We start from the raw sequence: 115,343 nt of genomic DNA, 5'->3' as shown, positions 1-115,343 counted from the left end.
CGCGCTTGGCGCGAGGAGATCCTCGCGCGGCGCAGCGCACTGCCCGCCGCCGACCGGGAGCGCGAGGCGGCGGCACTGGCCGCGGCGGCGGGGGCGCTCGCCGACGCGGAGTGGGTGTGCGCCTATGTGCCCGTCGGCGGTGAGCCCGGCTCGCTCGCCATGCTCGACGCGCTGCGGGCCGCCGGGGCGCGGGTGCTGCTGCCGGTCACCGGCGAACCCGGTCCGCTGGAATGGGCCGAGTACACCGGTCCGGCGGGGCTGCGGCGCGGGCGGTTCGGACTCCGGGAACCGGAAGGCGTGCCGGTCGCGAATGGGATCGCGAAGGCAGCGGCGATTCTGGTTCCGGCATTGGCGGTGGATCGGCGCGGGGTTCGATTGGGGCGCGGGGCCGGTTATTACGATCGCAGTCTGAGCGCCTGCCGCGCCGACGCACGATTGATCGCAGTGGTGCGTGACGACGAACTCGTGGAGCGTTTGCCGGAAGAGCCGCACGACCACCGAATGGGGTGGGCACTGACCCCGCTCGGGGGCCTACGACGGCTCGAAGATCGGGTCGGGAATTGACACCCGATTGGCAGCGTTGGCACTGCCAGCTGTAGAGTGCTAATTCGACGAAGAGCGTGGAGGTTTCCCGATGCCTACTTACTCGTATGCATGCACGGAGTGCGACAACAAGTTCGACATCGTGCAGTCCTTCTCCGATGACGCGCTGACCACCTGCGACCAGTGCAACGGCAAGCTCCGCAAGCTGTTCAACTCGGTCGGCATCGTCTTCAAGGGCAGCGGGTTCTACCGCACCGACAGCCGCAACGGATCGACCTCCTCCGAGCCGGCCAAGTCCTCGTCCACCTCCTCGGAGAGCTCCAGCTCCACGGCCTCGAGCTCCTCGACCTCGGCCGCGTCGACCAGCGGCTCCAGCACCTCCGCCGCCTGATCCGAGTTTCTCCACAGGCTTTTCGTTATCCACAGCCCGGGTTCCGCCCGGGCCTGTCGGTATCGGGGCGACCGTAGGCTGACCCGCATGACGCGACCGTATCGAGCCATCCTGCAGAAGTTCCGTAACCGCCTGATCTGGGCGGACGCGGTGCTACTGCGGCGGGCCGGGGCGGTCGCTCTGCTCGTTCTGGCGGGGTTTCTGGCCGTGCGCGCCGACCCCGCGGCCGGACACACCCCGGTCCTGGTCGCCGCCCGGGATCTGCCACCCGGACAGGTGCTGGGCGACGGCGATGTGCGGGTCGCGGCACGGGAGACGGCGACCCTGCCCGCCGGGGTCGTGCGGGAGGCCGCACGGCTGCGCGGAGCCACCCTGGCGGGCGCGCTGGCGGCGGGTGAGATCGTCACCGAGGTCCGGGTGGTGGGGCCGCGGCTGGCGGCGGTGGCGGCACAGTCCGCCGAGGCGCGCATCGTCCCGATTCGCTTGGCGGACAATGCCGTTGCCGACATCCTGCGGGCCGGGGACCGGGTGGACGTGGTGGCCGGCGAGGACTCGGGCGGGAGCGGGCGTCCCGCGCGGCTGCTCGCGGCCGACGCGGCCGTGGTGCTGGTGTCGGGGACGGAGAACTCGCGCGGGCGCACCGACCGGATCGTGCTGGTGGCATTGGATTCCCGGCGGGCCGCCGCGGTGGCCGCGGCCTCGCTGCGGACGGCACTCACCGTCGTGTTCCACTGAACCGGCGCGCGGGTGAACTAGCATCCCGTATACCCCCATTACTGCGTTCGATCCCTCAGGTAGAGGAGCTTCCGCAATGCTCAAGGGTTTCAAGGATTTCCTGATGCGCGGCAACGTCATCGACCTGGCGGTGGCCGTGGTCATGGGTACCGCCTTCGTCGCCATCGTCACCGCGTTCAGCGACGGCATCATCACCCCGCTGCTCGCCGCATTCGGCGGCACCAGCCAGCTCGGCCTGGGCTTCCAGCTGGTGGCCGACAAACCGGCGACCTATGTGGCCGTCGGCCCGATCATCACCGCGGCCATCAACTTCGTGATCATCGCGGCGCTGCTCTACTTCGTCCTGGTACTGCCGTACAGCAGGACCAAGAAGCTGTGGGGCACGGCGGAGGACCCGGTCACCGACACCGAACTGCTGACCGAGATCCGGGACCTGCTGGCCGCGCGCAGCGCCGGTGGCAAGCACGAGATGTGAACGGGGACATAGCAATATCGGATCCGGATACAGCAAACGGGCCCGGCGCGAAAAGCGCCGGGCCCGTTGCCATTACCAGCTAGCGGGTTCTACCCCAGGCTGAAGGGCTGGCCCCACAGGGTGACCCAGCTGATGACGTTGTCGGTCTCGACCTCGACGCTCACGAAGGAGCGCGCCTGGGCGTAACCGGCACAGCCGTTCAGGCCGATGGTCTCATCGGACCAGGTCACCGAACCGTCGTTGCCACTGAACTTGTTGCGGACCTTGTGGATTTCCTTGCCGTAGTCGTCCGGCATTTCCTCGTCGAGGATGTAGAACGACTTGGCCTGGCCCGGACCCAGGGTCAGGTTGGCGCCGGAGTTGACGCCAGCCTGCGGGGTGACATTGCCGGAGTTGTCCCAGCTGGCACCGCCGGTCGCGCCACCGTTGACGTTGCCGCCATCGATGGTGACCTGGCAGCCCACCACGTAACCCGGGAAGATCTTGCCGCCGGTGGCAGTGGTGTCACCGGAGATGTGGACCTGCGCCGAGGCCGAGACCCAGGCATTGCGGTGCACGGGGGTGGCGCCCATCGACGGGCTGATGTTGGCGGACTCGCCGACCAGTTTCACCGTGACAACGGTGCCGTCGGAGAGGGTCTGGGTGATTTCGCCGCCCGGCAGCGGCACGAAGGTGTCGGCGTTCGCCGCACCGGTGGAGAACAGGCCAAGGGCTGCGGTGGCGACGGCGCCCACACCGGCCACCCGCGCCGCGGTCTTACGGATGTTCATTTCTGGTTGTCCCTCAGGGTTTGAATTCGCTTACGCGAGAAAGGATTTGGCGGGCGGAGACCACTCAGCCGATGCTGAACGGCTGGCCGTACAGGGTGGTCTTGGAGTAGTTGTCGCCGATGACCTCGACGACCGTGTACGCACGCGCCTGGGCATAACCCGCGCAACCCTGGATCTGGATCTCGGCATCCCGGTACTCCACGGAGTAGGTGCCCGACTTCGGCACGTCCTTGGAGTCGATCTGCACGAACGCCACCTGTCCGGGGCCGAGGTTGACGCCGATCGATCCGCCGACGCCGGCACTGTTCAGGCTGACGTTGCCGGAGATGCCGGCCGAGATCGCGTCCTCGCCGATGCTGATCTGGCAGCCGACGATGTAGCCGGTGTTGATCTGCGAAGTGCCATGCGTGGACGAATTATTCGAGCCGGGGCCGCCGGCCGGGCCGTTGTTCGGGCCGACGGTGCCGTCCGGCGTATCGATCACCGCGGAGGCAACACCGCTCACCCACACCACACGGCCGGCACCGTTGGCTGCGAGTGACGGCGACACGATGGCGTGCTCGCCCGTCCGGGTAATGGTGACGGTGCCCGCCGGGTTCACCTTCTGGCCGTCCGGCAACGACACGAAGGTGTCGGCATTAGCGGCACCAGTGGAAAAAAGGCCGATGGCCACGGCTGCAGCCGCGCCGACGCCCGCAAAGCGGGCCGCGGTGCGCACACCGTGGGTGCGGTTCTCGCTCATACTTCCCCTCATCAGGTTTCAAGCAGTTCAACCTCGACCACCGAGGTTGAAATGGGACCCTTCCGAATCCCCGGTTGAGTTTGTCGCCACATTGTTGCCGCCGTGTTACTGGCCACAAATTCTTATGGCGTAGCGACGCAGGGCACTTTACATCACAGGAGTGGTCTCTGAGACGTGAGCGAACAGAGTCGACCACTTGCCAACACAAACCCGCAGGTATGTCGAGAAAGTCGCGGATAGCAAAAGGGGCCCGGCGCTAATCGCACCGGGCCCCTTCGGATTCCGCTGGGCGGAAACTGAGTCAGCCGAGACTGAAGGGCTGACCTCACAGCGTGTAGGCGGTGATGACATTGTCGGTCTCGATCTGGACCGCGACGAACGAGCGCGCCTGGGCATAGCCGCAGCAGCCGCTCAGGTTGATGGTCTCGTCGGACCACGTCACCGAGCCGGAGTTGCCCTGGAACTTGTTGCGCACATTGTGCGACCCCTGGCCGTAGTCGTCCGGCGCTTCCTCATCGGGCAAGCAGGCTCAGCCGTGATGGGGCGGAACTTGGGAACGCAGCCAATCATCGGAGGATCGGCCGGATTCGGGCTCGGGAGTGCGCTCGTCCGTGGTCGTGGACGGCAGCTCGTCACCGAAGATGCGCGCCAGCCGGGCGCGCTCGGCGGGTGTCAAACGACGAGACCCCGCCCGGCGCTCGGCCGGACGGGGTGGTTCCGAGGTCTCGGATGGCTCTGAGGTCTCGGATGACTCGGAAGGCTGTTCGGCGTCGATCATTCCGACAGACCGGACAGTTCATCGATGACCCGGCTGGCCAGCGGGCCCAGGGTGGCCATGCCGTCCCGGATCGCGGCGCGCGAACCCGGCAGGTTCACCACCAGCGTGCTGCCCGAGACCCCGGCCAGACCGCGGGACAGCCCCGCGTCCAGCGAACCCGAGGCCAGCCCGGACGAACGCAGCGCCTCGCTGATGCCGGGCAGCACCCGGTCCAGCACCTCCTCGGTGGCCTCCGGGGTCACGTCACGCGGCGACATGCCGGTGCCGCCGACCGAGATGACCAGGTCGACACCACCGATCACCGCGGTATTGAGCGCATTGCGGATCTCCACCTCATCGGCCTGCACCGACACCGAGGCGTCCACCAGGAACCCGGCCTCGGTGAGTAGCTCGGTGACCAGCGGACCCAGCGAGTCCACCCCGCCATGGGCGGTTCGATCGTCGACGACCACGACAAGAGCACGGCCCGCGACAGCGGTATCGATTTCCATGGTGCTCACCGTAGCGCCCTTGTCCGACAACAGCTCCCAGCCCCCGTCACCGGTGACGCGAATCGCCGGGGTCGGTTCTCTACCGCTCTCGTGAATCATCATCGGCCGCCCTCCGCAGCTGCCTCGCCGAGGGTCACCTCGACGGTCTTGGGGTTCTTGCCCTGGTCGTCGGTGTAGGTCACCTTGACCTTGTCGCCGGGCCGGTGCGAGCGCACCCCGGCGATCAGCGAATTACCCGAATCCACGATCTGATCATCGATTTTCGTGATGATCGCGTTCTTCGGAATGCCGGCCTTGGCGGCCGGGCCGTCGGGCGACACGTCCATGACACGCGCGCCGTTGACATCGTCCTGCGCCCGCACGGTCACCCCGATCTGGGCGTAGGTGGCCTTGCCGTTCTTGATCAGCTCGTCGGCCACCCGGCGCGCGGTGTCCACCGGAATGGCGAAGCCGAGGCCGATGGAGCCGCTCTGCGCGCCCGCCGACTCGGCGGTGCCCATGGTCGCGATGGCGGTATTGATGCCGATCAGCTTGCCGCTCATATCGACCAGCGCGCCGCCGGAGTTGCCCGGGTTGATGGCCGCGTCGGTCTGGATGGCGTCGATGACGGTGCCCTGCGAGCCCGGCTCACCGCTGGTGGAGACCGGGCGGTTGAGCGAGGACACGATGCCGCTGGTCACCGTGCCCGCCAGGCCCAGCGGCGAACCGATCGCCACCACGCCCTGGCCGACCTGCAGGTTCGCCGACTGGCCCAGGTCGATCGGCTGGAGACCGGTCTTGCCGGTGACCCGGATGACCGCGATGTCCGACACCGGATCCGCGCCCACCACGGTGGCCGGGGCGGTCGTGCCGTCACTGAAGGCCACATCCATCTTGGCGTTCTGGCCCGCGCCGCTGACCACGTGGTTGTTGGTGAGGATCAGGCCGTCCGAGGACAGGATCACGCCCGAGCCCTCGCCCTCGGCCCGCGCGCCGGCGACCCGGATCATGACCACGCTGGGCAGCACCTTCTGCGCCACCGCCTGCACCGAACCTTCCGGCGCGGGCGCGGTCTTGCCGTTGCCGACCGGCTGATCGAGCGCGTTGGTCACCGTGGAGCGGGTGTCGTTGTGGTGGGTGGCCAGCGCGCCGACCGCGCCGCCGATGCCGCCGCTGAGCAGCGCCAGCACCACCGCACCCGCGACCAGACCGGTGCGCCCGGGCCGCTTGGGCGCGGGCGCATCCGCATAGGGCATCCCCGGCGCGCCCGGCATGCCCGGGCCGCCCGGTGCACCCGGAATCACCTGTGTCGGATGTTGTCCGGTGGCGTACCCGGCCCCCGACGCCACGTACGCCTGTCCGTAGAGGCCGGCCGGAATCGCCTCGGCCGGATGTCTCCCTGCCCCGTACTGCGCCGAATAGGGCTGTGCCCCACCGAAAGCCGCGCCGTAGGCCGGGGCGCCCTGCGGCGCACCGTAACCCGCGCCGGGCAGGATCTGGGTCGCCGGGTCCACGCCGTAGGCGGGGCCGCCGGCACCCGGATGGCCCGGCGCCGAGGTGCCCGGAAGCGGTTGTCCAGCAATGCCGGAACCGGGTCCGGACGGGACTCCGGGGCCCGGCCCCTGGGCGGCACCGGTGGAAAAGGACTGCGACGCACCGAATCCGGCGGGAGTCGCGGGGGTGGCCGATCCGGGGGCCGCGGCCGGTCCGGCGGGGGCGGGATGGCCCGGCTGCGCCGGTGGCGTCACTCCGCCGGGGACGGGTGCGCCCGGCTGCGGGGCCGCGGAGGCGGCGAAGCCGTCGAAGGGCTGGGATCCGGCCTCGGGGGTGGCGGAGCCTGCGGGGTCGCGCTTGGGCAGGCCGGAGGCGGTGGTATCCGGGGCGTCGCCTTCAGGCTCGGGGCCCTGCCCGCCTGAGGGGGATACTGTCGAATCCTCGGTCATTTCTCGTTTTCTCCTCGAGTCTCGTCGCCAAGCCTGGCGGTAACGACTGAGAGTGGACTGAGACCGTGCTTGCTTTTCGCCGAGCTTTCCGGCGCTCAGTCCGGCGCCGAGTCGGGCAGCGGCGGTGCGCCTTCTCCAGGCAGCACGATACGGATCAAAGCGCCGCCGCGGTCGGAAGTATCGATGTTGATGGTGCCACCGTGTTTGGTCACCACCTGCTTGACGATGGCCAGCCCGAGCCCGGAGCCGGGCATGGAGCGCGAGGCGGTGGTCCGGTAGAAGCGTTCGAACACCAGTTCCCGCTCGGCGGGCGGAATGCCGGGCCCGGCGTCGTCGACGGCGAACTCCAGCAGCCCGCGTCCGCTCTCGCGCATGGCGACGAAGACCTTGGCGCCCTCGGGGCTCCATTTGGCCGCATTGTCGAGCACATTGAGCAGTGCGCGTTCCAGTCCCGGTTCGTCGCCGTAGATGAACCAGGGGCGCAGCTCGGCGTCGAATTCGATTCCGGTGCGCCGCCGCCGGACTCGTTCCAGCGCCCGCTCGGCCACGTCGCCGAGGTCGATCTGCTCGTAGACGGTCTCGGGCGCGTCCTCGCGGGCCAGGTCGACCAGATCGCCGACCAGTGTGGACAACTCCTCGATCTGGGCCATCACGTCGGAGCGCAGTTCGGCCATGTCCTCGTCGGGGATGCGGGGCGCGCCCGGCCGGGAGGAGGCGATGAGCAGTTCCATATTGGTGCGCAAAGAGGTCAGTGGCGTCTTCAGCTCATGGCCGGCGTCGGCGACCAACCGGCGCTGCCGTTCCCGGGATTCGCCCAGGGCCCGCAGCATGGTGTTGAAACTGTCGGTGAGCCGGGCGAGTTCGTCGTCGCCGGTGACCGGGATCGGGGTCAGGTCGTCGGTGCGGGCGATGCGCTCGGTGGCGGCGGTGAGCCGGGCGATGGGCCGCAGGCCGGTGCGGCCCACGGTGGTTCCGGCCGCCGCGGCCACGATGACCCCGCACCCGCCGACCACGAACAGCAGCCAGGCCAGCCGGTCCAGCACCTCCTTGGTGGGCTGCAGCCGCTGCGAGACGACCAGCGTGGACCCGGAGTGCGTGCGCCGCGCCAGCACTCGCTGATCCTCGACGGTGCGCAGCGAGAAGCTGATCTCGCCGCGGGCCACCGCGCGCTCCTGATTGCCGATGGGCGGAAGCGTGGTCTGCGGGGGCACGTATTGCGACTGATCCGGGAAGACCAGGGCGACGCCGACATCGCTGGAGTACAGCCCGGCGAACACCAGCGACTGGAAACCGAGGCTGTCGAGGTTGTTGTCGATCATCACCGAAGCCCGCGCCCGCAGTTGCGAATCCACGTCCGCGTACAGCGAGCGCGCCACCATGGCGTAGGCGGCGATGGAGGTGAAGGCGACCGCGACGGCCACCACGGAGGCGGCCAGCAGCGTGACCCGCCAGCGCAGCGAGACCGACCGGGTCAGCGGCATGGGCGGCCGCAGCTCGGCCGACTCCGGACGCGACCCGAGTCCGGCGACCACCGGCCGCCGGGGAACGGTTCTTCCCACGAGCACGGCTCCTACGGCGGGGTCTCGCGCAGCACGTAGCCGACGCCGCGCACGGTATGGATGAGACGCGGTTCACCGTCGGCCTCGGTCTTGCGGCGCAGATAGCCGATGTACACCTCGAGCGCGTTGCCGGAGGTGGGGAAGTCGTAGCCCCACACCTCCTCCAGAATGCGGCTGCGGGTGAGCACCCGACGGGGGTTGGCCATCAGCATTTCCAGCAGCGAGAACTCGGTGCGGGTCAGGCTGATCTGGCGTTCACCCCGGGTGACCTCGCGGGTGACCGGATCCAGCGACAGGTCGGCGAAGGCCATGGCCTCCGAGAAGGCGTCGGCCGGATCGCCGGCGGTGCGGCGCAGCAGCGCGCGCAGCCGGGCCAGCAGCTCCTCCAGAGCGAAGGGCTTGGGTAGGTAGTCGTCGGCGCCCGCATCCAGTCCGGCGACGCGTTCGGAGACCGAATCCCGTGCCGTGAGTACCAGAATCGGCAGATCGTCGCCGGTGCTGCGGAGCCGGCGGCACACCTCGAGCCCGTCGAGCCGGGGCATCATGACGTCCAGGACGAGGGCGTCGGGTCGCTGACTGGCGGTCTTCTCCAAGGCGTCCAGACCGTCGACCGCGAGGTCGACGGTGTACCCGTTGAAGGTCAGCGAGCGACGCAGCGATTCCCGGACCGCGCGGTCGTCGTCGACTACCAGAATGCGCATGGCAACCAGTCTGCCCACAGCGACTGAGAGGTGACTGAGAAGGTCCCCTCCGACACGCCGGACGAGTGAGGCGGGTGACCTGCGCGTTTCACGGAGGGCCGACGCCAAGTGGTTGTAGTGTCACCCAAATTCACGCGAAACCCATTGCGGGAAGGCCGCATTCGGGAACTAAACCTCAAAGTCCTACGAATTGCCGTTGGACAGCTCACGCGGTATGTTGCAGGCCGTAAAAGAAGACCCTTAGTTGGTTCCGCGCGGGTTCGACCCCAAAGCCGTACAACCGCATACGTACCCGAGGGTCAATCGTGAAGCGGAGGCGACGGAAGCGGGATGGAAGCAGCACCCCGGTCCTGGCAATTCAGCCTGTCCAACTGGCCCGTTACCCGCAAGGTCGGGATCGTGCTGGTGCTCCCGGTGCTCCTCGCCGCGACCTTCGCGGTACTGCGCATCAACAGCGAATTGCAGACCATTTCGAAACTGAGCGCGGCGAGCGAGCAGATGGACGTGCTCCGCCCCACGATCAAATTCCTCGTCACCAGCAACGAACTCGCGGTCGCCGCGATCACCGGCGGCAATCAGGACATCGACCCCGACCTCGACGCCGCCACGGCCAAGTTCGATCAAGCCGAGGCCGAACTCGAAACAGTCCTCAAGTCCTCCAACGCCGATCCGGGTGTCACCAAGGAACTCGGCGCCTCCATCGCCGTCGCCAAGACAATGCGCAACAGCCTGCGCACCAGCTCCCCGCAGACCATCGGTGATCAGGTCGACGAGGTGCAGACCCGGGCGCAGAACGCGCTCGCGGGCGCGCCCACCGTCGGCGACCTCCGGGTGCAGCAGTCCTTCCTGCAGTTCGGCGCCGCCGAGACCGCCTCCCGCCTGCTCACCCAGGAGCGGATCATGCTCGCCGCGCCCGGGGCGGGTTCCAATCCGGCGCTGCGGACCAAGCTGCTCACCGCCATCGGCGCCGAGATCACCATGATCGAGGTGTATCGCGGCATGGCGCCGGACGCGGCGCAGAACGCGAACACGCTGAAGGACAACGCCGGCGCGCGTGTCGGCATCCTGATGCAGAACGTGCCCGATCCGGGCAGCCTGCCGGCCATGCAGGACTCGTTGCGCGGCAGTGCCGACGCCTACGAGAAGGAAGTGTCCACGGTCGCGAACTCGATGGACTCCAAGCTGGCCGCCCTCACCACCGAGGCGCGCAACAACGTCCTGCGCGACACCTCCATCGTGATCGGCATGCTGCTGGCCGGTCTCGCGCTGGCGCTGGTGGTAGCCCGCTCGCTGGTCGTCCCGGTCCGCCGCCTGCGGCGAGACGCCTTGCAGGTGGCCCACATCGACCTGCCGCAGGAACTCGAGGTGGTGCGCGCCGGCGGCGCGACCCCGGAGATCTCGCCGGTCGACGTGCACACCACCGAGGAGATCGGGCAGCTGGCCCGAGCCGTCGACGACATCCATTCCCAGGCCCTCCATCTGGCCGCCGAACAGGCGCGACTGCGCCTGCAGATCGGCAACATGTTCGAAACCCTCTCGCGCCGCAGCCAATCCCTCGTGGAGCAGCAGCTGTCGCTGATCGAGGAGCTCGAGCGCGACGAGGACGACTCCGAGCGCCTGCAATCGCTGTTCCGCCTCGACCACCTCGCCACCCGCATGCGCCGCAACGGCGACAACCTGCTGGTGCTGGCCGGAACCGCGCTGCGCCGTGGCCATCTCGCGCCGGTGCCGCTGTCGGACATGCTGTGGTCCTCGGTCTCCCAGGTGGAGGACTACCAGCGCGTGGAGATCGGCACCGTGCCCGACGGCATCGTCGCCGGTGAGCCCGCCGTCGACATCGAGCACCTGCTGGCCGAGCTGATCGACAACGCGCTGCGCTACTCCCCGCCCACCACCCCGGTGGCGGTGTCGGTGGCGCGCGCCGTGGACGGCGGCTACCTGATCGAGATCACCGACCGCGGCCTCGGCATGAACGCCGAGGACCTGCAGGGCATCAACGACCGCCTGGCCTCCGGTGGCGAGGTCAATGTCGAGACCGCCCGCCGCATGGGTCTTTTCGTCGTCGGCCGCCTGGCCAAGCGGCACAACATCACCGTCAGCCTGCGCCGCACCTCCGCCATGGTGCAGCAGCCGGGCATCACCGGCAGCGTGCACCTACCGGGCAGCCTGGTCTCGCCCGCGCCGGAGCGCGTCGGCGACCCCACGGGTCAGTACCCTGTCGCCTCCCCGCTGCCGGTGCCCCCGGCGGCCCTGGCCTCCGGCCCGATCGCGATGCCGTCCGGGCCGATTCCGGTACCGTCCGGCCCGATCCCGGCGCCCTCGGGCCCGATCACGGACCCGCAACCCGTGCTCGCCCCGCCGCGGCTGACCCCGGTGCCGAACCTGCCCGAGCCCGCCGCGGCCACCACCACCGCGCGTTTCACCAGTTCCGGCCTGCCACAGCGCAAGCCGGGCCCCGACACCGGTGAGCAGCCGATCGTTCCCACGTTCACCGAGGCGCCGCAGCCGGCGCAGGTGCAGGACCGGTTCTCCGACGGCTTCACCGACGCCTTCACCGAACCCGAGGACGCGCGTGCCTACAGCGTGTCCGCGCTGCGGCCGGAACCGGCTGCGCCGCAGCAGAGTCCCGCACCGGTGCACTACTGGGGCGAGGCGCGCACGCCCGAGCCGGAGCCGGCTCCCGAGTCCGTCTGGATGCCCGAGACCGTCGCGCCCGCCCCCCAGCCGCAGATCGCGGAGCCGGCGCGGAGCTGGAATCCGAACGGGCCCGATACCGGCAGCTACTTCGGCAACGGGTACAGCGCCTTCGGCGACAACGATCGGCCCACGATCCCGGCCGCCGGCACCAACGGCAGCACGAACGGCGACGGCGGCACGAACGGCAACGGCGGCACGAACGGCAACGCCGACACCATTGTTCGCGGCGACGAGGCCGCACCTGCCGCCGCGCGCCCGGTCGCTCCCCCGCCCGGCCTGCGTCCGGTCGGCGCGGCCCCGACCCCGATCTATCAGCGCATGGTCTCCGAATGGCTGGTGGAACCGGCCGACGGGAACCAGGACGGCGCTGCCTGGTCGTCGAGTTCGGACAGCGGCTGGGCCGCGGCCGAAGAGGCGGCCAATCCGACCACAACCAGTCGCACCGAGGGCGGCCTGCCGATTCGGCGGCCCGGCGCCCAGCTGGTGCCCGGTGCCGTCGCCCAGGAGGACGACGGTACCGGCCGCAATCCGGACGAGATCCGCGACAGCCTCTCCAGGCATCTCAGCGGCGTCCGCTCCGGGCGGGCCGACTCCCAGTACAACGACGGAGGGCATGCATGACCGACACCCAGCGCACCACCACCGATGAGAATCTGAACTGGCTGGTCACCCGCTTCACCCGGGAGGTACCGGGCGTCTCGCACGCCGTCCTGGTCTCCGCGGACGGTCTGCTGCAGGCCACCAGCCCGCACCTGCCGGCCGACCGCGGTGAGCAGCTGGCCGCGGTGACCGCGGGTCTGGCCAGCCTGTCCACCGGGGCCGCACAGCTTTTCGAGGGCGGCAAGGTGATGCAGTCCATCGTCGAGATGCAACGCGGCTACCTGCTGGTCATGAGTGTCGGCAATGGCTCGCATCTGGCGGTGCTGGCCAACAAGCAGCACGACATCGGCCGCATCGGCTACGAAATGGCCCTACTGGTCGACCGGGTCGGGTCCGTGGTCTCGGCCACCGCCCGCACTGCCTAGATGAGCTGCGCATGACCAATCCCCTTGGCGGCGGCGGTAACCGGCCACCGACCACACGTGTTCGTCCCTACGCATTGACCTCCGGCCGCACCGAGCCGGCGGTGGAGCTACCGCTCGAGGCGGTCGTCGAAACCCTGTCCTACACAGCCCATTTCGACTGGCCCGCCGGTGACGTCCGCACCGAGATCCTGCGACTCGGTACGGCGCGGCTCTCGGTTGCCGAGATCGCGGCCCATCTGGGCCGGCCACTGGGTATGGTGCGGGTCGTGATCGGCGATCTCGTCGTCGCCGGAACCCTGCGTGTGCATTCGACTTTGAGCGATCAGGCGACCTTCGACGAGCGCCGGTCACTAATGGAGAGGACACTGCATGGACTCCGCGCCCTATGACGGCGGAGGCTACCCCGGTGGCCCGCACGGGGCCCCCGGGTACACAACCGGGCAGTTCCCGAACCTGGCGCTGCAGTACCCGCCGCGACCGGGTGAGGAGTCGCGTACGGCCTCGACCAAGATCGTCGTAGCCGGCGGTTTCGGCGCCGGCAAGACGACCTTCGTGGGCGCGGTCTCGGAGATCGTGCCACTGCGCACCGAGGCCATGGTGACCGGCTACTCCGACGGGGTCGACGACCTCGCCGCCACGCCGGGCAAGGAAACCACCACGGTGGCCATGGATTTCGGCCGCATCATCCTGCCCGGCAACCTGGTGCTGTACCTGTTCGGCACGCCCGGGCAGCGGCGGTTCTGGTTCATGTGGGACGACCTGATCCGCGGCGCCATCGGCGCGGTGGTGCTCGTCGACACCCGCCGCATCGAGGACAGCTTCGCGGCCGTGGACTTCTTCGAGGCCAAGTCGCTGCCGTTCCTGATCGCGGTCAACCGCTTCCCGGACGCGCCGCGCTTCCCGGTCACCGAGCTCCGTGAGGCGCTCAGCGTGCGCGAGGGCGTGCCGATCGTGGACATCGACGCGCGCGACCCGGCCGAGGTGCGCCGGGCGCTGGCCGCCGTCACCGAGTACGCGATCGAACGGCTGACGGCCGCACAGCGCGAAACCGCGCAGCACGGTTAGCGGTTCGCGCGTCCAGGGACGCAGCAGACGAAGACAGAGGTGTCGGGATGATCTACTTCTCCATGGGCTACTGGGTGCTGGCGCTGGCCTTGATCGTGTCGTTCGCGGGCGCGGCGTGCGGCCTGGCCTGCATTCGCCAGTCCACCAAGTCGGTGACCCAGCGGTTCCGGATCGTGTGGCTGTTCGTGGCGGCGGTGTCCATCGGCGGCGTCGGCGTCGCCATGCCGGTCTTCGTGTCGATGCTCGGCTTCGACGTGCGGGGCACTCAGCTGCGCTACGACAACGTGTCCATCACCCTGTTCTCGGTGCTGTCGGCCGCCACCGTGTTCGCGGCGCTGCTCATCAACGGCCGGCGGCTGGTCTGGTGGCGGCTGCTGGTGGCGGCGGCCGTGATGGCCTTCGGTTTCGGTGACGTCCACCAGCTGCTGCTGGGCGCCATCCGGATTCAGGGCAGTGTCGATCGCAGCCTGGTGTCCTCGGTGGCGGTGTACGTGATCGCCTTCGTGCTCTCGGCGCTGATGCTGTGGTTCAGCCTGTGGGTCGGCTCGGTGCCGATGGTGCTGGCCGGCGCGGTGCTGTACGCGATCCTGGTGATCGGCATGCACTATGCCGGGCTGACCGGGCTCGAGGTGCACGTGGACCCGGCCGCGGCCGCTCCGCACGGCAACGTGCTGTTCAACTTCTTCGTGCCGACCTTCATCATCGGCACGCTGTCGCTGACGATTCCGATCACGGCCATTCTGGTCGCGCCGGACCGGCGCGCGGCGCGGACCCCGATGCGGACCGCGGATCCGCAGGCGGCGCACGGCACTTCGCTGCAGGCGGCCTCGCAGCAGGCCACGGCGCAGCAGGGTCCGCGGCGGCCGTGATCAGCCTGCGGCCGCGGGCGGCTCGGCGGTGGTGGGATCGAGCAGGCCGAACAGTTCACCCTGCGGCGCGGCCATGATGGCCATCCGGCCGAAGGGCCCGTCGGTGGCGGACATGAGCACGGTCGCGCCCAGCTCCACGGCCCGGGTGAGGCCGGAGTCGATGCCCTCGAACTGGAACCAGGTCAGCCAGTAGGGCTGGGCGGCGGCGACGCCGTTGACGCTGTCGTCGTTGATGCCGCCGACCGACTCGGTCCCGCCGGGCGGGGTGAAGGTGGCGTAGCGCACGGCCTCGTCGTCGAATTCGGTGAAGGTGAAGCCGAAGACCTCGCCGTAGAAGGCCTTGGCGGCGGCGAAATCGCCGGTGTGCAGGTCGTTCCAGACGTAGGCGCCGTGTTCGTTGTACACCGCCGCGCCGTCGTGCGCGCGGGCCTCCCAGACCGCGAAGGGCGCGCCGGAGGCGTCGGCGGCCACGAACATGCGGCCGGACTCCAGCACATCGAAGGTCGGCACCAGCAGGCTGCCGCCCGCCGCGGTCACCTGCTCGGCGGCCTTGTCGGCGTCGGCGACCGCGAGGTACGTGGTCCACACCGACGGCACCCCGGCCTCCGGCTTGGGCCCGATGCCCGCCACCGCGTGTCCGTCGCGCAGGGCCATGAGGTATCCCCCGGCGTCCTCGCCGCCGCCTTGCATGTCCCAGCCGAAGAGCGCGGCGTAGAATTCACCGGCCTTCGCCGGATCGTCGACCTGACAGTCGACCCAGCACGGTGTTCCCGGGGGCCAGGCCTCATTGCGTATCGGCATCGGTCATCACCTTTCCGCCTCTCCGCGACTTTCGCTCCTAGCCGACCAGTCAACCACCGCAATCCGGCACAGTCGGCGTGTCCGCCGAATTACAGTGGGAACCATGCGTTTCGGGCTGGACTACGCCGCAGGTCGTCCCGCGCCGAGTGCCATCAGGGCGGCCGGATACGACTTCGTCATCCGCTACCTGTCCGACGGCGGGCCCAGCCTGCCGGGCAAGCTCCTCACTCCCGCCGAGGCGGACGGCCTGCGCGCACAGGGCATTTCCATCGTCTCCAACTGGGAAACCACGGCCGCCCGCATGCTCGACGGCTACGGCGCGGGTGTCACCGATGCGCGCGCCGCGCTGGCCCAGGTGCTGCGCTGCGGAGGCCGGGCCGACCGGCCCATCTACTTCTCCGCCGATTTCGACGCCACCCCGCAGCAGCAGGTGCCCATCGACGCCTACCTGGACGGCGCGGCCAGCGTCATCGGACGCGCGAATGTCGGGATCTACGGCGGATATTGGCCGGTGAGCCGGGCTCTGAACAGCGGGACCGCGACTTGGGCGTGGCAGACGGTGGCCTGGTCCGGGGGGAATATCGATCCGCGTATCGCCCTCTATCAGACCGGCGAGCAGGTCACGGTCGACGGGGTGCAATGCGATGTGAACCAAACCGACCGAGCCGACTTCGGCCAGTGGGATGTGGAAACGGAGGAACCCGACTTGACTCCCGAACAGGACGAGGTGTTGCGCGACATCCAGACTCAGCTGCGCGGTCCCGGTCTGCAGGGCTGGCCGCAGCTGGGCACCGATGCCCAGGGCCGCGACCGGACGGTGGTGGACGGGCTGGCGGCGGCACTCGCGCAGATCGACGAACTGCGTACCGAGATCAGCGATCTGGAGACCACCACGGCCGAGCTCAAGGACGAGGTGGCGCGACTGTCGGGTCAGCATCGCTGGCCGTTCCCCTTCTCGCTGGTGGAGGGTCCGGCCACGGCGATCGCCGATCAGCTGGCAAAGCTCGAGCAGTTGCTGCCCGGAGTGCCGCTGCCCGGCTGGGGCGCCGGCCCGAACGACCATCCGGCCGCCGCGGGACAAGCTCCGGCGGAGCAGCGGCCGAAAGCGGTATCCGACAGTTGATTTGGCCGATTTGTCGGATTTGTTCCAGCACACGGCCAGCGACCGACCGGACCGCGTGTTCTTGCGGAACAGTGCGTGAACTGGCGTGAAAGCGAGCCTGAACCGGCCCTGAAGTGGCGATGAGCGGGTTCTTCTGTGATCAGAAGAACCCGCCCTCAAGGCACGAGAATACCGTCGCCAGGCTACGAGTTCACAACTTCGGGGAAACTTTTTCGCACCCACGCCACATTCGGACGATCGAGCACGGTAGGGGCAACACCCGGGCAGATGCCCGGCGGGACAGCAACTTCGGGGCTATTGTCGGGATCGTCCGATCAGGCCGCGCTGTACCGCCCGCGCGAGCCGGCGCGGCACCCGGTACACCGCTCCCCCGACCTCGATCGGAATCAGATCCGGCGGAGTCGCCTTCCACTGCGAGCGCCGGCCGTGGGTATTGGCCCGCGACATTCTGCGCTTCGGAACGGCCATGGTCAGTTCTCCTCATGCCTGGTCGAATCGCGATTGCCGCGAACGCGTTTGCCATAGCGGCGCTCGAACTTCTCCACGCGGCCCGCGGTGTCGAGCACACGCTGATTCCCGGTCCAGAACGGATGCGAATCCGAGGTCACATCGACCACCAGCAGCGGGTAGGTATTGCCGTCCTCCCACTCGATGGTGCGAGTGGACACCGCGGTGGAACGGGTCAGGAAGCACCTTCCGGTGCTCACGTCCTGGAAGACCACCGGATGGTAGTCGGGATGAATTCCCTGTTTCATCACTTCACCTTTCATTGTTGCGAGTGGCGCCGTCCCCGGCGATGGGTACGGATCGGGTTGTGTCACACGGCTCTTCGTGCTGATCGCCGAACGGGTCCGGCCACAGCGCGACCCGTTCGGGCGCGAAGCGCACCTGCCGCAGTTCGTCCTCGTCCACCAGCGCCCAGTGCAGCGCGTGGCGGACCTCCTCGGGATCGGCGTCGGCGACCAGGATCACCAGCGAGGTGTGGCGGTCGCCGAAGTGCTCGTGCCAGCGCAGCGAGGCCAGCGCGCGCCGCTCCGGATCCACCCCGTCCAGTTCCCCGGATGCCATGGCCGCCAGCCACTTTCCCGCGCCGCCGACCCGCAGGCCGCCGCCCGCCGACTCCAGCCACACCACCTCGTCCGGCTGGGTGGCCAGCCATACCCGGCCCCGGGCGCTCACCACGCCGTCCAGCAGCACGTCGATGGCCGAGTGCAGCCGATCGGGGTGAAAGGGGCGGTCGGTGGCGAATTCCACCAGTGCCACACCGCAATCCGGCTCCAGCGGCGGACCGCCGGCCAGCAGCGGGGCGTGCGGATCGAAGGGTGCGCCGCGGCGCGCGTCCTCGGGTACCCGGCGCAGCAGCCAGATCAGGTCGTCCACGCCGAGCGCGGGCGGCCCGGCCACCCGGGCGACGGGGGCGCGCGGGGCCAGCCGGGCCAGCACGGCGGCGGTGCGCTCGCGGTCCAGCAGATCGTCGTCGCCGTCGAAAACCACCAGGGCATCGGCGAATTCGACCTGGCCGACGGCCAGCTGCGCCACCGTGCGCTCGTCCTCCGCGGTGGCATGGCCGTGTTCGGACAGCGTGTCGTCGCCGGTGGCGTCGGCCAGCCAGTCGCGGGCGTCGACGCAGGTGAGGACGGTGTCGATGCGCACGCTGCGCCCGGCCGGGCCGTCCACCCGGCCGACCACGCCGGTCACCGTCACGTCGGCGATGGCCTGGCACACCGCCTCCGCCTCGAAGGCCGGATCCAGCGCGAGCACGATGCGCCGCACCGAATCCCGCTCGGCCAGCAGGCACAGGTAGGGCAGCAGGTCGGCGCGCAAGGTGCAGGAGACGCAGCCGTGCGCGAGTTCCAGCACGGTCGTGGTCTCCCGGCCGTCGATGCGGACGATGCGCCGCACCACGCCCTGGCGTAGCTCGCTCACGTCGTGCCGGACCACGACCGTTCCGGGCTTCCCGCCCAGCAGGCGAGCGACGTGCTCGACACCCTCGGCGGCGCGTCCGGGGAGTCCCGCGAGGACGAGCACTGGCTTGCGTTCGGACGGCACCGGTCCACCTTTCGACAATGATTTTCAATTACCGAGGACCGAGGGTACCGTGGAATAGATTCGTTGTCGAAAACGATTGTCATGTACATCTACCACCGGAAGGGAGTGCCCATGTCGGCCATCTGCCAGGTCACCGGCCGCAAGCCGGGCTTCGGCAAGTCCGTATCGCACTCGCACAAGCGGACCAACCGGCGCTGGGACCCCAATATCCAGCGCAAGACCTACTACCTGCCCAGCGAGGACCGGCGCATCACGCTGACCGTCTCCACCAAGGGCATCAAGACCATCGACCGCGACGGCATCGAGGCAGTGGTAGCCCGGCTGCGCGCCCGCGGCCAGAAGATCTGAAAGGGAGAACAATGGCATCGAAATCGACCGACATCCGGCCCGTCGTCAAGCTGAAGTCCACGGCCGGGACCGGCTACACCTACGTCACCCGCAAGAACCGGCGCAACGATCCCGACCGGATGATCCTGAAGAAGTACGACCCGGTCGCCCGCAGGCACGTCGACTTCCGCGAGGACCGGTGACGTGGCCAAGAAATCGAAGATCGCCAAGAACGAAGCGCGCAAACTCGTCGTGGCACGATGGGCGCAGCGGCGCGCGGAATTGAAGGAGATCATCCGCAAACCGGAGAGCAGCGACAGCGAACGGGCGGCCGCGCAGGCCGACCTGCAGCGGCTGCCACGGGATGCCAGTCCGGTACGATTGCGCAATCGGGACGCCGCGGACGGACGCCCGCGTGGTCATCTCCGCAAGTTCGGTCTCTCGCGCGTGCGCGTTCGCGCGATGGCCCATCGAGGAGAGCTGCCCGGTGTGCACAAATCGAGCTGGTAAGCATCCACGATTCGTGAGTGAGGAACCGCTGACATGGCAGTGAAGCGAGCACCGTCGAAGAAGGTCCGTGCCGAGCAGGCCCGTCGCCCGAAGAAGAATCCCCTGATCGCCGCCGGCGTCGAGACCGTCGACTACAAGGACGTGAACCTGCTCCGCACGTTCATCTCCGACCGCGGCAAGATCCGCAGCCGCCGGGTGACGGGGCTGACCCCGCAGCAGCAGCGCGAGGTCGCCGTCGCCGTCAAGAACGCCCGCGAGATGGCTCTGCTGCCCTTCACGAGCCGATAGCTCGCGACATCGCCGGACGAAAACCCTAGAGTTGAAACAACTCTCGGACTCTCAGGGGCTTCGCCCCTGAAACCCCCACTACAACAGGAAAGCCCCGCGCCGCCTCGGTCGGGGCTTACCGTTTGTCAGCGCAGGATCCCCACCTGCCCGAACATGATGCCCCCGAGTGCATCCGCACTCGGGGGCATCATTTCTCGTAAACGTCGGCAGGGCCGCGCTTTACGGGATGGTCAGCACCTGGCCGGGCTGGATGAGGTCAGGGTTGTCGATGCCGCTGGCGTCGGCGATCTCCTGGTAGCGGTTGCCGTCGCCGTAGAAGCGCTCGGCGATCGCCCACAGGGTGTCACCCGGCTCGACAGTGTAGGTCTGGGCGGCGGGCGGCGGCGGGGGCACGTCCTCGACGACCGCGGCGGGCTGGGCCTGGACCGGCTCCGGCGCGGGGAGCGGGTCGTCGGTGTTGGTGCCCGACGACCAGACGGCGCCTTCGGAGCCGTACAGCACCACATTGCGGTCGGGCTGGACGACCAGACGGTCCACGTTCTTGCCATTGGTCTCGGTGGACCAGGCGGCGCCGTCCTCCTTGTAGAGAACGAAGTTGCCGTCGTCTTGCAGGGTGGCCCGGACGACGCCCTGGCCGTTGGTGCCGGTGGCCCACACGACATTGCCGCTCGGTTCGGACAGCACCAGGTTGCCATCATCTTGCAGAGTCAGGGTGTAGGCACCGCCTTGCAGCGCCTCTCCACGACCGAGTTCTTCGCCGACCTTCAACGAGTCGCCCACGGTGCGTCCTTTCGGGAGGGGGTGATCATGAGATAAGCCGATGGCGCGGAACTGCATTCGCACATCTGTCACGACACTACCGATCCCGCGCCGGTCACCGCACGGTTACGCGCCGGTTCTGCGAAGATTTCGGCGTGTCTTCGCCAGAAATTCGCCAGAGGGCCGAATCCGGCGCGTGCGCCTGCCGTGCGGTCGCGGACACTAGGGTGTCAGCCATGTACGGGACACGGGGACGCCGCCTGATCGCTGCCGCCGCAGCCACCCTGATCGGGCTCACCATCACGGCGTGCGGAAGCACGGAAAACACTGGCGACCAATCGAAGAGCGGCGCCGCCGCGACCAGCACCAGGACCACGCCCACCGAGGCGCCCAGCGGGCAGATCGGACGGGCTTTCACGGCGGATCCGAGTATCGTGAGCCCACACGGCATTTCGTTCGACAGCTGGACCCGGGTCGCACCCGACCGGATCGCGGTCAACTTCCAGACCGGCTCCCCGGAGTGCTACGGCGTGAACGCCACTGTCACCGAAACCTCCTCGACCGTCACCGTCGATCTGAAGTCCGGCACCCTGCCCGACGCGGTCGGCAAGATGTGCACCATGATCGCCGTCTTCGGCACCCTCGAAATCCAGCTGAAGTCCCCGCTGGGTGATCGAAAAGTCCTCAGCGCCACCTAGTTTTCCCGGCACTGCGGCGGAGGCGGTCCGCGCACGCGACAGGGGCCCGGATCGATGTACGATCCGGGCCCCTGCCCCGATGTTGTTGTCCCGCTGCACGACTCGCGTCAGCGGGGCTCACGCTCAGTGCGCGAAGTGCCGGGAACCGGTCAGGTACAAGGTCACTCCGGCCTCACGGCACAGCTCGATGGTGTCCTTGTCCCGGATCGAACCGCCCGGGTGCACGATGGCGCGCACGCCGGCGGCCACCAGGATCTGCGGGCCGTCCGAGAACGGGAAGAACGCGTCCGAGGCCGCCACCGAACCCTTGGCGCGGTCACCGGCCCGCTCCACCGCCAGCTTGCAGGAGTCGACCCGGTTGACCTGACCCATGCCGACGCCGACGGCCGCGCCGTCATCGGCCAGCAGGATGGCGTTGGACTTCACGGCACGGCACGCGCGCCAGGCGAATTCGAGGTCGCGCAGGGTGGCCTCGTCAGCGGCCTCACCCGCGGCGAGCGTCCAGTTGGCGGCGCTGTCACCCGCGGCGTCGAGGATGTCGCGGTCCTGCAGCAGCACACCGCCACTGACCGGACGCAGCTCCGCACCCTTGCGCCGGGCCGGCTCGGCCACCAGCACGCGCACGTTCTTCTTGCGCTGCAACACCTCGACCGCGCCATTGGCATAGGACGGGGCCACGATGACCTCGGTGAAGATGTCGGCGACCTGCTCGGCCATCTCCACGGAGACCTCGCGGTTGGCCGCGATCACGCCGCCGTACGCGGAGACCGGGTCGGTGGCGTGCGCCTTGCGGTGCGCCTCGGCGATGTCCGCGCCGACCGCGATACCGCACGGGTTGGCGTGCTTGATGACCGCCACGGCCGGCTCGTCGAAGTCGTAGGCGGCGCGCCAGGCGGCGTCCGCGTCGGTGTAGTTGTTGTACGACATCTCCTTGCCGTGCAACTGCTGCGCCTGCGCCAGCCCGGCCGGGCCATCCTGGTTGGTGTACAGCGCGGCCGCCTGATGCGGGTTCTCGCCGTAGCGCAGCACATCCGCGCGCTGCCAGGTGCCGCCGATCCACTCCGGGAACTGCTGCGCGCCTTCGGATTCCGGCGCGACGGCCGGGACCGCCACACTGGTCATCCAGCTGGCGACGGCCACATCGTAGGTGGCGGTATGCTGGAAGGCCTTGGCGGCCAACGCGGTCCGCTCGGCCAGGGTGAAACCGCCCTGCTGCACGGCGGCGATCACGTCGGCGTAGTCACCGGTGTTCACCACGACCGCGACCGACGGGTGGTTCTTGGCGGCGGCGCGCACCATGGACGGCCCGCCGATGTCGATCTGCTCGACGCACTCGTCGATGCTCGCGCCGGACGCGACCGTCTGGGTGAACGGGTACAGGTTCACCACGACGAGCTGGAAGGCCTCGACACCCAGCTCGACGAGCTGGTCGACGTGCTCCTCCTTGCGGGTGTCGGCCAGGATGCCGGCGTGCACCCGCGGGTGCAGCGTCTTGACCCGGCCGTCCAGGGTCTCCGGGAAACCGGTCAGGTCTTCGACCTTGGTGACCGGAATGCCGGCGTCGGCGATCTTGCCGGCGGTCGAGCCGGTCGACACCAGCTCCACGCCCGCACTGTGCAGACCGGTGGCCAGTTCGATCAGACCGGTCTTGTCGTAGACGCTTACGAGGGCCCGCTTGATCGGCTTGCGTTCACTCACCGGAGAACTCGCTCATCTGGGATAACTGCCTTTCGTCCATCGGAGACAATGCCTCGGGTAGCGACAGCGGCGACGACCTCCGCCAGCAGCCGGCGCTCCACGACCTTGATGCGCTCGTGCAGGGTGTCCTCGTCGTCATCGGGCAGCACCGTGACCGCCTCCTGCGCCAGGATCGGCCCGGTGTCGACACCCGTGTCGACCAGATGCACGGTGGAACCGGTCACCCGCACGCCGTAGGCGAGCGCGTCCCGCACCCCGTGCGCGCCCGGGAAGGCGGGCAACAGCGCGGGATGGGTATTGATGATGCGACCGCCGAAACGGTCCATGAAAGCGGGGCCGAGAATCTTCATGAAGCCCGCGGACACCACCAGATCGGGTTCGAAGGCGGCGACCACCTCGGTGAGCGCGACATCCCATGCGGCGCGGTCCGGGAAATCGCGCAACGCGACCTTGAACGACGAGACATCGAAGGCCGCGGCGTGCTCGGTGGCGGCGCAATCGCGATCCACCCCGACGGCGACCACGGTGGCCGGATAACCCGGCTGCTGCGTCGCTTCCAGCAGCGAACGCAACAGGGATCCGGTGCCGGAAGCCAGCACCACGACGCTCGCGGGCGCGGTCGGCGGCAGCTGCGGGGCGGGCGTGGACGTCAGCGCACTACTCCCTGTCGATCGGAGCGGGATGGGGACGGCGGAAACGAACCCGCCCCCTCAAGCCTAACGACCGTCCACTTGCTACTTGTCCGGCAGGTCTCCCTCTACCACTTCCGCGTCGACGATGTCGGTGTTGCCGGTGGATTTCACAGCGGCATCGGCGGCGTACTCGTCCTGGTCGTCGACCAGTTCGGCGTCGAGGGCGCCGTCGAGATCCTCGTCGCCGTACCAGCCGCCCTCGTCGTCGAAATCCTCGTCGTAGTCGTCGTACTCGTCATCGTCGTAGTCGTCGTCCGCGTACTCGGCGTCGTCGTCCGTGTAGTAGTCGTCCTCGTATTCGTCGTCATAGGCGTCGTCGAAGGCCGCGGGGGCCACCACGGCCGGGCCGTTGAAGAACCGGGCACCCAGCATGCCCACGTATCCGGCGACGGCCAGCCAGACGAACACCAGCGCCGCGCCCACCGTATTCGGCGCGATCCGGCCGAAGGTGCCCAGCTCGCCCCCGGCCACCACGCCCAGCAGCGCCACCACGACGGCCGCCACCCCGGCGGCGGTCAGCGTCGCCCAGGGCGCGGTCGCCCGATCATGCGAGGTACGACCACACTCCAGGCCCGACAGCACCCCGATCGCCGCGGGCGCCAGGAGCAGCACCAGCCACCACACCGCCACCGGACCCGACGGCACCGCGGCCACCACCGGCACCGCGGGCACCGGCGCGCCCTGAATCGCGAACAGGCTCAACGATCCCGGGCCGATCTGTACCTGGCCGCCGGCCAGCACGCTCACCGCGTCAACCGCGACATTCGGCAGGTAGGCCAGCGACAGCAGCGTCAAACCCAATGCGCCGACCGCGTTTCCGGCCGCACGGTAGGTGTCGCCGAGGCGGGACCAGTGCAGCAGGAACGACACCACGGTCACCGCGGTCGCCGCCAGCAGCAGGCGGCCCACCGCCCGCAGCCCCGCCCGGAAACCGGGAACCACCCAGTCCGGCAAGGGAATCGGCAGCAGATCGGCGAAGTCGCGCCAGCGCCGCGCACCGATGCCCACGAGCGCCGCCAGCAGATTCAGCCCGAGCACCCAGGCGAAGGCGGCCAGGGTGTCCGGCGGCTGCAGCGACACCACCGCCGCCGCGTCCTCGGCCACCGCGAGGCACACCGCGGTGATCAGCAGCGGGCCGCCCACCGCGGCGCCCAGCACCCAGCCCAGCTCGGCGGTCCCGCACTCGGGCCCGGCGGCCTGCGCGCTGTCCCGCGCCACCAGCCACAGCATCAGCAGGGTCGGCAGCAGCGGCCACAGCCCGATCCCGGTCTTGCCGATCACCAGCGGAACCTGGTGCACCGCAAGCCAGCTCGCAGCGATGGCGCCCGACGAACCGCTCATCCCGCTACCCGCCGCGAACAGGGTGGCGTACACCAGCACGAAGATCACCAGCAGCGTGATGGCCGAGGCGCGCGCGGCGACCAGCATCAGCACCCTGGCGCGTTCCGGGGTCAGCGATCCGAAGCCCCCGCCGCCCCCGCCGCGCCGCCGGACCGGGGGCCGCGGCGGCTCCCGGAGGTCGGGGTCGCTCAGGCGAGCCAGGGCAGTTCTGGGGGCAATCATGGACATCCAGCGTGGCAGCATCTCGGAAACCGTGGGGTCAGGCGCGCCGGAACGACCGGCGCGCTGGCAAAAGAGAACGGCCCCCGGTGACATACCGGAGGCCGCTCCTGACGGGAGGCGAAACTACTTGTCGTCCTGGCCCGGCCGGAAGGCCCGGGTGGCGTCCGCCGACGGATCCGCCGCCTGCTCGCCGCCGAACGGCTGCGCCGGGCGCTGCGCCTGGGCGCCGAAATGCTGGGTCGCGTCCGCACTCCCGGCCGGCTGCTGCGGCGTGCCGTACGGCGACTGCTGGCCGTAACCGGGCTGGGCGGGCTGCTGGCCGTAGGACGGCGGCTGCTGACCGTAGGTCGGCTGGGAACCGGTGCCGTAGCCCGCGGGCTGCTGACCGTAACCGGCCGGCTGACCGTAGGAGGGCTGCTGCGGCTGCTGGCCGTACCCCGCCGGCTGACCGAACGACGGCTGCTGACCGTAGCCGGGCTGCTGACCGAACGCCTGCTGCTGATACTGCGGCCCGGTGGAGCTGAACGGCTGCGGCGGCTGCTGACCGTAACCACCCTGCGGCGCGGCCGGTTTCGGCTCCGGCGCCTTCACGATGCCGAGCTCGAACAGCAACGCCAGCACGGCCAGCACGGCCTGCACGAACGACAGGAACAGGATCACCCAGCCGCCCCACTTCAGCGTCACGTTGTCGCCGAGGTCGAAGGAGCCGAACAGGATGGCCAGGAACGCGCCGAACGAGGCGGCCGCCACGATGCCGGTGTTGCCGCTCTGCTTGGGCAGCAGCGACAGGCCGGCCAGCAGACCCGCGATCAGCAGGATCGTCACCAGCGCCGCGGAGCCGGTGCTCTCGAACAGGCTGAAGCTGGTGTCACCGCCGACCCGGGTGTTGCCGATCTCGACGGCCTTGGTGCCGATATAGGGCGCGAAGCCGAGCAGGAAGTTGATGACGCCGAGCGCGGCCACGCCCACGGTGAGGAAGAACGGCAGGCCCTTGCCCGCAACGGGCGACGTGCCCGACCCGGCAGCAGGAGCGCCCGTGGGCTGCGAGCCGTAGCCGGGTACGGAGGAGGGCGTCGGCTGGGGCGCGTTGTATCCCGAGCCCCCGGTCGGGTATGACATGTCGTCGTCTCCTATCGAGTCGTTCACGAACCTCCACCGACGCTACTGCACTCGACGGCCGCGGGCACCATCTACCACCAGCCGTGGCCCGACCGCAATACCCGAATCGGCGCAGGACACGACCGCGTTACCCGGCCCATCGCGCCCGCAAACCCCCGCCCCGGCCAGGTTCGTCGCGGGCCCGCGAATCACGAAGGCCGCCTGTCGAATTCGACAGGCGGCCTTCGTATTCAGCCAATCAGATCTCGCCCTGTGCCCGCTTCGGCCAGGAAGCGGGGCACGCGAACTCATCAGGCGCTGATGCTCGCCTTCTCCAAGATCTCGCGCGCCAGGGCGGCGGTCTCGGACGGGGTCTTGCCGACCTTCACGCCCGCGGCCTCGAGGGCGTCCTTCTTGGCCTGGGCGGTACCGGCGGAGCCGGAGACGATGGCGCCGGCGTGGCCCATGGTCTTGCCCTCCGGCGCGGTGAAGCCCGCGACGTAGCCGACGACCGGCTTGCTGACGTTGGCCTGGATGTAGGCCGCGGCCCGCTCCTCGGCGTCGCCGCCGATCTCGCCGATCATGACGATGAGCTTGGTCTCCGGGTCCTTCTCGAACGCCTCGATGGCGTCGATGTGGGTGGTGCCGATGACCGGGTCGCCGCCGATGCCGATCGCGGTGGAGAAACCGAAGTCCCGCAGCTCGTACATCATCTGGTAGGTCAGGGTGCCGGACTTGGAGACCAGGCCGATCGGGCCCTTGCCGGTGATGTTGGCCGGGGTGATGCCGACCAGCGACTCACCCGGGGTGATGATGCCGGGGCAGTTCGGGCCGATGATGCGGGTCTTGCCGCCCTTGTCCACGTTGTAGGCCCACGCGTAGGCGGTGTCCTGCACCGGGATGCCCTCGGTGATGACCACGAGCAGCGGGATCTCCGCGTCGATGGCCTCGATGATGGCGTCCTTCGAGAAGGCCGGGGGAACGAACGCGATGGAGGTGTCCGCGCCGGTCTTCTCCATGGCCTCGGCGACGGTCGCGAAGACCGGCAGCTCGACCTCGTTGCCCTGGGCGTCGACGTGCTTGACGGTGGTGCCCGCCTTGCGCGCGTTGACACCGCCGACCACGTTCGTGCCCGCCTTCAGCATCAGGGCGGTGTGCTTGGTGCCCTCGCCGCCGGTGATGCCCTGGACGATGACCTTGTTGTCCTTGTTCAGGAAGATAGACATGTTGGTTCGTGTCCTTACTTGGCCGCAGCCAGCTCGGCGGCCTTGTCGGCGCCTTCGTCCATGGTCTGAGCGAGGGTCACCAGGGGGTGGTTGGCGTCGACGAGGATCTTGCGACCCTCCTCGACCTTGTTGCCGTCGAGGCGGACGACCAGCGGCTTGTTGGCCTCGGCGCCCAGGATCTCCAGGGCCTGCACGATGCCGTTCGCGACCGCGTCACAGGCGGTGATGCCGCCGAAGACGTTCACGAACACCGACTTGACCTGCTCGTCGTTGAGGATGACGTCCAGGCCCGCGGCCATGACGGCGGCCGAAGCGCCACCGCCGATGTCGAGGAAGTTGGCGGGCTTGACGCCGCCGTGGTTCTCACCGGCGTAGGCGACGACGTCCAGGGTCGACATGACCAGGCCGGCGCCGTTGCCGATGATGCCGACCTCGCCGTCGAGCTTCACGTAGTTGAGGTCGTTCTGCTTGGCCTTGAGCTCGAGCGGGTCGGTGGCGTCGATGTCCGCGAACTCGGCGTGGTCGGGGTGGCGGAACTCGGCGTTCTCGTCCAGGGTCACCTTGCCGTCGAGGGCGAGGATCTCGTCGTTGGGGGTACGCACCAGCGGGTTGACCTCGACCAGGGTCGCGTCCTCCTTGATGAACACCTCCCACAGCTTCTGGATGGTCACCGCGGCGGCGTCGAGGATGTCGGCGGGCAGGTGGCCCTGCTCGGCGATGGAACGGGCGAAGGCCAGGTCCACGCCCTTGACGGCGTCGACCGGCACCTTGGCCAGGCGGTCCGGCTTGGTGGCGGCCACCTCCTCGATCTCCATGCCGCCCTCGACCGAGCACATGGCCAGGTAGGTGCGGTTGGAGCGATCGAGCAGGAAGGAGATGTAGTACTCCGAGGCGATGTCCTTGGCCTCGGCAACCAGGATCTTCTTGGTGATGTGGCCCTTGATGTCCAGGCCCAGGATGTTCTGCGCGTGGGTGAAGGCGTCGTCCGGGGTGGCGGCGTACTTCACGCCACCGGCCTTGCCGCGGCCACCGACTTTGACCTGCGACTTGATCATCACCGGCTTGCCGATTTCTTCCGCGATCGCACGGGCGTCCTCGGCCGAGTCCGTGACGCGGCCCTCCGACGAAGGCACTCCGTGCTTCACGAAGAGTTCCTTCGCCTGATATTCGAAGAGATCCATGTACTCACCGTCTCGTCTGCGTTGTTGTGACAACGTCTTGGTTGGCGGCCCGTCGTCGGAGGCGGGTTGGCTCGGACTCTAATCAGTCACATGGAGCGGAAATCAGCCGCATACAGCCTAAGTGGCGCAGGTCACGGTACTGTCTCCGCAATCCCAAAACCCCTCGTCAATGCTACTCATCGGTAGCTTGTTGACACCGCGCCAGGTGGGACACACGAATCCCGGACAGCGATACTGGCTACTACGTTGCGTCATTGAAAAACCCCACCCGGTTACCCCAAGCACAGTGAGCACATTCCCGCTCAGAACGTGATCAATATCACAGCAGCGTGTCGAACCAAGTCCATCGCTTGCTGAGCCGCAATCGTTTCGTTACCGTCGTTGCGGTCGATGTCACAACCCGGTCACGGACAGGAGGACGGCAGGCTTGACGCAGCACAGCGCTCCCCAGGAAATGAGCCGCTCCGCAGGCGACTTGTCAGCCCCGCAGCACTCTCCGGACCGGCGCAAATGAGCGACGGCCCCTTCTCCTCGCAGCCCCGCGCCCGCCGCGGACACCGCTATCGCGAGGACGCAGAGAACTACGGCGGCGCGACCACCTTCGATGCTCCCGCTCCGATGCACAGCGGGGTCGCCCACGGCGACTGGGATGCCACCCAGGCCTGGAACGGCGATACGCAGTGGGATTCAGGCTCGCAGTGGAATTCCGAAGCGGACTGGAACGGCGGTCAGCAGTGGGGTGAGTCTCCGCAGTGGGACGAATCCGCCGATTGGCAGCCCGAACCGAACTGGGACTACAACGCCCAGACCACCGTGAACGGCTGGGCCGCACCGAATCCGAGTGATTGGGCCCCGCAGTCGCGGACCAATTGGGATCCGACCGCGGACCCGACTCCCTCCGACGAGTACCGACCGGTCTACACGTTCAAGACCGCGTCCGGCGAGAAGCTCCAGTTCTCCGGCGACGGCGCCCGCCTGAATCGCAGTGCGCGGGAAGCCGAAGCCGAGCACGACGCCGACTACGACGACGGGCCGCGCCCGGCCCGCTCCGGCGGCAAGCGCCGCTCCGGCGGCACCCATCGCCTACCCGCCCCGCCCACCGCGCTCAAGGGCCGCGCAGCGGTAGTCGCGGTCGCGGCCGGTGCGGTCGTGGCCGCGGGCCAGGCCACCATCGAGTCCACGGGCCATGACAACAGCAATGTCGACTACCAGGCCGCCAACCAGGTCAAGGAGGTCGCGGCGACCTCGGTGGTCGGCGACGGCGCACCCGGATCGCCCCAGGTGGTGAGCCCGAACGCGCCCGCGAGCCTGGACCAGTTCAACGACATTCTGGCCAAGGGCAAGCAGTTCGCCGCCGACATGGCCAACCAGGAGGCATTGAAGAACCGGCCGTTGTGGACCAAGTTCACCGCCGCGGGCACCTTCACCTCCGGCTTCGGCATCCGCTGGGGCGTCGCCCACCAGGGCGTGGACATCGCCGCTCCGATCGGCACCCCGATCTACGCGGTCGCCGACGCCACCGTGCTCGAGGCCGGTCCCGCTTCCGGTTTCGGCATGTGGGTCCGGCTGCTCCACGACGACGGCACCGTCACCATCTACGGCCACATCGACACCGCGACCGTCTCGCAGGGCCAGCGCGTGCTGGCGGGTGACCAGATCGCGACCGTCGGTAACCGCGGCTTCTCGACCGGCCCGCACTGCCACTTCGAGGTCTGGCTGAACGGCGTCGACAAGATCGACCCGCTGCCCTGGCTGGCCTCGCGCGGCATCTCGCTCGGCCCCGAACGGGACTGACCCGCAACCCGACCCGATCCGAAAGGCGCGCCCGGCAGGGCGCGCCTTTCGGCGTTCCGGGCGGCTCTCGGCGGAATCGGGCTGACCGGCGACCGGATCGAACCCGTCATGCGGACCGTACCGATCGACGCGGAGGCGTCGTGGCGGACCGGCCCCATCGCGCGGCCCTGACGGCCCCGGAGCGAGTTCGGCTGCCGCGCGCCGAGGTCACTCGGGGTGATTGGATCCCGTTGCGGTAGGGGAGGTTCTGGACGCCGCGGGGCATCATCCGCCGCGCCGGGTCCAACGGGGTGGCGGCGACGAATCGACACCCCGACCTGCTCTGCTCGGGTCGGCAGACGGGCCGCGCCGACGAGTGACGCCCGATCAGCGCGGTCCGGGCTCGATCAGCTGCGGTTGGAGCGGTACCAGCGGATCAGCGCGTCGGTGGACGAATCCGATTGCGGCGCGGGCTCTTCCGCCGCGGTCAGCAGCGGCGCCAGAGCCAGCGCCTGCTGCTTGCCCAGTTCCACGCCCCACTGGTCGAAGCTGTCGATGCCCCAGATCGCGCCCTCGGTGAAGACCTGGTGCTCGTAGAGGGCGATCAGCTGGCCCAGCACCGACGGGGTCAGCTGCGGCGCCAGGATGGCCGTGGAGGGCCGGTTGCCGGGCATCACCTTGTGCGGCACCAGGTTCGGGGCGGTGCCCTCTGCCGCGATCTCCTCGGCGGTCTTACCGAAGGCCAGCACCTTGGTCTGGGCGAAGAGGTTGCTCATCAGGATGTCGTGCATGCTGCCCGAGCCGTCCATGGTGGGCAGATCGCTGACCGGACGGGCGAATCCGATGAAGTCGGCGGGCACCAGCCGGGTGCCCTGGTGCAGCAGCTGGTAGAAGGCGTGCTGGCCATTGGTGCCGGGCTCGCCCCAGAAGATCTCGCCGGTGGAGGTGGTGACCGGGGTGCCGTCGGCGTGCACGGACTTGCCGTTGGACTCCATGGTCAGCTGCTGCAGGTAGGCCGGGAAACGGGCCAGGTCGTTGGAGTACGGCAGCACCGCGCGGGACTGCGCGCCGAAGAAGTTCGAGTACCAGACGCCCAGCAGCCCGAGCAGGATCGGGCCGTTCTCCGCCAGCGGCGCATTCGCGAAATGCTCGTCCACCGCGTGCATTCCGGCCAGGAACTCGGCGAAGCGCTCCTTGCCGATGACCGCCATGACCGACAGGCCGATGGCCGAGTCCACCGAGTAGCGGCCGCCGACCCAGTCCCAGAAGCCGAACATGTTGGCGGTGTCGATACCGAAGTCCGCCACCCGCTGCGCGTGGGTGGACACCGCGACGAAATGCTTTGCGACAGCGTCCTCGCCGAGCGCGGCCACCAGCCAGCGGCGGGCCGCGGTGGCATTGGTGAGCGTCTCCAGGGTGGAAAAGGTCTTGGAGGCGACGATGAACAGCGTGGTGGCCGGGTTCAGGCCGTCCAGCTTCGCCACCAGATCCGACGGATCGACATTCGAGACGAACCGCGCCGAGATGCCCGCGTCCGCGTAGTGCCGCAGGCCCAGCGTCACCATGGCCGGGCCCAGATCCGAGCCGCCGATGCCGATGTTCACCACCGTGGCGATGCGCTCGCCGGTGGCGCCGCGCCACTGCCCGGAGCGCACCTGGTCGGTGAATTCGCCCATGCGCCGCAGCACTTCGTGCACGTCGGTCTCGACGTCCTGGCCGTCCACCGTGAGCGGCTCGCCGACGGGCCGGCGCAACCACACGTGCCCGACCGAGCGGTCTTCGGAGGTGTTGATGCGCTCGCCCGCGAACATGGCGTCGCGGCGCTGCTCGACCCCGGCGGTCTGCGCCAATTCGGCCAGCAGGTCCAGGGTTTCGCGTGTCACCCGATGCTTGGAGTAGTCGATGTGCAGGTCGGCGACCTGCACGGTCAGCTCACGACCACGCTCGGGATCCTCGGCGAAGAACTCACGCAGATGCCGCCCGGCGAGAGAGGCGTGGTGATCGTGCAGTTTCCGCCAGACCGCCGATGCGGTGATGTCGCTGCTCACGATCGCCGAGGTTACAACCTTCACCTTGCGACGCGCAGGTAACAAGACGTCATTCGCGGGATTCTCCCAGCGCAGAGCGATTTTCGGCTGGCAGCGGGGTGCGGATTCCAGGGACTCCGGCGGCTCGGACGCACACGCGCCTAGGCTCGTCTCATGGTGACCGAAAGCGCCCTACTCTCGTCCATTCCCACGCGACTTTGGATCGGCGGACCGGTGGATGCCACCGGTGGCGCGACCTTCCCGGTGCACAATCCGGCGACGGGTGAGATCATCGCCCAGGTCGCCGACGCGACACCCGAGGACGCGGTGCGCGCCCTCGACGCGGCCGCGGCCGTGCAGGCCGAATGGGCTGCTACTCCGGCCCGGCAGCGCGGGGAGATCCTGCGCGCGGTGTTCGAGGCGATCACGGCGCGGGCCGAGGAGTTCGCCCTCCTCATGACCCTCGAAATGGGTAAGGCCCTGCCGGAGAGCCGCAATGAGGTTCGCTACGGCGCGGAGTTCTTCCGCTGGTTCAGCGAGGAGGCGGTCCGCATTCACGGCCGCTACCAGCCCGCCCCGGCCGGGACCGGCCGAATCCTGGTGCACAAGCAGCCCGTCGGCCCGTGCCTGGCCATCACGCCCTGGAACTTCCCGCTGGCCATGGGCACCCGCAAGATCGGCCCGGCGCTGGCGGCGGGCTGCACCATGATCGTGAAGCCCGCGGGTGAGACCCCGCTGACCATGCTGCTGCTGGCACAGCTCTGCAGCGAGGCCGGCCTGCCCGACGGCGTGCTGTCGGTCATCACCACCTCGCACTCGGGGGCGGTCACCGCGCCGCTGCTGAACGACCCGCGGCTGCGCAAGCTGACCTTCACCGGTTCCACGCCGGTCGGCAAGAAGCTGGTCGAGCAGTCCGCGCACGGTCTGCTGCGCACCTCCATGGAGCTCGGCGGCAATGCCCCGTTCGTGGTCTTCGACGATGCCGACGTGGATGCCGCCGTGCAGGGCGCGCTGCTGGCCAAACTGCGCAATGGCGGTGAGGCGTGCACCGCGGCCAACCGCTTCCACGTCCAGAATTCGGTTCGCCAGGAATTCACCGACAAGCTGGTGGCGGCCATGGCGGAGTACCGGCTCGGCAATGGCGTGGACCCGGACACCACGCTGGGCCCGCTCGTCAACGAGAACCAGCTCGACACCGTGAGCGAGCTGGTCGACGACGCGGTGTCGGCGGGCGCGCAGGTGAAGCTGGGCGGCAAGGCCCCCGGCGGCCCGGGCTGGTTCTATCCGGCCACGGTGCTCACCGATATCCCGGCGCAGGCCCGCATCCTGCGCGAGGAGGTGTTCGGCCCGGTCGCCCCGATCGTCGGCTTCGACACCGAGGAGCAGGGCCTGGCCGCGGCCAACAACACCGAATTCGGCCTGGTCGCATACGTGTACACGCGCAGTCTGGACCGGGCGCTGCGGGTGGCCGAGGGCCTGGAGAGTGGCATGGTCGGGGTCAATCGGGGCGTCATCTCCGACCCGGCCGCGCCCTTCGGCGGCGTGAAGGAATCCGGTTTCGGCCGGGAGGGCGGCTTCGAGGGCATCGAGGAATACCTCGACACCAAGTACATCGCCCTGCCCTAGACAGGAAAGAACCGCCCCGGGGTCGAGACACCCGGGGCGGCTTTGGGCAGGCTGCATCCGTGGCACGCATGCAGCGCGGTCTGTGTGGGGCCGCACTTCGCGACGCACCGCATGTTGTATCGAGCATGCGATGCCCGGCGTTAACCGGCCCTGCTGAGGCGGCAGGGCCGGGGGTTTCAGGGGTTCCGGGGGCACCGCAGGCCCCCGAGAGCCTTACGAGAGTTGTCAGTGTCCGAGGCGGCCGCGCCCCAGGCGCAGCAGCAACATCGCCAGGGTGTGGCCCTCCTGGCCCAGCTCACTGAATCGCTCGAGCACCTTCATCTCGCGGGAGTGGACGAGCTTGGGCCCGCCGTTCGCCATACGCGTTCGCCCGATGATGCGCGAGACCTCGGTGCGGCGCTTGATAGCGGCGAGGATTTCGGCGTCCAGCTTGTCGATTTCCAAGCGCAGCTTGTCGATCTCAGCCTCGGAGGGCAGGGCAGAGTCCGAGCCGGTGGCAGACTCGGAATGTCCCGTCGTCGAGATGCTCATTCTTCAACTCCTCGTGGTCCAGAACGTCGATCGGCGGGTGGACCCAACCTGTTACCGATCGGTTCTTCACCAAGAATCAGACCTGTTGGCCATACATTGTCCCCCTGGGACCGCACCACATTGTCCCCCCTGGATCGGGCTCAGGTGCAATGTGTCGCCTTGGAGCCGGTCATGCGACGAGTGTGCCATGCACAGGGACCTATGCAAAACAGGTGCGTTTGTGAATCTCCTGAGTTTCCCGACCTGGTGCGGTTCACCGGATGTTCGCCGGACCGGCACTTATCGGACACCCGCGCGGTCCGCCCCGCCGCCTGTCGGTGCGCGCCGGTAGCGTGGATGGGCGATGAATACGACGGTGGCACAGGACGAGCAGAAGACCGAGCGGTTACTCGAGGGATTGAATCCGCAACAGCGCGCCGCGGTGATGCACACCGGCACCCCGCTGCTGATCGTGGCCGGGGCCGGGTCCGGAAAGACCGCTGTCCTCACCCGTCGCATCGCCTATCTGCTCGACGCTCGCGGAGTGCGGCCCGGCGAGGTGCTGGCCATCACCTTCACCAACAAGGCCGCCGCCGAGATGCGCGAACGGGTGGCCGGGCTGGTCGGCCCGCGCGCGGCCGGCATGTGGGTGTCCACCTTCCACTCCAGCTGCGTGCGCATCCTGCGCACCCAGGCGTCGCTGCTGGCGGGGCTGAACTCCAACTTCTCCATCTACGACGCGGACGATTCCCGGCGGCTGCTGGGCATGATCATTCGCGACTTCGAGATCGACGCGAAGAAGTACTCGCCGCGCCTGCTCGCCACCGCCATCTCGAATCTCAAGAACGAGCTCATCGACCCGCCGCAGGCGGCGGCCGACGCCGAGACCGAGGACAGCGAGCTGCCGCGCATCGTGGCCCGGGTCTACGCCGAGTACCAGCGGCGGCTGCGCGCGGCCAATGCCCTCGACTTCGACGATCTGATCGGTGAGACGGTGTCGCTGCTGCAGCGGCATCCGCAGGTGGCCGAGTACTACCGGCGGCGCTTCCGGCACGTGCTGGTCGACGAGTACCAGGACACCAACCACGCGCAGTACGTGCTGGTGCGTGAACTGGTGGGCCACCATCGGGGCGGGCCGGGTGACGATGCCGCTGCCGAGGATCGGGTGCCGCCCTCGGAGCTGTGCGTGGTGGGTGACGCGGACCAGTCCATCTATGCCTTCCGCGGCGCCACCATCCGAAATATCGAGGAGTTCGAGCGCGACTTCCCGGATGCGGAAACCATTCTGCTGGAACAGAACTACCGCTCCACCCAGTACATTCTGACCGCCGCCAACGCGGTGATCGCCCGCAACGAGGGCCGGCGCGAGAAGAAGCTGTGGACCGACCAGGGCGACGGCGATCTGATCGTCGGCTATGTGGCCGACAACGAGCACGACGAGGCCTCGTTCGTGGCCCGCGAGATCGACAGGCTGGTGGACCAGGGCGACGCCAACTACGCGGATGTGGCGGTCTTCTACCGCACCAACAACAATTCGCGGGCGCTGGAGGAGATCTTCATCCGCATGGGGCTGCCCTACAAGGTGGTCGGCGGGGTGCGCTTCTACGAGCGCAAGGAGGTTCGCGACATCGTGGCCTACCTGCGCGTCCTGGAGAACCCGGATGACGCGGTGAGCCTGCGGCGGGTGCTCAACACGCCGCGCCGCGGCATCGGCGACCGTGCGGAGGCCTGCGTGGCAGTGCACGCCGAACAGCGGAATATCGGCTTCGCGCAGGCGCTCCGGGACGCCGCCGCGGGCAAGGTGGCTCTGCTCAACAGCCGCTCACAGCGGGCCATCGCCGGATTCCTGGAGCTGCTGGAGGAGATCCGGGCGGCGGGCGCGCAGGCCGACATGGACTTCCCGGATGTGGGTTCGGTGGTGGAGGCGGTGCTGGACCGCACCGGCTATCGCGCCGAGCTGGAGGCCTCCGACGATCCGCAGGACGGCGCGCGCCTGGACAACCTCAACGAATTGGTCAGCGTCGCACGCGAATTCAGTTCCGAGGCGCGCAACAATGTGGAAGCCGCGCGGGCCGAGGGCATGCTGCCCGAGCAGGCCGAGGGCGAACCGGAGCCGGGTTCGCTGGCGGCGTTCCTGGAGCGCGTCTCGCTGGTGGCCGACGCGGACCAGATTCCCGAAGAGGGTTCCGGCGTGGTCACGTTGATGACCCTGCACACCGCCAAGGGCCTGGAGTTCCCGGTCGTGTTCGTGACCGGCTGGGAGGACGGCCAGTTCCCGCACATGCGCGCCCTGGGCGATCCGACGGAGCTGCAGGAGGAGCGCCGGCTGGCGTATGTGGGCATCACGCGCGCCCGCAAGCGTCTGTATCTGACCCGTGCCGTGGTCCGTTCGGGTTGGGGGCAGCCGGTCTCCAATCCGGAATCCCGCTTCCTGCAGGAGATTCCGGGCCATCTGATGGATTGGCGGCGGCTGGCGCCGGCTCCGTCGCAGACCTCGCGCGGTTTCCGCCGGCGCGGCGAAGACGAAGGGCTGGAACGGGATTGGACCCGCGGTGACGGCTGGTCGGAGCCGCGCCCCGGTCTGCGCGATCGCGGCGAGCGGCGGCCCGCGCCGGCCGCCGCGGGGGTCAAGCGCAACAACACCGGTCTGGTGCTGGCCGTCGGCGACCGGGTCAACGACGACAAGTACGGCCTGGGCCGGGTGATCGCCGCCGAGGGCTTCGGCTCGCTGGCGACGGTCACCATCGACTTCGGCACGGCCGGCAAGATCCGGCTGATCCCGCAGTACAGCCGGACCCTGACCAAACTCTGATCAGCTGGTGTGGCGGCTGAGGACGTCGTAGGCGCGCACGGCGTCCTCGGGAAAGACCAGGATCCGGAACCGGTCCCTGATGTTTCGCCAGCGGTGGATGCGCGCCCGGCCCATGGTGGCGCGTACCCCGTGGGAGTGCAGCAGCTGCCGGACGGCGCGCGCGGACTGCATGTCGTAGACGGTGGCGGCGGGCACCAGCAGCCCGTATTCCTCGTCGTCGGTGCGTGTCCGGAGGTTCATCCTCGACTCCCGTTGTCCTGCTTGGCTTTCAGCATGGTGCGCTGTGTGTGCTCCTCATCATGATGCTGGGCGGCGAGGAGCGCGCGCTCCCCGGGTGGGTCGGCGGTGAGGAACCCGCCGGGTCCGGGTTTGCCGGCGGAGCCGAGCTTGCTCATCTTCTTCGGGACGGCCGCGCCCTGGTACTCCAGGGGAATCGGATGGCCGTGCCGGTCCACCGGCCCGAGCGACTGGTGCACCTCGATGTACTCGCCGTGCGGCAGCCGTTTGATGATGCCGGTCTCGATGCCGTGCTCGAGCACGGCCCGGTCGCTGCGTTGCAGGCCCAGGCAGAACCGGTAGGCCACGGCGTAGGCCAGCGGCGGCAGGGTCAGCAGCGCGATCCGGAAGAACCAGGTGGTCGCATTGAGGGAGACGTCGAACTTCAGCGCGATGATGTCGTTCACGCAGGCGAAGGTGAGCACCAGATAGAAGGCGATGGCCATGGCCCCGATCGCGGTGCGCACCGGCACATCTCGCGGCCGCTGCAGCAGATTGTGGTGCGCGGTGTCCTTGGTCAGCCGCTTCTCGATCCACGGGTACAGCGGGATCACCGCCAGTACGATGCCCATCACCACCGCCACCCAGAAGGGCGCGGGAATGGTGTATCGGCCCAGGTAGATCTCCCAGGGCGGCATGAGCCGGGCCAGGCCGTCGGTCCACATCATGTAGAAGTCGGGCTGGGATCCGGCCGACACCTGGGCCGGGTTGTAGGGCCCCAGATTCCAGATCGGGTTGATCTGGAAAAGCCCGCCCATGAGCGCAACGGTGGCCAGGGTGAAGGCGAAGAACGCGCCCTGGTCCAGGGAGAACACCGGAACGATGCGCGCGCCCACCACATTTCGCTCGGTGCGGGCGGGACCGGGGAACTGGGTGTGCTTCTGGTACCAGACGAGTGCGATGTGAGCGCCGATGAGCGCCAGCATGATTCCCGGGAACAGCAGCACGTGGGTGATGTAGAGCCGCGGGATCAGGACGGTGCCGGGGAATTCCCCGCCGAAGAGGAAGAAGTGGATCCAGGTGCCCACCACCGGGACCGCCATGGTGATGCCGCCCAGCGGTGACCGCAGGCCGGTGCCGGAGAGCAGGTCGTCGGGCAGCGAGTAGCCGAAGTAGCCCTCGAACATGGCCAGGATCAACAGGACCGCGCCGATCACCCAGGTGGCCTCGCGGGGTTTGCGGAAGGCGCCGGTGAAGAACACCCGGAACATGTGGATGATGATCGACGCCGCGAACAGCAGGGCGGCCCAGTGGTGGACCTGCCGCACGAACAGCCCGCCGCGCACGTCGAAGGAGATGTCCAGGACGCTGCGGTAGGCGGCCGACATCTGGACGCCGCGCAGCGGCTGATAGCTGCCGTCGTAGGTCACCTCGGTCATGGACGGCTCGAAGTAGAGCGTCAGGTAGACCCCGGACAGCAGCAAGATGATGAAGCTGTAGAGCGCGATCTCCCCGAGCAGGAACGACCAGTGGGTCGGGAAGACCTTGTTGATGGAGCGTTTCAGGCCCGCGGCCAGGTGATACCGCTGGTCGGCGGCATCGGCGCGGTTCGCGGTGGCGTTCATGAACATGAGACGCCGGAGCGGGCCGAAACGTGACACCTGGATCGAGGGGTTGTCCCGGATCACACCCCGCGCATGGCCGGGTCAGCGCGGCAGCAGGTCCGACAGCGCCTCGTCGAGGGTCGGGTAAGCGGAACCCGCTGTGCCGCAGCACCTCCGAGGTGGCGTGCCGGCCGGTCAGCCCGAGCGCCGGATCGGTGCGCAGGAGGACCGGGCCCACGGCGAGGGCGGCCGCGGGGGTGGGCGGTGACCACGGGCGGCGCAGCTGCCTGCGCAGGGTGGTCATGAGCTCCCTGTTACGCACCGGGAAGTCGGTGGCTGAGACCACCACGCCGGTGGGCAGGCCGACCCGCGGGTCCAGGCCCAGCCCGGCGCGCACGATGGCCAGCCAGTCCTCGACGTGGATCCAGCTGAACCACTGCCGGCCGCTGCCGACACTGCCGCCCAGGCCCGCCTTGGTCAGGCCTGGCAGTCACCGCAGTGCGGGCGCGTCCGGGTCCAGCACGATGGAGGTGCGCAGGATGGTCCAGTACGTGCCCGCGCGGTGTCGTCGGGGCGGGTGTCAGCCGATGCTGGTCTGGGTGCCGAGGGTGAAGGTGTGGCCGTGCGAGGTGCAGGTCATGCCGCCGCCGTGCGGACGCCCGCCGAGGCAGGTCGCGCCCGCGTAGTCGAACTGGGTTCCGGCGTACACGTTTCCGGGCGGGCGCGGCACGTCCCAGAGCTGACGGGCATTCGGATTGCCGTGCTGGCCGCCGAGGCCGAAGGTCGGGTGGGCGGGCAGGAAGGAGCCGTCGATCACGATGTCGGAGATCGGAATCAGGCCCCACAATTTGTTGCCCTGACCGAGATCGCAGGCGACATCGCCATTCGCGTGAATGGCGCACTGGGTGGCGAAATCATTGAAATACAGGGTGTCGCCCACCAGGAAATCCGAGTTGTCCGCCTCGATCACGCCCGAGTCCGCCGAGGCGGCGCCGGTGCCGAGAATTGTGAGCGCGACCGCTGCCATCGCACTGCCGATAACACTCCGCACGTTCATGATCATCGACCCTAGAGCACCGGAACCCTTTGGCACCAGGGCGAATTCACGTACTTCACAATTCGGGCATCGATCAACGAGGCTTCTCGATCCACCCCGATTCACTAATTGATGAATGTCCCCGCACCGCCCGAAGGTGGAGCACAATAGTCGCGCGCCGCAGGCGCATTCCGAACAACAGAGGCACAGATCTGGCTCGACGACTGATTCGGCTGATGCCGGGGGCGGCTATCGGTCGCCGACCCCGGCCATGACCTCGTGTCAGCTCAGTCGACGTAGGCGCGCTGGATGATCGCCTCGATGTCCACGCCGGTGGGCAGCGTGCCGAAGGCGATGCCCCAGTCGCCGCCGAACCTGGTGGCGCAGAAGGCGTCCGCGACGGCCTGGTGGCCGTGCCGCACCAGCTGCGCGCCCTGCAGTACCAGCGCCATCAGTTCCACCACGCGGCGGGCGCGGTACTCGATATCGGCGAAGTCGGTGAGCTCCTTGCCGATTCGGTCGATGGCCTCGTCCAGGTGGCGGTTGGCGCCGCGGGACAGGTTCACCTCGGTGAAGAACGCCTCGACCGTCTCCGGCTGCCGGCCCATGGCGCGCAGCGCGTCCAGCGCGGCCACATTGCCCGAGCCCTCCCAGATGGACATGAGCGGGGCCTCGCGGTACAGCCGCGGCATACCGGACTCCTCGGCATAACCGTTGCCGCCGAAACATTCCAGCGCCTCGGCCGCGTGTGCAGGGGCGCGCTTGCACACCCAGTACTTGGTGACCGCCAGCGCGATGCGGCGCAGCGCCGCCTCGGCGGGGTCGGCGTCGGCGCGGTCGGTGGCACCGGCCAGGCGCATCATGACGGTGGTCGCGGCATCGGATTCGATCACCAGGTCCGCCAGCACATTCCGCATGGCGGGCTGGTCGACCAGGTGCTTGCCGAACACCTGGCGATGCCGGGCGTGGTGGGTGGCGTAGACGGCCCCCGCGCGCATGCCGGTGGCCGAGCCGATCACGCAGTCCAGCCGGGTCATATTGACCATTTCGATAATGGTCTTCACGCCCGCGCCCTCCTCGCCGACCAGCCAGCCGATGGCGTTCTCGTACTCCAGTTCCGAGGAGGCGTTGGACTTGTTGCCCAGCTTGTCCTTGAGCCGCTGGATGCGCAGCGCGTTGCGGGTGCCATCGGGCAGCACCCGGGGCAGCAGGAAGCAGGACAGGCCGCCCGGCGCCTGGGCCAGGGTCAGGAACAGGTCGCCCATGGGATGCGAGGTGAACCACTTGTGGCCGACGATGCGGTAGGTGCCGTCGGCGAGCGGGGTGGCCGTGGTGGTGTTGGCGCGGACGTCGGAGCCGCCCTGCTTCTCGGTCATGGACATGCCCGCGATGAGACCGGCCTTGCTGGACGGCTCGCGCAGGCCGAAGTCGTAGACGCGGGAGGCCAGCAGCGGCTCGAACTTCGCGGCCAGTTCGGGGTTGTAGCGCAGCGCGGGCACCACGGCGTAGGTCATGGAGATCGGGCACATGTGCCCGGCGTCGGCCAGCCCCCAGGTGAAGAACTTGGCGGCGCGGGCCGCGTGCGCGCCGGACCGGTCGTCCTGCCAGGGCGAACCGTGCAGGCCGTGCGACACCGCGGTGTCCATGAGGTTGTGCCAGTAGGGGTGGAACTCCACCTCGTCGATGCGGTTGCCGTAGCGGTCGTGGGTGTGCAGGATCGGCGGGTTCTCGTTGGCCAGCCGGCCCCACTCCTGCGCGGCCGCGCCGCCCGCGAGCACGCCCAGCTCCCGCACCTCGGCCTCGGCCCAGCCCGCCCCTTCCCGGTGCAGGCCCTCGAGCAGCGCGGGGTTGCGCGAATTGTCGAAGGGGACGATGGGCGGCACCTGGTTGAAGACGTCGTGCGTGTGCATTGCGGGTGACTCCTATTCGTGTGGGACGCCGCGAGATTCGGGGTGGTCGCCGGAGGCTGCCGGCTGGACACCGAGGGCGCGCAGGGCGAAGGCGACCAGTTCCGGCAGCACCGATTCGCTCTGGAGTTGTTCGGAGAGCGGGCCGACGAGCACCTCGCCGATGGCCCCGACCAGCGCGGTCGCGGAGGTGCGCGGATCCTGCGGCGGCAGTTGGCCGGTGGCGATGCCGTCGGAGATCGCGGACACGTAGGTCTCGGCGAAGGCCCGGCGGAAGCGCAGGCGTTCGGCGTCGACGGCGGCGTCCACCGGTTCGGCGAGCAGCACGTAGGCGAGTTTGGGGTTCTTGAGGGCACGGCCGGCGAAGGTCTCGACGGCGGCGGTGACCCGGTCGGGGGCGGTGCGCCCGTCCCCCGCGGACCCGGCCGCGGCGACGGCGTCGACCTCGCGGGTGACGACCTCGCGGAAGACGGCGGTGACGAGTTCGGCCTTGCCGCTGAAGTTCTTGTACACGGTCCCGGTGGCGACTCCGGCCTCGGCGGCGACCGCGGCCATGGACAGTCCGGCGAACCCGTCCCGGGACAGCACGGTCATGGCGGCCCGCACGATCGACCCCGCCTGAGCATCCAGGCGGGCCTGAACAGCGGGGGTTCTGCGATAGGCCATACAAGAAGTGAACCACCGATTCATTTCTTGACGCAAGCCCACCCGTCGTCCACCACCGCCCTCGACCGAGACGCTTCGCGCCGCTGTGCAGAATCCGATCACGGCGTACTGTCGGCCACGTGACAGTACGAGTGGAGCGCAACGGCCCCGTCTACACCGTCGTCCTGCACCGCCCCGAAGCCCGCAACGCGGTCGACGGCCCCACCGCGAAAGCCCTGGCCGACGCCTTCCGCGACTTCGACGCCGACCCCACCGCCGCGGTCGCCGTGCTGTGGGGCGACGGCGGCACCTTCTGCGCCGGCGCCGACCTCAAGGCCCTCGGCACCGAACGCTCCAATCAGGTCACCGAGGACGGCGACGGGCCGATGGGCCCGACCCGCATGAAGCTGTCCAAGCCCGTCATCGCCGCGGTCTCCGGGTACGCGGTCGCGGGCGGCATCGAGCTGGCGCTCTGGTGCGATCTGCGAATCGCGGAGCAGGACAGCACCTTCGGCGTGTTCTGCCGCCGCTGGGGCGTGCCGCTCATCGACGGCGGCACCGTGCGGCTGCCCCGCGTCATCGGCGAGGGCCGCGCCATGGACCTGATTCTCACCGGCCGGGCCGTCGGCGCCACCGAGGCACTGCAGATCGGACTGGTCAACCGGGTGGTACCGAACGGCGAATCCCGCCGCGCCGCCGAGGAACTCGCGCTCGAGCTGGCCACGCTGCCGCAGACCTGCCTGCGCTCGGACCGCATGTCGGTGCTGGAGCAGAACGGCCTGGAGGAGTCCGAGGCCATCGCCAACGAGCTGCGCCACGGCATGAAGGCCCTGATGGACGGCGCGCTGGACGGGGCGCAGCGCTTCGCCTCGGGCGAGGGCCGCCACGGCCGCCCGGCCTGATCCGGTCTCCGGTTCGATCGGTCGCGCGAAAGCCCCGAACACGCGCGGCAGCAGCCCATGGAACCGATCGGTACGCTAGCCGTTCGATGGATCGGCTGAGCGTGCTGGACGAGATCTTCCTGCGGTCGCATCGGGGTATGGGCACCCCGATCGTCCTGCAGGGACTCTGGCGTACCGCCGAACCGGTACATCCGGCCCTGCTCTGGCGGGTGCACCGCGATCTGCGCACCGGGCCGCTCGGCCGCCGGGTGGTGCGCTCGCGGGTGCCCGGGGCACGGCCACGCTGGCAGCCGAACGAGACCGCGCACCCGTTCACCATGACGCCGGAGCCGATTCCGCGTGCGGCCGTACTGGATTGGGCCGACCGCCAGGGCGCGGACCTCGATCCCGAGGCCGGTCCGGGCTGGCGGCTGTCGGCGGCGCGTCTCGACGACGGCGGCTGCCTGGTCGCGCTGACCTGTTCGCACGCGCTGGCCGACGGCCGCGCGCTGACCCTGGCCATCGACCACGCACTGTCCGGCATCCCACTCGCGGCGCCCCTTGCGGGACTTTCGGATTGGGCCGATGCCCGGCGCATGTGGGCCACGGTCCTGGGTGGGACCGCCCGTGCGCTGCGGCGCGGCATTCCCGAACGCCCGGCCGCACCCGGGGCGCGAAAAGTGGTGCCGGGCACCGCGAATGCCCCCGGAACCGCCACCACCTGCGGGACGGTGCTCGAGATCCCAGCCCGGGACTGGAACCGGGTCGCGGTCGCGCACGCGGGCACCGCCAACAGCCTGTTCGTCCATCTGATCGCGAAGATGCTGTGGTCCAGCGGTTTTCCCGCCGACACCATAGCCGCCAGCCTCCCGGTCGACACCCGAGACGAGCCGCGCGTGGACAACGACATGTCCGTGACCGAGGTCGCCATCACCCGCGACGACACCCCGGCGACCCTGCGCCGCAAGGCCCGTGCGGCCTACGAGCACCGCATGACCAGTCCGGGCGGCATCCCCGAGGAGATCCTCCAGGTCATGCCCGACCGGTGGGCGTATCGGCTGGCGCGGGGCGCGGGCGAGCGGGACGTCCTGTGCTCCAATATCGGCAACCTGCCCGAGTCGCTGCTGGCGCTGGGCCCGCACTCGTGCACCGGGGTGGCGGCCCGCGCCATCCACCCCGGGCTCCGGCCCGACGCCCTGCCCCGGACCCGGCTCTCGGGGTACCTGACCCGGATCGCCGACACCTACACGCTGTCGCTGATCGCCCTGGATCCGGACGCGATCCCGACCTCCGCCGCGCTCACCGCGCTGGCCGAGACGGAACTGTCCGCGCTCGGCCTGTCCTGCACGGCCTGGTGACCGCCGCTCAGGTGAGGGCGGGGATCCGAACCCCCTGCCACGCCAGGCGTTTGGTGCGGTCCGGATCGAGTTCGACGCGGCCGGGCGAATCGATGATCAGCGTCGCGCGCTGCTCCTCGGTGTAAGCGGGCCAGGCCGGCAGCGGAGTTCCGGTGTGGGCGAACGCCAGCCAGTTGTCCTGGAACTGGCCCGACACCTCACGGAAGCCGCGGTGGCCGCCGAGCGTGGTCATGGCACGGCCGAAGGACGAATCGACCGCGCCGAAGACGGGGATCAGATCCAGGGCGTGCGTGGCACCGAAACCACTCAAATGCATTGCGCGCGGGGCGAAGTCGTAGCGGTACGCGTAGGTCGGCGCGTACCGGCTGTGCGCCTCCATGACGCGGACCGAGGGCCGCCAGAAGGTGAAGTCGCCGCCCATGCGGACGGCGGCCCGCTTGCCCGGGAAACCGGGGTAGGCCGCGGTGACCCGGGATTCGACGGCCGCGCCGAACTCGGCCAGTGTCTCGTGCAGCCGCTCCTGCGAGGTCGGCATGGACTGGCCGAGTTTGGTGAAGATGGGGCCGCCGCCCTCGTCCAGGGCCTGGTCCACGTGGCGCAGCAGCCAGCGCATGCGATCGGGGGTGGTGGGCAGGGTGTCGTCGAAGCGCACGAACAGGGTGGCCTCGTCCCGGTTGGTCCCGATGATGAGCGGCACCCGGTGCGCGGTGCCATTGGCGAACGCGGCCAGCGGTGCGGCGGGCAGGAATTCGCCGTCCACCACCGGGGCCACCGGGAACAGCCCCGGCTGTTCGTGCATGACCCGGGCGACCGCGTGATCGACGGCCTTGCGGATGTCGTTCGCACCGGCGGTGCGCAGCGCCTTGGCGGCGTCCCCGGGGGCGATGCCGAGGTCGTCGAGGCAGCGGCGGGCGAACAGCCGGGCTTCGGCCTGACTCGGGGCCCAGTCCGCGGGCGCGCTCTGGGCGATGCCGCGGTGGAACAGCCCGGCCGCGGCGGGGGTGGCCATGAGGGCCAGCACCGCGTGCGCCCCGGCCGATTCGCCGAAGATGGTGACATTGTTCGGGTCGCCGCCGAACACGGCGATATTGCGCTGCACCCATTCCAGTGCCGCGACCTGATCGCGCAGGCCCAGGTTGGAGTCGAATCGGCTGTCGGGCGTGGAGTATTCACCGAAGTCGACGTAGCCGAAGGCGCCGAGCCGGTAGTTGACCGACACCACGACGACATCGCCGCGGAGCGCCAGCCGGGTGCCGGAATACAGCCGCAGCGCGGAGGTTCCGATCATGTAGCCGCCGCCGTGGATGAACACCATGACCGGGCGGGGCGTGGCCGACGGCGCGTTCGGCGCGGTCACGTTCAGCGTGAGGCAATCCTCGCCGGTCGGCTGCGCCTGCCGGGGCCCGATCCGCGCGCCGTCCCGGTGTTGCATTGCGGCATAACCGAAGTCGGTGGCGTCGCGGACACCGCTCCACGGTTGCACCGGCCGCGGCGCCCGGAAACGGAACTCCCCGACCGGAGCCGCCGCGAAAGGAATGGACCGCCAGCGTGAAACGCGGCGGCCCCGGAGTCCGCGAACCGTGCCGTCCGCGGTCGTGATGTCTGTCGTTGCCACCATTCACAAAGGGTAGTCCCAACTCTCGGGGGCTCCCAGGGTCCGGGACCACGGACCCCCGAAGGTGGCGGGAACGGCCGACCCGCCGGCCGGCGGGAACGGCCGGACGGCGGATGGGCGGCTACTGCAGGTAGCCCTCGACCTGGCGGGCGGGGTTGACCTGGGCCTCGTCGGGGTTGCGCCCCTGGTCCATGCGGGCGCGGCGCTGACGCAGCAGGTCCCAGCACTGGTCGAGCTGGACCTCGATCTCGGCCAGCTGGCGGCGCTCGGCCTCGGGGTCGAGTTCGCCACCGGTGGTCTTGGCCCGGAGCTCGTGCTCGCGATCCACGAGTTCCTTGATGCGCGCGTGGATGTCCTTTTCGGTCATGCGGACCACTCTACGACCCGGGCCAGCGCCGTCCCCGCCGACCGGACCGCGCGCGGCAGCTCCGCCGCAGGCAGGGCGGCATATCCGAGGGCGATGCCGAAGGTGTGCCGGGCGCCCAGATGGTGGCGGGCCAGCGCGTCGAGGTGAACGCCGAGCTCGCGGGCGGCGGCCACCGCGCGGTCCTCCTGCTCCGGGGTGGCGAGCGGCACGAAGACGTGTGATCCGGCGTCGTCGCCACGCACGTCCAGGCCGCGGCCGCGCAGCTCGTCCACCACCAGGGCGCGGCGGGCCGGCATATCGCGGCGCAGGCGGCGCAGATGGCGGGCCAGGTCACCGTGCCGGGCCAGTTCGGCCACCACCTGCTGACCCGCCGGGGCAGGGCCGGTGCCGGTGAGTTCGCGATGGGCGAGCACCGCCGCGGCGACGGCCGGATCCGCCACCAGCCAGCCGATGCCGAGGGTGGGCGTGAGGATCTTGCTGGTGGTGCCCAGATGCACGACCACATCGGGGGCCAGGGTGGCCAGCAGTGGCAGCGGCGCGGTGTCGTACCGCAATTCGCCGTCGTAGTCGTCCTCGACCACGAGTGCGCCGGTGCGGCGGGCGAATTCGATGAGCTCGACCCGGCGGGCGGCGGGCATGCGCGCGCCGAGCGGAAACTGGTGCGCGGGAGTGCAATACACCAGGCCCGCGTCCTCGGGTAGTAGCCCCACCCGCAGGCCCTCGGCGTCCACGGGCACCGGGACCGGCCGCATGCCCGCCGCCCGGAACGCCCCGGCCGCCCGCTGATAGCCAGGATCCTCGAGGGCCACCACGTCGCCGGGCCGCAGCAGCGCCGCCGCGAGTTCGCCTGCGGCCGCGCTGGTTCCGGCGGTGGCCAGCACCGTGGTCCCACTGCCCGCGCCCAGCCCGCGATGCCGCAGCAGGTGTTCGGCGACGGCCTCCCGATAGTCGGGCTCCCCGCGCCGGTCCTTGCGGATCAACGGCATTCGATCCGAGGCGGCCCGCCACGCCCGCCGCCAGGCGGCCGGGTCGATGGCCTCGATGGACGGCGCGCCCGCGCCGAGATCCAGCAGTCCCGCCAGCGGTTCGGGCAGGCCGGGCCCGCCGGTCTGCGCGCCCACCGGTGCGGGCGCGGCCGTCAGGTAGGTGCCCGAGCCGTGCCGCCCGTCCAGCCAGCCCTCGGCGTGCAACTGGTCGTAGGCGGCGGTGACGACGGTCCGGCTCACCCCCAGCCGATTGGCCAGCTCACGGGAGGACGGCAGCCGATCACCGCCGCGCAGCGCACCGGTGGTGGCGGCCCGGCGCAGTCCGTCGGCCACCTGAACGGCCAGCGGCACGCCGCTGTCCCGTTCGACGATGAACGGTAGATCGTCGTCGACCAGCCGATTCGCCCGCAAGTGGCCTCCCGATCATCCGGCAACTGATGAATATCAGAATGCCACTCCGCGCACGACAGCGCGATCAACCATGTCTCCCGAGGGCCGAAGCCGCCGTGGAAACGAGCGCATACACCACGAAACTCGTTGCAGCGCTGGTGATTGCGTAGACCAGCATGTGCCGCACGCAGTCGTAGAGACTGACGTGCGCCACCGGATCGGTTCGGGCGACGAGACCGGCGAGCACCGCCACAGCGAGTAATACCGCCAGCACCAGGGCGCGCCGGGGATCCGGCGCGACCGGCCGGGCTCGCCGGTACCAGGCGGCGAAATAGACTGCGAGCAGCAGCATTCCGCCGATCGAGGAGATGTAGCCGATCACGTTGTACACCCGGTGCGGTCCGATCACGGACTCCCGCAACACGTCCCAATGACGCACGGCCGGACCGTCGGTGTGGGTGAAGGCATCCCAGGCGAGATGGGTGAGTGCCCCGATGAGGAGAGCCGCCACCGCCGCCACCGGCCCCGGCCTACTCGCGGCGATCTCCTTGCCGATCATGCCCGAGACGGTGCCGCGCAGCGCCCACCCGATGGCCACCACGATCGCGCCCAGCAGCACATCCACCGGAAGCCCCCGGAGTGCATGCGTCAGCTCGCCATCCACACCGATCCACAGGTAGTACGGAATGTCGGGCGCGATGCTCCCCGCGACAAGTCCCGGAAACCAGAGCATCCGGCGCATGGGCAGCACGGCGGCCGGATGTGCGAGCGTGAACGGCACGAATCCCCCGAAGTGGTCTGTAGATCTTGCGGAGAATTGGCTATTCAGGAATGCCATTTCCCCCTCGAAACTGGTCCTATGAGTGAGACAGCTTCGAACCGGACCCCATTGTCACCCACCCCGCGCAGCCGCCTCACCCGGTCCAAGGAGCGAGGTCGCACCGACCGCGCGGAACTGGACGCGGTCCTCGACGCCGGGCTCATCTGCCACCTGGGCGTGGTCCTGAACGGCAGCCCGGTGGTCATCCCGACCATCTACGGCCGCGCCGGCGACACGCTGTACCTGCACGGTTCCACCGGCTCCGGCAATCTGCGGGCCGCCCTGACCGGCGACGTCTCGCTGACCGTGACACACGTGGACGGCATCGTCTACGCCCGCTCCGCCATGCACTTCTCCATGAACTACCGCTCGGCGGTCATCCACGCCCGGCCGGTCGAGCTGACCGACCCGGACGAGCGCATGCACGCGCTGCGCGTCATCGTCGAACAGGCCGCACCCGGCGCGTGGGACGCGGTCCGCTCGCCGAACAAGAAGGAGATGGCCGCGACCATGGTCCTGGCCCTCGACCTCACCGAGGCCTCGGTCAAGGTCCGCACCGGCGGTCCGCGCGACGAGCAGGCCGATATCGACACCGGTGGCGTCTGGGCCGGCGTCCTGCCGCTGCGTCAGGTCTTCGACGCCCCGATCCCGGCCGCGGATCTGGAAGCGGGAGTGGAGATTCCAGCCCACGTGCTGGACCGCCGCACCGATGCGGTGGCCGTGGCCTAGGGGCTACTTCAGCAGCCGGGACATGCGGCGGTCGGCCAGGATCTTGCCGCCGGTCTGGCAGGTCGGGCAGTACTGGAACGACTTGTCCGCGTAGGAGACCTCGCGGACGGTGTCGCCGCACACCGGGCACGGCAGGCCGGTGCGGGCGTGCACCTGGAAACCGGAACGCTTCTCGCCCTTGAGGCGGGCGGCGTCCTGGCCCACCGAGCGCAGGATGGCGTCGGACAGCGTGGCACGCATGGCCGCATACAGGCGCGCCACCTGTCCGGCGTCCAGCGAGCCGGAGGTGGCGAACGGCGAAAGCCTTGCCGTGTGCAGGATTTCGTCGGAGTAGGCATTGCCGATGCCGGCCAGCAGGCTCTGATCGGTGAGCGCGTTCTTCACGCGCTGCGAGGCGCCGCGCAGGATCTCGGCGAATTCCGGTTCGCTCACGGCCAGGGCGTCGGGCCCCAGCCGCGCGATGCCGGGCACCGAGAGCGGATCGCCGGTGACCCACACGGCCAGCCGCTTCTTGGTGCCGGCCTCGGTGAGATCGAAAGCGGGGGTGGCGCCTTCGGGAGTGAAGAAGTGCACGCGCAGGGCCAGCGGTCCCTTGCCGGGCTTGGGTGGATTGACCCCGGGCTCGTCGATCCACCGCAGCCAGCCGCCGCGCGACAGGTGCGTGATCAACCACAGCCCGTCGCAATCCAATCCGAGGTGCTTGCCCCAGTGTCCCACCCCGGTCACGTCGCGCCCCGACAGCGCGGTCACCGGCGGATCGAAGGTCTTCAGCACACTCAGGGCCGCGACGTCGACCTGCCCGACCACCGCCCCCACCGCATGCTCGGCCAGGAACTGCTCGAGCGCCACAATCTCCGGTAGTTCGGGCAACGGATCTCCTCCAATGGGCGACCATTTCCGTCATCCACCCTAACCGCACACCCCGACACCCGGCGGATTCAGCGCGCGGCGCCCGCCTGCCGCAGCAGGTAGATGTCCATGATCCAGCCCTTGGCCTCGCGCAGGGCCGCCCGCCGGCGCGCGATACGGCCCTCGACCACGCGCAGCGGGCCCTCCACGATCACCTCGTCGGGCATGCCCAGGTACGCGCCCCACCAGATGTAGACGTCGTCGCCCGGCACCTGCGTGAACGAGCACTCGCCGTCCAGCATCACCAGCGTGGACTGCCCCGGGACCAGCCCCTCCTCGCGCAGCCGCCGCCCGGTGGTGATGTGCAGTGGCTCGCCGATCTCGTGCAGCACGATGCGGTGCGCGGCGGCCAGCGCCTGCGCGCTGGTGACGCCCGGAATCACCTCGTACTCGAACTGGATGCGCTCGCGTTCGAGCACCCGCTCGACGATGCGCAGCGTGCTGTCGTACAGCGACGGGTCGCCCCACACGAGAATGCCGCCCACCCCGTCGGTTTCGGCGAAGGCCCGCTCCAGCAGCTCGGCCCGCGCCTCGTGCCAGTCCGCGACCGCGCCCTGGTAGACGGCGTCCGCGCCGCTGGCGGGCACGCCCCGGTCGCGCGGCGGGTCGATGATCTCTACGATCGAGTGCGGCTGGCGCGCGTACTCGGCCAGGATGGCCGACCGCACGTCCGCGAGCTCCTGCTTCTCGGCCCCCTTGCCGATGAGAAAAAACACGTCTACCTGGCACATCGCCTTGATGGCCTGCACCGTCACCTGGTCCGGGTCCCCCGCCCCGATTCCGATCACAAACAACTTCCGCACGGTGCGTAAGCTTGCCAGGCGTGGAGAGCGCCCGAGATACCCAGTACGAGGACCTGCTCCGACTGGTGCTGGAATCCGGCACCCCCAAGGCGGATCGGACCGGAACCGGCACCCGCAGCATTTTCGGGCATCAGCTGCGCTACGACCTGTCGCAGGGCTTTCCCCTGATCACCACCAAGAAGGTGCACCTCAAGTCGATCGTCTACGAGTTGCTGTGGTTCCTGCGCGGTGACTCCAATGTGCGGTGGCTGCAGGAGCACGGCGTCACCATCTGGGACGAATGGGCCGACGCGCAGGGCGAATTGGGCCCGGTCTACGGCGTGCAGTGGCGGTCCTGGCCGACCCCGGACGGCACCCACATCGATCAGATCTCGCAGGTGCTGCAGACGCTGCGCACCGATCCGGATTCGCGGCGCATCATCGTCTCGGCGTGGAACGTGGCCGAGCTGAACAAGATGGCGCTGGCCCCCTGCCACGCCTTCTTCCAGTTCTATGTGGCCGACGGCAAGCTGTCGTGCCAGCTGTACCAGCGCAGCGCGGACCTGTTCCTGGGCGTCCCGTTCAATATCGCCAGCTACGCGCTGCTGACCCACATGGTGGCCCAGCAGACCGAGCTGCTGCCCGGTGACTTCATCTGGACCGGCGGCGATGTGCACATCTACGACAATCACGTGGCCCAGGTGCGCGAGCAGCTGACCCGCGAGCCCTACCCGTTCCCGCAGCTGCACCTGCGGCCCGCGCCCACGCTGTTCGACTACACCTACGAGGACGTGGCAATCCAGGGCTACCAGCATCATCCGGCCATCAAGGCGCCGGTGGCGGTATGAGTGGCCAGGGCCGGAGGCGCCGCTCCACCTCCCTGCGCTTGCGGAGTGTAACCATGGGGGGCCCCAGCTCATACCCGGTGGGCACAGCATGAACCGGACCATCGGGCTGATCTGGGCCCAGACCCCGCGGGGAATCATCGGGCGGGACAACACGATTCCGTGGCGCGTGCCCGAGGACATGGCGCATTTCAAGGACGTCACCTTCGGGCATCCGGTGATCATGGGCCGCAAGACCTGGGATTCGTTGCCGGTGCGCTTCCGTCCGCTCGACGGCCGCCGCAATATCGTCGTGACCCGGCAGGCGGACTGGTCCGAGGCCGGGGCGGAGCGGGCGGGCTCGCTGGCCGAGGCCCTGCACATGACCGGCGAGAAGTCGGTGTGGATCATGGGCGGCGGCGAGATCTACCGTGCCGCAATGCCTTTCGCGACCGAGCTGATGGTCACCGAGATCGACGCGGACATCGACGGCGACACCCTGGCACCGGCCATCGATCGCGCCTGGCAGACGGATGCGGCCGACTGGCGCGAGTCGTCGACGGGTCTGCGGTTTCGCTTCCGCCATTATCGCCGCGCCACCCCGGGCTTGCGGTAACGCCTCCGGCAATTCCTGCAAACACCGCCTCGAAACCGCCGATCGGCCCGGGCACGTCCGGCATACTCAGCGATATTCCGGCGAAAGGCAGTCCATGGACAAGAAATCGCTGACCGCGGTTGCCCGCCAGCAACTGAAGCTGGCGGCCACCGCCTCGAGCGGGCGCAGTTCGTTGACCATCTATGGCGGCCACACCCATACCCTGCGCCAGACGGTCATCGCGATGACGGCCGGACAGACGCTGGCCGAGCACGAGAATCCGGGCGAGGCGACCCTCGTGGTGCTGAGCGGGGTGCTGGTGGTGATCAGCGGCACCAACGAGTGGAAGGGCTCGGCGGGTGACCTGATTGTGATCCCCAACGCCCGCCACAGCGTGAAAGCCATCGATGACGTGGCATTTCTGCTGACCGTCGCCAAGTAGTCCGGGGACGCGGGCATACCGGGCGGGTGGGCGGTCGGCCGCAGCGCATAAGGTGGTGCCCATGGGTGAGCCACAGCCGATCCTCGACCCGCTCACACCGGCCGCGATCTTCCTCGTCGTCACCATCGACGAGGGTGGCGAGACGGTGACGCGGGATTTGCTCGCAGATCTGCCCGGGTTGCGCCGCTCCGTCGGATTCCGGGTGCCCGGATCCGGCCTCGCGTGCATCACCAGCATCGGGTCGGCCGCCTGGGACCGCCTGTTCTCCGGGCCGAAACCCGCACAGCTGCACGAGTTTCCGGGTTTCATCGGGGAGCGGCACCAGGCCCCGGCTACGCCGGGCGACCTGCTGTTCCACCTCAAGGCCGAAACCCAGGACGCCTGTTTCGAATTGGCGATGAAGATCGCCGAGCGGCTGTCCGGCGCGGCCACCATCGTGGATCAGACGGTCGGCTTCCGCTATTTCGAGCAGCGTGATCTGCTCGGATTCGTGGACGGCACCGAGAATCCGGAGGGACAGCTCGCCGCCACCGCCGCGCTGGTCGGCGACGAGGATCCCGAGTTCGCCGGTGGCAGTTACGTCATCGTGCAGAAGTACCTGCACGATCTGGGCTCGTGGAAGGCGCTGTCCACCACCGAGCAGGAAAAGGTCATCGGGCGAACGAAACTCGACGACTTCGAACTGTCCGACGCCGACAAGCCCGCGAATTCGCATGTGGCCGTGAACGATCAGGACGAGATCGGCAATATCGTGCGTGCCAATATGCCGTTCGGCTCGATCCAGGACGGCGAATTCGGCACCTACTACATCGCCTACGCCGACGACCCCGCCATCACCGAGAACATGCTGGTCCGCATGTTCCTGGGCACTGCCGACGCCGCCTACGACCGCATCCTGGATTTCTCCACCGCGGTCACCGGCACCTCCTTCTTCGCCCCGCCCGCGGGGTTTTTCGACGCGCTGCCGGACGCACCGGCGCCGGCGGCGGCAACCCAGCGGGAATCCCCCGACGGCAATGGCGTTGTGTCCGGGGACGGATCCCTCGGCATCGGGGCCCTACGCAATCGTTGAACCGGCGCTACGGAATCGTTGAACCGAACGGAGCTGACGCATGAACAACCTGCATCGCGAACTCGCGCCCATCACCTCGGAGGCCTGGTCGGCCATCGAGGAGGAGGCGACGCGAACCTTCAAGCGGCACATCGCCGGTCGCCGCGTGGTCGATCTGTCCGGCCCGCACGGCACCGACTACTCCGCCGCCGGACTGGGCCGCACCTCCACCATCACCTCCCCCGGTGACGGGGTGCAGGCCCGCCAGCGCGTGGTGCTGCCGCTGGTCGAGCTGCGGGTGCCGTTCACGCTCTCCCGCGAGGAGCTGGACAATATCGAGCGCGGCGCGCACGACGCCGATCTGGATCCGGTGAAGACCGCGGCCAAGAAGATCGCCTTCGCCGAGGACCGCGCCATTTTCGAGGGCTATCCGGCGGCCGGGATCATCGGCGTCCGGGCCTCCACCTCGTGCGAGCCGGTGAAGCTGCCCGGCGACCCGCGCCTGACCCCGGAGGCGGTGGCGCAGGCGCTGAGCAAGCTGCGGCTGGCGGGTGTGGACGGGCCGTACTCGGTGCTGCTGTCGGCGGATCTGTACACCGCGGTGAGCGAGACCTCCGATCACGGGCACCCGATCCGCACCCATATCGAGCGGCTCATCGACGGTGACATCATCTGGGCGCCGGCCATCGACGGCGCGTTCGTCCTGTCCACGCGCGGCGGCGATTTCGATCTGCAGATCGGCCAGGATCTGTCCATCGGCTATCTCTCGCACGATGCGGAGACGGTGCAGCTGTACTTCCAGGAGAGCCTGACGTTCCTGGTGTACACGGCCGAGGCGGCGGTCCCGCTCGAGGCGTGACCAGCTGATCCGAGGCGAGACCAGGTGAGCCGGAAGCGGTTTCGATAGGCCGTCGGCGTGGTGTCCAGTACGCGCCGGAAGGCCCGGCTGAGGGTGTCGGTGGTGTTGAAACCGCTCAGGGTCGCCACCCGTTCGAGCGTGTGATCGGTCGTCTCGAGCTGGTTGCGGACAGGTTCCGAACGGCTTCCACGACACCGACCTGGCCGCCCAGGTGGACGCCGCGGGCAACGAGAATCCGATCATCGCCGGCTTCATGACCCACCGGTACGGTGACCGGCAGTCGGTTTCGGGAGGCGGAATGACGATGGTGCGGGCGGGCGTGGTGCCGGGGCGGCGCATGGCCGGGTACGTGGCCGCCGGGATACTCGCGGTGGCCGTCGTCTGTGTGGGCACCGTCGGGGTCTTCGGGCTGAGTCGGGTGTTCACCGGGCTGTTCTTCGGCGCGGCCGCCGCGGTGGGGCTGATGGTCGCGCTGTTCGGGCGGGACCGGGTGGAGCTGACCGAGGATGCGATCGTGCGGCGGACCCCGTGGGGCGCCTCGACGGTGGCGTGGGATCGGGTGGTGGCCGGACGGTTCGCGCTGGACGAGAAGGGCCGCTGGACCCTCGCGCTGGATCTCAACGGCGGCGACGAGCCGCATCGGGAACTGGTGCTGCTGTCCATTCCGCCGGTGCAGCGGCCCATCGCCGGCGCCTACGACATGCGCAAGCGTGAACAGGTCGACGAGATTCGAACCATGTTGCGGCACAGGCGCATTCCGGTGACCATCCTGCCGGAGATCGCCGAAGCCCTGCAGCGGCACTGGAAGATCGCCCCGCCCACCCGCTGAACCCGCACACCTAGGGGATCTCCCTGAGCGACCGGCGACCTCAGGACGATGCATCCACCCCGCTCACGGCCCGAGAATCCTTGGTGTGGCTGGTGATCGCAGCGTCCTCTACGGAATCTCACAGCCACGGCGGATCGGATGCACAGCCGCAGGTGTGAGGGTGATGATCGTGGCGTTGAGCGTTGTGGCGGAGGACTTCCGCCAGTATGGATGGACGATCGAGACGACCGGCGACGGCGTCGACTTGATCACCGGCGAGCAGATCGCGGCCATCGAACTCACCGGGTCCGTCGCTGCCGGGGTGCGCCGGTACCTGCGCGCCAACAATCTCTCCGGCCCGATCATCGAGGTCCCGGGTCCGCAGCGGCGGGAAATCCATCTGGTCGTCGGCGTGGCCAAGGCCGCGCGGGCCATCGAGAGCCTGCGCGCCGCGGGGGCGATCGTGCACACCGACGGTGACCGGGTGCCGCTGCCGCAGCCCGGCCGCGAAACCGCGTGGAGCGTCATGCCCCACGAGGCGCGCTGGGTGCCACCGATGGTCGCCATCGCCGCGGCGGTGCGCGCCGTCGCGGCCGGCGATCGGGCGCGGCTGCGGACCGTGGCCTGCTGACACCGGCCCGATGACAAGGCGCCCGCGCCCCCCGCGCTACCGCGGCTGGCTAGGGTGGGACGGGTGATTCGCACCGCGGCACTGGCGCATATCCGGGATCGTCGCATGTTGCAGACCCGGTCCACCGGCAAGGACGTCTTCTATATGGCGGGCGGCAAGATCGATCCGGGCGAGACTCCGGAGATGGCCCTGCACAGGGAGATTCACGAGGAACTCGGGGTGGCCGCCACCGGCGTCAGCGAGTTGGGCGTGTTCGAGGCGGAGGCCTACGGGCACGCGCCCGGCACCCGCCTGCACATGACCTGCTTCCTCGGCGAGCTCACCGACGAGCCGCGCCCCTCCGGGGAGATCGCCGAACTGCGCTGGTTCACCCTCGGCGAATACGCCGCCATGAGCGCGGTCGCCCCCGGCTCGCTGCTGGTCTTCCGGCGGCTGCACGCGCTCGGCCTGATCGACTGACCCACGCACTGTAACCACCGGCGCTATTTCTGAATGGCAACTACGCCAACCGGATCCGCGCCCCGAGATGCGCCGGTCCGGATTCCGGATCGCACCGAATCAAGGGTGATTGCAGTGATCAAACCGCTTACTCTGCTCGCGACAGCCGTCATGGCCGCGGGTGGCCTCGGCTTCGGTACCGTGGCGGACACCCGTTTCGACTCCGGCGCCGACTGCCTGTGGGCGGGCGGCGCGCACCCGCAGGGGTCGCAGGTGGTGGCGGGCGGCTCGGCCTTCACCTGCGGAAGCGACGCGGCCGGACCGCACTGGTACCGGGGCGGCGCGGCGGGCGGGAGCACCGTGCCGAATCCCGGGGCGGATGCCAATCCGGCGGGCCGCTTCAGCGCGGGTGCGCGCGAGCCCGGCACCGATTACGACGACTACTGCGTCGGCGATCAGCTCGTCCCCGGTGTCGGGGACGTCTTCGAGGCGGTCCCGACCAGCGGCGGCCTGCTGTGGAAGTCGGCGGGCCCGGTCTCGCAGTGGACCTTCGACCCCGGTGTGGTGCAACCGAAGACGTCCACCCGCTCGTCCGGTATGTGCCTCGACGGTCAGCTGCTCTGAGCGTCCTCGTCCTCGTCCGCCGCCGGGTAGGGCCGGTTCGGGATGAGGGCGGCCGAGGCCAGGGCGACGAGCAGGAACAGTGCCGCGGCCAGCAGCGCGGTCCGGGTGGAGTCGGTGAAGGCCCGGCTCAGCGCGTCCACGATGGCCGCGGCGCCGTGGTGGTCCCGCAAGCCGCTGATGGCCCCACCGGCTGACTGCCGGGTCGCGGTGGCGAGGGTGTCGGCGGCCGGCTTCTGCAGATCGGGCACGTGGGCGAGCCGTTTGGGCAGATCGTGGGCCAGCGCCGCCGACAGCAGCGCACCGATGACCGCGGTACCGAAGGCCGAACCGATCTGCCGCACCGTGGACTGGGCGGCCGATCCCTGGCCCGAATACTCCGGCGGCACATCGGCGAGCACGGTCCCGGTCAGCTGCGCCGAGGCCATCCCCAGCCCGATGCCGTACCCGCTCACCAGCACCGCCAGCCACCAGCCGGAAATGTGCGGGGTGAGGAACAGCGCGGCCAGCACCACGGCGACGGTCTCGAAGACGAGACCCAGCTGCACCACCCGCACCGGCCCGAACCGGCGCACCAGCCCTTCGGCGAGCCCCGCGGACAGGAACGCGCCGACCGCCATGGCGGCCAGCACATAGCCCGCGCCGAGGGTGGACAGCCCGAGCACGTTCACCATGAACAGCGGAAGCACGAACAGCAGGCCGAATTCGCCCAGCGCCACCAGGAACGCGGTGATATTGCCCCAGCGGAAGCTGGGGATCCGGAACAGCGCGGGATCCAGCAGCGCCGAGCGGCCGATCAGACGGCGGTGCTGCTCCCAGCGGATGAACAGGTACAGCGCCACCACCCCGAGCACCAGCAGGATCGGGATCAGCGAGACCGGCGCGTTGGCCGGCCAGTTCCACCCGACGAGCGGGAATTCCCGCAGCGGCTTCCCCCAGCCGTAGGTCTGCCCCTCGATGAGCGCGAACACCAGCAGCGCGAAACCCGCTGCGCTGAGCAGGAATCCGTCCACGTCCAGGCCCGGCGCGGCCTTGCCCATGCGGGTCTCCGGGACGTACAGCACCAACCCGACCAGCACCACCGCGCCCAGCGGCAGGTTCACCAGGAAGATCCACGGCCAGGTGAAGTAGGTGGTGAGCCAGCCGCCCAGCAGCGGGCCGATGGCGGCGACACCGGCGATGACCGAGCCCCAGACCGCGAAGGCGATCACCCGGTCACGGCCGCGGAAGAGGGCGTTCACGGTGGCCAGCGTGCCGGGCAGGACACCGGCCGCACCGATGCCCTGCACGGTGCGTCCGAGGAGCAGGGGCCAGGCGCTGTGCGCCGCTGCGGCGAGCACGCTGCCGAGTACGAAGATCACCACGCCGAGGGCGAACATCCTGCGCCGTCCGAACCGGTCGCCGAGGCGGCCGCTGGTGATCAGCAGCGCGGCCAGCACGACCGCGTAGATGCTGTTGATCCATTGCGCCTGAGTGAAACTCAACCGCAATTGGTCGATGATGACGGGCAGGGAGACCGCGACGATGGTGCCGTCCAGCACCACCATGGACAGTCCCAGCGCCAGGGCACCGAGGGTGAGCCATTTGTTGCGACCCAGGTCGAGCTGCGTTTCCGTCATTCGTCGCTCCCGCCGCTGAACAGCCGTCCGAAGAGTCCGATTATCCGTTAGCCGCCTATGCGCCAATTGTCCGTTCAACAGTGTATGTCGAGGCGGCTGGGCAGCCGAATATTTGCCCATAGGTGACCTCTGAACGGCGGATGTCCGGATCGGATACCTTGAATCGTGTGTCGATGCTGAAGGGTTCCAACGTTCCGGTGGTGGTGTCCGAGGTTCGGATCGAACTGGGGTGGCAGTCGGGACCCGGGGTTCCCGACGCCGACGCCTCCGCACTGCTGCTGTCGAGCGGCCGGGTGCGCTCGGACGCCGATTTCGTCTTCTACAACCAGCCGCGGCACGCCTCGGGCGCGGTCCGCCATCACGGCAAGCAGACGGGACCGCTGATCGTGGACACCCTCTCGGTGCACCTGGGCCGGATGGAACCGCAGATCGACGCCATCGTGCTCGCGGCCTCGGCCGACGGCGGCACCTTCGCCCAATTCCGGGGCCTGCATGTGCGTTTGGTGGATATGGGCGGCGTGGAGCTGGCCCGCTTCGACAGCACCGACGCCACCTCGGAGACCGCCTTCGTGCTCGGCGAGCTGTATCGCCGCGACGGCGGCTGGAAGTTCCGCGCGATCGGTCAGGGCTACGACTCCGGACTGGCGGGGCTGGCAACCGATTTCGGCATCTCCGTCGATGAAGCGCCTGCCCCGCAGCCGAATACACCGCAGCCGATGCCGGCGCCGCAGCACAATTTCGCGCCGCCGCCGACGCCTGCACCCCGGCCGAATACCGGCAAGATCTCGCTGACCAAGGACGCTCCGGCGGTCTCGCTGACCAAGCAGGGCGCGACCGGCGGGATCATGCGGGTCAACCTGAACTGGTCGGTGCCGAGTTCGGGCGGTCTGTTCGGGCGCAAGCGGGCGAACGGCGGGCTCGACCTGGATCTGTGCGCGTTCTGGGAGCTGGCCGACGGGTCGAGGGGCTGTGTCAGCGCGCTGGACACCTTCGGCGATCTGCACAAGCCGCCGTTCATCGCGCTGGATCGCGACGATCGCACCGGCGGCAGCGCGACCGGCGAGAACCTGTCCATCAACCTCGATCACATCGCGGATTTCCGCCGCATCCTGGTATTCGCCTCGCTCTACGAGGGCGCGCAGGACTTCCGTGGCGTGCACGCCACCGCCACCCTTTTCCCCCGCAATACGCCGCCGATCGAGATGGAAGTCGGCGGCTGCCAGGACGATTCGCGCGAGATGGTGCTGGCGCTGATCGAGAACGTGCACGGCGAGCTGGTGGTGCGGCGCGAGGGCCGGTTCGTGCGCCCGCCGGAGGGCCGCCGGTTCTGGGGCAAGCTGGCGGTGGATCAGGCCTACGGCTGGGGCCTCAAGTGGGGCACCTCGAAGGGCAAGTCCTGACGCGGATCACTCCGGAGCGAGTCGCCGCGCCAATTCCAGTGCGGCGACCCGGGTTTCGGCCAGCGAGCCGGGCCAGCAGAGCAGCCGCAGGATGGCGTCGGGAATGAGCTGCTCGGCGTACTCCGGCGCCGCGCCCTCGTCGGAGCGCATATTGATGACCGACTCCACCAGCCGGAACGGCAGCAGTTCGGCCCCGGTCACCGCGCCCGCGCCGGCCGCGGCGATGACGGACCCGGCCTCGGCGATCACGGCGGCGGACAGTGTCTCGTAGTGGCCGCGCAGCTCGTCGCGGCGTTCCCGGAACCGGGCGAAGCGTTCGCTGCGCAGTTCCGGCAGCAGGTACAGCGCGCCGAGATTCCAGCGGCTGGCGCACAGCTGGCTGACGTCGTGCCAGGCCAGCGCGTACAACCGCACGGCCGCGGACTCGGTCCGCCCGGCCAGCACGCCCGCCAATTCCAGTGGCGTGGTGACCGTTTCGGCGAGCAGGGCGTCGAGGATGTCGTCCTTGGCGGCGAAGTGGTGGTACAGCGAGGCCTGCCGGATGCCGACGGCGTCGGCGACCGCGCGGGTGGAGGTATTGCCGTAGCCGTGCGTGGTGAACAACTCGGCGGCGGCGTCGAGGATTTCGGCGCGCGGCGTCTGGCCTGCGCGCCGGCGCGGTTCGAGACGAGGACGGCCGGGTCCGAGTTGGGTCACTCTGCCATTCTGTCCTACCCGCACCATCGGCCTGCCTACGCGCACAGCCGGCTCGCCTACCCGAGCGGCCGACCTGCACAGTGAGTTTCCTGTCATTCGACAGAAATACCGGCAATACAGAAGTTACGGCGGGCCATCCGACCGATACAGCGGCGTCACCTGAGCCGCGATCGCGACCGGAAAACTTTCAAGCGATAGATATTCGCCTCGCGAAAGACTCACCGCCATGGTTGCCTCCGCCGACGCCATCATTCCCCAGCCCCCACCGGTCACCGCCGAAACCAGCTCGGACAGCGCCGATCTCGCGCGCTTCGGCTATCAGCCGGTGCTGCACCGCAAGCTCGGCCGCTACGCCTCCTTCGCGGCCGGATTCTCGTTCGTCTCCATCCTGACCACGATCTTCCAGTTCTTCGGCTTCGGCTACTCCTTCGGAGGCGCGGCCTTCTTCTGGACCTGGCCGATCGTGTTCGCGGGCCAGTTCCTGGTGGCGCTGAACTTCGCGGAACTGGCCGCCCGCTACCCGATCTCGGGCTGCATCTATCAGTGGTCGCGCCGGCTGGCCGGGGAGGTCGTCGGCTGGTTCGCGGGCTGGATGATGATCATCGCCCAGATCGTCACCGCCGCGGCGGCCGCGATCGCGCTGCAGGTAGTGCTGCCGACCATCTGGTCCGGATTCCAGCTCATCGGCACGAACAGCGATCTCACCTCCCGCGACGGAGCGTCGAACGCGGTGCTGCTGGGCAGCGTGCTGCTGGTGATCACCACCCTCATCAATGTGGTGGGCATCGACTGGATGGCGCGCATCAACTCGCTCGGGGTGACCATCGAGATCATCGGTGTGATCGCGGTGATCGCGGTGTTCTTCACCCACACCGACCGCGGGCCGGGCGTGGTCACGCAGACCGATCAGGCCGCGGCCGGGCCGTACTGGGCCGCCTTCCTGGCCTCCGGATTGATGGCCGCCTACGTCATGGTCGGATTCGATTCCGCCGGTGAGCTTTCCGAGGAGACCAGGAATCCGCGGCACGTCGCGCCGCGTACCATTCTGTCGGCGCTGGCCGTGTCCGCGCTGGGCGGCGGCCTCATCCTGCTGGGCGCGCTCATGGCCGCACCGAGCCTGTCCGACGGCTCGCTGGCCGGCGGCGGGCTGGCGTACGTGATCGAGGCCAAGCTGACCAGCGTTCCAGGCAAGGTGGTGCTGGCCTGCGTGGCGTGCGCGATCACGGTGTGCACCCTGGCGATTCAGACGGCCGGTTCGCGCCTGCTGTTCTCGATGGCCCGCGACGGGCGGCTGCCGTTCGCCAAGCCGCTGTCGACGGTGCATCCGCGCTTCGGCACACCGGTGTGGCCCGCCGTGGTGATCGGCGTGCTGGGTATCGGCCTGCTGGTGGTGAACCTGGGCAATGCCGCCATCTTCGCGACGCTGGCCAGTGTCTGCATCGTCATGCTCTACCTCGCGTATCTGCTGGTGACCGTCCCGCTGCTGGTGCGCCGGATCAAGGGCTGGCCCGCCGACATCGCCGGTGACGCCGCGGGCACGAAGCTGTTCGCGCTGGGCCGCTACGGCATTGCGATCAATGCGCTCGCGGTGATCTGGGGCATCGCCATGGCGGTGAACCTGGCCTGGCCGCGCGCCGCGGTCTACACCCCGACCGGCGGGGGCTGGTGGATGCTCTGGGCCGCACCGCTGTTCGTGCTGCTCACGGTGGCGGTCGGCGCGGTGGTGCATCGGATGGTGACCCCCGCGCGCGGCGTAGTCACCGAACCCATTCCACAGATCGCCTGATCCACAGGACATTCCGATGATATCGCCGGCGACCCGGCCAATGCCTGCACCGCCGGCCGGGTCTCCGGCGATCCCCGAGAAACGGAGTAGCAATGAGCACAGCCAACACCACCGGCGCGCGGGATCATGCCCGCTCCCAGGCGGCCGCCGCCGAACGCGTCGGGCCCGCGCTCCCCGTGGACGTCGACATCGCGAAAGTCACGTTCGCCCAGCGGATTCCGGCGGGTGGATACGCGAATGTGGTGCTCGCGCGTGGTACCCGGCTGCGGCTGTCGGATCCGTTCGGCGCGGCGTGTGCGCATCTGCTGCTGCTGCGGGCCGAATCGCCCTGGGAACGGCTGAATGTCGCCGACACGGTGAAGGTGCCGTGGCAGGCGTATCTGGGCGTCGGCCACCCGCTGCTCTCCGATCAGGGGCGGGTGCTGGCCACGGTGATCGCGGACTCCTCCGGCCGTCACGACACCCTGTGCGGCCCGTCGCCCGCCGCGCGCCAGGGCCTGCGACTGGCCGGGGTCAAGCAGGGGCTCGAGCCACGGGATATCGGCCCGACGGTGTCGTTCTTCCGGGGTGTGCGCGTGGAATCCGATGGCGCGCTGACGATCACCGGGGGCACGGCGGCGGGCACGGCGGTCGACCTGCTCGTGCAGCTGCCGGTGACCCTGCTGGTCGCCAATGCCGAACACCCGCTCGACCCCACTCCCCCGACCGAGCTCGACCTCGTGGCCTGGTCCGCCCCGGAAGAGCTCGCGCTCGCGCACGGTACCGACCCGGAATACCTGCGCGCGGTGGAGAACACCGAACAGGACTGGCACGCACGCACTCTGGAGGCCCGCGCATGATCACCACCGCCCGCATCGCCGTACTCGACGAGACCGTCCCCGCCCGCGCCCCCTGGTCGGCCGTGGTGCGCGCGGGAGACCAGCTGGACATCATCGATCTGCACGGCAATCAGGCCGTGGACTGCCTGCTCTACAACGCCGCCGATCACACCGACCGGTACAGCGCACAGACGACGATCACGGCCCAGCGCAATATCTTCCTGACCACCGGCAGCGTCCTGCTGACCGAGGCGGGCACCCCGCTCATGACGGTGGTCGCCGACGAGGTCGGCAATCACGACACCGTGGCCGGGGCGTGCTCGCAGGAGTCCAATACCCTGCGCTACGGCCACCACACCCGCCACCAGCACGCCTGTGTGGAGAACTTCCTGGCCGAGGGTCTGAAGTGGGGGCTGGGCAAGCGTGATCTGGTCTCGAACATCAACTGGTTCATGAACGTTCCCGTCGAGGCGGACGGCACGCTCGGCATCGTGGACGGACTCTCCGCGCCGGGCAAGAAGCTCACGCTGCGCGCCGAGATCGACACCCTGGTGCTGGTCTCCAACTGCCCGCAGATCAACAACCCCTGCAATGGCTTCGACCCCACCCCGGTGCGCATGGTGGTGACCCGATGACCGCCGTGCTGCCGGACCTCACCGCACCCGAGCGCCCGACCCCGGCCGCGACATTCCAGGTGATCCGGCCGGGCATGCAGACGACCGTGCAGGATTGGCCGGGCCGGGTGGGCTACTGGCATGTCGGGGTGCCGCCGTCCGGCCCGATGGACGATCTGTCGTTCCGGCTGGGTAATCGGGCACTCGGCAATCCGGAGGGCGCGGCCGGGCTGGAGTGCACCCTGGGCGGACCGGCCCTGCGGTTCGACGCCGCCACCTGGGTGTGCGTCACGGGTGCACCGGCGCCCGTCACCGTGAACGGCCGCGCGGTGCGGCAGTGGCGCAGTGTGCTGGTGCCGGCGGGCGGCGTACTGGACATCGGCATGGTGCGCGGGCCCGGAATGCGGTGCTACCTGCTGGTGGCCGGCGGTATCGAGGTGTCCGAATACCTCGGCAGCCGTGCGACTTTCACCCTCGGCAAGTTCGGCGGCGGCACCGGCCGAGCCCTGGCGGCAGGCGATGAGTTCGCGCTCGGCGTGTCCGGGCGCGTGACGGCCGGGGTGACCGGCGACGATCAGCCCGTGCTGACCCGGCGCTGGGAGCTGGCGGTCACCGAGGGACCGCACGGCGCACCGGAGTTCTTCACCCGGGTCGATTTCGACACCATCATCGGCACCGACTACGAGGTGCACTTCAACTCCGATCGGACCGGGGTGCGGCTCATCGGCCCGAAACCCCAGTGGGCGCGGCGGGACGGCGGTGAGGCGGGACTGCATCCGTCCAACATCCACGACAACGCGTATTCCGTTGGCGCGCTGGACTTCACGGGCGATACCCCGATCCTGCTCGGCCCGGACGGCCCCAGCCTGGGCGGCTTCGTCTGCCCGGTCACCGTGGTGGCGGCCGAGCGCTGGAAGCTGGGTCAGCTCACGCCGGGCGACCGCGTGCGCTTCGTCCCGGTCCGCGCCGACCACGCGGCCTCGCTGCGGGAGCTCGGGGCCGAGCGCCGGGCGGCCTGGCCGGTCGTGCTGTCCACGGGTGGCGACGGTGACGACGGCGTGCTGGCCCGCCGCGACGGCGCGGACACCGCGGTCACCTATCGGCGCGCGGGCAATGACGGCCTGCTCGTCGAATACGGGGACATGACACTGGATCTGGAGCTGCGCGCTCGCGTGCACGCCCTGCACCAGGCGCTGCTGGAACGGTCCGACCCGGGGATCACCGAACTCACCCCGGGCGTGCGATCGCTGCAGGTGCGCCATGATCCCGGCCGGCTGCCCACCCGCACCCTGCTGGGCCTGCTCGCCGAGGTGGAGGCCGAGCTGCCGCCCGCCGACGAGCTGGTGGTCCCCAGCCGCACCGTGCGGCTGCCACTGTCGTGGGACGATCCGTCCACCCGCGAGGCCATCACCCGCTATATGCACGGCGTCCGCGCGGATGCCCCGTGGTGCCCGTGGAATATCGAGTTCATCCGCCGGATGAACGGATTGGCCACCGTGGACGAGGTTTTCGACACCGTGTTCGCGGCCGAATACCTGGTGCTCGGCCTCGGCGACGTGTACCTGGGCGCGCCCGTGGCCACGCCGACCGATCCGCGGCATCGGCTGGTCACCACCAAATACAACCCGGCCCGCACCTGGACGCCGGAGAACGCGGTCGGCATCGGCGGCGCCTACCTCTGCATCTACGGCATGGAGGGTCCCGGCGGCTACCAGTTCGTCGGGCGCACCACCCAGGTGTGGAACCACCGCTCCAGCGGCGTCGGCGAAGACCCGTGGCTGCTGCGGTATTTCGACCGCATCAGCTGGTATCCGGTGAGCGCCGAGGAGCTGCTCGACCTGCGCGCCGACACCGCGGCGGGCCGCGGCGAGCTGCTGGCCGAGGACGGTGAGTTCCGGCTCGTCGACTACCGGAAGTTCCTGTTGGACAATGCCGCATCCATCGACGAGTTCCGCGCCCGGCAGGCCGACGCCTTCGCCGCCGAACGCAATTCCTGGCGCGAGGCGGGCGAACTCGCCGAAACACCCTGAGCGCCTCGGCCCCTTCGCTCCCATCCCAGATTTAGGAGACCCCATGACCGTGTGGATCCACCACCGCCCGGACGCCGAGGTGGACGCCGAAATCGCCACCGCCGCAGGCGCTCTGGCGGGATTGCGCCTCGCCGTCAAGGACAATGTGGATGTCGCGGGCCTGCCGACGACCGCCGCCTGTCCGGACTTCGCGTATACGCCGGATCGGGACGCGCCCGCGGTTGCCGCGCTGCGCGCGGCCGGTGCGGTCGTGGTCGGGAAGACCAATCTCGACCAGTTCGCCACCGGATTGGTCGGCACCCGCTCGCCCTACGGCGTCGTCGAGAACGCGCTGCGACCCGGATATGTCTCGGGCGGTTCGAGTTCCGGGTCGGCGGTGGCGGTCGCGACCGGGGAGGTGGATATCGCCATCGGCACCGACACGGCCGGGTCCGGGCGCGTACCGGCCGCGTTCCACGGCCTGGCCGGTATCAAGCCCACCGTCGGCGTGATCTCCACCGAGGGCGTCGTCCCCGCCTGCCGCTCCTACGACTGCGTGACGATCTTCGCCGCCGATCTGCGCTTGGCCGATCGGGCCATGGGCGTCATGGCGGCGGGTGCGCCGGGCCGGCCGTGGCCCGCCGACGTCCGGCTGGCCGCGCCGCCGCAGCCGGTGATCGCGGTGTTCAGCGCGCTGCCGGAGCTGGATCCCCAGTGGCACAGCGCCTTCGGGCGGACGGTCGCGGCACTGCGCGATCGGGGCGCGACCATCGTGCAAGTCGATCCGGAGCCTTTCCTGGCCGCCGCCAGGCTGCTGTACGACGGCGCGCTGGTCGCCGAACGCTATGCGGCGGTGGGCGAATTCCTCGACGCACACCCCGAATCGGCCGATCCCACGGTCGGATCCATCATCCGCGCCGCCCGCGAGCTACCCGCGTATCGGCTGGTCACCGATCTGGCCGCGCTCGAACGCCTGCGCGCCACCGCCATGGCGAGCCTCGCGGGGGCGGACGCGCTGCTGACCCCCACCGCACCGGCCCACCCGACCATTGCCGAGGTCGCCGCCGATCCCATTGCCGTGAATGCCCGGCTCGGCACCTACACCAACTTCTGCAATCTCTTCGACCTCTGCGCGGTCGCCATCCCCACGGATGAGCCGCATTTCGGCGTGACCGTACTGGCCCGCGCCTTCGAGGACGCCGTGGCGCTCGATATCGCCGCCCTGATCACCGGCGCCGCGCTCGACCCGGGCAAGCCGTGCTGGCCCGCGACGGTCGCGGCCGCGCACGATCTGATCGTCTTCGGCGCGCACCTGCGCGGCCAGCCCCTCGAACACCAGCTGACCGACCTGGGCGCGCGCTGGTGTGGCCCGGTCGAGACCGCTCCGCACTATCGCCTGGGCGCGCTCGACACGGTGCCGCCCAAACCGGCCGTAACCCGGGTCCCCGCAATGGAATCCGGTGTCGCGGTGGCCGGGGAACGCTGGCTGCTCTCACCCGCCGCCCTCGGCCGCTTCCTCGCGGCCCTGCCCGCGCCCATGCAGCTGGGCGCGGTCGAACTCGCCGACGGCACCTGGAACACCGGGTTCGGCTGCACCGGCGCGGCCGCCGAATCCGCCAAGGACATCAGCGAATACGGTGGCTGGCGCGCGGCGCTGGCCGCCGGGGCGGTGAGCTGACGGTCCGTCAGTTCTGCCAGAGCGCCAGGACGCGGTCCGCGTCCGACTTGCCCTGCGCGCGACCGGCTTCCAGTGACGGGACCCGGGTGGCGGTGTCGAGCGGGTTGAGGCCGAAGGCCGCGGTGGCCGCCTCGTCCGGGGCGATCACCTCGACCCGGGCGCCGGCCGCGACCAGGCCCGCCACCTGGGCCTCGAGTTCCACGTCCGGCATGGGCGCGATCACCAGCACCCGGGCGTAGCCGGTGGCGAGATCGGCGTTCACCGACGTCCGGACGCCGCCATCGGTGTAGCGCGCGCCGTCGACCGTGGCGCAGGGCCACACCATGGGCACCGCCGAGCTGGCGGTCACCGCGTCGACCAGTGCGACACCGGAATCCTTGTCGAAGACCCGCAGCTCGCCCGTCTCGGCGTTCACCGCGGCGATCCGGACATCCCGATCGGACCATTCGTGCACCGGTAGCCGGGTCTCGATGACGGCCCGCCGCTCCGGCTCCGGAACTGACTCCGCGCGCAGCGCGAGCGCGCCGATACGCTGCCGGCGCTCGATCGAATCCACCTGCAGTTCCTCGATGATGGCGGCCAGCGCCTCCCAGAGCCCGGCGAACTTCTCCATCGAGGGCACGATCTCGCGGCTCTGCACCGCCGGATCCACCTGCCGCCGAACCAGTTCCGCGAGTTCGAGCCCGCTGCCCACCTGGGCGGCCACATTGGATCCGGCGGAGGTGCCGAGCAGCAGATCCGCCCCGGTCACGTCGGCGCCCGCATCCGCCAGACCGGCGAGAATGCCCGTCGCCCAGGATATCCCGGCCACCCCGCCGCCGCCGATCACCAGCGCACGTTCCGTCGTCATACCCGCACTCACTTTCCTACCCGCTGAGAAAGACACCCTGCGGGACGAAAACTACCGGCTGGGCCGCCGGAGCGGCGGCTGTGGCTCGATTTCCACCACTCATTCCGAGACGTGCGTCGCGTCGGGATTGGTGGCGTCGCGAATGATGCGCAGGCTCGCGGTGAGCTGGTCGAGTTGCTCGGGGCTGAGCAGGCCGGTGAACCAGCGGTCCACGCCGTCGAGGTAGGCGGGCAGCACGCGTGCCACGCGCGTGGCCCCGGCGGCGGTGAGCACCGCGTAGCAGCTGCGCCGGTCGGCGGGATCGGCCTCGCGGCGGACGAAGCCGTTGCGCTCCAGGCGGTCCACCAGCCGGGTGACGCCGGAGGTGGACAGGCTGGTCTGGACGGCGAGATCCGTCATGCGCAGCTTGCGGCCTGGTGAACGGCTCAGGCGCAGCAGGGCATTCAGGTCGAGTCCCGACAGGCCATTGCGCTTCCAGGTCTCCTCGAGCCGGGCGATGAGCCCGTCGTGAGCCTCGTAGAGCAGGCCGATAGCCGTCAGCCGGGGGTCGTCGAAGAGATTGGGATCCACGGTGACCAGCCTAGACCAGACGTTTTCAGTGCGGATAGTTGACATGCGGAACATTTTCGATATCTTGTTGCTAACGCAATATTCCGCACTGCAAACTATATGGAGGTTCCGATGACGACCGAGCGCTGGGTGGCGGGATTCCGTGCGCCGCTGGTGAATCCGGCCGAGGAGATCAAGCTCGCCGAGCCGCGGGCATTCGCCCGCGAGACCGTGCGGCAGGTGGTGCGGGTGGCCGGCGGCGGGTCACGGCTGCGCGTGCGACTGACCAATCGCTACGGCACGGACGAACTCGTGATCGGCGCGGCGCGGATCGCCGTGCGCAAGACGGGCGGCGAGATCGTGCCCGAGACCGATACCGCGGTGCGGTTCGCGGGGTCCGCGGCCACCCGGATCCCGGCCGGGACCGATATCGTCAGCGATCCGGTGGACCTGGCCGTCGAGGCGGGAGCCGAACTCGTGCTGAGCGTGTACCTGCCCGAACCGGCGCTGCCCGCGTTCGCGCAGTTCCCGGTCGAGAGCAGCTGGATCAGTGCCGGCGATCGGACGGGCGACGCTGCTCCGTCCGACGCCGAGGAGACCGCGGCGCGGTTCCTCCTCACCGGAATCGACGTCGCCGTCGACTCCGAGGTTCCGGTGCTGGTGGCCTTCGGCGACTCGTGGTTCGAAGGCTTCGGCTCGACCCACGGCGCGAACCGCCGGTCGGTGGATGTGCTGAACCAGCGGCTGGCTACCGGGTGGGCCGTCAATCAGGGCATCGGCGGCAACCGGCTGCTCACCGACGAGATCGGCGAGCACGGGCTGGCCCGGTTCGAGCGGGATGTGCCGTCGGTGCCGGGGATCGCGGCCGTGTGGGCCAACTTCGGCATCAATGACCTGATCCTGGCCGGCACCGCGACCGCCGGGGCGCTCATCGCCGGCTTCACCGCGCTGGCCGAGCGGGCGCACACGGCCGGACTGCCGATCTACGCCAACACCATCGGACCGTTCGGCGGGGCCGTCTACCCGGGTCTGGCGGTGGCCGAGGGCATTCCGGTGCGGCGCGCGGTGAACGAGTGGCTGCGCACCACCACGGTGTTCGACGCCGTCTTCGATGTGGCCGCGGCCGTGGAGAATCCGGCGGATCCGGACTTCATCCGGCCCGAGTTCGACAGCGGCGACGGCATGCATCTCAATGACGACGGCGCCCGGGCCATGGCGGAGGCGGTGGATCTCACCGCGCTGCCGCCGGCCTTCCGGTGAGCGGCCGGCGCTGTTCAGCGCGGTTTGACCTCGGCGAGCAGCTCGGGTCCGCGGGCTTCCAACCGGGTTGTCGCCCAGCGGATTCCGAGTGCGGCGCCCAGCCCGCCGAGCAGTACGCCGATCGGCAGTGCCGCCCACTGGAATAGCGAGTTGTGGAGTGCCACACCGATTCCCAGTATCGCGAGCACCGGGGCCGCCGTCAGCAACTGCACCAGGCCCACCGCGAGCTGCATGAGGATCTTCAGGCAGCCGGGATTGCCCGAGCCCGCGAACGGGTTGCCGCGCTGCGGCGGCAGGGCGAAGGCGGCATGCGTGGACAGGAACACCACGGCCCCGACGCCGACGCCGACCAGCACCGGCAGCGTCGACAGCGCCCAGACGTACAGGTACGGCCGGCCGAGTGCGCCGGGCAGGACGAGGGTGGCGAGCACCGCCGGCGGGGTGACCAGGAGCAGCCAGGCATAGGCGCGGCCCCGCACATCCGCGCGTGACGCGCCGGGCGTCACCAGCGTCTGCCAGATCGCGGTGCCGTCGAATCCGTACAGGTTGGTGCTGGACATGGTGGCCAGCCACACCACGAAAGCGCCCGAAAACGGGACGGTTCCGCTACCGCCGGTGCGGAGCGACAGGAAGATCGGCAGCACGAAACCGATGAGCAGCAGCGGCAGCAGGGCGGCGCGGCGACGGCTGTCGCGCCACCAGGTGCGCAGCTCCTTGGCGACCACGGCGCCGACCGCGGTGGCGGGGACGAAACGGTCGAGCAGCCTGCCGCCGGTGTCGACCACCTGGCCGGCGGGTGCGGCCGGGGTGGTGAGGCGGCGTTCCAGCAGGACCGCCCAGGACTGCCACAGGATCAGCGACAGCAGCGCCAGGCCGAGCAGGGGCAGCAGGGCGAGCAGGTAGTCGCCGCGGGCCGCGGCCTCGACGGCGTAGGGCGCCCAGCCCGACGGGACCGCGCGCAGTGTCACCGACAGACCGCTGTGGTCGCCCTCCAGTTTCGGGCCGACCGCTGAAACAAGCAGGTTCAGTGGGTAATACGCCAGGCCGATGAGGGCGGCGAAGAGCACGCCCAGGTCCTTGCCGCGCCGGGACCGCATGGCCGCGCCGAGCCAGGCCACCACGACCCGCGACAGCAGCACCACGAATACCAGTTGCAGGACCGCGCCGAGCGCCGCGATCGCGGTGGCGCCCAGGCCGATCGGCGCGGCGAGCAGGACCAGGCCGCCGAACGCGATCAGGTTGACGGTGGGTGCCGGCCCGACGAAGGCCGCCGCGCCGAGCCCATAGGCCAGTTGCCGAGTCGTCAAGGGCAGCAGGCGGAATTGCTCGGGTTGCAGGGTCTCGTCGCTGCTGCCGGTGAGCACCGGGCCGCAGATCCAGCCGAGGGTCCAGGCCGCGAAGATCGCCGCCGCCACGGTCACTCCCCCGTGCACGGTCTCGTGCGCGCGGGCGATGATGAGCGCGGTGGCCACGGCGGCGATCAGGCCGAAGACGCTGCCGGTCCAGAAGTTCAGTGCCGCACGGCCCTCCCGCATGTGCCGCGCGGTGATGCGCAACCGCATGCGGATCAGGACGCCAACCACGACAGCCCCTCCTCGCCGCCCACGCGTCCGCCCACCAGCCGCACGAAGGCCTCCTCCAGGGTGCCCTCGCCGCGCACCTCGGTGAGCGTCCCGCCCGCCACCACCCGTCCCCGGTTGATCACGGCGACCCGGTCGCAGATGGATTCCACCAGTGCCATCACATGACTCGACAGCACCACCGATCCGCCCGCGGCCACGAACCGCTGCAGAATCGTTCGAATGGTTCCCGCCGACACCGGATCCACCGCCTCGAACGGCTCATCCAGCACCAGCAGTTTCGGTGCGTGCAGCAGAGCGGTGGCGAGGCCGATCTTCTTCCGCATACCCGCCGAATAATCAACCACCACAGTGTTTTCCGCGCCGTCCAGCTCGAGCACGTGCAGCAGCTCGTCCGCCCGCCCCGACCACGGTCGCCTTGTCCATCCCGCGCAGCAACCCGGTGAAGTTCAACAGCTCCCGCCCGGTGAGCCGCTCCGGCAACGCCAATCCATCCGGCAGCACCCCCACCACGGTCTTCGCCCGCACCGGATCCGCCCACACCTCATGTCCGAAGATCCGGGCCGCCCCATGATCCGGCCGCAACAAACCCACCGCCATCGACAGCGTCGTCGTCTTCCCCGCCCCGTTCGGCCCCACCAGCCCGAAGAACGACCCGGGCGGCACTGCCAGGCTCACCCCCTCGACCACCCAGGGCCCGCCGAACTTCTTGTAGAGCCCGTCCAGCTCCAACGCCAGTTGCCCGTTGGTAGTCATTTCCCCTCCTTGAAGCGCTCGGGCGGCACCATTGCCCACGATACGTACGAGCCCGCTGTTCAAAGAGTCATCGCCGCAGCACTCGCCTACGCAACGAAGCGCGCGAATATATATTCGCCAACGCCGTCGATATAGGCCCGGATGAGGCATCCCGCCGTAGCACGCGAGCTCGAGCCGCTGATCGAGCACGGCCTGGCAGCCACCTGCGCCACACTGGAAGCCGAGGCTCTGTTCAGCGCCAGGACCCCCACCAGTACGAACAGATCAAGTCCCGTCGACGTATCGCCTACGAGTACCTCCCGACCGACGACGAACATTGGCAGTGCGCGTTCACCATCCAGCGAGTGGCCCGCACCGGCCGCCATCGCGCGGTCGGCATGCCTGACCTCTTGACCGCCGTCCTTGCAAGCCAGCACCGACTCGTCCTGATCCACTACGACGCGGACTTCGAGGCGATCGCCTCCGTCATCGACCTCGACCACCGCTGGGTCGTTCCCCGGGGCGGCCTCGAAAACCCTTGACACCTCGCGAGGCCCGGCGCAGAGTGCGTCGAGCCCAGGGTTCAGCGGGTGAGGGTGGTGAAGAATTCGCGGATGTCGCCGGTGAGCAGGTCGGGGACTTCCAGGGCGGGGAAGTGGCCGCCGGAGTAGAACTCCGACCAGTGCACGATGTTGTGGGCCTTCTCCGCGTAGCGGCGGATGGCGAAGTCCGCGGTGGTGAACACCGCGACACCGGTCGGGACCGTGCCCTTCGGCTTCGGGGCGGACATCGTGTAGTCGTGGAAGCGTTCGTAGTAGTAGTTGGCGACGCTGCGAGCGGTGTCGGTGAGCCAGTAGATCGCCACGGTGGTCAGGATCTTGTCCCGATCGATCGCGTCCTCGGGCAGCTCGTGGCCGGCGTCGGTCCACTCCTTGTACTTCTCCACGATCCAACCCAGCTGTCCCGCAGGCGAATCCGCCAGCAGCTGCGCGATCGTGTTCGGTCGCGACCCGGCCAGGTTCATGTAGGCGGAGCCGTCGTCCTGGAACTGCTTCATCGCCGCCAACTGCTGCCGCTCCGCCTCGGTGAGCGCGGCCATGTCGGCCGGGTCGCCCGTGGGAAAAGTGACCAGCGCGTTGACGTGCACCCCGATCACGCGGTCGCTGAAATCGCGGGCCACGCGCGGCGCCACGAATGCGCCATGGTCGCCGCCGTGCACCCCGAACCGCTCATACCCGAGCCGGGTCATGAGCTCGGCCAGCGCCGCAGCGACTTTCCCGTCGTCCCAACCGGTTTCGGTCAGCGGACCGGAGAAGCCGTGCCCCGGCAGGGTCGGGATGACGAGGTGGAAGGCCGGGGCGTCGGCCTCGCCGTGGGCGACCGGATCGGTCAGCGGGCCGATCATGTCCAGGAAGTCGGCGGGGGTGCCGGGCCAGCCGTGGATGAGCAGCAGCGGGGTCGCGTCGTCCCGTTCGGAGCGGATGTGCAGGAAGTGCAGGTGCTGCCCGTCGATGGTGGTGGCGAACTGCGGGTGGGCGTTCAGCGTGGCTTCGATGGCCCGCCAGTCGAACTTCTCGACCCAGTAGCCGGCGAGTTCACGCAGGTAGGAGGTGGGGACGCCGCGTTCCCAGCCCGTGCCCGGGACCTCGTCGATCCACCGGGTACGAGTCAGGCGCTGGTTCAGGTCGTCGAGGTCGGCCTGCGGGATGTCGATGCGGAAGGGGCGGATGCCGGTGTCGCTCATGACATCGAGTTTTCCGATAAAGAGGGGCCTTCCACGTCACGACAATTCGTTATTCCCCGCGCCGCACCGACCCACGACCGCCCACTGGGTAGGCATCCGACGCCTAGGCTCGGCTCGGCACTGGGTCGGCGAGCCCCGCCGCCGCAGTATTGATTCGTCACCGCATCCCGACCACCCGCAGAGGACGAAATCCCATGTACCACATCGCCGTAAGCTTCGACGTCCCCGCCGACCGCCGCGACGAGTTCATCGCCGCCGCCCTGGAAGACGGCCGCGACTCCGCCGCCGACGAACCCGGCACCCGCCGCTTCGAACTGATCGCCGACGCCGACAACCCCAACCGCTTCTACCTCAACGAGGCCTACGACGACGAGGCCGCCTTCAACCTCCACGCCAAGGGCCCCCACTTCGCCCGCTTCTTCGACATCATCAACTCCTTCGCCACCGGCCCCACCTGGCTCATCAAAGGCACCCGAATCGAAGACCCACAGGCCTGACCCACCTCCCCTGCGCGGCTGAGCACCACCCGGAGGTCAGCCGTGCAAGATGGTGACCACCATGATCACCACCGCGTTCCTTCAGTACTCCGGCAATGGCCCGATGCGCCACGAGGAGAGCCTGCTGGCGCAAGGACTTCGGCAGCGCGGCATCCCGATTCGCTTCTATACGATCAAGCGCATCCATCGCCGAGAGCTCCCCCTGGGCCCCGACACCTTCATCGCCGGCGACATGGACGCGATGCACGGAGCCATGCGCCAACTGGGAATTCCCGTACCGGATTCGGATGACTATCCGAAGTGCCTGCACGATTTCCTGCACCGGAAAGTCTGGACCACCACCCTGGGCGATCTCGAGCGCGAACTGGAAAACGGTTCCATCCCACCGACTTTCGTCAAACCCGCCGAGCGACGCAAGAGCTTCACCGGCACGGTCTGCTACTCCGAACGAGACATCGCAGCTCTCGGCAGAACCAGTCGCCGCCAGCGGGTGTGGTGTTCGGAACGCGTCTGCTGGCTTTCCGAATTCCGCGTCTACGTCGTCGACCGACAAGTCGTGTCGATCGACCACTACGACGGCGACCCCACAATCCGCGCGGACACGACGGTGATCGAATCCGCCATCGCGACCTACCACCGCAGCGGCACCGCCCCCGCCGCCTACGCCATCGACTTCGGCGTCCTCACCACCGGCCAAACAGCCCTGATAGAAGCCAACGATGGCTACGCACTCGGCGCCTACACCATCCCCGCCGACACGTACACCACCCTCATCCTCCACCGCTGGCGCGAACTCCTCGCCTCCACAACCCCAGGCCCGCCCACCGCCACCAGCGACCCAATACACCCCTGAATGCGATGGGCTTGGATGTGCGGTGGGCGCGGATGCGTGATCGTGCTGTCCGTCGCTGGGCAGGCGTGCAGTAGACGTGCACCAGTTCGGTCATGGCGTTGGTCACCGGGCCCGGATCGATCAACGGCCGCACGGATTCGACGTCGGGGACGCCGGTGGCACTGAGCGGTGGCACGAGGGCTTGGTACACAAACCATCTGGCGGCGAGACTGAGGGCGGACCAGAGGCATCCGCTGCTGCCGATGTGGGGTACCGATCGCTGGTCGATGCGGATAACGATGTGCCGGCCGGACACGAAAGTGTCCGGCCGGCAACAGGAGACGGGTCAATTGGGACGTCGAGGATCTCGATCGCACCCTGTGATGTTCACAGTGGTGTCGAGTTCGTGGGGGTACATGCCTCCAGTTGATCTGCGAGTTGGCGAGGGCGGGCGAGCGGGATCATGTGGCCGCCGTCGATCTCGTTGGGGACGACGCCGAGGCGTTCGGCGACGATACGGCGCATGAACGCGGCGGGCAGGAAGCGGTCATGACGGCAGAGCAGGAAGGTCGTCGGTGTCGCCGGCCACGTGGGCAGGGGCCAGGGTTCGGTGAACGGGGTGGCGGATTGCCGGCGGCTGTGTTCCCGGGCCTGGGCTGCCAGCTCGGGCGGGACATCGTGGAAGAACAGAGCATCCTCGTCGTCGGGGTGTCGGCCGTCGCGTTCGTCCTGCCGATGGCGGGCGTGCTCGTAACCGGTATTGGCCCACCACTCACCGGGGGCTTCTCCAGGCCGCGGGATCATCGCGGACAACAGCACCAGTCGCCGGACCGGAACGCGGCGGCAGACCAGCGGTGCGGTGAACCCACCGAAGGAGTGGGCAACCAGCACGGTGTCGGTGTGATCGCTGATGGCAGCGGCCACGGTTTCGGCATACTCGGGCAGCCCGGCCGCGTCGTCGTCGCAGGGCAGGTCGGGAGTGGCCACGCGGTGGCCGCGGGACCGTAGCTCGCTCGCGAGCCGGTGCCAGTACCAGGAATCCGACCCAGCCCCCGGGATGAACACGTACTCGGTCACGCCTGCCCCCGCTGCGTGAACTCGGCCGCTGTGGAGCCACCAGGGAACCGGGCCTGGAAGTCCAGCACCCCCACCCAGTCCGGCCGCACCGCGATCCGGGCCATCCGTACCCCGGGGACGTCGACGGCCGCGACCTGGGCCGCGGCTTGCTCCTCACCTCCGTAGCGGCGGAGGGCCAGCGTGTACTCCGGCACGATCCCGTCGATCACGGTGACCTGCGCACGACCACGCAGCAGTAGTACCCGCGGTGTTGTTTCGGCGGCGTCGATCGTGATCGCCACGTCGGGTCTGGTTCGCAGTGCCTCGATCTTGCGTGCGGGGACGAAGGTGGACAGGACTACTTCGTGCCCGGTCCAGTGGAACAGCATCGGAAACACGCGTGGGGTGCCGTCGGCGGCCACATACGCCACGCGTGCCAGCTCGGTCGAGGTCAGCAGGTCCTGTGCGATGTCGCTGTCCAGCAGGCGGACATCGCCCTGCGGCAGTGCCGCCATTTCCTCGTGCGTCAACATGTGTACACCCAGCTCCTCGGGGTCATCGACCACGCCGGTCGCGGTCGTTCCCCTGTGAGACCGGCAGTGCGCGAAAAAGGAATCGGAGCCGAATCAGGGCAGGGCCGCAGGCAGACCGAACGCGGCGAACACCTCGGGCCCGAACGCGGTGATCTCGACGATCTGCCCGTCCTCGACACGCACCACGTTGAGCACCTGTGCCCGGTAGACCTGCTCATCCGGTCGGCAGAGGTAACCGGCCATGGCCGGCTGCCGGTTCGCCCGAACCGGCACGCCCCGCCACTGCCCCTCGTGCAACGTCGAGCCCGGCCCCAACGCGTTCTCGGCGAACGCGGCGACCTCCGAACGGCCGACGAAGGAGTACGGCAACGGCGGCATGGACAGCCGCACATCCGCGCTCAACAACTGCGCGAACGCCGCGATATCGGCGCGCTCGTGGGCGGTCATGAAACGCCGCAGCAGCTCCCGCTCTTGCGCAGTCGGGACCATAGTCTGCCCGGAGCCGCGTTGCGGCAGATGCGTCCTCAGCACAGGTCGTGCCCGCTGCAACGCGCTCTTCACCGCGGCCACGCTCATGCCCAGCAACTCACCGGTCTCCGCCGCTGACCAGCCGAGCACGTCTCGCAGGATCAACACCGCCCGCTGCCGAGCCGGCAAGTGCTGGATCGCGACCAGGAACGCCAGCTCGATGGTCTCCCGCGCGACCACCACGGCCTCCGGCTCCGCCTCCGGGTCGGCCACCGGCTCCAGCAACCGATCCGGAAACGGCTGCAACCATCCCACCTCCGCCGGTCCGCCCGCCTCGCCCGCCGCCGGCTGCCGCGGGTGCCGGTCGAGGAAGTCCAGGCACACATTCGTCGCGATCCGATACAGCCACGCCCGAAATGTGGAGCGGCCCTGGAAACTTCCTCGATAGCGCCATGCCCGCAGCAACGTCTCCTGCGCCAAGTCCTCGGCCTCGTCGAACGAGCCCAGCATCCGATAGCAGTGCACGCGCAACTCCCAGCGGTGACGCTCAGCCAACCCCGCGAACGCCGCCTCGTCCCCAGCATCCGCCGCCGCGACGCTCTCACTCTCCACCACCCCGACCGTACCCACAGGGCTCGACAATCGCCCCAGCCATCTGCTGGCCGCCCGGCATTCTCGGTGAGGAGCATGGTCACCGCATGCGGCAGCGCACGTCCACATCGACCCGGCTGAGGTTGCTCAACGAGTAGTCGCTTGCCGCCGGTGGCGAACAGGGTGTTCGTCACCGGCGGGGCGGGAGTCAGTCGATGAGGCGGATGTCTTCGCCTGCTTCGTCTCTCGGGTCGCCCGGGGTTGTGAACCAGTGGGTGACTTCGCCGTCTTCCAGGTCGGCGGGGATATTGCCGGTGGGGAGGACGGAGAGGGCGCCTGCGGTGGCGGAGGCCAGGAATTCGTCGATCGCGGGTTGGTCGGTGGAGGCGGTGGTGTACGTCGTGGACTCGTAGTCGACGTCGTTGTCGGCGCGCAGGGTGGCTGCGCGGTCGAGGGCCTCGGACTGGGTGAGGGTGGCCCAGGTGTCGGCGTCGCGGTAGACGAAGGCGGGGTCGGATTCGGACAGCGGGCGGACGCGATCGGTGTAGGAGACCGGGTGCGCGGGGCGCGTGGCCAGGTCGGACTGGACCTTCGGGTCCGACGGGACCAGCCAGCGGATCGAGCTGGCGGCCGGTTCCTGGGCGATGCCGAAACCGGCTCCGGCGGCGAGGATGTCGCCGAAGGAGAGGCCGTCGGCGAAGAGCACCGCGGCACCGGCCTTGTGGATGGCCCAGACCGCGACCACCGCGTCCACCGTGTGCGGGAGAGCCACGGCGACGACGTCGCCGGGGCCCGCACCGCGCTCGATGAGCAGGCGCGCCAGCTGGGAGCTGCGGCGGTCCAGGACGGCGTACGCGATCTCCTGGCCGCCGGACAGCAGGGCGGGCGCCTGCGGGTCCTCTTCGACGACCTCGGCCAGCACATTGGCCACGGTCGCGGTGCCGACGCGCGCCGCGTCCGCCGCGGAATCGGCGGGGGTGACGGCGCTTTCGGCGAGGATGCGGGCGCGCTCGGTGACATCGAGGATGTCGATGTCACCGACCAGGCCCTCGGCGTTTCCGACCAGCGCGTCCAGGATGCGGTTGAAGCGCGCGGCGAGGATGGCGACCTCGTCCGCGGTGAACCGGCTGCCCAGGTAGCGCATGGAGATGTCGATGGTCTCGCCCGCCATGATGACCAGGCTCATCGGGTAGTGGGTGTTGTCGTTGATGCCCACACCGCTGACGGACATGCCGTCGATGGAGCTGGCCGCGGCGATGGCGTCCTTGTCCACCGGGTAGGACTCGAACGCCATGATGGTGTCGAATTCCGCTCCGGCACCGGCCAACTGCTGGATTTCGGTGAGCCCGATGTGGTGGTGTTCGAGCAGGTCGGCCTGATCGTGCTGGACCCGCTGGAGCAGCCCGCCGATGGTCAGGCGGTCATCGACGCGGATGCGCACCGGCACCGTGTTGATGAACAGACCCACCATGGATTCGACGCCCGGCAGGTCGCCGGGGCGGCCGGAGACGGTCGCGCCGAACACCACGTCACCGCGCCCGGTGAGGCGGCCGATCAGCACCGCCCAGGAGGTCTGGATCAGCGTGTTCAGCGTGACATCGAGTTCCCCGGCGCGCTTGGTGAGCGCGCGGGTGCGGTCGGCGTCGATATCCAGTGTGTAGCGGCCGATTTCGTAGTTCTCGTCCCGGGTCGCGGCGGGTGCGAGCTGGGTGGGCTCGCTGACGCCGGCCAGGGCGCGCTTCCACGCCTCGATCGACTCGTCCCGGTTCCGTCCGGCCAGCCAGGCCAGGTAGTTCCGGAACGACGGCACCCGCGGCAGCACCGACATGTCACCGCGCACCGCGTACAGCACCAGCAGGTCCTGCATGAGCAGCGGCATGGACCAGCCGTCCACCAGGATGTGGTGGGTGGTGATGACCAGGTGCACCAGATCGTCGCTGATCCGGAACACGGTGAACCGCATGAGCGGCGGCGCGGACAGATCGAAGTGATCGGCGCGATCGGCCTCGATCATCTCCCGCATGCGCGGATTGCGTTCGGCCTCCGGCAGATCCGTGAGATCGGTGACGGTGAACGGCGCCTCGACCCGGTCCAGCACCACCTGGTGGGCCTGGCCGTCGGCGTCGGTGACGAACGCGGTCCGCAGGCTCGGGTACCGGTCCAGGATGGCCTGCGCGGCCACCTTCAGCCGATCCACGTCCACCACACCGCTCAGGTCGAGCACGGTCTGAATGGTGTAGACGTCCACCGTGTTCTGGGTGAGCAGCGCGTGGAACAGCAGACCCGACTGCAGCGGCGAGAGCGGCCACACGTCGGACAGCGCCGGGTACGTCCGCTCCCACACCTCGATGTCGGACTGCTCCACCCGCACCAGCGGCAGGTCGGACGGCGTGAAGCCGCCCGCCTCCGGCCGCTCGGCGTGCGCGGCCAGCGCGGTCAGCGCCGCCACGAACAGATCGGCGAACTCCTGTACCCGTTCGCGCTCGAGCAGCCCACTCGGGTAGGAGAAGGCCGCGCCCAGCTGCGGGCCGTCGGCGCCGTCGGTGACGATGGCGTTGATGTCGAGGGTGGCGTTGGCGGGCATGTCGGCGTCCATGTCGCCGTCGAGGCGGCCCAGGTCGTCGACCGGCACCCAGCCCAGTTCGGCCATGCCCTCGGGCACCTCGCCCGCGGACATCCGGCCCAGGTAGTTGAAGCTGATCTGGCCGACATCGCGCAGCTGCGTGGCGGTTTCGGGGTTGAGGTAGCGCAGCAGACCCCAGCCCAGACCCTTGTCGGGCAGTGCCAGCAGCTGTTCCTTGACCGATTTCACGATGTCGCCCAGGGCGTTTCCGCCCTCGAAGGCATCGGCGAGATCGGCGTCGTTCAGGTCCAGTCGCACCGGGAAGGCGGCGGTGAACCAGCCGACCGTGCGCGAAAGATCCGCGCCCGGAACGATGTCCTCTTCACGGCCGTGGCCCTCGAGCTTGATCAGCGCCGAGCCGCCGGTGGTCTCCCCGCGCCAGCGCGCGACCGCCAGGGCCAGCGCCGACAGCAGACCGTCGTTGACGCCACCCCGGTACAGGCCCGGGACGGCGGTGAGCACGGCCTCGGTGACCGATGTCGGCACCGTGACCTCGATCCGCTCGACGGTGGCGAAGGTGTCGACCTTCGGGTCGAACGCCCGCGACCCGAGCAGCGGATCCGGTGTCTCGGTAACCCGCTGCCAGAACGGCAGTTCCGCGACCCGCGCCTCGCTGCGCGACTCCTCGGCCAGGGCGTGCGCCCAGCGCCGCATGGAGGTGCCGGTCTCGGGCAGCGCCAGCGGCTGCTCGAACGCCACCTGCGACCAGGCCAGGCCCAGGTCCGGAATCAGGATGCGCCAGGAGACGCCGTCGACCACCATGTGGTGCGCGACGATGAGCAGCACGTCCCGGCGGACGCGTGCCTCGTCGGAACCCTCGGGGGCGAAGGCGAACCAGACGAACTGCACCATGGCGGCATTCGCCGGATCCAGACGGCCCAGCGCCGCATCGAATTCGATGCTGCCGACCCGGGTCAGCTCCTCGTCGGAGATGTCCGCGGCCAGCTCGACCCGGTGCACCAGCGCGTCGACGTCGACGGCCCCGCGCGGCAGCGCCTCGAATTCGAAGCCCTCCGAAGCGTTTCCGCGCAGTCGCGACCGCAGCGCATCGTGGTGGTCGAACAGCGCGCCGATGGCCCCGACCAGCACCGTCCGGGTGATGCCGTCCGGCAGTCGCAGCGGCATGGTCTGCGAGAACCGTTCGTAGGACGACCCACTCGACAGGATCGCGTGCATGATCGGCGTCAGCGGAATGTCGCCGACCCCGCCGCCCGGCAGTTCCGCCAGCTTCTGCTGCGCGGTGTCCCCGCCCAGCATGGCGACCTCGGCCAGTCCGGCGACGGTCCGCTTCTCGAACACGTCGCGCGGCGAGAACACGATGCCGCGCGCCTTGGCCCGCGAGACCAGCTGGATGGACAGGATCGAGTCGCCGCCGAGCGCGAAGAACGAATCGTCCGCACCCACCTGCTCGACGCCGAGCACGTCGGCGAAGACCTCGGCAATGGTCGCTTCCAGTTCGGTGACCGGCGCGCGGAAGTCGCGCGCGGTGAACACCGGCTCGGGCAGCGCCCGGCGATCCAGCTTGCCGACCGGGGTCAGCGGGATGGCGTCCAGGATCGTGATGGCCGTCGGCACCATGTATTCCGGCAGACGGCCCGCGACATGCTCGGTCAGCGCCGGGATGTCGATGGTCCGGCCCGCCACCGGCAGCACGTAGGCCGCAAGGATGGTGGCCCCGGCCTCGGTCCTGTGACCGACCGTGACCGCGAAGTCGACCGTCTCGTGCGAGGCCAGCGCGGCGTCGATCTCACCGAGCTCGATGCGGAAGCCGCGCACCTTCACCTGGAAGTCGTTGCGGCCCACGTATTCCACCTCGCCGGTGGGGGTCCAGCGGACCACGTCACCGGAGCGGTACATGCGCTCGCCCGCCACGAACGGGTTGGCGACGAACCGCTCGGCCGACAGGCCCGGGCGGTCGTGGTAGCCACGCGAGAGCTGGATACCCGACAGGTACAGCTCACCCGCGACGCCCACCGGCACCGGACGCAGGCGCACGTCCAGGATCAGGGCCTGCATACCGCGGATCGGACCGCCGATGGTGACCAGATCGCCCGGCACCAGCGCATCGCTGATGTTGGTCATGATCGTGGTCTCGGTGGGGCCGTAGCCGTTGTGGAACGCACGAATCGTGCGGTTCTCCAACGGAATCGCCCACTTCTCGACCAGATCGGCCGGCACGGCCTCACCACCGGCGACCAGCACCCGCAGCGAGTCCAGCCCCTTCGGGTCGAGAGTGGCGAGCGCGGCCGGGGTGATGAAGGCGTGCGTGGCCCGCTCGCGCTTGATCAGTTCGGCCAGTTCCTCGCCGCCGTAGACGCCCGGCGGGACCACCACGAGGGTGCCGCCCGCGCCGATGGCGAGCAGGTACTCCAGCACCGACGCGTCGAACGACGGCGAGGCGAAATGCAGTGCCCGCGAACCGGAGTCGAGGTGGTAGCGCACGATCTGCTCGGTCGCGAAGTTGGCGAGACCGGAGTGCGTCACCACGACGCCCTTCGGCATGCCCGTGGTACCCGACGTGTAGATCACGTAGGCCACGTGGTCCGGCCGGACCGGCGCCCACCGCTCCGCGTCGGTGACGGGTTCGGCGAAGTGCGAGGCGATCTCGGCCTGCACCATGGGATCGTCGAGCGAGATCCAGCCCGCCAGGCTCTTGACCGGCGGCAGCCCCTCGAGCTCGGCGTCGACCGTGAGGCCGAGCACGGCGCCGGAGTCGTTGACCATGTGCGCGATGCGGTCCGCCGGGTAGGACGGATCGACCGGCACGAAGGCCGCACCCGACTTGGCGACGGCCCAGATGGCCAGCACCGATTCGAAGGAACGCCGGATGGCCACGGCGACACGGGTTTCCGGTCCGGCGCCGCGCTCGATGAGCACACGCGCCAGGCGTGAGGAGGCCGCGTCGAGTTCGGCGTAGCCCAGGGCCTGGCCCTGGAACACGACCGCCTCGCCGACCGGGTTGTTGGCGACGGCCTCGGCCAGCAGCTCGGGCAGCACGCGCGGCTCGATGGCCGGACCGCCCGTGCGGGAGATCAGGTCGGCGCGCTCGTCGGCGGCCAGGATCTCCAGGTCGCCGACCGCGGTGCGCGGCGCGGCGATGATCTCGCCGAGCAGGCGGAGGAACCGCTCCGCGAAGCCCTCCACCGTCGCCTGGTCGAACAGGTCACGGGCGTAACCGAATTCGGCGTACATGCCCGCGTCCGCGTCGGCCGGAGCCTCGGTCAGGGTGAGCATGAGGTCGAACTTGGCGATCTCGTTCTCGAAGTCGACCGCCGCGGCCCGCAGCGCGGGCAGCTCGAAGGAGCTGTCGGGCAGGTTCTCGAACGACAGCGCCACCTGGAACAGCGGGTGCCGTGCGGTGGACCGCTCCGGGTTGAGCAGCTCGACGAGCCGCTCGAACGGAATGTCCGCGTGCGCGAACGCCTGCAGGTCACTGTCCTTGGCCTTGGCCAGCAGCTCGGTGAAGCCGGCCTGTCCGCTCACCTCGGTGCGCAGCACCAGGGTGTTGACGAACATGCCGATCAGGTTGTCCAGCTCGGCCTCGCCGCGGCCCGCGATGGGCGCGCCGATGGCGATGTCGGAGGTGCCGGACAGGCGCGCCAGGAACACCGCGAGGGCGGTGTGCACGACCATGAACATGGTCGCGTTGTTGGTGCGCGCGATCTGCTGGAGTCCGCGGTGCAGGTCCTTGCCGATCGGGAACAGCACCCGGCCGCCGCGGAAGGACTGCGCGGTGGGGCGCGGGCGATCCGAGGGCAGGTTCAGCTCGTCGGGCAGATCCGCCAGTGCGGTGCGCCAGAATTCGGCCTGCGCGGCGATCAGGCTGGTCGCGTCGTCCTCGGAGCCGAGCACCTCGCGCTGCCAGATCGAGAAGTCCGCGTACTGCACCGGCAGCGGCGCCCAGCCGGGCGCGACACCGGCGGCCCGGGCGGCATAGGCCACCATGACGTCGCGGGTGAGCGGGCCCATGGACCAGCCGTCGGCGGCGATGTGGTGGGTGACGAAGACCAGAACATGCTCGACGGCGGCGGTGCCGTCAATGGACTCCGTTTCGGCACCGTCGACGCGGAACAGCTTGGCGTGCAACGGCACTTCCGCGGTCACGTCGAAGCCGGTGGTGACCAGCGCGGCGATCCGCTCGGTCACCGACTCGGCCGAGACGACGACCGGCGTCAGATCCGGAACCGCCTGGGCCGCCGGCACGATCACCTGCGCGGCCGCGCCGTCCACCTGCGGGTAGACGGTGCGCAGCGTCTCGTGGCGGCCGATCACGTCGGCGACGGCCTGCTGCAGCGCCTCCACATCCAGCGCACCGGTCAGGCGCACCGCCACGGGGACGTTGTACGCGGCCGACGCGGTGTCGAACTGGTTGAGGAACCACATGCGCTGCTGTGCCAGCGACAGCGGCACAGTATCGGGCCGCGGTGCGGCCGTGAGCGCCTTGCGATCTCCCGCGCCGGCGTGCTGCTCGACCTTGGCGGCCAGCCCGGCGACGGTCGAGGCCTCGAACACGGCGCGCACCGGCACCCGCGCGTCCAGGGCCGCGCCGATGCGCGCGGCGACCTGGGTGGCGAGCAGCGAGTTGCCGCCGAGGGCGAAGAAGTCGTCGTCCGCGCCCACGCGCTCGGCGCCGAGGACCTCCGCGATGACGCCCGCCACGATCTCCTCGATCGGGGTGGACGGCGCCCGGAAGGCGGTGGTCTCGAACTCGGGCTCCGGCAGCGCCTTCCGGTCCAGTTTGCCGTTCACATTGAGCGGCAGGGCATCCAGCACCACGAAGGCCGACGGCACCATGTACGACGGCAGCGCCGCCGACAGTGCCGACTTCACCAGCGGCACATCGACACCCGAGCCCGACGGCACCAGGTAGGCCACCAGGCGGTCACCCGTCTTGGCGTCCTGCTTGGCCAGCACCGCGGTCTGGGCGATCTCCGGCAGCGCCAGCAGCGCCGCCTCGATCTCGCCGAGCTCGATACGGAAACCACGGATCTTCACCTGGAAGTCGGTGCGGCCCCGGTACTCCAGCTCGCCGTTGCCGGACCAGGCGACGAGGTCACCGGTGCGGTACATGCGCTCGCCGGTCGCGAACGGGTCGGCCACGAAACGATCCGCGGTCAGATCCGGACGCGCGAAGTAACCGCGGGCCAGCTGCGCACCGGCGAGGTAGAGCTCGCCCGAGACGCCGTCGGGCACCGGGTTCAGGCGTGCGTCGAGCACGTAGACCCGCGAATTCCATTCCGGCGCACCGATGGACACCGAACCCTGGTCGGCATCGGTGACCCGGTGGCTGGTGATGGACACCGCGGCCTCGGTCGGGCCGTACAGGTTGAACAGTCGAGTTTGCCGGTTCAACGCACGGAAGCGCTGCGCCACTGTCGCGGGCAGCGCCTCACCGATGGCGAGGACCCGCCGCAGCGAATCGTTCAGCGTTCCTTCGGCCGCGGTGAGCAGCGCGTCCAGCATGGACGGCACCACGTGCAGGGTGGTGACCCGCTCGCGCGCCATCAGCTCGTTGAGGTACGCCGGATCCCGGTGGCCGTCGGCCGCGGCGATCACCAGGCGGCCACCGGACACGACGGCGGACCAGAACTCCCAGACCGACAGGTCGAAGGTGGCGGCGGTCTTGAGCAGCACCGCGTCGTCCGCGCCGAGCTCGAATTCCGCGCTCTTCCACTGCAACTGGTTGGCGATGGCCGCGTGCGGCAGCGCCACGCCCTTCGGGCGACCGGTGGAACCGGAGGTGAAGATGACGTAGGCGGTGTGCTCGGGCCGCAGCGGGGCGACCCGCTCGGCATCGGTGACCGGGCCGGGGTTCGCGCCGGACAGCGTGAGCTCGTCCAGCCGCACCAGCGGCGCGATATCGGTCGTGAACTCGGCCGCGGCATTGGTCAGCACGCACACCGGCGCGGCGGTTTCCAGGATGTACCCGGTCCGCTCGGCCGGCTGGTCCGGGTCCACCGGCACGTACGCGCCACCGGCGACCGCGACCGCGTACATGGCCACGACCAGGTCGACGGAGCGCCGCAGCGCCAGCGCGACCCGCGCCTCCGGGCCCACGCCCAGCGAGATCAGGTGGCGGGCAAGGCCATTGACCCGGGCGCCGAGTTCGGCGTATGTCAGGGTCTCGCTGTCCGGTCCGATGAGCGCGATGGCGGTCGGCTTGGCCGCCACCGTCGCATCGAGCATGGACACCAGCGTCGCGGCCGAATCCACCTGGTGCGCGGTGGCATTGCGCCGCTCCAGGATCTCGGTCCGCTCGGCCCCGGCCAGCAGCTCGATCTCGCCGACCACGGTGCGGGGTGCGCTCACGATCTCGCGCAACAGGTGCACGAACCGATCCGCGAAGCCGTGCACGGTGTCCCGGTCGAAGATATCGGTGGCGTAGGTCAGGATGCCGGTGATGCCCTGGGCCGCGCCGTCTTCGCCGTAGATGTCGGAGACGATGAGGTGCAGGTCGAACTGCGACAGCTCGGTGTCGACGTCCAGGCCGGACACGCTCAGGCCCGGCAGCTCCAGGGTGGAGCGGGTCAGGTTCTGGAAGGACAGACCCACCTGGAACAGCGGGTGCCGCGCGGTCGAGCGGGCCGGATTGAGCACCTCGACCAGGCGCTCGAACGGCACGTCGGCATTGGCGTAGGCCTGGATGTCGGTCTCACGCTGGCGCGCCAGCAGCTCGACGAACGGCTGCCCGCCGTCGACCCGCGTGCGGAACACCAGGGTGTTGACGAACATACCGATGAGGTCGTCCAGGACGGCCTCGCCACGACCGGCCATCGGGGTGCCGATGGCGATGTCGTCGGAGCCCGACAGGCGCGACAGCAGTACCGCGAGCGCGGTGTGCACGACCATGAACAGCGTCGCGCCCTCGGCGCGGGCCAATTCGACCAGCGCCGCGTGCAATTCGGCGTCGATGCGGATGTCGATCTTGCCGCCCGCGAAGGTCTGCACCGCCGGACGCGGCCGGTCGGCCGGGAGGTCCAGCTGATCCGGCAGGCCGGCGAGCGCCTGCGCCCAGTAGGCGACCTGCTTCGACGCCAGCGATTCCGGATCGTCCTCACTGCCCAGCAGTTCGCGCTGCCAGATGGAGTAGTCCGCGTACTGCACCGCCATCGGGGTCCAGCCCGGCTTCTGCTTGATGGAGCGCGCCGCGTAGGCGGTCATCAGGTCGCGGGTCAGCGGGGCCACCGAGGAACCGTCACCGGAGATGTGGTGGATCACCAGGGCCAGCACGTATTCCGCGGGCGCGGGGCCGCCCGGGTTCACGACCGGGAACTGGCCGGTGGGCTCGATATCGGCGAAGTCGAAGGTGTAGGCCGCCGCGTGCGCCGCGGCCTCCGACGGCCCGCGCGTCGCGGCACCGGACTCGGCGGCCGGAGCCTGGACCTCGCCCTCGATCTTGAACAGCGCCACCTTGATGGGCACCTCGACGGTCACGTCGAAGGCGGTGGAGGTCAGTTCGACCACCGCGCCCACCACCTCATCGGCGGTGACGGTACGCACCTCGAGCTCCGGCACGGCCTGCGCCGGCGGCAGGATGACCTGCACCGGCCCGTCCTCGGTCTGCGGGTAGATGGTCCGCAGGATCTCGTGGCGGGCAACCACATCCGCGATGGCGGCACGCAGCGCGTCCTCGTCCAGCAGGCCCGACAGCCGCACCGCGACCGGCACGTTGTAGGCGGCCGAGGCGGTGTCGAAGCGGTTGAGGAACCACATGCGCTGCTGGGCCAGTGACAGCGGAATGTTGTCCGGCCGCGGTCCGGCGGTGAGCGCCTTGCGGCCGCCGGCGCCGGCGTCGCGTTCCACGCGGGCCGCGAGCGCGGCCACCGTGGACGCCTCGAACAGCAGTCGCACCGGCACCCGGGTGTTGAGCGCCTCGCCGAGGCGTGCGGCCACCTGGGTGGCGAGCAGCGAGTTGCCGCCCCACGCGAAGAAGTCGTCGTCCAGGCCGACGCGGCCGGATTCGACACGCAGCACCTCGGCGAACACACCCGCCACGATCTGCTCGATCGGGCTGACGGGGGCGCGGAAGACCGCCTTCTCGAAGGTGGGCTGCGGCAGCTCCTTACGGTCCAGCTTGCCGTTGGCGTTGAGCGGCAACGCGGTCAGCGGCATGAAGACCGACGGGATCATGTACGACGGCAGTTCGGCGGCCAGCGCCGACTGCAGCTGCTGCTTGTCGGGGTCGCCGTCGCTGCCGACGATGTAGGCCACCAGGCGGTCGCCGAGCACCGGATCGGTGTGCGCGACCACGGCCGCCGAGGCGACGGAATCCAGGCGCAGCAGCGCGGATTCGATATCGCCGAGCTCGATGCGGAAACCGCGGATCTTCACCTGGAAGTCGGTGCGGCCCCGGTACTCCAGCTCCCCGTTCGCCTGCCAGGCCACCAGGTCACCGGTGCGGTACATGCGGGAACCGTTGTCGGCGAACGGGTTCGCCACGAACCGGTCGGAGGTCAGGTCCGGGCGGCCGTGGTAGCCGCGCGCCAGCTGCGCGCCGGCCAGGTACAGCTCGCCGGAGACGCCCACCGGCACCGGCCGCAGGCGCGCATCCAGCACGTACACCTGGGAGTTCCACTCGGGCGAGCCGATGGACACCGACAGCTCGTCGCGGGCGGTGACCCGGTGGTTGGTGATGGACACCGCGGCCTCGGTCGGGCCGTACAGGTTGAACAGCTCGGTGCGCGGCCGCTCCCGCAGCACGCGCTGCGCCAGCGGGCCGGGCAGCGCCTCACCGATGGCCAGGATGCGCCACAGCGAATCCGGCAGCCCGTCGGCGAGCAGCGCGTCCAGCATGGACGGCACCACGTGCAGGGTGGTCACCCATTCGCGGGCCATGAGCTCGTTCAGGTACGCCGGGTCCTTGTGGCCGTCCGGCGCGGCGATGACCATGCGGCCACCGCAGGCGGCGGCGGACCAGAACTCCCAGACCGAGAGGTCGAAGGTGGCGGCGGTCTTGAGCAGCACCGCGTCGGCCGGGTCGAGGCCGAATTCGGTGACCTTCCACAGCAACTGGTTCACGACCGCGCCGTGCGGCAGCGCCACACCCTTGGGACGGCCGGTGGAACCGGAGGTGAAGATGACGTACGCGGTGTTCGCGGCCGTCAGCTCGCGCACCCGCTCGGCGGCCGTGATCGGCTTGGCCGAGTGGCCGGACAGGTCCAGCTCGTCGATGCGCAGTACCTCGGCCAGCTCGGATTCGAAACCGACTGCGGCCGTGGTGAGTACGGCCTTGGGCGCGGCCGTCTCCAGGATGTAGCCGACACGCTCGGCGGGCTGATCCGGATCGATCGGCACGTAGGCGGCACCGGACTTGGCGACCGCGTACATGGCGACCACCAGGTCGGTGGACCGTCGAATGGCCAGGGCCACCCGGTCTTCCGCGCCGATGCCGCGCGCGATGAGCTCGCGGGCGAGCTGGTTCACGCGGGCGTCGAGTTCGGCGTAGGTCAGCTGCTCGGTGCCCTCGGCGGAATCGGCGACGATGGCCACGGCCTTCGGGTCGTCGGACACCGCCCGGTCGAGCAGCGAGACCAGGGTGGCCTCGGAACCGCCGTCCATGACCGACTCCACGTCCTGCGCGGTGTTGTTCCACCGCTGCAGGATTCGCGCGTTCTCGTCCTCGTCCAGCAGGTCGAGGTCGCCGACCGCGACGGTGGTGTCGGCCAGGACCGCGTCCAGCACCCGCACGAACCGGTCGGCGAAGGACCGCACGGTCGATTCGTCGAACAGGTCGGTGGCGTAACCGAATTCGGTGAGGATCTCGGCCGGGGTGCCGTCCTCGGTGTACCGGTCGTAGAGCGTGACGTGCAGGTCGGTCTTGGCCAGCTGCGAGTCGAATTCGACCGCGGCCACGTGCAGGCCCGGCAGCTCGAAGGCGGTCTCGGCCAGGTTCTGGAACGAGAGGCCCACCTGGAACAGCGGGTTGCGCGCGGTGGAGCGGACCGGGTTGAGCACCTCGACCAGGCGCTCGAACGGCACGTCGGCGTTGGCGAAGGCTTCCAGGTCGCGCTCGCGCACCTCGGAGAGCAGGTCGGCGAAGCTCGCGGCGCCGTCGACCTGGGTCCGGAACACCAGGGTGTTCACGAACATGCCGATCATGTCGTCGAGTTCGCGTTCACCGCGGCCCGCGATCGGAGTGCCGACCGCGATGTCGTCGGTGCCGGACAGTCGGGCCAGCAGCACCGCCAGGGCGGCGTGCACGACCATGAACAGCGAGGCGTTGTTGGCCCGCGCCAGCTCGTGCAGCTTGGCGTGGCGCTCGGCGTCGATATCGAAGCGCAGCGCCTTGCCGTGGAACGACTGCGCCGGGGGACGCGGCCGGTCGGTCGGCAGCTCCAGCTGGTCCGGCAGCCCGGTCAGCGCCCGGGTCCAGTACGAGACCTGCTTGGCGGCAAGCGATTCCGCGTCGTCCTCGCTACCGAGCACCTCGCGCTGCCACAGCGCGTAATCGGCGTACTGCACCGGCAGCGGAGCCCACTGCGGCACATCGCCGTTCACCCGGGCCACGTAGGCGGCCATGATGTCGCGCGCCATCGGGCCCATCGAGGAGCCGTCGGCGGAGACGTGGTGGACGGTGAAGGCCAGCACGTGCTGGGTGGTCTCACTGTCCGTGATGCGGAACATCTTGACGGCGAGCGGCACCTCGACGGTGACGTCGAAGGTGGTCATGGCGAATTCGATGACCTTGCCGAGCAGTTCGCCCTCGGTCACCTCCTCCGGCACCAGCGACAGATCGGTCTTCGAGGCGGGCAGCACGACCTGGTGCGGCCCCTCGGCCGACGCTCCACCGCCCTGCGCTTGCGGGTACACCGTGCGCAGCACCTCGTGGCGGGCGATCACATCGCCGATGGCCTGCTTCATGGCGTACAGGTCCAGCGCGCCGGTGAAGCGGACCGCCAGCGGAATGTTGTCGACCGCCGACGTGCTGGTGTCGAACTGGTTGAGGAACCAGTAGCGCTGCTGCGCCGGGGACAGCGGCAGGTGCGCGGGACGCTCACCGGGGATCAGGCGCGGACGCGCCCCGGAACCGGCATTGCGTTCCACCCGCGCGGCCAGCGCCGCGACCGTGGACGCCTCGAACAGATCGCGCACCGCGAGCTGGGTGTCCAGGGCCGCGCCGAGGCGGGCGGTGACCTGGGTGGCGATCAGCGAGTTGCCGCCGAGCTCGAAGAAGTCGTCGTCCAGGCCGACCCGTCCAACGCCGAGCACGTCGGAGAAGGTGCCCGCCACGATCTCCTCGATCGGGGTGGACGGGGCGCGGAAGACCTTGGCCTCGAACACCGGCGCGGGCAGCTGCTTGCGATCCAGCTTGCCGGAGGCATTGAGCGGGAAGGCGTCCAGCACCACGAAGGCGGTCGGAACCATGTAGCCGGGCAGGCCGTCCTGGAGTCCGGCGCGCACGGCGTCGAGGTCGACGCTGTGGCCGGCGGTCGGGATGACATAGCCGACCAGCTGCTCGCCGAGCCGCTCGTCGCTGCGGACCACGACCACCGACTGGGCGATGGCATCGATGGCGGTGAGCGCGGATTCGATCTCGCCGAGCTCGATGCGCAGACCGCGCAGCTTCACCTGGAAATCGGTGCGGCCCAGGTACTCCAGCTCCGCTCCGCCTCCCCGCGCTTCGCGACCGGTCCACTTGACGAGGTCGCCGGTGCGGTACATGCGCTCGCCGTCGTGGAACGGGTCCGCGACGAAGCGATCGGCGGTCAGCTCCGGACGGGCGACGTAGCCGCGCGCCAGCTGGACGCCCGACAGGTACAGCTCACCCGCGACACCCGGGGCGACCGGGTGCAGGCGCGAATCCAGCACGTACACACGGGTGTTGAAGACCGGCGCGCCGATCGGCACCGAGAGCGTGTCGGTGTCCTCCACCTCGTGGTAGGTGACGTCGACGGCCGCTTCGGTCGGGCCGTACAGGTTGTGCAGCCGTGCACCGGTGAGCTCGCGCAGCTTCTGCGCGGTCGGCGCGGGCAGCGCCTCACCGGAGGCGAAGACCTGCTGCAGCGAGACACATTCGGCGGCCTTCTCCTCCGCCACGAACACCGACATCATCGACGGCACGAAGTGCGCGGTGGTGACACCGGTCTCGATGATCAGGTCGGCCAGGTAGCCCGGATCGCGGTGGCCATCCGGCTTGGCGATGACCAGGGCCGCGCCGATCTGCAGGGGCCAGAAGAACTCCCACACCGACACATCGAAGGTGGCCGGGGTCTTCTGCAGCACGACATCGTCGTCGAACAGGCCGTACTCGGTCTGCATCCAGACCAGGCGGTTGACGATGGCCGTGTGGCTCACCGCCACGCCCTTCGGGCGGCCGGTCGAACCCGACGTGAAGATCACGTACGCGACATTGTCGCCGCGCAGCGGGGCGATCCGGTCGGCGTCGGCGATCGGGGCGTCGGAGTAGTCCGACAGGTCCAGCTCGTCGATCAGCAGCGTGCGCGTGGTGGTTTCGAACCGGTCCCCGCGGGTGCTGAGCACGCATACCGGCTGGGCGGTGTCGAGCACGTACTGGTTGCGCTCGGCCGGGTGGTCCGGGTCCAGCGGCACGTACGCGCCACCGGCGACGGTGACGGCGTACATGCCGACCAGCAGCTCGAAGGAGCGGCGCATGCCCAGGGCCACATAGGTGTCCGGTCCGACGCCCTCCGCGATGAGGTGGCGGGCCAGCTTGTGCACGCGAGCGGCGAACTCGCCGTAGGACAGACTCGTCCCCTCGAACACCAGCGCGGTGAGGTCGGGGGTCTGCTTCAGCTGGGTCTGGAACATCGACGCGAGCGTGACCTCGGCGTCGATCTTCTTGCCGCCCAGGGCGACGCGCTTGACGTCGTACTCGGTGGCGTTCCAGGTGCGCAGCACCTGGCGGCGCTCGGCCGCGTCCAGCAGTTCGATATCGCCGACCAGCGCGGTCGGCTCGGCGACCACGGCCGACAGCATGCGCACCAGGCGCTCGCCGAAGGCGGCGATGGTGGCCGGGTCGAACATGTCGGTGGCGTAGGCGAATTCGGCGATCATGCCGTCGCCGTCGGCCTGCTCGAAGCGCGGGGAGGCGGAGCGCAGGTTGAGGTGCAGGTCGAACTTGGCGGTGACCACGTCCAACGGCACGCCCGCCACTTCCAGCCCGGGCAGGGCGAAGGTCGCCGCGCCGGTGTTCTGGAACGACAGCATGACCTGGAACAGCGGGTGCCGCGCCTGCGAGCGCGCCGGGTTGAGGATCTCGACCAGGCGCTCGAAGGGCAGGTCGGCGTGGCCGAAGGCGGCCAGGTCGCTGTCCTTGGTGCGGGCCAGCAGCTCGGTGAACTTCTCCCCCGAGTCGACGGCCGTGCGCAGCACCAGGGTGTTGACGAACATGCCGATGGCGTCGTCGAGCACCTGCTCGCCACGGCCCGCGACCGCGGTGCCGATGGCGATGTCGTCGCCGCCGGACAGGCGCGCCAGCAGGGCCGCGAAGGCCGCGTGCACGACCATGAACAGCGAGGCGCCGTGCTCACGGGCCAGGCCGTTCAGTCCGGCCAAGAGGTCGGCGTCGATCGAGAACTCGTGCACCCCACCGGCATTGGACGCCACCGCCGGGCGGGGGCGATCCGAGGGCAGGTCGATCTGGTCGGGCAGCCCGGCGAGTTCGCGGCTCCAGTAGGAGACCTGCTGGGCGATCAGCGAGTCCGCGTCGTCCTCGTCGCCGAGGGTTTCGCGCTGCCACAGCGCGAAGTCGGCGTACTGCACAGGCAGCGGCGCCCAGTGCGGCGCTTCACCGGTGGCGCGGGCCGCGTAGGCGACCATCACGTCGCGGGCCAGCGGGCGCACCGACCAGCCGTCGCCGGAGATGTGGTGCACCACGAAAACCAGTACGTGCGTGGGCTGTCCGGCATCCGAGACCCGGAACAGTCCGGCGCGCACGGGGGCCGCGGCGGTCACGTCGAAGCCGGTGAGGACCAGCTCGGCGATGCGCTCGCGCAGGTCGGCCTCGGCCACCTCGACCGGGGCCAGCCCGGTGCCGCCGCCGTGGATGCCGGCATTGGCGGTCGAGTCCAGGCGGACCTGGTCGGCGGGCAGGATGACCTGTACGCCACGGCCTTCGGCGTTCTCCGGGTAGACGGTGCGCAGCACCTCGTGCCGCTCCAGCACGTCCCCGACGGCGGCCAGCAGGGCGTCCACGTCGAGGTCGCCGGTCAGGCGCACCGCGAGCGGGATGTTGTTGACGGCCGAGGCGGTGTCGAAGCGGTTGAGGAACCACATGCGCTGCTGGGCCAGCGACAGCGGGATCTCGTCCGGCCGGGCCTGGGCCACCAGCGCGCGGCGGCCACCGGTGCCCGCCTGCGTTTCCACGCGCGCGGCCAGGGCGGCCACGCTCGGGGCGTCGAACAGGGTGCGGACGGGGATGCGGGTGTCGAGCGCCGCCCCCAGTCGCGCCACGACCTGGGTGGCGATCAGCGAGTTGCCGCCCAGCTCGAAGAAGTCGTCGTCCGCGCCGACCGGGTTCTCGAGTCCGAGCACCTCGGCGAAGACGCCGGCCACGATCTCCTCGGCACGCGTTGCGGCGGCACGGAATTCGCGGGCGGCGAACTCCGGCTCGGGCAGTGCGCGGCGGTCCAGCTTGCCGTTGGCGCTGAGCGGGAACGCGCCCAGGGCCACGATGGCGGCGGGGACCATGTAGGACGGCAGCTGCGCGGCCAGGTGCTCACGCACGGCCTCCACGTCGAGGGCGTCCGCGCCGAGGGCGACCGGTTCGGTCGAAGCCGATTGCGCCGGAACCACGTACGCGACCAGCTGGTCACCGGTGCGGGCATCGGAACGCAGCACCACGACGGCCTGGGCGACCGACTCGTGGGCGGTCAGCGCGGCCTCGATCTCGCCGAGCTCGATGCGCAGACCGCGCAGCTTGACCTGGAAGTCGGTGCGGCCGATGTACTCCAGCTCGCCGTCCGCGGTCCAGGTGACCAGGTCACCGGTCCGGTACATGCGCTTGCCCGGCGTGAACGGGTTGGCCACGAAGCGATCCGACGACAGGTCGGGGCGCGCCACGTAGCCGCGTGCCAGCTGCACGCCGGCCAGGTAGAGCTCGCCCGCCATGCCCGGCGCGACCGGGTGCAGGCGCGAATCCAGCACGTACACCTGGGTGTTGAACACCGGGCGGCCGATCGGCACGGTCTCGGTGTCGGCGTCGGTGACCTGGTGATAGGTGACGTCGACGGCCGCTTCGGTCGGGCCGTACAGGTTGTGCAGGGCGGCGCCGGTGACCCGGCGCAGCTGCTGGGCGGTGGTCGCGGGCAGCGCCTCACCGGAGGCGAAGACCAGGCTGAGTTTGATTGCCCTCCGCTCCGCTCCGGGCGGGTTCGCGGCGCTGAGGGTCGTGCCGCGAACCACCGGGGTTTCTCCGGCTCGAGTCGCGAGCTCCGAGACGAAGACCGCCAGCATGGACGGCACGAAGTGGGCGACCGTGACACCCTCGCGGGCAATGAGATCGGCCAAGTACGCCGGATCACGGTGGCCGTCCGGCTTCGCCACGACCAGCTTCGCGCCGATCTGCAAGGGCCAGAAGAACTCCCACACCGACACGTCGAAGGTGGCCGGAGTCTTCTGCAGCACCACGTCGGCGGCGGTCAGGCCGTACTCGGTCTGCATCCACACCAGGCGGTTCACGATCGCCGAGTGCGGCACCGCCACCCCCTTCGGGCGACCGGTCGAACCCGAGGTGAAGATCACGTAGGCGCTGTTCGAAGCACGCAGCGGCGCACTGCGATCCGCGTCGGTCAGCACGGCGTCGGAGTAACCCGACAGGTCGACGGTGTCGACCGCGACGGTCGGGACGCTCGCGTGGGTGAATCCGTCCCGCTCGGTGGTGAGCACGCACACCGGCCGAGCGGTCTCGAGCACGTAGTCGATGCGATCGGCGGGCTGGTCCAGGTCCAGCGGCACGTACGCGCCACCGGCCTCGATGATCGCGTACATCGCGACCACCAGGTCCACCGAACGGCGAATGCCCAAGCCCACCAGGCTCTCCGGGCCGACCCCGGCCTCGATGAGCTGGCGGGCCAGCTGATGCACCCGGCCGGCGAACTCGGCGTAGGACAGACTCGTTCCCTCGAAGCTGACCGCGGTTGCCTCGGGGGTCCGCTCGGCCTGGGCCTCGAACAGCGCGACCAGGGTCTCGCCCGCGTCGCCGGAGGCGCTGCGCACGGTCTCGCCCTCGGCGGTGGTCTCGCCCGAGAGGGTGCCCGAGGTCAGTTCCGCCAGCGCCGAGTAGACGTCGGCGGTGGTGCGGTTCCAGTCGCGCAGCACCCGGGTGCGCTCGCCGGAGACCAGCAGGTCGATATCGCCGATGGCCCGTTCCGGCTGCGCGGCAATGGCCTTCAGCAGCCGGTCGAACCGGTCGGCGAAACGCTCCATGGTGGCGGCGTCGAACAGGTCGGTGGCGTAGATGAGTTCGGCGGTGATGCCGGAGGGGGTCGCTCCGTGGCCGTTGCCCGCCACGTCGTGGGTTCCCAGCTGCTCGGTGAGGACCAGCTGCAGGTCGAACTTGGCGGTGTCGATCGGGAGATCGACGGCGCTCACGGTCAGGCCGGGCAGTTCCAGTTCGGTGATGCCGGTGTTCTGGAACGACAGCATGACCTGGAACAGCGGGTGCCGCGCCTGCGAGCGCGCCGGGTTGAGGATCTCGACCAGGCGCTCGAAGGGCAGGTCGGCGTGGCCGAAGGCCTGGATGTCGGTGGTGCGCACCGTGTCCAGGAGTTCGGTGAAGCCGGCGCCGCCGTCCACCTCGGTGCGCAGCACCAGGGTGTTGACGAACATGCCGATGAGGTCGTCGAGGGCGCGTTCACCACGACCGGCGACCGGGGTGCCGATCGCGATGTCCGCCTCACCCGACAGCCGCGACAGCAGCGCCGCCAGGGCGGAGTGCATGACCATGAACAGCGTCGCGCCGCGGGTGCGGGCCAGTTCGGTCAGCTTGGCGTGGGTGTCGGCGTCGACGGTGAAGACGTGCGTCGCACCGCGGCCCGACGCGACGGCCGGACGCGGCCGGTCGGCGGGCAGGTCCAGCTGGTCGGGCAGGCCGCGCAGCGAGTCGCGCCAGTACGAGATCTGCTGGGAGATCACGGATTCGGCGTCGGTCTCGTCGCCGAGCACCGCGCGCTGCCACAGCGCGTAGTCCGCGTACTGGACATCCAGCGGCTGCCAGCCGGGCTCGCCGCCCTCGACGCGAGCGCCGTAGGCGGTCATGACATCCCGGGTGAGCGGGCCCATGGAGAAGCCGTCGGCCGAGATGTGGTGCACCACCAGCGCGAGCACGTGCTCGGTGGGGCTGACCTCGAACAGGCGGGCCCGGAACGGCACGTCCACGGTGACATCGAAGCCGCTCAGCACCAGCTCCGAGAGCGCCTGCGGCAGTTCGGCTTCGGAGACCTCGACCGGGGTCAGGTCCGGAATGACCTGGCCGGTGGGGACGATCTCCTGGAACGCCTGCGCTCCGCCTCCCCGCGCTTCGTCGATCTCCGGGTACCGGGTACGCAGCGACTCGTGCCGCGCCAGCACGTCGGCGACGGCGATCTGCAGGGCCTGGCGGTCCACCAGACCCGACAGGCGCACGGCCGCCGGGATATTGTCCACGGCCGATTCGGGATCGAACCGGTTGAGGAACCACATGCGCTGCTGGGCCAGCGACAGCGGCAGCCGCTCCGGCCGCCGCTGCGCGATCAGCGCCTGGCGAGTGCCCGCGCCGGAATGGGTTTCGGCGCGCGCCGCCAGGGCGGCCACGGTCGACGCCTCGAAGATCTCGCGCACACCCAGGTGGGTGTCCAGCGCGGCCGACAGGCGCGCCGCCACCTGGGTGGCGATGAGCGAGTTGCCGCCGAGGGCGAAGAAGTCGTCGTCCAGGCCGACCCGCTCCAGGCCGAGGATCTCGGCGAACACGCCGGCCACGATCTGCTCGACCGGGGTCACGGGCGCGCGGAACACCGCGGCCTCGAACACCGGCGCGGGCAGCGCCTTGCGGTCCAGCTTGCCGGAGGCATTGAGCGGGAACTCGTCGAGCGCCATCAGGACCGACGGCACCATGTACGCGGGCAGGCTCTCGCCGATCACCAGGCGCACCTTCTCGACGTCCACGGTGTGGCCCGCCGCCGGGATGACATAGGCGACCAGCTGATCACCGGTGTGCACGTCGCTGCGCACCACGACCACCGACTGTGCGATGGAATCCAGTGCGGTGAGCGCGGATTCGATCTCGCCGAGTTCGATGCGCAGACCGCGCAGCTTGACCTGGAAGTCGGTGCGGCCGATGTACTCCAGCTCGCCGTCCGCGGTCCAGGTGACCAGGTCACCGGTGCGGTACATGCGCTCGCCGTCCCCGAAGGGGTTGGCCACGAAGCGATCCGAAGTGATGTCCGGGCGCGCGACATACCCGGTCGCGAGCTGATCGCCCGCCAGGTACAGCTCACCCGCGACACCCACCGGAACCGGCCGCAGACGCGAATCCAGCACGTACACCTCGGTGTTGAACACCGGGCGGCCGATCGGCACGGTATCGACGTCCGCGTCCACGACCTGGTGGAAGGTGACGTCGACCGCGGCCTCGGTCGGGCCGTACAGGTTGTGCAGCTCCGCGCCCGTGAGTTCACGCAGCTTGTGCGCGGGCTTGGGCGACAGCGCCTCGCCGGAGGCGAAGACCTTGCGCAGGCTGGTGCACCGCGCGGCGGCCTCCTCGGCCACGAACACCGCGAGCATGGACGGCACGAAGTGGGTGACCGTCACACCCTCGCGGGCAATGAGATCCGCGAGATACGCCGGGTCGCGGTGGCCTTCGGGCTTGGCCACGACCAGCTTCGCGCCGATCTGCAAGGGCCAGAAGAACTCCCACACCGACACGTCGAAGGTGGCCGGGGTCTTCTGCAGGACGACGTCGCCGGCGGTCAGCCCGTAGGCCGTCTGCATCCAGACGAGGCGGTTCACGATCGCCGAGTGCGGCACCGCCACACCCTTCGGGCGGCCGGTCGAACCGGACGTGAAGATCACGTACGCGTTGTTCGACTCCCGCAGCGGCGCACGGCGATCCGCATCGGTGAGCGGAGCGGCCGAGTAGCTGGCCAGCTCCAGCATGTCGATGCGGACCTGCGCGGTATCGATCGCCAGGTCCTCACCGGAGGTCAGCACGGTCACCGGGTCGGCGGTCTCGAGGATGTACTCGATGCGCTCGGCCGGGTGATCCGGGTCCAGCGGCACGTAGGCGGCGCCGGCCACGGTGACGGCGTACATGCCGACCACCAGGTCGATGGAACGCCGCATACCCAGGGCCACGAACGATTCCGCTCCGACACCACGCTCGACCAGCCAGCGCGCCAGGCGGTGCACCCGGTCGCCGAACTCGGCGTAGGACAGACTCGTCCCCTCAAAGCTGAGCGCGGTCGCGTCGGGCGTCCGCTCCACCTGCGCCTCGAACATCGCGACCAGGGTCGCGGCCTCGGCCGCCAAGCGCGGGGAGGCGGAGCGATCGGTGAGCACGGCCTCGATGTCGAAGGCGGTGTCGTTCCAGCGCTCGACGACCAACTCGCGTTCGGGTGCGTCCAGCAGTTCGATATCGCCCACGGCCGCAGCGGGTTCCGTGGTGATGGCGGTCAGCACGCGCACCAGGCGGTCGGCGATGCGGTGGACGGTGTCCTCGTCGAACAGGTCGCGCAGGTAGCCGGCGCGGATGCGCAGGCGGGTGTCGAGCTGGGCGATGAGGGTCAGCGGGTAGTGGGTGGCGTCCGCGGCGTCCAGGCCGGTGACGGCCATGCCGTCGATGTCGGCGGCCTGGGACCGGATGCCCTCCGCGTCGACGGGATAGGACTCGAAGACGACCAGGGTGTCGAAGAGCCCGCCGATGCCCGCCGCCGTCTGGATGTCGGCCAGGCCCACGTAGTGGTGGTCGAGCAGGTCGGCCTGCTCGCCCTGGGTCCGGGTGAGCAGCGCGCTCGCCGGCTCGGCCGGGTCGAAGGCGACCCGCACCGGCACGGTGTTGATGAACAGACCCACCATGGACTCGACGCCGGACAGCTGGGCCGGGCGACCGGACACCGTGGTGCCGAAGAGCACGTCCTCGCGGCCGGTGAGGCGGCCGAGCAGGACGCCCCAGGCGACCTGGAGCACGGTGTTCGGGGTGACGCCGAGATCGGCGGCCAGCGCGGTCAGGCGCGCCGTCGCGGCCTCGTCCAGGTCGAAGAAGTACTCGCCGGACAGGGCGGTGATCTCGCGGCCCGCGTCGGGGCGGGTGAGCAGGGTCGGCTCGGAGACGCCGTGCAGCGACCGCTGCCATGCCGCCAGCGAGGCCGGACGGTCCTGCTGCGCAACCCATTCCAGGAAGTAGCGGTAGGAGCGCACCGGCGGCAGCACCGCGGTGTCGGAGTGCGTGGCGTACAGCACCAGCAGGTCCTGCATGAGCAGCGGCATGGACCAGCCGTCGAGCAGGATGTGGTGGTTGGCCACGGCCAGCTGGTAGCTGTTCGCGGCGGTCCGCACCAGCGTGTAGCGGATGAGCGGCGGCGCGGTCAGGTCGAAGCGCTGCACCCGGTCGGCGGCGATGATCTCCGCCGCGCGTGCCGCGCGGGCGTCCGCGTCGGCGATGTCGGTCAGGTCGTGGTTGGTCCACGCCACCTGCACGCCGTCGATGACCACCTGCACCGGAACACCCGATGCGTCGTTCACGTAAGCGGTGCGCAGGATTTCGTGGCGTTCGATGAGGGCCTGCGCGGCCGACCGCAGCCGGTCGGCGTCGACGCGGCCCTCGAGGGTGAGCACCGCCTGCGCGGTGTACACGTCGACCGAGGTGGCGGCCAGCTGCGCGTGGAACAGCAGACCGGCCTGCAGCGCGGACAACGGCCATACCTGGTTCAGCGCACCGTACTGCTTCTCCCAGCCGTCGATATCGCGCTGGGTGACGCGCACCAGGCCGAAGTCGGACGGGGTGTGCCCGCCCGCCTGCGCGGAATCGGCATGCCGGGCAACGGCTTCCAGCGCCGAGGTCCACAGCGCCGCGAATTCGGCGATCTCCTGCGCACCGATCAGCGTGCTCGGGTAGCCGATATTGGCGGTCAGCTTCTCTCCGACCACGATGGCGTTGATGTCGATCGGGGCCATGGCGGGCATGTCGCCGTCGTAGGCGCCGGCCAGATCCGCCAGCTCGGGAGCCGGGATCCAGCCGAAGCCGCGCAGCGCCTCCGGCACATCGCCCTCGTTGACCCGGCCCAGGTAGTTGAAGCTGACCTGGCCCGGCAGCTGCTTGGGCAGCTGCGAGGCGGTGTCGGAGTTCATGTAGCGCAGCAGGCCGTAGCCGATGCCCTTGTCGGGCACCGCGAGCAGCTGCTCCTTGACGGCCTTGATGGCCCGGCCCATGGCGGGCCCGCCGCTGAGGGCGGCGTCCACGTCGATGCCGGACAGATCGAAGCGCACCGGGAAGATGGCGGTGAACCAGCCGACCGTGCGGGACAGGTCGGCACCGGGCACGACCTCTTCCTCACGACCGTGGCCCTCCAGGCGGACGAGGGTTGTGTCCTGCCCCCCGGCCTTCTCCCCCAGGCCCTTGGCCGCGCGGAACTTGGCCACCGCCAGGGCGAGTGCGGTCAGCAGACCGTCGTTGACACCGCCGTGGAACAGCGCGGGCACGGTGGTCAGCAGCGCCTTGGTGGCCTCGGCCGACAGTTCGACGCGGTGCTTCTCGATGGTGGCGGTGACGTCGACGGCCGGATCCATGGGGCGCTCGGTGAGCAGCGGGTCCGGGCCCTCGACGACGGTGCGCCAGAACTCGAGTTCGGCGACGCGCTCGTCGGTGGCGGCCTCACGCTCGAGGGCGTGCGCCCAGGTGCGCATGCTGGTGGCGGGCGCGACCAGCTCGGGGGTCTGTCCGGCGGACAGCTGACCCCAGGCGGCGACGAAGTCCGGCACCAGGATTCGCCAGGTGACGCCGTCGACCACGAGGTGGTGTGCGGCGACGACGAGTCGTCCGGCACGAGCGGTGCCCGGTTCACGGCTCGCCGTGGCGTCGGACGGCTCCAGCCACACGAACCGGATGACCTGTCCCGCAGCCGGATCCAGCTTGTCGAGGGTGGCATCCAGTGCGGCCGTGGCGATCTCGACCAGCTGCGCGTCGGTGACGCCCGCGTCGAACTCGGTGCGATCGATCAGCGCATCCGCGTCGATCGTTCCGGGAGCGGCGGTTTCGACGATCCAGTCCGCGTCCGGCACCCGGCGCAGGCGCGCCCGCAGCATGTCGTGGCGGTCGATGACCGCGCCGACGGTGGCGGCGATGCCCGCGCGATCGATGCCGATCGGCAGCTCCAGCGCCATGGTCTGGTTGAAGCGGCCGAACTCGCCCGGCCGGCCCGCCATGAAGCGCACGACGGGGGTCAGCGGCATGACGCCCACGCCGCCGCCCGGCAGCTCGGTCAGCTGCGGGGTCGAATTGCCTTGGCCGTCCGTGGTTTCCGCGACGGCGGCCAGACCGGAGACCGTGCGCTGCTCGAACACGTCGCGCGGGCTGAATACCACGCCGCGCGCCTTGGCCCGCGACACCAGCTGGATGGAGACGATGGAGTCACCGCCCAGGGCGAAGAACGAGTCGTCGATGCCGACCCGTTCCAGACCCAGCACCTCGGCGAAGACCTCGGCGATGGTGTGCTCGAGGGCATTGCGCGGCGCGCGGAAGACCACCTCGGTGGCGAAGACCGGCTCGGGCAGCGCCCGGCGGTCCAGCTTGCCGACCGGCGTCAGCGGCACCCGGTCGATGACCATGACCGCCGAGGGCACCATGTACGCGGGCAGACGCGCCTCGACGTGCGCCGTCACGGCCGCCACATCGATCGAATGACCCGGCGTGGCAACCACGTACGACACCAGCGACGTCGCGCCGGCGGCGTTCTTGTGGCCCACGGTGACCGCGAAGTCGACGGACTCGTGCGAGGCCAGCGCGGCGTCGATCTCGCCCAGCTCGATGCGGAAACCACGCACCTTGACCTGGAAGTCGGAACGGCCGACGTACTCGACCAACGCTCCGCCCCCCCGCGCTTCGTCCGTGGTCCAGCGCACCACGTCACCGGTGCGGTACATGCGCTCGCCCGCCACATACGGGTTGGCGACGAACCGGTCGGCGGTCAGGCCCGGCCGCGCGTGGTAGCCGCGCGCCAGCTGAATGCCCGACAGGTACAGCTCACCCGCGACTCCCACCGGAACCGGGCGGAGGCGGTTGTCGAGGATCAGCGACTGCATGCCCCGGATGGGGCCGCCGATGGTGACGAGGTCGCCCGGCACCAGCGCATCGCTGATGTTGGTCATGATGGTGGTCTCGGTGGGGCCGTACCCGTTGTGGAAGGCACGAATGGTGCCGTCCGACTCTGTCCCCTCTCCGATCGGCACCGCCCACTTCTCCACCAGATCGGCGGGGACGGCCTCACCACCGGCGACCAGCACGCGCAGCGAGTCCAGGCCCGCCGGTCCGAAGGTGGACAGCGCGGCCGGGGTGATGAAGGCGTGGGTGGCCCGCTCGCGGCGGATCAGCTCCGCGAGCTCCTCACCGCCGTAGGTGCCCGGCGGCACGACCACGAGGGTGCCGCCCCTGCCGATGGCGAGCAGGAACTCCAGCATGGACGCGTCGAACGACGGCGACGCGAAATGCAGTGCGCGCGAAGAGGAGTCGAGCGCGTACCGCTCGGCCTGCTCGACGCTGAAGTTGGCCAGACCCGCGTGGGTGACCACGACGCCCTTGGGCACACCGGTGGAACCGGAGGTGTAGATGACGTAGGCCGGGTGCTCCGGACGCAGCGGGCGCGCCCGCTCGGCGTCGGCGATCGCGGTGTCGGCGAACGCATTCAGATCCAGCTCGTCGAGCACCAGCCACTCGACCGAGTCCGGCATGTCCGCGCGCACCGATGCCACGGTGAGACCGACCGGCGAACCGGAGTCGGTGACCATGTGGGCGATGCGGTCGGCCGGGTAGTTCGGGTCCACCGGGACGAAGGCCGCACCGGTCTTGGACACCGCCCATTCGGCGAAGTAGGAGTCGTCCGACCGCGGCACTGCCACGGCGACCAGATCCTCGGCGCCGATGCCCCGCTCGATGAGCAAGCGCGCCAAGCGGTTCGAGCGCGCATCCAGCTCGCCGTAGGACAGACTCCTGCCCTGGAACACGACCGCGGTCGCGGCCGGATCGATGGCGACGGCGTCGGCGATGAGCTCGGGCAGCGTGCGCGCCGGGACGGCGGGCAGGCCGAAACGGGCCACCAGATCGGCGCGTTCGTCCTGGTCCAGGATGTCGATCGCGCCGACGCCGAGCTCCGGGTCGGCCGCGACGGCCTCGAGCACCCGCACCCAGCGCTGCGCGAATCCGGCCGCGGTGGCCTCGTCGAACAGGTCGGTGGCGTAGGTCAGCGCCAGCGCCATCCCGGAGTCCTGCTCCGACAGCGTGAACTGCAGGTCGAAGCGGGAGATGTTCTCGTCGAGGTCGAGCGTGGAGACGGTCAGCCCCGGCAGCTCGATGCTGGTGCGATCCAGGTTCTGGAACGCCAGCATGACCTGGAACAGCGGGTTGCGGGCCTGCGAGCGCTCGGGCGCGAGCAGTTCCACCAGCCGCTCGAACGGCACGTCGGCATTGCCGAAGGCGTCGAGGTCGGTGTGCCGCACACGGTCCAGCAGGTCGGTGAACGACTCGGCCGGGTCGATGCCGGTGCGCAGCACCAGGGTGTTGACGAACATGCCGACCAGGTCGTCCAGCGCGGCCTCACCGCGACCGGCGACCGGGGTGCCGACCGCGATGTCATCGCCGCCGGACAGCCGGGCCAGCAGCACCGCGAGGGCGCTGTGCATGACCATGAACAGCGACGAACCCCGGCGGCGGGCAACGTCTTCCAGCGCCGCGACGAGCTCCGGCGACAGCGTGCGCTGCAGCGTCGCGCCGCGATGCGAGGCGATGGCCGGGCGCGGGCGGTCGGTGGGCAGGGCCAGCTCGTCGGGCACGCCGCCGAGCACGCGCTGCCAGTAGGCCACCTGGCGGGCCATGATCGAGGACGAGTCCTCTTCAGAGCCCAGCACTTCGCGCTGCCAGACGGCGAAGTCGGCGTACTGGACGGCCAGCGGGGCCCAGCCCGGGACCGCGCCCTGGTTGCGCGCGGTGTAGGCGACCATGACGTCGCGCGCCAGCGGGGACATCGAGAAGCCGTCGCCCGCGATGTGGTGCACGACCACCACGAGCACGTGCTCGGTGGCGTCCTCGCCGCCGACGCGGAACAGGCGGGCGCGCAGCGGAACCTGTTCGGCCACATTGAAGCCCAGCGTGGCGAAGGCGGTCACGGTGGCGGTCACGTCCCCGGCCGCGACGGTGACCGGCCGCAGGTCGAGGGCGATCTCCTCGGCCGGGACGACCACCTGCATCGGGGTGCCGCCGTGCTCCGGGTACCGGGTGCGCAGCGACTCGTGCCGGCGGACCACGTCCGCGACCGCGAGTTCCAGTGCGGCGGTGTCGAGTTCGCCGGTGAGGCGGATGGCCAGCGGCAGGTTGTAGGCCGCCGAGGAGGTGTCGTACTGGTTCAGGAACCACATGCGCTGCTGCGCGAACGACAGCGGCGCCGGCTCCGCTCCACCTCCCTGCGCTTCGGGATTCCTCGTCCGGGCCACCAGCTTGGCGCGGGACGCGCCGTCGGCGTGCGATTCGATGCGGGCGGCCAGGGCCTCGACCGTGGTGGCCTCGAACAGGGTGCGCACCGCGACCGTGGTGTCCAGGGCCGCGCCGATGCGCGACACCACCCGGGTGGCGATGAGCGAGTTGCCGCCCAGGTCGAAGAAGTCGTCGTCCAGGCCGACCCGCGGTAGATCCAGGACCTCGGCGAAGACGGCGGCGACCGTCTCCTGCACCGGGGTCTCCGGGGCGCGGAAGGCCCGCGCCTGCGCGGCCGGGGCCGGGAGCGCCCGGCGGTCCAGCTTGCCGTTGACGGTCAACGGGATTCGGTCCAGCACCACGATGGCGGACGGGACCATGTAGGACGGCAGCAGCTCGGCCGCGCCGTCGCGGACCGCGTCCACGGCCGGCGCGATGCCGTTCTCCGGCACCACGTAGGCCACGATGCGCTGATCGCCCGGCTGGTCCTCGCGCACGATGACCGCGGCCTGCGCCACGCCCGCCTGGGCCAGCACGGCGGACTCGATCTCACCGAGCTCGATGCGGAAACCACGCACCTTCACCTGATCGTCGGCGCGGCCCAGGTATTCCAGCTCACCGAAACGGTTCCAGCGGGCCACGTCGCCGGAGCGGTACAGCCGCTCGCCCGGGATACCGAAGGGGCTGGCCACGAAGCGGGCCGCGGACAGGTCCGGGCGGCCCAGGTAGCCGCGCGCCAATTGCGGTCCGGCGACATACATTTCGCCCGCGACACCGACCGGCACCGGGTGCAGGCGGTCGTCGAGGACGTAGACGCGCAGGCCCGCGATGGCCCGGCCGACCACGGAACCGGTGGCGGCGGCGATGGTGTCGGCATCGAGCACGCGCACGGACACGTGCACGGTGGTCTCGGTGATGCCGTACATGTTCACCAGGTACGGCGAGGAATCACCGTGGCGGGCAACCCAATCCGACAGGCGGCGCAGCTCGAGCGCCTCACCGCCGAAGACGACGTAGCGCAGTGCCAGCGACTGCTGGTCACCGGCGGCGGTATCCGATTCCCGGCTCGCCGAGGTAGCGATCCGGTCTGCCTCGGCCAGCTGGTAGAACGCCGACGGGGTCTGGTTGAGCACCGTGACCTGTTCGCGGCGCAGCAGTTCCAGGAACTGCTCGGGCGAGCGAGACACGTAGTAATCGACCACGACCAGCTTGCCGCCGAAGAGCAGCGGACCCCACAGCTCCCACACCGAGAAATCGAAAGCATAGGAGTGGAACAGCGTCCACACATCATCGGGACCGAAGCCGAACTCGCGATCGGTGTTCGCCATCAGCCGCACCACATTCCGATGCGCCACGGCCACGCCCTTGGGGCGGCCGGTGGAGCCGGAGGTGTAGATGACGTAGGCGACATGGTCCGGGCGCAGCGCGGACCGGCGTTCGGCGTCGGTGACCGGCCCGTCGGCCGCGTCCACGATATTGCCCGCCTCCAGCGAGAACCCGTCCAGCAGGATGGTGTTCAGCTCGGCCGCCGCTCCACTTCCCAGCGCTTGCTCGACCTGCACGGTCGAGTCGGTGATCACGCTGGTCGGCCGCGCGTCCGAGAGCACGTAGGCGATGCGGTCGGCCGGATATGTCGGATCGATCGGCACGTAGCCCGCACCGGTCTTGATCACGGCCAGCAGCGCCACCACCAGATCCGCCGAACGCGGCAGCAGCACCGCGACCAGCGATTCCGGTCCCGCGCCCTCGCCGATCAGGCGGCGCGCCAGCACATTCGCGCGGCGGTCCAGGTCGAAGTAGGTGAGCTCCTCGTCGCCGAAGCGCACCGCGACGCGCTCCGGATTCGCGGCCACCGCCAGGTCGAACAGGCTCGACAGGGTGGCGTCGGCCGCCACGAACCGGCTGGCCAGGGCGGCCAGCGGGTTGGCAAGGCGCTCGGCGGACGCGCCCAGCGCGAGCAGGGCGGCGGCCTCGGGCGCGATGCCCGAGGTGCCCTCGGCGACAGCGCGTTCGGCGTCGGCGACCGCGGCCCGCGCGGTCTGGGCCAGGGCGACGACGTCCTCGCCCGCGGAGACCCAGTGCTCGGCCACATTGTGGCGCTCGCCCTCGCCCAGCAGGTCGATATCGCCGATGAGCGCGGCCGGATCCTCGGCGACCGCGCGCAGGATGCGGACCAGGCGCTCGGCGAAGGAGATGACGGTCTCGGCGTCGAACAGGTCGGCGGCGTAGTTCCAGGACAGGCCCAGCGAGCCGTCGGCGCGCTCGCTCACGGTGAGCTGCACGTCGAACTTGGCCGTGCCCGGGTCGAATTCGACGACCTCGAGTTCCAGGCCGGGCAGCGCGACCGCCGCGGCGTCCTTGGCCCCGGCGGCCTCGAAGGTCAGCGCCACCTGGAACAGCGGGTGGTGCGCCTGCGAGCGGACCGGGCTGAGCACGTCGACGAGACGCTCGAACGGCACGTCGGCGTGCGCGAAGGCGGCCAGGTCGGTGCGGCGCACCTGGGCCAGCAGGTCGCGGAAGGCGGCGTCCGGCCGCACCTCGCTGCGCAGCACCAGGGTGTTGACGAACATGCCGACCAGGTCGTCCAGCGCGCGTTCGCCGCGGCCCGCGATGGGGGTGCCGATGGCGATGTCGGTGGCGCGGGACAGGCGCGCGGCCCAGGTGGCCAGGGCGGCGTGCACCAGCATGAACAGGGTGACGTCGTGCTCGCGGGCCACGCCGGTGAGGGCGCGGTGCAGCTCGGCGTCGATCGAGAAGTCGTAGGTGCCACCGGCATTGGTGGCGATCTCCGGCCGCGGGCGGTCGGCGGGCAGCTCGATCTGCTCGGGCAGGTCGGCCAGCCGGTCGGTCCAGTAGGCGATCTGCTGGGCCGCCAGGGACTCGGAATCGGTTTCCGCGCCGAGGATCTCGCGCTGCCACAGCGTGTAGTCGGCGTACTGCACCGGCAGCGGCGCCCAGGCCGGGGCCTCGCCGGTGCTGCGGGACAGGTAGGCGGCCACCACATCCCGCAGCAGCGGGCGCAGCGAGACGCCGTCCGCGCTGATGTGGTGCAGCACCAGCACGACCACGTGCTCGTTCTCGCTGAGGCTGAGCAGGGTGGCGCGGAACGGCAGTTCGCGGGTGACGTCGAAGAACACGCTCGCGAGCTGGGTGATGCGGGCGGTCAGGTCGGCCGCGGTGACGGTCTCGGTCCGCACCTCGAAGTCGACCTCGGACAGCGGCAGGATGCGCTGGTAGCCGTCCCCCTCGACCTCGGGGTAGATGGTGCGCAGCGACTCGTGGCGGGCCAGCACGTCGCCGATGGCGGCGGTGAAGGCGGCCGGGTCGATCGCGCCGGTGAGCTTCAGCGCCACCGGGATGTTGTTGACCGCGGTGCGGTTGTCGAAGCGGTTCAGGAACCACATGCGCTGCTGTGCGAGCGACAGCGGCACCAGCTCCGGGCGCTCCTGGGCGGCCAGCGCGGCGCGCGCGCCGGTGCCGACGCGCGATTCCAGTTGCGCGGCGAGGGAAGCCACGGTGGTGGCCTCGAACAGCGCGCGCAGCGGGATGTCGGCGTCCAGGGCGGCCGACAGGCGCGCGATCACCTGGGTGGCGATGAGCGAGTTGCCGCCGAGCTCGAAGAAGTCGTCGTCCAGGCCGACCCGGTCCAGGCCGAGCACGTCGGCGATGGTGCCGGCGACCGTCTGCTGCACCGGCGTGGCCGGGGCGCGGTAGGTCTTGGCGGCGAACGTCGGCGCGGGCAACTGCTTGCGGTCCAGCTTGCCGGAGGCATTGAGCGGGAAGGCGTCCAGCACCATGAAGGCGGCCGGGACCATGTAGGCCGGAAGCTGCTCGGACAGTTCGTCCTTGACCGCGTCGAGGTCGAGGTGACCGTCGGCGGCGATCAGGTAGGCGACCAGCTGATCGCCGGTGCGCTCGTCGGTGCGGACCACCACCACGGACTGGGCGATCGAGGGCAGCGCGCTGAGCGCCGACTCGATCTCGCCGAGCTCGATGCGCAGACCGCGCAGCTTCACCTGGAAGTCGGTGCGGCCCAGGTACTCCAGCTCGCCATGTCGCGTCCAGGTGACCAGGTCACCGGTGCGGTACATGCGGGCGCCGGCGCCGAAGGGGTTGGCCACGAAGCGATCCGCGGTCAGATCGGGGCGTGCCACATAGCCGGTGGCGAGCTGATCGCCCGCCAGATACAGCTCACCCGCGACACCCACCGGAACCGGCCGCAGACGCGAATCCAGCACGTACACCTGGGTGTTGAAGACCGGCGCGCCGATCGGCACCGAGGCCAGGTCGGCGTCGGTGACCTCGTGGAAGGTCACGTCCACCGCGGCCTCGGTGGGGCCGTACAGGTTGTGCAGGCGAGCACCGGTCAGTTCGCGCAGCTTCTGCGCGGTCGGCGCGGGCAGGCCCTCACCGGAGGCGAAGACATTGGTCAGGCTGACGCAGTCGGCCGCGCCCGGCTCGGCCACGAAGACCGCCAGCATGGACGGCACGAAGTGGGTGACCGTGACGCCCTCGCGGACGATGATCTCGGCCAGGTAGGCCGGATCGCGGTGGCCGTCCGGCTTGGCGACCACCAGGCGCGCGCCGACCTGCAAGGGCCAGAAGAACTCCCACACCGACACGTCGAAGGTGGCGGGGGTCTTCTGCAGGACCACGTCGTAGGCGGCCAGCCCGTACTGGGCGTGCATCCAGACGAGACGGTTCACGATCGCGGCGTGGCTCACGGCCACACCCTTGGGGCGGCCGGTGGAGCCGGACGTGAAGATCACATACGCGGTGTTCTGCGGCCGCAGCGGCGAGCGGCGTTCGGCATCGGCGACCGGGGTGTCGGCGAAGCCGGACAGGTCCAGCTCGTCGATCCGGACCTGGCGCGCGTCAACGCCTTCCAGGTCGTCGCCGGAGGTCAGCACGCAGACCGGCTGTGCGGTCTCGAGGATGTACTGGGTGCGCTCGGCCGGGTGATCCGGATCCAGCGGCACATACGCGCCACCGGCGACGGCGACGGCGTACATGCCCGCGACCAGGTCGATGGAGCGGCGCATGCCCAGCGCCACAAAGGATTCCGGTCCGACGCCCTCGGCGATGAGCCAGCGCGCGAGCTTGCGGACACGGGCCGCGAACTCGGCGTACGACAGACTTGTCCCCTCGAAGGTGACAGCAGTCGCTTCGGCAGTCAGCGCGACCTGCGCCTCGAACAGCGAAACCAGGGTCGCCGCAGCGCCTTCGGAGATCTCCGGCAGTGCGGCATCCAGCTCGAACGCGGTCTCGTTCCAGCCGACCAGCAGCTGGCGGCGTTCGGCCTCGCTCAGCAGCTCGACATCGCCGACCAGCTGGGTCGGATCCGCGGCCACGGCGGTGAGCATCGCCACGAAGCGCTGCGCGAAGACGTGGGCGTACTGCGCGTCGAAAAGGTCTGTCGCATAGACGAGTTCGGCATCCATGGCCGCGATGTCCGATTCGCGGCCCGCCGCGGCACCCTCGATGACCTCGCTCAGCGTCAGCTGCAGGTCGAACTTGGCCGACTGCTGGTCGATGGCCAGCTCGGACACGCTCAGACCCGGTAGCTCCAGCGAGGTGCGGCCCAGATTCTGGAACGACAGCATGACCTGGAACAGCGGGTGCCGGGCCTGCGAGCGGGCCGGGTTGAGCACCTCGACCAGCCGCTCGAACGGCACGTCCGCGTGGGCGAAGGCCTGCAGATCGCGCTCGCGCACGGTCTTCAGCAGGTCGGTGAAGCTGGTGCCGGCATCGACCGGCGACCGCAGCACCAGGGTGTTGACGAACATGCCGACGAGATCGTCGAGGGCCTGCTCGCCACGGCCCGCCACCGGAATGCCGACCGCGATGTCCTCGGTACCGCTCAGGCGCGCCAGCAGCGCGGCGAAAGCACTGTGCACCACCATGAACAGGGTGGTGCCATTGCTCTGCGCCACCCGGTTCAGCCCGGCGATGAGCTCGCCCGGCACCTGGAACCGGTGGGTGCCCGCGTCGTAGGACGCGACGGCCGGGCGCGGCTTGGCCGACAGGCGCAGCTCGTCCGGCAGGCCGGACAGGGTGCGGCGCCAGTAGTCGAGCTGCTCGGTGATGAGCGAACGCGGATCCTCTTCCGAACCCAGCGTTTCGCGCTGCCACAGCGCGTAGTCCGCGTACTGCACCGGCAGCTCGGTCCAGCCCGGGGTCTCGCCGTTGCTGCGCGCGATGTAGGCGGTCATGAGGTCGCGCACCAGCGGGTTCATCGAGAAGCCGTCGGCGGCGATGTGGTGGGCCACCAGCACCAGCACGTGATCGTCGGCCGCGAGGCGATAGGCGCGCAGGCGGACGGCGGTCTCGGTGGTGACGTCGAAGCCCCGGGCCGCGAAGTCGTAGACCGCGGCGAACAATTCGCCCTCGGTCACGTCCAGCACATCCAGTTCGGGGATGGCGCGGCCGGTGGGCAGCACCTTCTGGTAGGCGACGCCCTCGTGCGACGGGTAGAGGGTGCGCAGCGACTCGTGCCGCGCCACCACGTCGGCGATGGCCCCGCGCATGGCGTCGAGATCCAGTGCGCCGGTGAGCCTTACGGCCGCCGGGATGTTGTTGGCGGCCGACTCCGGATCGAACCGGTTGAGGAACCACATGCGCTGCTGCGCCAGCGACAGCGGCGGGTACTCCGGCCGGGACCGAACCGTGAGCGCCTGGCGCACACCGGTTCCCGCGTGCGACTCGACACGGGCGGCCAGCGCGGCCACGGTCGGGGCCTCGAACAGCACGCGCACGCCGATCTCGGCGTTCAGCGCGGCGGCCAGGCGGGCCACCACCTGGGTGGCGACCAGCGAGTTGCCGCCCAGCTCGAAGAAGTCATCGTCCACACCGACGCGCTCGACGCCGAGCAGGTCGGCGAAGATCTGCGCGATGATCTCCTCGATCGGGGTCGAGGGGGCGCGGAAACGCTTGGCCTCGAAGACCGGTGCGGGCAGCGCCCGGCGGTCCAGCTTGCCGGAGGCGTTGACCGGGAAGGCGTCCAGCACCACGAGCGCGGCCGGGACCATATAGGCGGGCAGCGAGCCGCTCAGCGCGGCCTTGACCGCGTCGACGTCCACGACCGCCTCGGCCTCACGCACCACATAGCCGACCAGCTGGTCACCGGCGTGCGCGTCGGTGCGCACCACCACGACCGACTGGGCGATGGCCGGCTGCGCCAGCAGCGCGGCCTCGATCTCGCCGAGCTCGATGCGCAGACCGCGCAGCTTGACCTGGAAGTCGGTGCGGCCCAGGTAGTTCAGTTCACCGTCGGCGGTCCAGGAGACCAGGTCGCCGGTGCGGTACATGCGGTCGCCGGAGACGAACGGGTTGGCGACGAAGCGATCGGCGGACAGGTCGGGGCGGCCGAGGTAGCCGCGCGCCAGCTGATCGCCCGCCAGATAGAGCTCACCCGCGACACCCGGCGCGACCGGGTGCAGGCGGGCGTCGAGCACATAGGTCTCGGTGTTCCAGACCGGGCGGCCGATCGGCACGAACACGGTGTCGGTGTCCACGACCTCGTGGTAGGTGACATCGACGGCCGCTTCGGTCGGGCCGTACAGGTTGTGCAGCCGCGCACCGGTCAACTGACGCAGCTTCTGCGCGGTCGGCGCGGGCAGCGCCTCACCCGAGGCGAAGACCTGCCGCAAACGCGGTGCGGGGACCGAGGAGTCGCCGTTCTCGTTGCCGAGGGTGGCGACGAACACCGACAGCATCGACGGCACGAAGTGGGCCGTGGTGATGCCGGTCTCGGCG

General features: G+C 69.8%; 84 protein-coding genes and 1 pseudogene (2 of these 85 cut by a window edge). 39 read left to right on the top strand and 46 right to left on the bottom strand.

Annotated elements, in window-relative coordinates; translation table 11 throughout:
* The 4 genes from AB0L60_RS17520 to mscL all read left to right on the top strand — a co-directional run.
* Positions 1 to 564: the 3' portion of a 5-formyltetrahydrofolate cyclo-ligase gene (locus AB0L60_RS17520; RefSeq protein ID WP_364614443.1), read on the top strand. It extends 21 nt beyond the left edge of the window; 564 of the gene's 585 nt are visible here — the last part of the coding sequence; its start codon lies off the left edge, out of view; it ends in the stop codon at positions 562 to 564.
* Positions 565 to 634: 70 nt separating this feature from the next.
* Positions 635 to 934 carry an FmdB family zinc ribbon protein gene (locus AB0L60_RS17515; protein WP_354836259.1) on the top strand — a complete coding sequence of 100 codons (300 nt, stop codon included), beginning with the start codon at positions 635 to 637 and terminating at the stop codon, positions 932 to 934.
* Positions 935 to 1,021: 87 nt separating this feature from the next.
* On the top strand, positions 1,022 to 1,669 hold the full coding sequence (locus AB0L60_RS17510; RefSeq protein ID WP_364614439.1) for an SAF domain-containing protein: 648 nt from the start codon (positions 1,022 to 1,024) through the stop codon (positions 1,667 to 1,669).
* A gap of 76 nt (positions 1,670 to 1,745) precedes the next feature.
* Complete coding sequence (gene mscL, locus AB0L60_RS17505; RefSeq protein WP_364614436.1) at positions 1,746 to 2,144, top strand: large conductance mechanosensitive channel protein MscL; 399 nt, start codon at positions 1,746 to 1,748, stop codon at positions 2,142 to 2,144.
* Between the two features lie 89 nt (positions 2,145 to 2,233).
* Here the strand turns inward: mscL and AB0L60_RS17500 are convergent, their stop codons facing one another.
* From AB0L60_RS17500 to AB0L60_RS17465, 8 genes are all read right to left on the bottom strand, one after another.
* A complete protein-coding gene (locus AB0L60_RS17500; protein ID WP_364614433.1) occupies positions 2,234 to 2,914 on the bottom strand; it encodes an MspA family porin in 681 nt (226 codons plus the stop codon).
* Between the two features lie 64 nt (positions 2,915 to 2,978).
* Positions 2,979 to 3,656, bottom strand: coding sequence for an MspA family porin (locus tag AB0L60_RS17495; protein WP_364614430.1), 678 nt, complete (start codon positions 3,654 to 3,656; stop codon positions 2,979 to 2,981).
* 325 nt (positions 3,657 to 3,981) lie between these two features.
* Positions 3,982 to 4,179 carry an MspA family porin gene (locus AB0L60_RS17490; protein ID WP_364614427.1) on the bottom strand — a complete coding sequence of 66 codons (198 nt, stop codon included), beginning with the start codon at positions 4,177 to 4,179 and terminating at the stop codon, positions 3,982 to 3,984.
* Positions 4,180 to 4,185: 6 nt separating this feature from the next.
* A complete protein-coding gene (locus AB0L60_RS17485) occupies positions 4,186 to 4,434 on the bottom strand; it encodes a hypothetical protein (protein ID WP_364614424.1) in 249 nt (82 codons plus the stop codon).
* Positions 4,431 to 4,925 (bottom strand): MogA/MoaB family molybdenum cofactor biosynthesis protein, encoded by a 495-nt coding sequence (locus tag AB0L60_RS17480; RefSeq protein WP_354836561.1) that lies wholly within the window; start codon positions 4,923 to 4,925, stop codon positions 4,431 to 4,433. Before AB0L60_RS17480 ends, AB0L60_RS17485 begins: the two co-directional genes overlap by 4 nt.
* Before the next feature lie 98 nt (positions 4,926 to 5,023).
* Positions 5,024 to 6,208 (bottom strand): trypsin-like peptidase domain-containing protein, encoded by a 1,185-nt coding sequence (locus tag AB0L60_RS17475; protein ID WP_364614582.1) that lies wholly within the window; start codon positions 6,206 to 6,208, stop codon positions 5,024 to 5,026.
* 734 nt (positions 6,209 to 6,942) lie between these two features.
* Positions 6,943 to 8,328 (bottom strand): HAMP domain-containing sensor histidine kinase, encoded by a 1,386-nt coding sequence (locus tag AB0L60_RS17470; protein WP_364614579.1) that lies wholly within the window; start codon positions 8,326 to 8,328, stop codon positions 6,943 to 6,945.
* An 89-nt stretch (positions 8,329 to 8,417) separates the two neighbouring features.
* Positions 8,418 to 9,107 carry a response regulator transcription factor gene (locus AB0L60_RS17465; protein ID WP_354836271.1) on the bottom strand — a complete coding sequence of 230 codons (690 nt, stop codon included), beginning with the start codon at positions 9,105 to 9,107 and terminating at the stop codon, positions 8,418 to 8,420.
* A gap of 330 nt (positions 9,108 to 9,437) precedes the next feature.
* Here AB0L60_RS17465 and AB0L60_RS17460 point away from each other — a divergent pair, with 330 nt between their 5' ends.
* The 5 genes from AB0L60_RS17460 to AB0L60_RS17440 are packed head-to-tail and all read left to right on the top strand — an operon-like array spanning position 9,438 to position 14,763.
* The gene (locus AB0L60_RS17460; RefSeq protein ID WP_364614419.1) at positions 9,438 to 12,425 is read left to right on the top strand and encodes an ATP-binding protein; all 2,988 of its coding nucleotides are present in this window, start codon (positions 9,438 to 9,440) and stop codon (positions 12,423 to 12,425) included.
* Positions 12,422 to 12,829: a roadblock/LC7 domain-containing protein gene (locus AB0L60_RS17455; protein ID WP_364614416.1), complete on the top strand. Its 408-nt coding sequence runs from the start codon at positions 12,422 to 12,424 to the stop codon at positions 12,827 to 12,829. Before AB0L60_RS17460 ends, AB0L60_RS17455 begins: the two co-directional genes overlap by 4 nt.
* Positions 12,830 to 12,840: 11 nt before the next feature.
* Positions 12,841 to 13,218, top strand: coding sequence for a DUF742 domain-containing protein (locus tag AB0L60_RS17450; RefSeq protein WP_040812792.1), 378 nt, complete (start codon positions 12,841 to 12,843; stop codon positions 13,216 to 13,218).
* Positions 13,199 to 13,894 carry an ATP/GTP-binding protein gene (locus AB0L60_RS17445; RefSeq protein WP_354836276.1) on the top strand — a complete coding sequence of 232 codons (696 nt, stop codon included), beginning with the start codon at positions 13,199 to 13,201 and terminating at the stop codon, positions 13,892 to 13,894. The genes AB0L60_RS17450 and AB0L60_RS17445 overlap by 20 nt, the downstream gene beginning before the upstream one ends.
* A 47-nt stretch (positions 13,895 to 13,941) precedes the next feature.
* Positions 13,942 to 14,763 (top strand): hypothetical protein, encoded by an 822-nt coding sequence (locus AB0L60_RS17440; RefSeq protein ID WP_364614412.1) that lies wholly within the window; start codon positions 13,942 to 13,944, stop codon positions 14,761 to 14,763.
* Here the strand turns inward: AB0L60_RS17440 and AB0L60_RS17435 are convergent, their stop codons facing one another.
* Positions 14,764 to 15,564 (bottom strand): VOC family protein, encoded by an 801-nt coding sequence (locus AB0L60_RS17435; RefSeq protein WP_364614410.1) that lies wholly within the window; start codon positions 15,562 to 15,564, stop codon positions 14,764 to 14,766.
* A 103-nt stretch (positions 15,565 to 15,667) separates the two neighbouring features.
* Between AB0L60_RS17435 and AB0L60_RS17430 the strand changes: the two genes are divergently transcribed.
* Positions 15,668 to 16,687, top strand: coding sequence for a DUF1906 domain-containing protein (locus AB0L60_RS17430; protein WP_364614407.1), 1,020 nt, complete (start codon positions 15,668 to 15,670; stop codon positions 16,685 to 16,687).
* A gap of 294 nt (positions 16,688 to 16,981) precedes the next feature.
* On the opposite strand, the gene rpmF is transcribed toward AB0L60_RS17430, so the two are convergent.
* Genes rpmF through AB0L60_RS17415 form a run of 3 tightly spaced genes read right to left on the bottom strand, consistent with a single transcriptional unit; the run spans position 16,982 to position 18,736 of the window.
* Entirely contained in the window at positions 16,982 to 17,155 is a 174-nt protein-coding gene (gene rpmF, locus AB0L60_RS17425; RefSeq protein ID WP_364614404.1) for a 50S ribosomal protein L32, read from the bottom strand.
* Positions 17,156 to 17,157: 2 nt separating this feature from the next.
* Complete coding sequence (locus tag AB0L60_RS17420) at positions 17,158 to 17,442, bottom strand: type B 50S ribosomal protein L31 (protein ID WP_364614401.1); 285 nt, start codon at positions 17,440 to 17,442, stop codon at positions 17,158 to 17,160.
* A gap of 4 nt (positions 17,443 to 17,446) precedes the next feature.
* The gene (locus tag AB0L60_RS17415) at positions 17,447 to 18,736 is read right to left on the bottom strand and encodes a GTP-binding protein (RefSeq protein WP_364614398.1); all 1,290 of its coding nucleotides are present in this window, start codon (positions 18,734 to 18,736) and stop codon (positions 17,447 to 17,449) included.
* 111 nt (positions 18,737 to 18,847) lie between these two features.
* Between AB0L60_RS17415 and rpmB the strand changes: the two genes are divergently transcribed.
* From rpmB to rpsR, 4 genes are read left to right on the top strand one after another with little or no spacing between them, the layout of a single operon-like run.
* Positions 18,848 to 19,084, top strand: coding sequence for a 50S ribosomal protein L28 (gene rpmB / locus AB0L60_RS17410; RefSeq protein WP_364614395.1), 237 nt, complete (start codon positions 18,848 to 18,850; stop codon positions 19,082 to 19,084).
* A gap of 11 nt (positions 19,085 to 19,095) precedes the next feature.
* Complete coding sequence (rpmG, locus tag AB0L60_RS17405) at positions 19,096 to 19,266, top strand: 50S ribosomal protein L33 (RefSeq protein ID WP_354836290.1); 171 nt, start codon at positions 19,096 to 19,098, stop codon at positions 19,264 to 19,266.
* 1 nt (position 19,267) lies between these two features.
* Entirely contained in the window at positions 19,268 to 19,573 is a 306-nt protein-coding gene (gene rpsN, locus AB0L60_RS17400) for a 30S ribosomal protein S14 (RefSeq protein ID WP_364614391.1), read from the top strand.
* A gap of 33 nt (positions 19,574 to 19,606) precedes the next feature.
* On the top strand, positions 19,607 to 19,861 hold the full coding sequence (gene rpsR / locus AB0L60_RS17395; protein ID WP_067593843.1) for a 30S ribosomal protein S18: 255 nt from the start codon (positions 19,607 to 19,609) through the stop codon (positions 19,859 to 19,861).
* A 219-nt stretch (positions 19,862 to 20,080) separates the two neighbouring features.
* Here the strand turns inward: rpsR and AB0L60_RS17390 are convergent, their stop codons facing one another.
* Complete coding sequence (locus AB0L60_RS17390) at positions 20,081 to 20,641, bottom strand: LysM peptidoglycan-binding domain-containing protein (protein ID WP_364614387.1); 561 nt, start codon at positions 20,639 to 20,641, stop codon at positions 20,081 to 20,083.
* Between the two features lie 215 nt (positions 20,642 to 20,856).
* Here AB0L60_RS17390 and AB0L60_RS17385 point away from each other — a divergent pair, with 215 nt between their 5' ends.
* Complete coding sequence (locus tag AB0L60_RS17385) at positions 20,857 to 21,318, top strand: hypothetical protein (protein WP_364614384.1); 462 nt, start codon at positions 20,857 to 20,859, stop codon at positions 21,316 to 21,318.
* Between the two features lie 123 nt (positions 21,319 to 21,441).
* Here AB0L60_RS17385 and purH read toward each other — a convergent pair whose 3' ends face one another.
* The 6 genes from purH to sucC all read right to left on the bottom strand — a co-directional run bounded on the left by purH (position 21,442) and on the right by sucC (position 28,776).
* Positions 21,442 to 23,016: a bifunctional phosphoribosylaminoimidazolecarboxamide formyltransferase/IMP cyclohydrolase gene (gene purH / locus AB0L60_RS17380; RefSeq protein ID WP_364614381.1), complete on the bottom strand. Its 1,575-nt coding sequence runs from the start codon at positions 23,014 to 23,016 to the stop codon at positions 21,442 to 21,444.
* Positions 23,013 to 23,645 (bottom strand): phosphoribosylglycinamide formyltransferase, encoded by a 633-nt coding sequence (gene purN, locus AB0L60_RS17375; RefSeq protein ID WP_354836569.1) that lies wholly within the window; start codon positions 23,643 to 23,645, stop codon positions 23,013 to 23,015. The genes purH and purN overlap by 4 nt, the downstream gene beginning before the upstream one ends.
* A 105-nt stretch (positions 23,646 to 23,750) precedes the next feature.
* Complete coding sequence (locus AB0L60_RS17370; RefSeq protein ID WP_364614378.1) at positions 23,751 to 25,271, bottom strand: DUF6350 family protein; 1,521 nt, start codon at positions 25,269 to 25,271, stop codon at positions 23,751 to 23,753.
* 123 nt (positions 25,272 to 25,394) lie between these two features.
* The gene (locus AB0L60_RS17365) at positions 25,395 to 26,390 is read right to left on the bottom strand and encodes a DUF5336 domain-containing protein (RefSeq protein WP_364614375.1); all 996 of its coding nucleotides are present in this window, start codon (positions 26,388 to 26,390) and stop codon (positions 25,395 to 25,397) included.
* A 290-nt stretch (positions 26,391 to 26,680) separates the two neighbouring features.
* The gene (gene sucD, locus AB0L60_RS17360) at positions 26,681 to 27,595 is read right to left on the bottom strand and encodes a succinate--CoA ligase subunit alpha (RefSeq protein WP_364614372.1); all 915 of its coding nucleotides are present in this window, start codon (positions 27,593 to 27,595) and stop codon (positions 26,681 to 26,683) included.
* A gap of 14 nt (positions 27,596 to 27,609) precedes the next feature.
* On the bottom strand, positions 27,610 to 28,776 hold the full coding sequence (gene sucC, locus AB0L60_RS17355) for an ADP-forming succinate--CoA ligase subunit beta (RefSeq protein ID WP_154789973.1): 1,167 nt from the start codon (positions 28,774 to 28,776) through the stop codon (positions 27,610 to 27,612).
* Positions 28,777 to 29,286: 510 nt separating this feature from the next.
* Between sucC and AB0L60_RS17350 the strand changes: the two genes are divergently transcribed.
* A complete protein-coding gene (locus AB0L60_RS17350) occupies positions 29,287 to 30,570 on the top strand; it encodes a M23 family metallopeptidase (protein ID WP_364614367.1) in 1,284 nt (427 codons plus the stop codon).
* A gap of 386 nt (positions 30,571 to 30,956) precedes the next feature.
* On the opposite strand, the gene pgi is transcribed toward AB0L60_RS17350, so the two are convergent.
* Positions 30,957 to 32,597 carry a glucose-6-phosphate isomerase gene (gene pgi, locus AB0L60_RS17345; RefSeq protein WP_364614364.1) on the bottom strand — a complete coding sequence of 547 codons (1,641 nt, stop codon included), beginning with the start codon at positions 32,595 to 32,597 and terminating at the stop codon, positions 30,957 to 30,959.
* Between the two features lie 153 nt (positions 32,598 to 32,750).
* On the opposite strand from pgi, the gene AB0L60_RS17340 reads away from it, so the two are divergent.
* A complete protein-coding gene (locus AB0L60_RS17340; RefSeq protein ID WP_364614361.1) occupies positions 32,751 to 34,202 on the top strand; it encodes an NAD-dependent succinate-semialdehyde dehydrogenase in 1,452 nt (483 codons plus the stop codon).
* 225 nt (positions 34,203 to 34,427) lie between these two features.
* On the opposite strand, the gene AB0L60_RS17335 is transcribed toward AB0L60_RS17340, so the two are convergent.
* The gene (locus AB0L60_RS17335) at positions 34,428 to 34,733 is read right to left on the bottom strand and encodes a chorismate mutase (RefSeq protein WP_354836317.1); all 306 of its coding nucleotides are present in this window, start codon (positions 34,731 to 34,733) and stop codon (positions 34,428 to 34,430) included.
* Between the two features lie 343 nt (positions 34,734 to 35,076).
* On the opposite strand from AB0L60_RS17335, the gene pcrA reads away from it, so the two are divergent.
* The gene (gene pcrA, locus AB0L60_RS17330) at positions 35,077 to 37,524 is read left to right on the top strand and encodes a DNA helicase PcrA (protein ID WP_364614357.1); all 2,448 of its coding nucleotides are present in this window, start codon (positions 35,077 to 35,079) and stop codon (positions 37,522 to 37,524) included.
* Here the strand turns inward: pcrA and AB0L60_RS17325 are convergent, their stop codons facing one another.
* From AB0L60_RS17325 to AB0L60_RS17305, 5 genes are all read right to left on the bottom strand, one after another.
* Complete coding sequence (locus AB0L60_RS17325) at positions 37,525 to 37,764, bottom strand: hypothetical protein (protein ID WP_364614354.1); 240 nt, start codon at positions 37,762 to 37,764, stop codon at positions 37,525 to 37,527. It abuts the gene before it with no gap.
* Positions 37,761 to 39,365, bottom strand: coding sequence for a cytochrome bc complex cytochrome b subunit (locus AB0L60_RS17320; protein ID WP_364614351.1), 1,605 nt, complete (start codon positions 39,363 to 39,365; stop codon positions 37,761 to 37,763). The genes AB0L60_RS17325 and AB0L60_RS17320 overlap by 4 nt, the downstream gene beginning before the upstream one ends.
* A 559-nt stretch (positions 39,366 to 39,924) precedes the next feature.
* Positions 39,925 to 40,401 (bottom strand): hypothetical protein, encoded by a 477-nt coding sequence (locus AB0L60_RS17315; RefSeq protein ID WP_364614348.1) that lies wholly within the window; start codon positions 40,399 to 40,401, stop codon positions 39,925 to 39,927.
* 266 nt (positions 40,402 to 40,667) lie between these two features.
* Positions 40,668 to 42,290 (bottom strand): acyl-CoA dehydrogenase family protein, encoded by a 1,623-nt coding sequence (locus AB0L60_RS17310; protein ID WP_364614345.1) that lies wholly within the window; start codon positions 42,288 to 42,290, stop codon positions 40,668 to 40,670.
* A gap of 12 nt (positions 42,291 to 42,302) precedes the next feature.
* Positions 42,303 to 42,953, bottom strand: a complete 651-nt coding sequence (locus AB0L60_RS17305) for a TetR/AcrR family transcriptional regulator (protein WP_364614342.1) — start codon at positions 42,951 to 42,953, stop codon at positions 42,303 to 42,305.
* Positions 42,954 to 43,072: 119 nt separating this feature from the next.
* On the opposite strand from AB0L60_RS17305, the gene AB0L60_RS17300 reads away from it, so the two are divergent.
* On the top strand, positions 43,073 to 43,834 hold the full coding sequence (locus AB0L60_RS17300) for a crotonase/enoyl-CoA hydratase family protein (RefSeq protein WP_364614339.1): 762 nt from the start codon (positions 43,073 to 43,075) through the stop codon (positions 43,832 to 43,834).
* 86 nt (positions 43,835 to 43,920) lie between these two features.
* Positions 43,921 to 45,171: a hypothetical protein gene (locus AB0L60_RS17295; protein WP_364614336.1), complete on the top strand. Its 1,251-nt coding sequence runs from the start codon at positions 43,921 to 43,923 to the stop codon at positions 45,169 to 45,171.
* Positions 45,172 to 45,178: 7 nt separating this feature from the next.
* Here AB0L60_RS17295 and AB0L60_RS17290 read toward each other — a convergent pair whose 3' ends face one another.
* The 4 genes from AB0L60_RS17290 to AB0L60_RS17275 all read right to left on the bottom strand — a co-directional run bounded on the left by AB0L60_RS17290 (position 45,179) and on the right by AB0L60_RS17275 (position 49,310).
* Complete coding sequence (locus tag AB0L60_RS17290; protein WP_364614333.1) at positions 45,179 to 46,789, bottom strand: carboxylesterase/lipase family protein; 1,611 nt, start codon at positions 46,787 to 46,789, stop codon at positions 45,179 to 45,181.
* A 118-nt stretch (positions 46,790 to 46,907) separates the two neighbouring features.
* Positions 46,908 to 47,153, bottom strand: a complete 246-nt coding sequence (locus tag AB0L60_RS17285) for a DUF2630 family protein (protein WP_354836333.1) — start codon at positions 47,151 to 47,153, stop codon at positions 46,908 to 46,910.
* Positions 47,150 to 48,550 carry a PLP-dependent aminotransferase family protein gene (locus tag AB0L60_RS17280; protein WP_364614329.1) on the bottom strand — a complete coding sequence of 467 codons (1,401 nt, stop codon included), beginning with the start codon at positions 48,548 to 48,550 and terminating at the stop codon, positions 47,150 to 47,152. The genes AB0L60_RS17285 and AB0L60_RS17280 overlap by 4 nt, the downstream gene beginning before the upstream one ends.
* A gap of 64 nt (positions 48,551 to 48,614) precedes the next feature.
* Positions 48,615 to 49,310, bottom strand: a complete 696-nt coding sequence (locus AB0L60_RS17275) for a DUF4184 family protein (RefSeq protein WP_364614326.1) — start codon at positions 49,308 to 49,310, stop codon at positions 48,615 to 48,617.
* A 78-nt stretch (positions 49,311 to 49,388) separates the two neighbouring features.
* Between AB0L60_RS17275 and AB0L60_RS17270 the strand changes: the two genes are divergently transcribed.
* Positions 49,389 to 50,078 (top strand): pyridoxamine 5'-phosphate oxidase family protein, encoded by a 690-nt coding sequence (locus AB0L60_RS17270; protein WP_364614323.1) that lies wholly within the window; start codon positions 49,389 to 49,391, stop codon positions 50,076 to 50,078.
* Between the two features lie 3 nt (positions 50,079 to 50,081).
* Here AB0L60_RS17270 and AB0L60_RS17265 read toward each other — a convergent pair whose 3' ends face one another.
* A complete protein-coding gene (locus tag AB0L60_RS17265; protein WP_364614320.1) occupies positions 50,082 to 50,948 on the bottom strand; it encodes a DNA-formamidopyrimidine glycosylase family protein in 867 nt (288 codons plus the stop codon).
* 68 nt (positions 50,949 to 51,016) lie between these two features.
* Entirely contained in the window at positions 51,017 to 51,790 is a 774-nt protein-coding gene (gene cobF, locus AB0L60_RS17260) for a precorrin-6A synthase (deacetylating) (protein WP_364614317.1), read from the bottom strand.
* Between the two features lie 20 nt (positions 51,791 to 51,810).
* On the opposite strand from cobF, the gene AB0L60_RS17255 reads away from it, so the two are divergent.
* From AB0L60_RS17255 to AB0L60_RS17235, 5 genes are all read left to right on the top strand, one after another.
* A complete protein-coding gene (locus tag AB0L60_RS17255; RefSeq protein WP_364614314.1) occupies positions 51,811 to 52,617 on the top strand; it encodes a thymidylate synthase in 807 nt (268 codons plus the stop codon).
* An 88-nt stretch (positions 52,618 to 52,705) separates the two neighbouring features.
* Positions 52,706 to 53,209 carry a dihydrofolate reductase gene (locus AB0L60_RS17250; protein ID WP_364614311.1) on the top strand — a complete coding sequence of 168 codons (504 nt, stop codon included), beginning with the start codon at positions 52,706 to 52,708 and terminating at the stop codon, positions 53,207 to 53,209.
* A 94-nt stretch (positions 53,210 to 53,303) separates the two neighbouring features.
* Positions 53,304 to 53,630: a cupin domain-containing protein gene (locus tag AB0L60_RS17245; RefSeq protein WP_354836345.1), complete on the top strand. Its 327-nt coding sequence runs from the start codon at positions 53,304 to 53,306 to the stop codon at positions 53,628 to 53,630.
* A 61-nt stretch (positions 53,631 to 53,691) separates the two neighbouring features.
* Positions 53,692 to 54,702, top strand: coding sequence for a Dyp-type peroxidase (locus AB0L60_RS17240; protein WP_364614307.1), 1,011 nt, complete (start codon positions 53,692 to 53,694; stop codon positions 54,700 to 54,702).
* Between the two features lie 40 nt (positions 54,703 to 54,742).
* Positions 54,743 to 55,540 carry a family 1 encapsulin nanocompartment shell protein gene (locus tag AB0L60_RS17235; RefSeq protein ID WP_364614304.1) on the top strand — a complete coding sequence of 266 codons (798 nt, stop codon included), beginning with the start codon at positions 54,743 to 54,745 and terminating at the stop codon, positions 55,538 to 55,540.
* Here the strand turns inward: AB0L60_RS17235 and AB0L60_RS17230 are convergent.
* Positions 55,441 to 55,683: pseudogene (locus AB0L60_RS17230) on the bottom strand (AraC family transcriptional regulator); the annotation flags it as partial. The gene AB0L60_RS17235 and the pseudogene AB0L60_RS17230 sit on opposite strands and share 100 nt — an antisense overlap.
* Positions 55,684 to 55,838: 155 nt before the next feature.
* Between AB0L60_RS17230 and AB0L60_RS17225 the strand changes: the two are divergent.
* From AB0L60_RS17225 to AB0L60_RS17210, 4 genes are all read left to right on the top strand, one after another.
* On the top strand, positions 55,839 to 56,369 hold the full coding sequence (locus AB0L60_RS17225) for a hypothetical protein (protein ID WP_364614301.1): 531 nt from the start codon (positions 55,839 to 55,841) through the stop codon (positions 56,367 to 56,369).
* Between the two features lie 169 nt (positions 56,370 to 56,538).
* Positions 56,539 to 56,979, top strand: coding sequence for a hypothetical protein (locus AB0L60_RS17220; protein ID WP_364614298.1), 441 nt, complete (start codon positions 56,539 to 56,541; stop codon positions 56,977 to 56,979).
* 63 nt (positions 56,980 to 57,042) lie between these two features.
* On the top strand, positions 57,043 to 57,438 hold the full coding sequence (locus AB0L60_RS17215; RefSeq protein WP_364614295.1) for an NUDIX domain-containing protein: 396 nt from the start codon (positions 57,043 to 57,045) through the stop codon (positions 57,436 to 57,438).
* A 114-nt stretch (positions 57,439 to 57,552) separates the two neighbouring features.
* On the top strand, positions 57,553 to 58,041 hold the full coding sequence (locus tag AB0L60_RS17210) for a hypothetical protein (protein WP_364614292.1): 489 nt from the start codon (positions 57,553 to 57,555) through the stop codon (positions 58,039 to 58,041).
* On the opposite strand, the gene AB0L60_RS17205 is transcribed toward AB0L60_RS17210, so the two are convergent.
* Positions 58,029 to 59,657: an MFS transporter gene (locus tag AB0L60_RS17205; protein WP_364614289.1), complete on the bottom strand. Its 1,629-nt coding sequence runs from the start codon at positions 59,655 to 59,657 to the stop codon at positions 58,029 to 58,031. The two genes, AB0L60_RS17210 and AB0L60_RS17205, sit on opposite strands and share 13 nt — an antisense overlap.
* A gap of 173 nt (positions 59,658 to 59,830) precedes the next feature.
* On the opposite strand from AB0L60_RS17205, the gene AB0L60_RS17200 reads away from it, so the two are divergent.
* Positions 59,831 to 61,057, top strand: a complete 1,227-nt coding sequence (locus AB0L60_RS17200) for a TerD family protein (protein ID WP_364614575.1) — start codon at positions 59,831 to 59,833, stop codon at positions 61,055 to 61,057.
* A gap of 6 nt (positions 61,058 to 61,063) precedes the next feature.
* Here AB0L60_RS17200 and AB0L60_RS17195 read toward each other — a convergent pair whose 3' ends face one another.
* Positions 61,064 to 61,753: a helix-turn-helix domain-containing protein gene (locus AB0L60_RS17195; RefSeq protein ID WP_364614286.1), complete on the bottom strand. Its 690-nt coding sequence runs from the start codon at positions 61,751 to 61,753 to the stop codon at positions 61,064 to 61,066.
* 226 nt (positions 61,754 to 61,979) lie between these two features.
* Between AB0L60_RS17195 and AB0L60_RS17190 the strand changes: the two genes are divergently transcribed.
* The 5 genes from AB0L60_RS17190 to atzF all read left to right on the top strand — a co-directional run bounded on the left by AB0L60_RS17190 (position 61,980) and on the right by atzF (position 68,658).
* Positions 61,980 to 63,539, top strand: coding sequence for an amino acid permease (locus AB0L60_RS17190; RefSeq protein ID WP_364614283.1), 1,560 nt, complete (start codon positions 61,980 to 61,982; stop codon positions 63,537 to 63,539).
* A 92-nt stretch (positions 63,540 to 63,631) separates the two neighbouring features.
* Positions 63,632 to 64,378 (top strand): DUF1989 domain-containing protein, encoded by a 747-nt coding sequence (locus AB0L60_RS17185; protein ID WP_364614280.1) that lies wholly within the window; start codon positions 63,632 to 63,634, stop codon positions 64,376 to 64,378.
* Positions 64,375 to 64,992: an urea amidolyase associated protein UAAP2 gene (locus tag AB0L60_RS17180; protein ID WP_364614277.1), complete on the top strand. Its 618-nt coding sequence runs from the start codon at positions 64,375 to 64,377 to the stop codon at positions 64,990 to 64,992. The genes AB0L60_RS17185 and AB0L60_RS17180 overlap by 4 nt, the downstream gene beginning before the upstream one ends.
* Entirely contained in the window at positions 64,989 to 67,001 is a 2,013-nt protein-coding gene (locus AB0L60_RS17175) for a 5-oxoprolinase/urea amidolyase family protein (protein WP_364614273.1), read from the top strand. The genes AB0L60_RS17180 and AB0L60_RS17175 overlap by 4 nt, the downstream gene beginning before the upstream one ends.
* Positions 67,002 to 67,044: 43 nt before the next feature.
* The gene (atzF, locus tag AB0L60_RS17170) at positions 67,045 to 68,658 is read left to right on the top strand and encodes an allophanate hydrolase (protein ID WP_364614270.1); all 1,614 of its coding nucleotides are present in this window, start codon (positions 67,045 to 67,047) and stop codon (positions 68,656 to 68,658) included.
* Positions 68,659 to 68,665: 7 nt separating this feature from the next.
* Here the strand turns inward: atzF and AB0L60_RS17165 are convergent, their stop codons facing one another.
* On the bottom strand, positions 68,666 to 69,508 hold the full coding sequence (locus tag AB0L60_RS17165; protein ID WP_364614267.1) for a patatin-like phospholipase family protein: 843 nt from the start codon (positions 69,506 to 69,508) through the stop codon (positions 68,666 to 68,668).
* Between the two features lie 99 nt (positions 69,509 to 69,607).
* Complete coding sequence (locus AB0L60_RS17160) at positions 69,608 to 70,078, bottom strand: MarR family transcriptional regulator (protein ID WP_364614263.1); 471 nt, start codon at positions 70,076 to 70,078, stop codon at positions 69,608 to 69,610.
* Positions 70,079 to 70,189: 111 nt separating this feature from the next.
* Between AB0L60_RS17160 and AB0L60_RS17155 the strand changes: the two genes are divergently transcribed.
* The gene (locus tag AB0L60_RS17155) at positions 70,190 to 71,317 is read left to right on the top strand and encodes a GDSL-type esterase/lipase family protein (RefSeq protein WP_364614260.1); all 1,128 of its coding nucleotides are present in this window, start codon (positions 70,190 to 70,192) and stop codon (positions 71,315 to 71,317) included.
* Between the two features lie 14 nt (positions 71,318 to 71,331).
* Here the strand turns inward: AB0L60_RS17155 and AB0L60_RS17150 are convergent, their stop codons facing one another.
* The 5 genes from AB0L60_RS17150 to AB0L60_RS17130 form a co-directional block, all read right to left on the bottom strand.
* Positions 71,332 to 72,900 (bottom strand): hypothetical protein, encoded by a 1,569-nt coding sequence (locus AB0L60_RS17150; protein ID WP_364614257.1) that lies wholly within the window; start codon positions 72,898 to 72,900, stop codon positions 71,332 to 71,334.
* Entirely contained in the window at positions 72,885 to 73,244 is a 360-nt protein-coding gene (locus tag AB0L60_RS17145; protein WP_364614572.1) for an AAA family ATPase, read from the bottom strand. Before AB0L60_RS17145 ends, AB0L60_RS17150 begins: the two co-directional genes overlap by 16 nt.
* A complete protein-coding gene (locus tag AB0L60_RS17140; protein ID WP_364614254.1) occupies positions 73,237 to 73,653 on the bottom strand; it encodes an ATP-binding cassette domain-containing protein in 417 nt (138 codons plus the stop codon). Before AB0L60_RS17140 ends, AB0L60_RS17145 begins: the two co-directional genes overlap by 8 nt.
* An 86-nt stretch (positions 73,654 to 73,739) precedes the next feature.
* On the bottom strand, positions 73,740 to 74,135 hold the full coding sequence (locus AB0L60_RS17135) for a hypothetical protein (RefSeq protein WP_364614251.1): 396 nt from the start codon (positions 74,133 to 74,135) through the stop codon (positions 73,740 to 73,742).
* Between the two features lie 80 nt (positions 74,136 to 74,215).
* Positions 74,216 to 75,376, bottom strand: a complete 1,161-nt coding sequence (locus AB0L60_RS17130) for an epoxide hydrolase family protein (RefSeq protein WP_364614248.1) — start codon at positions 75,374 to 75,376, stop codon at positions 74,216 to 74,218.
* Positions 75,377 to 75,570: 194 nt separating this feature from the next.
* On the opposite strand from AB0L60_RS17130, the gene AB0L60_RS17125 reads away from it, so the two are divergent.
* On the top strand, positions 75,571 to 75,873 hold the full coding sequence (locus AB0L60_RS17125) for a putative quinol monooxygenase (RefSeq protein WP_364614245.1): 303 nt from the start codon (positions 75,571 to 75,573) through the stop codon (positions 75,871 to 75,873).
* 61 nt (positions 75,874 to 75,934) lie between these two features.
* Entirely contained in the window at positions 75,935 to 76,726 is a 792-nt protein-coding gene (locus tag AB0L60_RS17120) for an ATP-grasp domain-containing protein (protein ID WP_364614242.1), read from the top strand.
* A gap of 366 nt (positions 76,727 to 77,092) precedes the next feature.
* Here the strand turns inward: AB0L60_RS17120 and AB0L60_RS17115 are convergent, their stop codons facing one another.
* From AB0L60_RS17115 to AB0L60_RS17100, 4 genes are all read right to left on the bottom strand, one after another.
* The gene (locus tag AB0L60_RS17115) at positions 77,093 to 77,782 is read right to left on the bottom strand and encodes an alpha/beta hydrolase (RefSeq protein WP_364614240.1); all 690 of its coding nucleotides are present in this window, start codon (positions 77,780 to 77,782) and stop codon (positions 77,093 to 77,095) included.
* Complete coding sequence (locus tag AB0L60_RS17110) at positions 77,779 to 78,294, bottom strand: pyridoxamine 5'-phosphate oxidase family protein (RefSeq protein WP_364614238.1); 516 nt, start codon at positions 78,292 to 78,294, stop codon at positions 77,779 to 77,781. Before AB0L60_RS17110 ends, AB0L60_RS17115 begins: the two co-directional genes overlap by 4 nt.
* A 93-nt stretch (positions 78,295 to 78,387) precedes the next feature.
* Complete coding sequence (locus tag AB0L60_RS17105) at positions 78,388 to 79,374, bottom strand: RNA polymerase subunit sigma-70 (RefSeq protein ID WP_364614235.1); 987 nt, start codon at positions 79,372 to 79,374, stop codon at positions 78,388 to 78,390.
* 187 nt (positions 79,375 to 79,561) lie between these two features.
* A protein-coding gene (locus tag AB0L60_RS17100) for a non-ribosomal peptide synthase/polyketide synthase (RefSeq protein ID WP_364614232.1) crosses the window boundary here: on the bottom strand, positions 79,562 to 115,343 show its 3' portion. 8,582 nt of this gene lie beyond the right edge of the window; only the last 35,782 of its 44,364 coding nucleotides appear in the window; its start codon lies off the right edge, out of view; its stop codon occupies positions 79,562 to 79,564.

This window comes from Nocardia sp. NPDC051981, from assembly GCF_040680715.1.
Taxonomy (GTDB): Bacteria; Actinomycetota; Actinomycetes; order Mycobacteriales; family Mycobacteriaceae; genus Nocardia.
The sequence above is the reverse complement of the archived record's forward strand: the minus strand, read 5'-3'. Positions and strand labels throughout refer to the sequence as shown.

What these genes read in the sequence shown, in the direction of transcription:
- AB0L60_RS17515 (WP_354836259.1), top strand. Translation starts at nt 635, where the DNA reads ATGCCTACTTACTCGTATGCATGCACGGAGTGCGACAACAAGTTCGAC.
- AB0L60_RS17510 (WP_364614439.1), top strand. Translation starts at nt 1,022, where the DNA reads ATGACGCGACCGTATCGAGCCATCCTGCAGAAGTTCCGTAACCGCCTG.
- mscL (WP_364614436.1), top strand. Translation starts at nt 1,746, where the DNA reads ATGCTCAAGGGTTTCAAGGATTTCCTGATGCGCGGCAACGTCATCGAC.
- AB0L60_RS17500 (WP_364614433.1), bottom strand. Translation starts at nt 2,914, where the DNA reads ATGAACATCCGTAAGACCGCGGCGCGGGTGGCCGGTGTGGGCGCCGTC.
- AB0L60_RS17495 (WP_364614430.1), bottom strand. Translation starts at nt 3,656, where the DNA reads ATGAGCGAGAACCGCACCCACGGTGTGCGCACCGCGGCCCGCTTTGCG.
- AB0L60_RS17485 (WP_364614424.1), bottom strand. Translation starts at nt 4,434, where the DNA reads ATGATCGACGCCGAACAGCCTTCCGAGTCATCCGAGACCTCAGAGCCA.
- AB0L60_RS17480 (WP_354836561.1), bottom strand. Translation starts at nt 4,925, where the DNA reads ATGGAAATCGATACCGCTGTCGCGGGCCGTGCTCTTGTCGTGGTCGTC.
- AB0L60_RS17470 (WP_364614579.1), bottom strand. Translation starts at nt 8,328, where the DNA reads ATGCCGCTGACCCGGTCGGTCTCGCTGCGCTGGCGGGTCACGCTGCTG.
- AB0L60_RS17465 (WP_354836271.1), bottom strand. Translation starts at nt 9,107, where the DNA reads ATGCGCATTCTGGTAGTCGACGACGACCGCGCGGTCCGGGAATCGCTG.
- AB0L60_RS17460 (WP_364614419.1), top strand. Translation starts at nt 9,438, where the DNA reads ATGGAAGCAGCACCCCGGTCCTGGCAATTCAGCCTGTCCAACTGGCCC.
- AB0L60_RS17455 (WP_364614416.1), top strand. Translation starts at nt 12,422, where the DNA reads ATGACCGACACCCAGCGCACCACCACCGATGAGAATCTGAACTGGCTG.
- AB0L60_RS17450 (WP_040812792.1), top strand. Translation starts at nt 12,841, where the DNA reads ATGACCAATCCCCTTGGCGGCGGCGGTAACCGGCCACCGACCACACGT.
- AB0L60_RS17445 (WP_354836276.1), top strand. Translation starts at nt 13,199, where the DNA reads ATGGACTCCGCGCCCTATGACGGCGGAGGCTACCCCGGTGGCCCGCAC.
- AB0L60_RS17440 (WP_364614412.1), top strand. Translation starts at nt 13,942, where the DNA reads ATGATCTACTTCTCCATGGGCTACTGGGTGCTGGCGCTGGCCTTGATC.
- AB0L60_RS17435 (WP_364614410.1), bottom strand. Translation starts at nt 15,564, where the DNA reads ATGCCGATACGCAATGAGGCCTGGCCCCCGGGAACACCGTGCTGGGTC.
- AB0L60_RS17430 (WP_364614407.1), top strand. Translation starts at nt 15,668, where the DNA reads ATGCGTTTCGGGCTGGACTACGCCGCAGGTCGTCCCGCGCCGAGTGCC.
- rpmF (WP_364614404.1), bottom strand. Translation starts at nt 17,155, where the DNA reads ATGGCCGTTCCGAAGCGCAGAATGTCGCGGGCCAATACCCACGGCCGG.
- AB0L60_RS17420 (WP_364614401.1), bottom strand. Translation starts at nt 17,442, where the DNA reads ATGAAACAGGGAATTCATCCCGACTACCATCCGGTGGTCTTCCAGGAC.
- rpmB (WP_364614395.1), top strand. Translation starts at nt 18,848, where the DNA reads ATGTCGGCCATCTGCCAGGTCACCGGCCGCAAGCCGGGCTTCGGCAAG.
- rpmG (WP_354836290.1), top strand. Translation starts at nt 19,096, where the DNA reads ATGGCATCGAAATCGACCGACATCCGGCCCGTCGTCAAGCTGAAGTCC.
- rpsR (WP_067593843.1), top strand. Translation starts at nt 19,607, where the DNA reads ATGGCAGTGAAGCGAGCACCGTCGAAGAAGGTCCGTGCCGAGCAGGCC.
- AB0L60_RS17385 (WP_364614384.1), top strand. Translation starts at nt 20,857, where the DNA reads ATGTACGGGACACGGGGACGCCGCCTGATCGCTGCCGCCGCAGCCACC.
- AB0L60_RS17370 (WP_364614378.1), bottom strand. Translation starts at nt 25,271, where the DNA reads ATGATTGCCCCCAGAACTGCCCTGGCTCGCCTGAGCGACCCCGACCTC.
- AB0L60_RS17365 (WP_364614375.1), bottom strand. Translation starts at nt 26,390, where the DNA reads ATGTCATACCCGACCGGGGGCTCGGGATACAACGCGCCCCAGCCGACG.
- sucD (WP_364614372.1), bottom strand. Translation starts at nt 27,595, where the DNA reads ATGTCTATCTTCCTGAACAAGGACAACAAGGTCATCGTCCAGGGCATC.
- sucC (WP_154789973.1), bottom strand. Translation starts at nt 28,776, where the DNA reads ATGGATCTCTTCGAATATCAGGCGAAGGAACTCTTCGTGAAGCACGGA.
- AB0L60_RS17350 (WP_364614367.1), top strand. Translation starts at nt 29,287, where the DNA reads ATGAGCGACGGCCCCTTCTCCTCGCAGCCCCGCGCCCGCCGCGGACAC.
- AB0L60_RS17340 (WP_364614361.1), top strand. Translation starts at nt 32,751, where the DNA reads ATGGTGACCGAAAGCGCCCTACTCTCGTCCATTCCCACGCGACTTTGG.
- AB0L60_RS17335 (WP_354836317.1), bottom strand. Translation starts at nt 34,733, where the DNA reads ATGAGCATCTCGACGACGGGACATTCCGAGTCTGCCACCGGCTCGGAC.
- pcrA (WP_364614357.1), top strand. Translation starts at nt 35,077, where the DNA reads ATGAATACGACGGTGGCACAGGACGAGCAGAAGACCGAGCGGTTACTC.
- AB0L60_RS17325 (WP_364614354.1), bottom strand. Translation starts at nt 37,764, where the DNA reads ATGAACCTCCGGACACGCACCGACGACGAGGAATACGGGCTGCTGGTG.
- AB0L60_RS17320 (WP_364614351.1), bottom strand. Translation starts at nt 39,365, where the DNA reads ATGAACGCCACCGCGAACCGCGCCGATGCCGCCGACCAGCGGTATCAC.
- AB0L60_RS17315 (WP_364614348.1), bottom strand. Translation starts at nt 40,401, where the DNA reads ATGAACGTGCGGAGTGTTATCGGCAGTGCGATGGCAGCGGTCGCGCTC.
- AB0L60_RS17310 (WP_364614345.1), bottom strand. Translation starts at nt 42,290, where the DNA reads ATGCACACGCACGACGTCTTCAACCAGGTGCCGCCCATCGTCCCCTTC.
- AB0L60_RS17305 (WP_364614342.1), bottom strand. Translation starts at nt 42,953, where the DNA reads ATGGCCTATCGCAGAACCCCCGCTGTTCAGGCCCGCCTGGATGCTCAG.
- AB0L60_RS17295 (WP_364614336.1), top strand. Translation starts at nt 43,921, where the DNA reads ATGGATCGGCTGAGCGTGCTGGACGAGATCTTCCTGCGGTCGCATCGG.
- AB0L60_RS17290 (WP_364614333.1), bottom strand. Translation starts at nt 46,789, where the DNA reads ATGGTGGCAACGACAGACATCACGACCGCGGACGGCACGGTTCGCGGA.
- AB0L60_RS17285 (WP_354836333.1), bottom strand. Translation starts at nt 47,153, where the DNA reads ATGACCGAAAAGGACATCCACGCGCGCATCAAGGAACTCGTGGATCGC.
- AB0L60_RS17270 (WP_364614323.1), top strand. Translation starts at nt 49,389, where the DNA reads ATGAGTGAGACAGCTTCGAACCGGACCCCATTGTCACCCACCCCGCGC.
- AB0L60_RS17250 (WP_364614311.1), top strand. Translation starts at nt 52,706, where the DNA reads ATGAACCGGACCATCGGGCTGATCTGGGCCCAGACCCCGCGGGGAATC.
- AB0L60_RS17245 (WP_354836345.1), top strand. Translation starts at nt 53,304, where the DNA reads ATGGACAAGAAATCGCTGACCGCGGTTGCCCGCCAGCAACTGAAGCTG.
- AB0L60_RS17240 (WP_364614307.1), top strand. Translation starts at nt 53,692, where the DNA reads ATGGGTGAGCCACAGCCGATCCTCGACCCGCTCACACCGGCCGCGATC.
- AB0L60_RS17235 (WP_364614304.1), top strand. Translation starts at nt 54,743, where the DNA reads ATGAACAACCTGCATCGCGAACTCGCGCCCATCACCTCGGAGGCCTGG.
- AB0L60_RS17225 (WP_364614301.1), top strand. Translation starts at nt 55,839, where the DNA reads ATGACGATGGTGCGGGCGGGCGTGGTGCCGGGGCGGCGCATGGCCGGG.
- AB0L60_RS17205 (WP_364614289.1), bottom strand. Translation starts at nt 59,657, where the DNA reads ATGACGGAAACGCAGCTCGACCTGGGTCGCAACAAATGGCTCACCCTC.
- AB0L60_RS17200 (WP_364614575.1), top strand. Translation starts at nt 59,831, where the DNA reads ATGCTGAAGGGTTCCAACGTTCCGGTGGTGGTGTCCGAGGTTCGGATC.
- AB0L60_RS17190 (WP_364614283.1), top strand. Translation starts at nt 61,980, where the DNA reads ATGGTTGCCTCCGCCGACGCCATCATTCCCCAGCCCCCACCGGTCACC.
- AB0L60_RS17185 (WP_364614280.1), top strand. Translation starts at nt 63,632, where the DNA reads ATGAGCACAGCCAACACCACCGGCGCGCGGGATCATGCCCGCTCCCAG.
- AB0L60_RS17180 (WP_364614277.1), top strand. Translation starts at nt 64,375, where the DNA reads ATGATCACCACCGCCCGCATCGCCGTACTCGACGAGACCGTCCCCGCC.
- AB0L60_RS17175 (WP_364614273.1), top strand. Translation starts at nt 64,989, where the DNA reads ATGACCGCCGTGCTGCCGGACCTCACCGCACCCGAGCGCCCGACCCCG.
- atzF (WP_364614270.1), top strand. Translation starts at nt 67,045, where the DNA reads ATGACCGTGTGGATCCACCACCGCCCGGACGCCGAGGTGGACGCCGAA.
- AB0L60_RS17165 (WP_364614267.1), bottom strand. Translation starts at nt 69,508, where the DNA reads ATGACGACGGAACGTGCGCTGGTGATCGGCGGCGGCGGGGTGGCCGGG.
- AB0L60_RS17155 (WP_364614260.1), top strand. Translation starts at nt 70,190, where the DNA reads ATGACGACCGAGCGCTGGGTGGCGGGATTCCGTGCGCCGCTGGTGAAT.
- AB0L60_RS17140 (WP_364614254.1), bottom strand. Translation starts at nt 73,653, where the DNA reads ATGACTACCAACGGGCAACTGGCGTTGGAGCTGGACGGGCTCTACAAG.
- AB0L60_RS17130 (WP_364614248.1), bottom strand. Translation starts at nt 75,376, where the DNA reads ATGAGCGACACCGGCATCCGCCCCTTCCGCATCGACATCCCGCAGGCC.
- AB0L60_RS17125 (WP_364614245.1), top strand. Translation starts at nt 75,571, where the DNA reads ATGTACCACATCGCCGTAAGCTTCGACGTCCCCGCCGACCGCCGCGAC.
- AB0L60_RS17120 (WP_364614242.1), top strand. Translation starts at nt 75,935, where the DNA reads ATGATCACCACCGCGTTCCTTCAGTACTCCGGCAATGGCCCGATGCGC.
- AB0L60_RS17110 (WP_364614238.1), bottom strand. Translation starts at nt 78,294, where the DNA reads ATGTTGACGCACGAGGAAATGGCGGCACTGCCGCAGGGCGATGTCCGC.